This is a genomic window from Aliiroseovarius sediminilitoris (genome assembly GCF_900109955.1).
Classification (GTDB): Bacteria; Pseudomonadota; Alphaproteobacteria; order Rhodobacterales; family Rhodobacteraceae; genus Aliiroseovarius; species Aliiroseovarius sediminilitoris.
On the sequence record NZ_FOJB01000001.1, the window covers coordinates 1,645,448 to 1,758,086 of the forward strand.

Here is a 112,639-nt window from a genome sequence, read left to right on the forward strand (position 1 = left end):
CAAGGCGCGCGCGACTTGCATTCGGGGCGCAGTCAAGTGGATTTTGAACTGCTGGCCGAATGGCTGGACGACAACAATGTAAAAGACATGAATACTGCTTTGGAAGCATATGAAAAACATGGAAAAAAATTGGCTAAGATAATCGTTGAAAAAGCCCGGATAGAGGCCGCGATGATGCTGCGGGGTGCCGACGTGACCCTTGATGTCGTGATGATTGACCGACAAGGCGCAGTGATCGGACGGGCGTCGTGAAGACGCTGTTGATGGCCGGCACGCGGGAGGCGCGTGCAATCGCAGACCAGTTGGCCGCCGACGGGATTGACGCCGTGGCATCACTGGCTGGTGTCACGGACGAGCCGGGATTGTATCCGATCCAGACCCGTAGGGGGGGATTTGGCGGTGAAGAAGCGCAAGAACGCTTTGTGAAAATGGGCAAATTTGAAGCCGTGATTGATGCAACCCATCCGTTTGCAACGCAGATCTCCAGTCGGACACTGACCATCGCGCGTCGGCTTGGGCTGCGGCATCTTCGTGTGTTGCGTCCCGCGTGGCAGGCCCAGGACGGCGATCGGTGGCACAACGTTACGACGCAAGACGATGTTGACAAGCTGGTCCCCAAAGGGGCGCGCGTTTTTCTGGCAACGGGCGCACAATCCATCGACGAATGGTCCAAATTTGCCGAAGGCAGAACGCTGTTTTGCAGGCGTGTGGATCGAACCAATGATCCGTTTCCTTATGACGGCAGTTGGATCATCGGCCAGCCGCCCTTCGTGTTCGCATATGAGATGAGGTTGCTGAAAACCTATGCTGTTGATTGGGTTGTGGCGCGAAATTCAGGTGGCCCGACCCGCGCAAAACTTGATGCAGCCCGCGCTTTGGGGCGTCCCGTTGCCTTGCTGGAACGGCCTGCCATGCTGGAGTGCGACCACGTGCAGTCTGCGCAGGAGGCGCTGGCGTGGCTGACCAAGCAGAACGCCTGATCCATGGGTCAGACTGCCTGCGCGAAGGGGCAGACTGGCTATGTGTGGTAGAGCCAGCCTTCCAACATGTGCGAGATCAAATCGACGAGATCCCTTTGCGCCTGCGCGACGACGGGTTCGGGGCGTTAATGTTTGCCATTGTGGGCCAGCAGGTTTCAACCGCATCCGCCGCTGCAATCTGGGCGCGGGTCGAGGCGGCTGGGATGGTGCTGCCCAAAAAGGTCGCCGCCGCAAGTCACGAGGAACTGGCCGCTCTGGGCCTGTCGCGACCCAAGATCCGCTATGCCCAGGCGCTGGCCGGGGCAGGGATCGACTATCCAGGTTTGCGCGCCATGCCGTCGGATCAGGTGATCGCCACGCTGACCGCCGTGCCGGGCATCGGGCTGTGGACCGCCGAGATTTACGCCCTGTTTTCCTTGGCGCGCGCAGATGTCTTTCCGGCAGGCGATCTGGCCCTGCAAGAAGCAACAAAGCTGCTCTTTGACCTGCCCGCGCGCCCGAAGGAAAAAGGGATGCGATCGCTTGCGCTGTCGTGGTCTCCGTGGAGAGGCGTTGCGGCGCGGCTGCTCTGGGCCTATTACCGTGTGCAAAAGCAACGCGAAGGGATCCGCTGATGAACCGAATACTGGATGTGAAACGCCGCGCAGCGACTTCGGGCAAGACCAAATCGGTTGTCGTGTTTCTGCACGGTTACGGGGCGGATGGGGCGGACCTGCTGGGTCTGGCTGACCCGTTGTCGGAGCACCTGCCCGACACCACATTCATCGCCCCGGACGCGCCGGAAAAATGCGCGGGCAACCCGTTTGGCTTCCAGTGGTTTCCCATTCCATGGCTGGACGGATCCTCGGAAGAGGACAGCATGAATGGTGCCAATCAGGCCGCGCAGGATATCGACGCGTTTCTGGATCAGGTGCTAGAGGATGAGGGAATACGTCCCGAACAACTTATCGTTTTCGGGTTTTCGCAAGGCACGATGATGGCGCTGCGCGTGCTGCCCCGCCGCGACGACCCCATCGCCGGGATCGTCGCGTTTTCGGGCCGAATGTTGGAACCCGACCAGTTCGCGGATCACATCAGGTCGAAACCGCCGGTGCTGTTGGTGCATGGTGATCAGGACGACATGGTGCCGCCGGGCCATTTCTCGGAAAGTGGTGAAATCCTTCAGGCGAACGGGTTTGAAACCTATGGCTTCATCATGAAAGGCACCGGGCATGGCATTGCTATGGACGGGTTATCGGTGGCGCTGAGCTTCATTCAGGACAAGCTGGGGATCACACCTACGGCACAGAAATAGACAATCCTGTCATAAGCCTGACACAGACGACCCTCATACCTGCGTTACCCCAACATCATGGGGCTTGTCAGGTTGATCTGCCTATATATAGTCAACCTATGAGCATGGGGCGGGCGTCCCCGCCCCGATGGCCCGAACAAGGGCGTATACGGTCGAGGTTTGACGCGTGATGGATGGCAATTTCAGGACAGAGTTTGTGCGCGAAGGCGGCGGGGTCAAGACCCATGCCGCGCTTGTGCTCAATGCAGATTATCGGCCTTTGTCATATTACCCCCTTTCCCTGTGGCCATGGCAGGAGGCGGTGAAAGCTGCCGTGCTGGATCGGGTCAACATACTCGCCGAGTATGATGAGGTGGTCCGAAGCCCTTCGCTTGAGATACGGATCCCCTCGGTCGTTGTCCTGAAAGATTATGTGAAACCTCAAAAGCGCGTGGCCTTCACGCGCTTTAATCTTTTCTTAAGGGACGAGTTCTGTTGCCAGTATTGCGGGGCCAAGGGCGATTTGACCTTTGATCACGTGGTGCCGCGTGCCGCAGGCGGCGTGACCAGCTGGGAAAATGTCGTTGCGGCGTGTCAGCGGTGCAATCTGCGCAAAGGGTCCAAACCCTTGCGGTATTCGGGGCTGAACCTGCGCAAACCGCCGCGCCAACCCGCTGCGGAAGAGTTGCGAAATGTTGGGCGAAAGTTCCCTCCGGGCCACCTGCATGAAAGCTGGGTGGACTTTCTGTATTGGGATGCAGAACTGGACGCGTGACGGACACCGCGCAAGGCGATAGCCTGCCCCAACAAAAAGGAAGCTTCGCCATGTCTGATCCGTTCTTCACCCCCATTTCCGGTTTCGACCTGCCGCGCTTTGCGGGGGTTCCGACCTTCATGCGCCTTCCTCATGTGGAATTCGATCACCCCCGATTTTCCGATGTCCAGATCGGCTTGATCGGCGCACCGTGGGACGGGGGCACCACGAACCGTCCGGGGCCACGCCATGGCCCGCGCCAGGTGCGCGACATGTCCACCATGATCCGCGCGCAGAACGGCGCGACCGGTGTGCGGCCGTTCGAGGCCGCGAACTGCGCCGATCTTGGCGATGTGGCCCCGAACCCAGCCGACCTGATGGACAGTTTGCAGCGGATGGAGCGATTCTATGCGCGGGTGAAGGCGGCAGGTATCAGGCCGCTGACCGCAGGTGGCGATCATCTGTGCACCTTGCCGATTTTGCGGGCGCTGGCCAAGGATGCTGCCTTGGGTATGGTTCATTTCGACAGCCATACGGATCTTTATCACTCCTATTTCGGCGGCACGATGTATACCCACGGCACCCCTTTCCGCCGCGCGGTAGAGGAGGGGCTGTTGGACCCCTTGCGCGTGGTGATGATCGGCATTCGCGGCACCGCCTATGACAACGAAGACCGGGATTTTGCCGAAAGCGTCGGGATCCGCGTCATACCGATCGAGGATTTCCATCAGCGCGGTGTGGCCGACGTGATGGCCGAGGCACGCGAAATTACAGGATCAGGCGACACCTATGTCAGCTATGACATCGACTTTGTTGACCCGGCCTTTGCGCCTGGCACCGGCACCCCAGAAATTGGCGGTCCGAACTCGTTTCAGGCGATCGACGTGGTGCGCCACCTGAAAGGCGTGAATATTGTCGGCGCGGATCTGGTCGAAGTATCGCCACCATTTGATGCCTCGGGCGCGACGGCCTATCTGGGGGCGTCGATCATGTTCGAGCTTCTGTGCATGATGACCGCCTAATTCCGCATTGGCCCCACTTTAGCTTGAGATAGGGATGATGAATGCTAGACTTTGCATCGCGGGACAGGTAGAAGCCATGTCAAAACCCGTTAGCGCTAACAGAATTTGGAGTAGCCCATGGTCTCGCGCGTCATTCCCGTCGATCCGTTCGATCTTGTGATTTTTGGGGGCACCGGCGACCTTGCCCGCCGGAAGATTTTGCCCGGCTTGTATCGGCGCCATCTGGACGGCCAGATGCCCGACGATGCGCGGATTATTGGGGCTGCGCGTGGAGATATGGATACGGATGGTTATCGCACTTTCGTCGAATCCGCTGTGCGCGAGTTTGTGTCAAAAAAGAAATGCAATCCGAAAGTCCTGAAGAGCTTTCTTGAGCGTCTGAGGTTCGTTCAACTGGATGCGACAGGAAAGCAGGGGTGGACGGATCTGAAAGACGTGGTGCGGCAGGATATTGTTCAAGCCTTTTATTTCTCGGTCGGGCCAAGCCTGTTTGGACCCATTGCCGAACGGTTGCACACGCATGGGATCGCTGGTCCAACTGCGCGCATCGTGGTCGAAAAGCCGTTCGGACATGACGAAGCGAGTGCGCGGGCGCTGAACGCCTCGCTGGCCAAGCATTTCGATGAGTATCAGATTTACCGGATCGACCACTATCTGGGTAAAGAGACGGTGCAAAATCTGATGGCGCTGCGGTTTGGTAATATGCTGTTCGAACCATTGTGGAACGCGCAATACGTGGATCACATCCAGATCACCGTCGCGGAAACTGTTGGCGTCGAAGGGCGGGGCAGCTATTACGACAAATCCGGCGCGATGCGGGATATGGTGCAGAACCACCTGATGCAGCTTTTGTGTCTGACCGCGATGGAGCCACCCTCGAAATTCGAACCCAACGCGGTGCGCGATGAAAAGCTCAAGATCATCCGCGCGCTTGATCCGGTGGCCACCGACGACATCGTGCGCGGTCAGTATCGTGGCAATGATGATGTGGCGTCCTATCTTGAGGATGCGGAAACCGGTGCCAGCACCACCGAAAGCTTTGTGGCAATGAAGCTGCAAATTTCGAACTGGCGCTGGAATGGCACGCCGTTCTATCTGCGCACCGGCAAGCGGATGCGTGGACGGATGTCCGAGATTGTGGTGCGTTTCAAGGAGCCGCCTCACTCCATTTTTGACGAGGATACCGGCCAATCCGCCAACGAATTGTCCATCCGTCTGCAACCGAATGAAGGCATGGATCTGAAGGTCACGATCAAGGAACCGGGTCTGGGTGGGATGCGCCTGATCGACGTGCCGCTGGACATGACCTTTGCCGACGCCTTGGGGGAAGAAGCGGCCGACGCCCCCGATGCCTATGAACGGCTGATCATGGACGTGATCCGGGGCAACCAAACCCTGTTCATGCGCGGCGACGAGGTCGAAGCGGCCTGGGCCTGGACCGATCCGATTATTGCCGGGTGGCAGGATCGTGGCGACAAGCCCAAACTTTACGACCCGTTCTCGACTGGGCCGGAAGAGGCGCTTATGCTCTTGCACAAAGACGGTCGCCGATGGAGGGAGATCCGCGAATGAAACTGGTCGAATATGCCGATCGCGACATGATGATGCTGGACTTGGCCGACAAGATCGCGTCAGAACTGGCGATGGCACTGGATCGCGAAGACCGTGCCGCGCTGGCGGTGCCCGGTGGCACAACGCCAGGCCCGGTCTTTGACGCTTTGTCCGCTGTCGATCTGGACTGGGCGCGGGTGGACGTGATGCTGACCGACGAACGTTGGGTGCCCGAAGACAACCCGCGTTCGAACACCGCATTGTTGAAGAAAAGACTGTTGACTGACAAAGCCGCCGCCGCCCGTCTGATCCCGCTTTATGGCGGAACATCGGCGCCCGAGGATTGTCTGGACACATTGTCTGAAGGCATTCGGGGCGCGCTGCCGCTCTCGGTGGTGTTGCTGGGCATGGGCGAGGATATGCACACGGCCAGCCTGTTTCCGGGGGCGGACCGCTTGTCGGATGGGCTGTCCCCGAAGGCCCCGGCTCTGCTGCCGATGCGTGCGCCGGGGGCGGATGAACCGCGTGTTACGTTGACCGCGCCGGTTTTGAATGGCGCCATGTCGAAACATCTGCTGATAATGGGGGAAGGTAAACGCGCCGCACTTGCATCCGCAATTGATGCCGCTGACGCGTTCGACGCTCCGGTCAAGGCGGTTTTGACGGATATGACAGTTCATTGGGCCGCGTGACGCAGGCCGGAGATATTTGAGGAAGATCATGAGTTTCAGCGAGTTGAAAGCCTATTGCGCGGCAAATGATGCAAGCCGAATATCAGACCTGTTTGCCGACGACACCCGCGCCGGTTCGTTCTCGACACAGGCGTTGGGGCTGGTGTTTGACTGGTCCAAAGTCGCCCTTGATGACGACGGTGTCGACCTTCTGCTCGCGCTGGCGGACGACGCGCAGGTGGCCGCACGCCGCGCGGATATGTTCGCGGGCAAGAAGATCAACCTGACCGAGGATCGCGCGGTGCTGCACGTGGCCCTGCGCGCCGGTGGCGACACGCGGATCGAGGTGGACGGCACTGACGTCATCCCCCAGGTGCATGAAACATTGGCCCGAATGCGCGACTTTGCCTCGCGACTGCGGTCAGGCCAGATCCGTGCACCGGGCGGTGGGCGGTTCCGTGATGTAGTGAACATAGGGATCGGCGGGTCTGACCTTGGCCCCGCGATGGCGACGCTTGCCCTGTCTCCGTATCATGATGGACCGCGCGTGCATTTCGTCTCGAACGTCGATGGGGCACAGATTGCGGACGTGCTGGCGGGACTGAATCCGGCGGAAACACTGGTGATCGTGGCGTCCAAGACCTTCACCACCATTGAAACCATGACCAACGCCGCCACGGCCCGCGATTGGCTGGCGCGCGAAGTGGGGCTGGGGTCTGTGGGGCTTCATTTCGCGGCCCTGTCATCAAATCTGAAAAAAACGGCCGAATGGGGCATCGCGGATGAACGCGTCTTCGGGTTCGAGGACTGGGTTGGTGGGCGCTATTCGATGTGGGGTCCGATTGGCCTGTCCCTGATGATCGCCATCGGCCCGGATCGGTTTGACCAGATGCTTGAAGGCGCCCGGTCGATGGACGAACATTTCTGTCATGCCCAAGGTCGGGACAACATGCCCCTGATGTTGGCGCTTGTGGGGATCTGGCACCGCCAGATCTGTGGCTATCCGACCCGCGCGGTCTTGCCCTATGAGCAGCGTTTGGCCCGCCTTCCGGCCTATCTTCAGCAGTTGGAGATGGAGAGCAACGGCAAGCGCGTCGCCTTGGATGGCAGCCTGTTGGACGAGGTGTCCGGCCCGGTGGTCTGGGGCGAACCCGGCACCAATGGGCAGCACGCGTTTTATCAGTTGATCCATCAGGGAACAGATATCATTCCGTGTGAATTCATGGTCGGCGCGTCGGGGCACGAACCAGAACTTGACCATCAGCACAGATTGTTGATGGCCAATTGTCTGGCGCAATCACAAGCCTTGATGCAGGGCCGGTCGCTCGAGGTGGCGCGCCAGATGATGCAGGCACAGGATTTCGAAGGCGAAGAACTTGAACGCCAGGCCGCGCACCGCGTGTTTCCGGGCAATCGTCCGTCGACCACCTTGCTCTATCCCAAACTGACACCCGAAGTGCTGGGCCAGATCATCGCGCTTTATGAGCACCGCGTGTTTGTGGAAGGCGTGATCCTTGGCATCAACTCGTTTGACCAATGGGGTGTCGAGCTTGGCAAGGAACTGGCCGTGGCGTTGGAACCGGTGGTATCTGGTGCTGCGGATGGGGCCGGGCTTGACGGATCAACCCGCGCTTTGGTGGCGCATCTGCAAGCGATGAAGAAGAGCCGAACTGTAACTTAGCTCGACTGATCGCCAACAGATTGGCGTCGGGGTCAGGCGGCCGATGTGGTCTTGCGCCCTTGGGCCAGGTCTTCGATCGAGGTGTAAACCCGACTGCGCACTTCTGGCGCTTCCATAATCACTTCGTGCTGAAACCCTTGCAGGATTTCAAGCCGCCCGTTCGGCCAGCGGGCCATCAGCGCGTGGATGGGCGCGGGTTCGACGATGCGCTCATTCGTGCCCAACCATGTCACGGCGGGCACATTTGGGGCTGCCATGCTGGCAAGCTCTCTCATCTCGGTCAGCGCGGCAAAAAGCCAGCCCGCCGTCGGGCCGCCAAGCGTCAATTCAGGGTGGGCTTTCGCCTGATCGCGCATCATGTCCCACATCTGGGCATTTGTCGTCAGCATGTTGTCATCAAACGGTTCCGCCAGCACATAGGTCTGGCGCGCGGTTCCGGGTGATAAGGCCAGCTTCCATGGCGACCGGTGCAAAGCCCAGGAAAAGCCCCAGGCCAGTGGGCGGACGGGTTTGGACAAGATGATGCCCCACATTGGTGCGCTGAAACACGCTCCGGCAACCTCCAGCCCGTTGTGCAGCGCACGCAATCCGATACAGCCTCCCATTGAATGGGCGAGCATTGTAAAGGGGCGGGGCAGATCAAGCTCGGTTGCCAAGGCCATCATCTGGGCCAGATCGAGCTGGTATTCGTCGAAATGGTCGACATGACCCAGCGCACGTTCGTTGTCCGGCCGGTCGGCCAGACCTTGTCCGCGCCAGTCGATGGTCAGCGTGTCAAATCCACGCTCGGCCAGTTCGGCGGCGATCAGCCCGTATTTCTCGATATACTCCGTGCGGCCGGGAAACAACAAAACGGTGCCGCGCCTGGGCGATCCGTCCGGCCGCGGCCAATGGGCCAGGCGCACCCGCACACCGTCCGACGCCATGCGCCAAAAGGCGCGCCCACCGGGCGGACCTTTCGCGATGTCGTCGAACAGGGGTGCGTCTGACATGCCGTGTCCTTCGTATGGCCTTAGCCCAGAGCAGCGCCAAGCTGCATTGCCAACCCCATGTCACCATCCACCGACAGCTTGCCGCTCATGAAGGCCGTGGTTGGGTTCATCTCGCCTGACAGCATGTCCTGAAACACATCGGAATCGGCGGTCAGAGTGACGTCAGCCTCTTCGTCGCCCACCCGTGCGCCATTGCCATCGACCATGATGGACCCGGCTCCGTTCAGCACAAATTTCGCCGTGCCGCCGTCAAAGCCGCCTTCCATTTTTTCATTCAGGGCGGCCACTGCCGCATTGATCACGTCACTCACGTGCTATCCTCCGTTTTCTGCCCATCCAGGCGTCAATATCGCAGGAATGCTAACGCAGTGCTGACGCAGGCGTAAATCGCTTTTCGCGGAAGTGACGCGCGGGAAGGTCGCATTGCTGCGATAATCCGCCGGTTGCACGGGAATGTGTCTGTTGTGACGCCTCGCTTCTGATAAAGTTTCGACATGGTTCGCACAAGTATCTTTGCCGCGTCGATTCTTGCGCTGATGACTGGTCTGCCCATCTCCGGCGCAGCCCAGACCTCCGAGCCGTCATCAAGCGCGCCCGCAACCACCACCGCCCCCGTGCCCATGACGGACAAGCTTGACCAGCTTTTCGTCCAATTGGCCCAGGCTGATGACAGCAATTGGAAAGCGCTTGAGGATGAGATCTGGGAGCTTTGGTCGCGGTCCGGGTCAGACGCGTTCGACCTGCTTCTGGACCGGGGTCGCAAGGCGATGGATGCAGGCGATTTCGAAGTCGCGATCGAGCATCTGACCGCGCTGACCGACCATGCCCCTGATTTTGCCGAAGGCTGGAACGCACGCGCCACGGCCTTTTATCTGTCCGGGCGGCTGGGTTTGTCGCTGGATGACATCGCGCGAGTCCTGACGTTGGAGCCGCGCCATTTCGCTGCCTTGTCCGGGCTGGGGATTATTCTCGAGGAGTTGGGCGACAATCGCGGCGCGCTTGAGGCCTATCGCCTGTCGCTTGCTATACATCCCCGAAATCCACGCGTAAAAGAGGCCGTCCAACGGCTTGAATCTGCCGAAGGGCGGGATATCTGAACGGAACGGGCGCGGGCAATTGCGCCCACCGACACGGACGGAAGGGCAGAACATGGTCTCGGACAGCGCGCGGGGTGGCCCGCGGATCACCGCCGTGCTGGGTCCGACCAACACAGGCAAAACCCATTATGCTCTGGACCGGATGCTGGGCTATCGCAGCGGTGTCATCGGTCTGCCGCTGCGCCTTTTGGCGCGCGAGGTCTATGACAAGCTGGTCGGTTTGCGTGGCCCCAATGCGGTCGCGCTGGTCACGGGCGAAGAGCGGATCGTGCCCGAACGCGCGCAATATTGGGTTGCGACGGTCGAGGCGATGCCACTGGGTCTGGGCGCCGATTTTGTCGCCATTGACGAAATCCAGCTTTGCGCCGACCCCGAGCGCGGCCATGTGTTCACCGACCGTCTGCTGCATATGCGCGGCACTCAGGAAACGCTGTTCCTGGGGTCCGACACCATGCGCAGCGCGATTGCGGGATTGGTGCCCGAGGTGCAGTTTCTTTATCGCGAACGATTTTCCGAGCTTGTCCATGCTGGATCCAAGAAACTCAGCCGGATGCCGGGGCGATCTGCGATTGTCGGATTTTCCGTTGATAACCTCTATGCAATCGCCGAACTGATGCGGCGCCAGAAAGGGGGTGCGGCGGTGGTGATGGGCGCGCTGTCCCCGCGCACCCGCAACGCTCAGGTCGAGATGTACCAGAATGGCGAGGTCGAGTATCTGATCGCCACGGATGCCATCGGCATGGGGCTGAACCTTGATATCGACCATGTCGCCTTCTCGGCCCTGTCTAAGTTTGACGGGAACCGGATGCGACAGCTTGCGCCCAATGAACTGGCACAGATCGCTGGCCGGGCCGGGCGGTATATGAAACATGGCTCGTTCGGTGTGACGGGTGAGGCCGCACCGTTGTCGGACGAGGTGGCCGAGGCGATCACCTCGCATTCCTTCACACCGATCCGAAAATTGTGTTGGCGGAATGCCGACTTGACGTTTGGCAATCTGCAGGCGCTTATCCGCTCACTCGAACTGCCCACCACCAACAACTGGCTGACACGCGCGCGCGATGCCGATGACGTGGTGGCCCTGAAGATGCTGTCCGAGGACGCCGAGGTCGTCGCCCGCGCCACCGACGGGCGCTCTGTCGGGCTTCTGTGGGACATATGCCGTTTGCCTGATTTTCGTGGTATCAGTCATGCAGAGCATGCCAGCCTGATCACCAGCCTGTTCAGTGACATTCACGAGCATGGGCGCGTGCGCGAAGACTGGTTTGCCCGGCAAGTGAAGCGGATCGACCGGGCCGAGGGCGATATAGATACCCTTTCCAAGCGGTTGGCGTATATTCGCACATGGACATATGTGGCACAGCGCCGCGACTGGCTGGACGATGTTGCCCATTGGCGCGGAGAGACTCGTGCTGTAGAAGATCGCCTGTCGGATGCGTTACACAGCGCCCTGACCAAAAGATTTGTAGATCGCCGCACATCGGTATTGCTGCGGCGGTTGAAACAGAAGGAGAGCCTCGTGGCTGACGTGAATGACAAAGGTGAAGTGACGGTCGAGGGACAATTCGTTGGCCGGTTGGACGGGTTTCAGTTCAGCCAGGACTCGTCCCAGAGCCCGGAAGAGGCAAAAACCCTGCGGGCGGCGAGCCTGAAGGCGCTTGCGCCAGAATTTCACCTGCGCGCGGACCGGTTCTATAACGCGCCGGATACCGAGCTGGATTTCACCGAGCAAGGTGGGCTGATGTGGGGCGAGCTGGCCGTTGGCAAGCTGGTCAAGGGTGATGAACTTCTGAAACCGCGTGTGCAGGCATTCGTCGATGAAGAGGCCGGCAGTGATGTGGCCGAAAAGGTCGCGCGTCGGTTGCAGCATTTCATCGATCGCAAGGTGCAGGCGCTGTTCGAGCCGCTGACCACCATCGAGAAGGACGAGACGCTGACCGGCCTGGCGCGTGGCTTCGGCTTCCGCATGATCGAGGCGCTGGGGATTATCCCGCGCGATCAGGTGGCACAGGAAGTGAAGGATCTGGATCAGGATGCCCGGTCTGCCTTGCGCAAACACGGTGTGCGCTTCGGTCAGTTCACCATCTTCATGCCGCTGCTTCTGAAGCCTGCGCCGACCCGGTTGCGTCTGGTTTTGGACAGCCTGTTCAAAGACTTGTCAGAGTTTCCTGAATCGCCGCCGCCCGGCCTTGTCACGATCCCGGTGGTCGAGGGAGTGGATCAATCCGCCTATATGCTGGCAGGTTATCGCCCCGCCGGAGCGCGCGCGATCCGCATCGACATGCTGGAACGTCTGGCCGATCAGCTGCGTGCCGAAGACAGCCGCGGCGGGTTCGAAGCCAAGGCCGACATGCTGTCGATCACCGGCATGACGCTGGAGCAGTTCGCGGATTTGATGCAGGGGCTTGGTTATAAGGCCGCGAAGGCCGAGCGTGTGAAGGTCAAAGCGCCCGCAGCAGACGCCGAAAATAAATCCGCCGATGGCGACCCGACCGAGACGCCCACGGAAGCACCAACCGAGACACCGACCGAAGTGCCTGCTCAGACGCCGGATGAGACCCCGTCAGAGGCACCGGCTGAACTGCCTGTCGAGATGCCAAGCGAAACGCCGGGCGAGGTGCCCGCCGAAGTGCCGACCGAAACCTCTGCCGAAAGTGCAGAAGCCCCAGAAGCCCCAGAGGCATCCGAAGCCCCCGAAGCCCCCGAAACCGAAGTGTTCTATACCTTCACATGGGGCGGCTTTGGTCGCGCCCGTGGTGGGAAACCGCGCGGGGACCGTGCGCAAGGTGATCGACCGCGTGGCAAACAAGGTGGCAAGCCCGGTGGTAAAACCGGCGGCAAGCCGGGCCGGGGCGGTCCACGCAAAGGTCCACGCGACACCAAGCCGAAAAGCTATCAGTCCGGGCCACGAAAAGAAAAAGCCATCGACCCGGACAATCCCTTCGCCGCCTTGCTGGCGCTGAAGGAAAAGAACTGATTGACGGGAAGCGACGACATCACCGCATCCGGGGGCAGGGGAACCACCCCGCCCCCCGGTGCACATGGTTCAAAGATGCGTGCCGATAAATGGCTGTGGCACGCCCGGTTCTTCAAAACGCGCAGTCTGGCCACCAAGGTGATTTCTGCGGGGCATTTACGCGTCAACAGCGACAAGATTTCGAAGCCGTCATTCAACGTTGGGGCCGGTGATGTGCTGACCTTTCCGCAAGGTCGACAGGTTCGGGTGATCCGAATCCTTGCCCTGTCAACGCGGCGTGGCCCGGCAGCCGAGGCGCAAACGCTCTATGTTGACCTCGATCCGCCAGACATGGGCAAGAACACTGTCCCTGATCCGTCCAAGCCCATACTCCAGTCTGACCGCAAAGGGCGTCCGACCAAGAAAGATCGTCGCAGCTTGGATCTTTCGCGCAAGCGATACCTTGAATGATCGCGTCGCCTGCCATATTGGGTGCTGTATGCCAAAGTGAGGTGTCATCATGACCTATGTCGTCTTAGACAATTGTATCGCCTGCAAATATACGGATTGTGTGGAAGTCTGCCCTGTAGATTGTTTCTATGAAGGCGAGAATATGCTGGTGATCCACCCAGATGAATGCATCGACTGTGGCGTGTGTGAACCGGAATGCCCCGCCGACGCCATCCGCGCCGATACCGAACCAGGCACAGAAAGCTGGGTCGAGTTCAACCGCAAATATTCCGAACTATGGCCCGTGATTATCGAGCGCAAGGAGCCTCTGCCCAACGCGGAAGAGCGGGACGGAGAAGAAGGCAAGCTGCAAAAATACTTCTCGGAAGCCCCGGCGGAACAGTGATTCGAAATCTGCGCAAAACAACGCCGATTTTGACCGTATTTGACCGTCGGTCAGTAAGGTAACATGCTGAGATAGAAGTGAAAATATCGCCTGCCGCACCGCGGCGCTTTCGCGGTGCCGTTTTTTGTGGTATGATGACCGTGAATTTGTTGGGGCAAGCAACGCCGGATGACGGTGAAACGTACCGAAAAATGAAAGCCAACCGACGGGTATTCAGATGCCCTGCGGTTTTTTGTCGACCGGTCAAGAATATGCCCACCCAGCAGAAAACACAACAATTGCGCGAAGGATGCGTCGTATGAGCAAGAAAAAGCTGGATTTCCGCCCGAACGAATATGTCGTCTATCCGGCCCATGGGGTTGGTCAGATCGTCTCGATTGAAGAGCAGGAAGTCGCTGGGATCTCACTGGAACTTTTCGTCATCTCGTTCGAAAAGGACAAGATGACCTTGCGGGTTCCGACCCATAAGGCCACCGAAGTCGGGATGCGTAATCTTGCCAGCCCGGACGAAGTGTCGGATGCCATGAAAACCCTGAAAGGCAAGGCCCGCGTCAAACGTGCGATGTGGTCGCGCCGTGCCCAGGAATATGAGCAAAAGATTAACTCGGGCGACCTGCTTGCAATTGCCGAGGTCGTGCGCGACCTGCACCGCACCGATGATCAGCGCGAACAAAGTTATTCCGAGCGCCAGCTTTACGAGGCTGCACTTGAACGCCTGACTCGCGAAGTTTCAGCGGTTGGCGGTGGCGATGAATTGGCCGCGCAGAAGAAGATCGGTGACGTGCTGCAATCGCGCGCTGCGGCTGCGTGATTTCACTTCTTGAAAATGAACCGCCGTCTGCATGTGTCAGGCGGCGGTTTTCGTTTGCGATCAGCTCAACAGCGCTGCGAACACCGCCAGCGCCGAGATTTCAGCAACCTGTTGGCTGGCCCCCAGAATGTCTCCGGTCTGGCCGCCGATCTTCTGCCGGGCAATGATGGCAAGGATTACTATGCCCAGCCCGACCCAGAAGAACAGGGCGATCAGGGCGTAAGGGGTAAAGACCAAAGCAGCCAGAAGGGCACATCCAGCACCAAGCAGCAAGGTGTTCTGTGGCACCCGCCCCACGGATTGTGACAGGCCGGAATCGCGGGCATTTGGCAGGGTAAACATCAGTGCCACCATGGGTGCGCGGCTTACCACTCCAACCACCAGCAGCGCCCAGAATGCGCCATCAGTGGGCAGGATCACCGCCAATGACGCGGCGCGCAGTCCGAGCGACAGCACCAAAGCGATCACGCCAAAGGCGCCGATGCGGCTGTCTTTCATGATCTCCAACCGCCGCGCCTGGGTTACGCCACCCCACAGCCCATCGGCAGTATCGGCCAGCCCATCTTCGTGCATCGCGCCGGTGATCATCACCTGGGTCACAAGCGCGGCCAAGGCTGCCCAAAGGGCTGGCAGGTCAAACCCAAGGGCGGCAAACCCGACCAGCGCGCCCAGCCCCGCGGGGATCATCCCGACAAGGGGCCATGCCCAGGCCGACCGCGCGCCGCGTTTGACAGCCGCATCAGTGTCCAACCGGATCGGCAAACGCGTCAGAAGTCCGACCGCCGCAGGGATGTCCGCCAGCGTTGCCAGTGCATCGTCGTCAGTGGGGCGGGTGTCGTCTTTGGTCATAATTGGTCTTTTGCGGTCTGGTTGCGGTCCACGGCCATGGGTAAAGAGAGAGGCATCGGGAATCAATCGGGAACCACGCCATGACCATCACGCCCTTCGCCACCCTTGCCGCGTTCAAAACCCTGCTTGCTGGGGCGTGTGGTCCCGACACGGCGGCCCGCGCGGCGGCAGAGGAGCGCAACGGTCAGCTGACCAAACCCCCCGGTGCGCTGGGGCGGCTGGAAGACCTGGCGATCTGGTATGGCAGCTGGCGCGGCACCGGGCGGCCTGCGATCAAAGCGCCTCAGGTTATTGTTTTTGCAGGTAATCACGGCGTGACCGCACAAGGCGTCTCGGCTTTTCCTGCGGAAGTGACCGAACAGATGGTTCTGAACTTCCAGCATGGCGGCGCTGCGATTAATCAATTGTCCAAGACATTTGGGGCCAAGATGGATGTGTATGCGTTGTCGCTGGATCGGCCCACGGCAGATTTCACCCAAGGCCCGGCGATGAGCGAGGAGGAATTGGTCGAGGCTTTGCTGACGGGCTGGAACGCGGTCGATGCGAGTACCGACTTGCTGGTCACAGGCGAGATGGGGATCGGCAACACAACCTCTGCCGCCGCGATCGCCCACGCATTGTTTGGCGGTGAGCCGGGTGATTGGGTCGGGCGCGGCACCGGGGTGGATGACGCGGGTGTGGCGTTGAAGACGCGGGTGGTGGCTGACGGTTTGGCGCAGAACCCCAAAGCCAGGGGCAACGGGGCCGAAGCGCTGCGTTGTCTTGGCGGGCGCGAGTTGGCAGCCATGGCCGGTGCCATCGCGCGCGCGCGTGTTGACCGCATCCCGGTGATCATCGATGGCTTCATCTGTTCGGCGGCTGCGGCCTGTTTGCACCAGATGTCGGACACCGCTCTCGATCATGCCGTGGCGGGTCACAACTCTGCCGAAGCGGCACATGGGCGCGTTCTGTCCGCACTGGGGAAAGAGCCGCTTCTGTCGCTGGGCATGCGTCTGGGCGAGGGGTCGGGAGCGGCCCTGGCCATCGGCATCCTGCAAGGGGCCGTGGCGTGCCATTCCGGAATGGCAACCTTTGCCGAGGCGGGCGTGGCAAACGGATAACGCGATCAGTTTCGCCGCATGAACAAATAACCCGATTGGCGGACCTCCACCGCCCAAGCGGTATCGTGTGCGTCTATTGTGCGTTCAAAACCCGTGATGTTCGACGGCTCATCAGCGATCAGCAGCCATCCTTGATCCGCCACGTGATCCAGCAGCCGGGCAAGGACGTCGTGTCGAGCGGATCGCGTCAGCATATGAAGTGTCCGGTCGATCAGGATTACGTCAAAGACCCCGTCTGGCTGGTAGGACGTGATGTCAGCAACCACGCCTTCGACGGGTAGATCTTCCCGCTGCGCCGCCGCTTCAAGATCGCGGATACCATGGGGCGAGAGATCAACACCAACGACGACATGCCCTTGTCGCGCGATGAACAGCGCATCGCGACCCTGTCCGCAACCAACGTCCAGAACGCGAATGGGGCGACCGTCAAGCCGGTCAAAGAATCGGGTGAAGGTCTCGGTGGGTCGGCCAAGCGCGTCAGGCGTCTTGCTGTAGAGTTTGTCGTAATCATAAGCCATGGACCCAGCGATAACGGATGCGGATCAGAATGGCTAAGTGAAATATTTCGTGATCGGCCCGGTCCGGGTCTACCCATGATCGGTGGGCAGTGGTGCGTCCTGCTTGACGTGATCCAACACGATCTGGCTTTGCACCCGCGCGACCGAGGGATGCGGCAACAGCACCTCGTGGATCAGCACGTTCAGCGCCGAAAGGTCGCTGCAATAGACCCGCATCAGGTAATCGGAATTGCCGGTCAGGGTCCAAACCGATGTGACCTCGCTGCGAAAGTTAACCAGTCGCAGAAAGGCGCGTGCTGACTCGGGCGACTGGCTTTCCATCTGCACTTGCACAAAAGCCTGCACCTGCAAACCAAGGCGCGTCGGATCAAGCCGGGCGGCATAGGCGCGGATATAGCCCTGTTCCTCAAGCCGCGCGCGTCTGCGCCCGGCCTGACTGGGTGACAGGTTCAGATAGTCACCCAAATCCTGCGCCGTCATCTGGGCGTCTTGCTGCAATGCTTTCAGCAGTTTTCGATCCGTCTCATCCATATGCGTAAAACTCGCGTATATCGCGTTAACGTGCACGTTGTGCGCAAATTTAGCGGTTAATAATGCAAACAATGCGCGGAAATATCAAGCTGAATGCAGGATACTCGTTAGGTAACGTGTTAACGAACAGGAGTGAGCCAATGGGTCCGTTTCCACATGATGCCCCGCGCGCAGAAATCAGTGACAAGAACCCCGCAGGAACCGACGGGTTTGAATTTGTCGAATTTGCCCATCCCGATCCGCAGGAACTGCGCGATCTGTTCACCAAGATGGGGTTTGAGCAGACCGCCAACCACAAGACCCGCAAGATCGAGCTGTGGCAGCAAGGTGATGTCAGCTATCTGATCAACATGGAGCCGGGCAGCCACGCCGCGAAGTTCATCGCGGAACATGGCCCCTGCGCGCCCTCGATGGGCTGGCGCGTCGTCAATGCCCAGCACGCGTTTGACCATGCAGTGAAGATGGGCGCAAAACCCTATGATGGTGACGGCAAGGCGATGGATGTGCCTGCGATCTATGGCATCGGCGAGTCGCTGATCTATTTCATCGACCAGTATTTTGACACCAGCGCTTACAATGAAGAGTTTGACTGGATGTCGAATGCCCATCCGAAAGGCGTCGGCTTTTATTACCTCGATCACCTGACGCACAACGTGTTCAAGGGGAACATGGACGTATGGTTCCGGTTCTATGGTGATCTGTTCAATTTCGAAGAAATCCGGTTCTTCGACATTCAAGGCAAGCACAGCGGGCTGTTCAGCCGCGCGCTGACCTCGCCCTGCGGAAAAATCCGTATCCCGATCAACGAAGACCGCGGCGAGAAAGGGCAGATCGTCGCCTATCTTGAGAAATACAAAGGCGAGGGCATTCAGCATATCGCTGTCGGCACCGAAGATATCTATGCCTCGGTAGACGAGATTGCGGGGCGTGGCCTGAAATTCATGCCCGGCCCGAACGAGGCCTATTACGACATGTCTTATGATCGTGTGAAAGGTCACGAAGAGCCAAAGAACAAGATGATGAAGCACGGTATCCTGATCGACGGCGAAGGAGTCGTTGGCGGGGGCGAGACGCGCATCCTGTTGCAAATCTTCTCGAAAACCGTGATCGGCCCGATCTTCTTCGAATTCATTCAGCGCAAGGGCGACGATGGGTTCGGCGAAGGGAACTTCAAAGCCCTGTTTGAATCGATCGAACGCGAGCAGATCGAAAAAGGCGAGCTGGGCGACGTGGCCTGATACACGAAAGTCCGGGCGCAATGCCTGAGACGAGCGCATGAAACGCCCGGTGGTCCGACCATCGGGCGTTTTGTATAGGTTAGCTGAACGGCAGGATTTCCAACTTGACCGAGCGTGATCCCTTTTTATAGACCAGCTCCGTCGCCGAGATGGACAGAACCTTGCCGCCATCCAGACGGCTGCCGACGCCGACCTTCTGATACCGGCCCGACGGCAGGCGCACCAAGGCCCTGCGCGACGACGCCGATCCATAAATCCCGATCAGGCTGATCTTACGCAGGTTTATGGCGTTTTTGATCGTGGCTTGTTTGGCGACCGAGGCGCGTGTCGGGATGCTGGGGGTCACGCTTTGTTTCGGCGATGCCGCAGCCACCGCGACCGAGCCATCGGATGCGTCAGCACGGGCCGCATTGCTGCGCGCGACGATCTTGTTGAACCCCGATGGCCGCTGGCGAGGCTCAAGCGATGTCGCAATGGCCTGTTTGGTCGGTGATACGATCCCGGCGGTCGACGGGTTTCCGGCCTCGTCATTGGCCGAGGGATCGTCAGCGGCCTGCAACGCGGCGGTGATCGCGGCCGCCTGTGCGGCGGCGCGAGGTGTGGTTGGGCGGACGCGTGGGCGCAGCACGGCCAGTTCGGTCCGCGTCCGACCACCCAATTGCAGACGCTCATTGCCCTCGATCAACCCTTCTGGGCGCGCGCGCGGACGGATGCGCGGCAAGGTTGGCGTGGCATCGACTGTCTCTTCAACGGTCGGCACAACCGCTTCACTGCCGGGGCGCGGGGCGGGAACAAGGGCGGGCTTTCCGGCAAAGACCATGACACCGTCTGGCGAAAGCGCGCCTTCGGGCGTGGCGATGACCAGGCCATTGCTGTCCAGCGCGAAGGTGGTGCCAAGCGGCGGCGGCGGGGCGGTGTTGACCGGGGCGGCGGATCCGCTCAGCAGGCCGGTCGCGGGCAGGGCGACCGCATCCTGCACAGCCGTCTCAGGGTCAATTGATGCGACATAGAGGTCATCCAGATCGGTGGTTTCCGGGCTTCTCATCGGTTCCGGTGCCCGTTGCCAGATACCGGTGGCGGCATAGCGGGCTTGCGCCGCTTCGGGTGTTAGCGGGTCGCGCCCGCCCGTCGCGGCCCGTGCCTGATCCACTTCATTTTCCAGGGCGGCGTTGATGTTGTCCTCTTCGGCTTCTTGCGTGATGGCGTCCGGGTCTGTCGAAATCGCGGCTTCAAACGGGTCCTCGCGTTCGGGAAACAGCCATGCCGTGCTGTCATTCAGGAAGAACATCGACCATAGGGCCACAACCGCCATCAGCAGAAGCAGGCCCAACACCAAGAACAGGCCCAGATATCTCGGTTTCCCACCGACGTCCTGGATTTGACGCGCGCCAAACACCGTCATCGTTTCCGCCTCACGGGCGCGCGGCGACGGTGTTCTGGTTGATTTCGTTGGCCGCGCCGCGTGTCCCGTGCCGCCAAGCTGCGACGGGGGTGGAGCTATTGCAGTGTCGGCCGGATCTGCACTGGTATCCGCCCGACGGTTGCGGAGTTTCGGAAGCGCTACCTTTGGCCGGGTGGCTTTTTGCTGGTCGGATTTTTCGCGGCGCCGGTCTTCGATCTTTTGGGCGGCCTTGCGTCCAAGTTGGCCCGCGGCGTCTGCTGCACTTGCCAAACCAGCCGCGCTTTTGCGCGCGGCGGCAGTCAGTTTTTCGGCGCTTTTCCCATCTCCCTGCGCAGCATGTTTTTTAGGTTCTGCCCGAGGTGCTGCAAAGGCGGGGTCATCGCCGAAGGCGATCGGCGCGGTCACTGGCACATGGACAGGTTTCTGTGCAGGTGGCTCTTGCAGCTCGGATGGTTTCGGCGCAGAGGGCGCTTTGCCGTCCGGGGCGTCACGATCAACGCCGAAGGACAGACGCGGCTTGATCTCGATCTCGACCGGGTCTGTTTTTGGTTCGCTGGGTGCCGAATCTTCGACGCGGCGGGAGGAAAAGGTCGGTGCGCCCGATGCCGTGCGGGACGCTGGCACAGCAGCCTCGGGACCATTGAGCGGTGGAGGTGGTGGCACGATGCCTGACACTTTTGTGCCGCGCGCGGTCGGGTCATCCTTGCCCGATTTGTCAGTTTCGGGCGCCGGAGCAGGTGATTGACCGGCCGGAGGCGGTATATCTTCTGGCGCTGCGCTGTCTTCCGGCTCTTTGACATCTTGCGGCTTGGGAGCTTTGGCGATCCCTGTATCTGGAACGGCATCGGGTGCTGGTTCTGCCGATGTGCTGGCAGTGGCATCGTCGGGTTTGGCAGGTTGTGATCCGACGGGTGCAGGTTCATCCGGCGTTGGCGGGAAGGGGGCAAGTTCGGGCAGGGGTGCAGCACCGGTCTGATCCTTATCCGCCCCGTATGTTGCCGACTTCGCCGCTGCCTTTTCAGAGGCTTGTGCCTCCTCGCTCAAAACGGCCTGTGCCCGCTTGTTGTCGGAGATGGTTCCGAGCACTTCAGGCACGGGCGCGCGGTCGGGTTCGACCGACGCACCGGCTGTGACGGCATTGCTTTTCACCGGTCCAAAGAATGCCTCGCCCGAAAAACTGCCGGACGGGCGGGCGACGAAGCAAAGTGGGTTCAGGTTATGTTCGTTGGCAAAGGCTTCGGCTTCATCCAGTGTTTCACGCGCCACGACGGCCACATGGACCATCCCGTCTTCATCGGGGTCTGCGCGCCAATCGAACACCAGATCATCAACGTGATACGGGGTCAGCCCCTCCAGCCCTTCGCGTATCCGGGCATCGCGCGTGACGTTATCGGGGCCGGGGGCCGTCAGGGTGGTGAACAGCAATTGCGACGCAGGAATGATCAACTTGCAGGAAAACCCGCCGCTTTCCAGATCAGCGGCCTTGCGGCGCAACAAATCCAGCCCGCTTGTCAGATCCGGATGGTCCAGCGAAACTTCACCCACCAGCACCCAGCCACCCTTGCCGCGATGAACAAGGCCGATACCGTCATGATTGAGATCAAGCGCAAAATTGGGCTTCATACTGTCTGTCGTCCTGCTCTGACCCTTCCCGGAGAAATTCCGGAACCCCGAACGTGCGAAAAAAGCCCACTGGCTGGGCGCACCCTTTGGAAACTATAGCAGGTTTTCGCTTATGGAAAGAGCAGGTGGTGTTCCCGCCTTGCACCCGGCAAATATCGGCGCAGAGTGGCGCAAAACAGGAGAGCAAGATGCGGAAAACGATTGCGATTTTTGGGTTGATGATGGCCGTGGCATCACCCGTCTGGGCGGACAGCAACGACGCGCGGCTGACCGTCACCGGGCAGGGCATCGCCGACGTGGAACCTGACATGGCCCGGATCAGCCTTGGTGTGACGAAAGAGGCGCCCGAGGCCGGCGCCGCGCTGGATCAGGTGGCCGGGGTTGCACAGGACATTTTTGACCGTCTGGCCCAACAGGGGATCGAGCCGCGCGACATGCAAAGCTCGCAAGTCAACCTGTCGCCAAAATATGACTACAACCGCAACCCGGACGGGCCGCCGAAACTGGTCGGGTTCACTGCCAATACGATGGTGTCAGTGCGCGTGCGCGACCTGACCAAGCTGGGGCAGATCATGTCGGCTGTGACCGCGGATGGGGCCAACCAACTCAGCGGGTTGCAGTTCGATCTGCAGGATCGCGGCCCGGCCGAGGATGCGGCGCGTGCAAGTGCTGTGAAAGACGCGATGGCGCGGGCCAAGGTGCTGGCGGATGCGGCTGGTGTGAAGTTGGGGTCTGTCGTTTCGATTCACGAGGGTGGCGGATATGCCCCTGCGCCGGTCTATGGCCGCATGGCGATGGAGGCTGCACAATCTGATATGCCGATTGCAGTGGGCGAGGTTGAGATTGAGGCCAGCGTGACCATGGTGTTCGAACTGGGTGAGGAATAACGCCGAAGCATCAGTATATAAATGAAAAAGCCGCCAGAAGGCGGCCTTTTCTGTCGCTGGATTGACCTAGGCCGTGGCCTTCGCCAGAGCCTGATCCAGATCGGCGATGATGTCGTCCGGGTCTTCGATGCCGATGGAAATCCGCACCACGTTCGGCGCAGCCCCTGCGGCTTCCTGTTGTTCGGGTGACAACTGTCGGTGCGTGGTTGATGCCGAGTGGATAACCAACGACCGTGTATCGCCAAGGTTCGCCACGTGGCTGAAAAGCTCCAGACTGTCCACCAGCTTCACACAGGCGTCATAGCCGCCCTTGATCGCGACGGTGAACAAAGCGCCGGCGCCTTTGGGGCAGACGGTGGCAACGCGGTGCTTATAGGGCGAACTGTCCAGCCCGGCATATGTGACGGCGTCGACGCGCGGGTCGGCTTCCAGCCAATTGGCGACCTTTTCGGCGTTGGCGACGTGTTTTTCCATCCGCAGCGACAGGGTCTCGATCCCCATCAAGGTATAATGCGCCGCTTGCGGGTTCATGGTCATGCCCAGATCGCGCAGGCCAATGGCGATGGAGTGGAAGGTGAAAGCCATCGGGCCAAGGGCTTCGGCAAAGACCAGACCGTGATAGGCAGGCTCTGGCTGGCTCAGTGACGGGAACTTGTCGGACGCCATCCAGTCGAACTTGCCCGAATCCACCACGCAGCCGCCCATCACCGTGCCGTTGCCGGTCAGGTATTTGGTGGTCGAATGCACGACCAGCGTCGCGCCCAGCGAGATTGGGTTGCACAGGTAAGGCGTGGCCGATGTGTTGTCGACGATCAGCGGCACGCCCGCCTTGTCGGCAATCGCGGCAATTGCCGGAATATCGGTGATATAGCCGCCGGGGTTGGCGATGGATTCGCAGAACACCGCACGGGTGTTGTCGTCGATGGCGGCGGCCACGGCGGCCTCGTCATCGAAATCGACGAACTTGGTTTCCCAACCGAAGCGCCTGATGGTCTGGCTTAGCTGCGTGACCGATCCGCCGTAAAGACGGGTCGAGGCAACGACATTCTTGCCCGGACCCATCAACGGGAACAGGGCCATGATCTGGGCTGCGTGACCGGATGAACAGCAAACAGCACCTGCGCCGCCTTCAAGCGCTGCGATGCGGTTTTGCAATGCGGCGACCGTCGGGTTGGTCAGGCGCGAATAGATATAGCCCACTTCTTCCAGGTTGAAGAGTCGCGCGGCGTGCTCGGCATCTTTGAAAACATAGGCGGTGGTCTGGTAGATTGGCACCTGACGGGCACCGGTGGCGGGGTCAGGCTCGGTCCCTGCATGGATTTGCAGCGTGTCAAAGCCCAGTTGGCGGTCGTCGGACATGGAATACTCCCTTGTTTGGTTGCGCGCAGGCTAGGCGAAAGGGGCCGGGGCTTCAACGGGTGTTGCATCGGGCACGCGATGGGGATGTGGAGTTTGGAACCACATTCAACCGAATGCTTCGGTCTGGTCCTTTTTCCGCCCTATGATATGGTTTTGAGAACCTTGTTCCGGAGCGCATAATGCCGACGCCATTTCACCTTGCGATAAACGTCACCGACCTGAACGCCGCGCGCGCCTTTTATGGCGATCTTCTGGGCTGTGACGAGGGGCGATCGACTGACACATGGGTCGATTATGACTTCTTTGGCCATCAGCTTAGCCTGCATCTGGGACAGCCGTTCGACACCAGAAACAGCGGCAAGGTCGGTGCCCACATGGTCGCGATGCCGCATTTCGGCGTGGTGCTGGCCTATGACGACTGGCGCGCGCTGGCGGATCGGTTGGAAGCGCATGGAACTGAATGGGTGATTCCGCCCACAGCGCGCTTTGAAGGACAACCGGGCGAGCAATGGACGATGTTTTTCCAGGATCCGTCCGGCAATCCGATTGAAGTAAAGGGATTTCGGGATTTGTCGCGGGTCTTCAGCGCGTGATGACGGCGCACGCGCACATCGGATGCGCAAAAAAATTCCGATAAATATCCGCTGAAGAAAAACACTTGTATTTCTGATGCAAGAGCCCCATGTAGGGCCTGCGACGTTACCACTATCGACTACACTGCTCCTAAAGGCTCAGTCCCTCGATCTTGTACTGACTTTGCCGACCTGCCGCATGACGTGGGCAGACTAACTAGGAGAAAAACGATGGCTAATGGAACCGTCAAATGGTTTAACTCAACTAAAGGTTTTGGCTTTATTGCACCTGAAAGCGGTGGCAAGGACGTGTTTGTACACATCTCTGCTGTCGAACGTGCAGGCCTGACCGGTCTGGCAGACGACCAGAAAGTGACTTTCGACATCGAGCCCGGTCGTGACGGCCGCGAAAGCGCGACGAATATCGCTCTGGCATAAGGGGTCGGCCTTTCGGGGCCAATCCTTTGCAGACAAAGAAGGCGTATCGGAAACGATGCGCCTTTTTTAACGCGGGTTCGCCGCGTCACCGCATCCAGAACCCTTCGCGTTTGATCTGATTTCGGATTTTCTGTTCGCGACGGGGCAGGGCGTTCCGGTCGAACATGGCGCGCACTTTCTGGCCGCGCCCCTGATAGATCATACGCTTCATCGGATCGTATTCTTTCAGGATCTTCTTGATCTTGTTGGGTGCAGACGCGGTTTCGATCACCTCGATCACCCGGTCGCATTCGCGCGCATAAGCCAGCGGCAGAATGCGCCAGTGGCAGGTGACATCTCCGTCCATCCCGTCAAGCTCCGGCCCCGGACGTCCACCGCGAAAGCTGGGGATCACCAAGGACAAGGCGATCTGATCGAGCCAGGGGAACAACTCCTGACAGACAAGTGCATCGGGCCGGTCGTCCCGAATAGCCAGAGCATAGTCCAGAAACCGTTGTCCGAACGCGCGCGGGCAGGCGCCGAAAAACCATCCCGCGTTAAAGTACATATAGCGCTGCCAGTATTCGTCCGGGTGGCTCAGGTCCAGCGATGCCGCGTAATCAAGGCCGAACTTGTCATAAAGCGATTTCCAGGTCGCGCCATAGCCCGGCCCGTACAGCTCGACCTTGGGCCATGTTCCTTCGCGCTTCATCGAGGCGGCTGGACGGGTGAAGTCAAACGGCACCTCGGACAGCTTTCCGGTGATCACGGTGTCCGTATCAAAAAAAACAAACGCTTCGCCTTCGGGCAGCGCCAGAAGCGCCTCGATCTTGTTGCCATTGGGGTAGCTATGACCGAAATGTCGGTTGTCGAATGGAACGATTTCAGCACCAAGTGCGTCCAGCGCCTCGCGAATATGCGGCTTGATGCGTGGATCGTTCGGCCAGTGGTCCGAAGGCTGTGGTTCGGCGACTAACAGTCTGCCACCGAAATCCGGGTCGGATTGCCGTAAAGAGGCTGCAAACAACACCGCCTCGTACGACAGCCTCCCCGCCTGCGCGACGATCACAATGTTGAAATCAGGGCGTATTTTCGCCGATTTCCGGGGGGCTTTGGTCATCTGTGCTTTGCCTGCGCTTTTTATTTCGGGCAGTATAGTCGGGATGGGGGCGAGTCTGAAAGCACTTCAGGCAGGATGTGGGTTCGGCAATTTGAACAGTCGATCAACCTGTCTGCGCATCATATTGTAAATATTTGTTTATCACGTTGATCTTGAAGGAGTTGAGTATGTTGAGAAGATTGATCGCGACGATCATGCTGGCGGGTTTTGCAGCGCCATCTATGGCGCAGAACTTCACGACAGCGGATGAAGTGCGGCCAATTCTTGACGCCACCAAGGGCAGTTGGGTCGCGGTGCGGGAATACGAGGGTAAAGATCTGCTGTATTTCACGCATCTGTTGGCGTGGCGATGCGGGCTGGAGCAGATTCTTTATTCGCTGAATGGCGACAGCGAGGCGCGGTTTGACGCTGAACCCTGCTATGAAGACGAGCCTCAGCCCAATGCCATCAAGGTTGATGACAAGCTGCCCTATGTGGCGTTTGACCTGAAATCGATTGACGTGGTTTCGGTCCGGCTTGTGTATGACGACGGGACCGAAGCGACGACAAGCTATGAGCGTGCCCAGATCATGACCCAGTGACGCGTCAGAATATCGCTTCAGGTCGTGCTGTCAAACCCCCCGAACCGGCCCGCATGGAAAGTCAGTGGGCGACCTTCATGAGCCGTGACCCGGTGGACCCGTCCCAATACGATCGAATGGTCTCCCGCATCGACAATCTGTTCGGTTGTGCAGTCAAAGCGGGCCAGGCAGGGTTCGATCACCGGCACACCATGAAAATCCTGGCGACATTCTAAATTCGAGAAATCCTCGCCCTGACGCGCAAAACTGCGCGCGATGTCGATCTGGTCATCACAGAGCAGGTGAACCGCGAAATGTTTGGCGGCCACAAAGGCATCATGGCGGGCCGAAATTTTGGCTGGACACCACAGGATCAGCGGGGGGTCAAGCGAAACCGAGGTAAAACTGTTCACCGTCATCGCCAACGGACCCCGCATTGATTTGGCGGTCACGATGGTCACGCCAGTGGTGAACAGGCCAAGGGCTGCGCGAAAGGCGGCAGCGTGATCCGGGCTTGGCGTGAAGTTGGTCATGACCCTGCGGTTCCCTGTCTTCCTTAACGTCCGATTGCGGGCAACCGGGTCTTGTCAGGGGCGGACCCTAACTTGCGGACCGATGCGTGAAAAGAGCGAATGAGGTTCTGCCCGATGCCTCCTGTGCGTTTTTCATCCGTTGCGCGTCACTCGGCGACGGCAAAGCCGGAAATCAGCTGCTTCAAACCCAAGGCTGCCCCGGCCACGATGGCCAGAAAGGTTACGGGCGCACCGTAATACAGGATCGCAAAGGCAGACAGGCCTTGCCCGATGGAACACCCAAAGGCGATGACGGCACCCAGTCCCATGATGGCCGCGCCGCCGATCTGACGTTTCAACTCGCGCGGGTCTTCGCAGGCTTCCCAGCGGAAGTGCCCTTTGAACAGGCAACCAGTAAAAGCGCCTATCAAAACACCCGCAACGCTGCCGACGCCAAAATTCAACGACGAGCCGGACGAGGTCATCAGGTAGATCAGCGTATCTCCCAACGGGGCTGAAAAGGTGTGACTTTCCACCGGGGTAGCCGCAAAGCCGTTGGTGAAGACCCAGGCCGTGCCGCCCCAGCCGATCACCACGGCGAGTCCAGCGACCACGGCCCAGAATACGGTCTGGGGGGCGTGCCGCATCTCTTTGCCGGTGAACATGGCCAGGATCAGGAGCACCCCGGCCACAATGCCGATGGTAGGAGCAGACAGGCCCGAAAGCGCTTCGAGCTTGACCGAGATTGACGGCAGTGCCGCTGGGTCCGCCAGGGTTTCAGGAAAAGCAAGCACGCGCAGATGGGCCAGCGGCCCCGAGATCGCGACATATGCGGACAGTCCCATCACCACGACAATCACAAAGGCCCGCAGATCGCCACCGCCAAGCCGCGCCAACGCGCCGAAACCGCAATTGCCGGACAGCGCCATGCCATACCCAAACAGCAAACCGCCGATGACCGAGGCGAGCGGGTTCCAACCCAGCCGCATATAGATTGCATCTTCCAGCGGAATGACACCCGTAGCGATCAACAGATGGGTGCCAATCATGGCGACCCCGATCGCGATGCCCCACATGCGTATCCGCAGCGACGATCCAGCATATAACGCGTCTTCGATAGCACCAAGGGTGCAGAACCGTCCCAGCCGGGCCGACAGACCCAACATCACGCCGCCGACGAGGCCGATCAATGCGGCAAGATTGGCGTCGCTGATCCAGTCGAACATGGGTGGATGCTCCTGTATCCCGGACCGGGAATTGAACCGCCAGCTTTTCGGTCAGCGGCGAAAACCGTCTGTCTCTTTGCCTGACATCTTTCCCCGCAGGTGGCGGAACAAGACCTTTATTCGGCGGCCTTCTTCACCTGGTCCGCGTCGTCCGTCGAACAAAACAACTCGTAAATCACTTCCAGAATGCGCCGCGGGCGTTCATCGGTCAGCGAATAAAAGATCGTCTTGCCCTCGCGGCGCGGGGTCACAAGCCCTTCAAGACGCAAGCGTGCAAGTTGCTGCGACACGGCTGCTTGGCGCGCATGTAAAAGGTGTTCCAACTCGGTCACGGATTTTTCGCCGGTGACTAGATGGCACAGGATCATAAGCCGCCCTTCGTGGCTGATCGCCTTCAGAAGGGTCGAGGCGTCGCAGGCGCTGGCCATCATCTTGTCCAGCTCGTCGCTCGTCATGTCCTCGCGGATGACAGGCAATGCCATGTGGGTGTCCTCTTCGTTGATACCGCTTTCGCTGTCATATAGACGTATCGCGGTTAATGCAATCTGACTGCATGAACCATGTTTGCATCGTGGTTGCGCGGGAACATCGGGCCATTCCGTTGCCGCTGTCGGATCAGTTGGCGATCGGTGCCGGGGCTGGGTAGGTCGTCTTTTCACTCAACATCCGATCCAGCAACCCCCAGAAAAAATCCTCGCCCGGATAGCCCTGTATTCGCGCAAGTTCCTTCCCGTCTTCGATCAGCAGAAAGGTGGGTGTAAACATGACAGGGCGGTCCAGCACGATGCCCAGACTGGCCGGACCGTCCGTTTTTCGAAGATCATGAAGTTGCACCTTACGCAGCGGTGCGAACTGGCCTTCGGGGGTCTTGGGATAGATTGCCCCAAGCTCACGTTCCCATTTTGCACACCATGGGCAGCCGGGTTCTTCGACCATGACCAGTTCTGCCGCAAGGGCAGGCGGCGCAAAGAAGCCCAGTAACATGGCTGTCAGGACAGCACGAAGACGCGACATGATTTGCCCCTGTGTCGGGAAAAGGTTGACCTTGTTTCAATACAACAACTAATTTGAATATGTCCTGATTTCAAGGAATGGTCATGCTCGACATCTCATTTGCTGGTGCAGCGCTTGCCGGGGTGTTGTCTTTCTTCACGCCGTGCATTCTGCCGATGGTGCCGTTTTACCTAAGTTACATGGCCGGTATCTCGATGAACGAGTTGACGGGCGAGGGCAGGATCAGTCAGGGCGCGCAACGACGGCTTGTTGTGTCCGCGATCGCCTTTGCGTTCGGTGTGACGACGATTTTCATCCTGTTGGGGCTTGGAGCGACGGCGCTGGGGTCGGCATTTGCACGATATAAAGAACCGCTGAGTTATGTCGGGGCGGCGATCCTGTTGGCGTTTGGCCTGCATTTCCTGGGTGTCGTCAAGATCCCGTTTCTGTATCGCGAGGCGCGACTGGAAAGCACCGCTGCCCCCAGCACCCTGATCGGGGCCTATCTGATGGGGCTGGCCTTTGGCTTTGGCTGGACGCCCTGCGTCGGGCCAGCCCTTGCCTCGATCCTGATGATCGCATCGGGGATGGGCGACGTGTGGCGCGGGGCATCGCTGCTGGCGGTTTATGGGCTGGCAATGACCACGCCGTTCGTGATTGCGGCGTTGTTTGCGCGACCGTTTCTGGCGTGGGCCGGACGCAACCGGAAATATCTGCCCTGGGTCGAGCGGGCGATGGGGGGCATGCTTGTGGTATTCGCGATTCTGATCGCGACCAACAGCGTGAATGTCATTGGGCAGCTGATGTTGGAATGGATGCCGTGGTTTGGCAATGTGGGTTAGAATGGTCATTAAAGCGATTGTTTTCTTGGAGGGTTCACACGCAACGACAAGGTGCAGCCTGCAAAAAAAAACACCTGAACTTATGGTAGGATTTATAAGAAATTCAAAAATTAGAATTTGATGTTGCGCAAATTACTTAGCATGTTACCTTAGCACATAGTTGTGCACACAACGGTCATGGGAGGTATCATGAAGCGGACAACGATCACGCTTGTCGCTCTGCTTGCAGGGCTCGGAATGGCAAACGCCGAAACGGTCGCGCCTGCGGATGTCAAGTTTGAAGAAGGGGCGATTGCCCAGTCTTTGACGGGCGTCGCCGGCAATCCGATGGAAGGCGCCAAAGTCGTATCGACAAAATCACTGGGCAACTGTGTTGCCTGCCACGAAATCACTGATCTGGCTGACGTGCCGTTCCATGGTGAGGTTGGTCCGCTGCTTGACGGCGCTGGCGACCGCTGGAGCGAGGCGGAACTGCGCGGCATCGTGGCGAATGCCAAGATGATGTTCGAAGATTCGATGATGCCGTCTTTCTACAAGACAGATGGATTTACACGTCTGGGCAACGCCTATACCGGCAAGGCCCACCAGGGCGAGGTTGAACCGCTGTTGTCAGCGCAGCAGATCGAAGATGTTGTCGCCTATCTGATGACGCTGAAATAAGCGCACAGATCGGCAAACCCTATCTACAGGAGACACAGATGAAATTCACACGACGTGATGCTCTGGTGCTTGGTCTCGGCGCAACCGCCGTCGCCATGTTGCCGATGCGCGCCGCCGCCGCTGCGGAAGACGCGATTGCCGCCTTTACCGGCGGTGCTGAGATGGGCGAGGGTGGTGTCACCCTGACCGCCCCGGAGATCGCCGAGAACGGTAATACTGTACCGGTGTCGGTTGATGCGCCCGGTGCGGAATCCATCATTCTGCTGGCCGCTGGCAATCCGACCCCCAACGTTGCCCAGTTTAACTTCGGCGAAGCGGCTGGCAGTCAGGCGGCTTCGACCCGGATGCGTCTGGCGGGCACGCAGGACGTGATCGCCATCGCCAAAATGCCCGATGGAAGCTTTGTGAAAGCGTCATCGACGGTAAAAGTCACTATCGGCGGCTGCGGCGGCTAATCAGAGGAGCTTGAAGACATGGCAAAAGGTGTAAAACCCCGCGTAAAAGTCCCCAAGTCGGCAAGTGCCGGCGAAGTGGTGACATTGAAGACCCTGATCAGCCACAAGATGGAATCGGGTCAGCGCAAAGATGGCGACGGCAATTTGATCCCGCGGTCGATTATCAATCGCTTCACGTGCGAGTTGAACGGCAAGATGGTTATTGACGTGAAGCTTGAACCTGCGATCTCGACCAACCCGTATTTTGAATTCGATGCCAAGGTCGATGAGGCCGGCGAGTTCAAGTTTACTTGGTATGACGATGATGGCTCTGTCTATGAAGAAACAAAGCCAATCGCGGTCGGCTGAGCACGGCGCAAGGGAGGAGTAACAATAATGAAAAAACTTCACGGCATTGCAGCATTGATCGCTGCCGCGTTCACCGGGGCGACGATCGCCACAGCGGATGAAAACGCTGAACTGATCATCAATGGCGATATCGAGATCGTCACCAAAACCACGGCGCCCGCGCATCTGTCGGATGCGCTGGACGAAGTGATGTCTGGTTGGCGGTTCCGGTCAGATCAGACACAAACCATGCAAATGGATGATTTCGACAACCCCGGCATGTTGGGCGTCGAAAACGGGGCCGAGATATGGGCCACCGCAGACGGATCGGAAGGCAAGTCCTGTGCCGATTGTCATGGCGCACCCGAGGAGATGGCGGGCGTAAAGGCCGTGTATCCCAAGTGGAACGAAGAGGCCGGTGAAGTGCGTACACTTCAGATGCAGGTCAATGATTGTCGCGAAAACCGTATGGGGGCTGAGCCTTGGGGCTATGACAACAGCGCTGCCATCGACGTCGAGGCGCTTCTGGCGTCCGTCTCGCGCGGGATGCCTGTCAATGTCGCCATTGATGGCCCAGCGCAGGCCACGTGGGAAAAAGGCAAGGAAATCTATTACACACGCTATGGCCAGTTGGAACTGAGCTGCGCGAACTGCCATGAAAACAACTATGGCAACATGATCCGCGCTGACCACCTGAGCCAAGGCCAGATCAACGGGTTTCCGACCTATCGCTTGAAAAACACCAAGCTGAACGGGTCGCATTCGCGCTTCAAGGGCTGCATTCGTGACACCCGCGCCGAAACGTTCAGCACAGGATCGCCCGAGTTCGTGGCGCTTGAGCTTTATGTCGCTTCGCGTGGCAATGGCCTGTCGGTCGAAGGGCCGTCAGTCCGCAACTAAGTCTTTCGCCCCGTCCGGGTTCATCCGGGCGGGGTTTCTTTATGTCAATATATTCAAAGCACTGCATGGATCGCGCGTGTTCAGGTGCTGACGAACAAAGGGAAACCGCTCATGATCTCTCGCCGCGACTTTCTTCAGGTCTCGATGGCTGCCTCGGCGCTTTATGGCACGTCGGGTTTTGGTAACTGGGCGCGACTGGCTGCGCAGCAGGCGCTGACACAGGATGATCTTCTGAAGTTCGACACGTTTGGCAATGTCAGCCTAATCCATATCACCGACATTCATGCGCAACTGAAACCGATCTATTTCCGCGAGCCCGAGATCAATATTGGCGTAGGTGCTGCCAAAGGGCAGATGCCGCATGTGACCGGCGCGGCGTTCCGTCGCGCTTACGGTATCGAAGATGGATCACCGTCTGCTTACGCCCTGACCTATAACGACTTTGCCGCGTTGGCACAGACTTATGGGCGTGTCGGCGGGATGGATCGTGTGGCCACGGTGGTCAACGCCATTCGCGCCGAACGTCCCGACGCGTTGCTGCTGGATGGGGGCGACACCTGGCACGGGTCTTACACCTGCTATCACACCGAAGGGCAGGACGTGGTCAACGTAATGAACGCGCTGAAACCCGATGCGATGACGTTCCATTGGGAATTCACGCTGGGATCGGACCGCGTGAACGAGATTGTCGACGGGCTGCCCTTTGCTGCCCTCGGCCAGAACATTTTCGATGCTGAGTGGGACGAACCCGCCGAACTGTTCAAACCCTACAAGTTCTTTGAACGTGGCGGGGTCAAAGTTGCCGTGATCGGTCAGGCCTTCCCTTATATGCCCATCGCCAATCCCGGCTGGATGTTCCCCGAATACTCGTTCGGTATTCGCGACGAGAACATGCAGGCGATGGTGGACGAGGTGCGCGCGGCAGGGGCCGAACTGGTTGTGGTGCTCAGCCATAACGGCTTTGACGTGGACAAGAAAATGGCCAGCAAAGTCAAAGGGATCGACGTGATCCTGTCGGGCCACACCCATGACGCGCTACCCGAACCGGTGCAGGTGGAACAAACCTTCATCATCGCGTCAGGGTCGAACTCGAAATTCGTCAGCCGCGTCGATCTGGATGTGCGGGATGGCAAGATGATGGGGATCCGTCACAAGCTGATCCCGATCTTCGCCGACGTGATCACACCGGATGCTACTATCACCCAACTGATTGACGAACAGCGCGCGCCCTTCAAGACCGAGTTGGAAGAGGTGATTGGGACCACCGACACGCTTTTGTATCGTCGCGGCAATTTCAACGGATCGTGGGATGACCTGATCTGCGATGCGCTGATCAACGAACGCGAAGCCGACATCGCCATGTCGCCCGGCGTGCGTTGGGGGCCGTCGATCCTGCCGGGGCAGGAGATCACGCGCGAGGATATCTGGAACGTCACCTCGATGACTTACGGCAAAGCATACCGCACTGAAATGACGGGCGAGTTCATTCACACGATCCTTGAGGATGTTGCCGACAATCTGTTCAACCCCGATCCCTACTACCAGCAGGGCGGTGACATGGTGCGGATCGGTGGCATGGGCTACCGCATCGATATCACCAAGCCACAGGGTGACCGGATCACCGAAATGACGCTGTTGAAAACCGGCGAGACGATTGATCCGGCCAAAACCTATGTGGTCGCTGGCTGGGCATCGGTGAACGAAGGCACCGAAGGCCCGCAGATATGGGACGTGGTCGAAAGCCACATCAAGAAGCAAGGCACCATCAGGCTGGACCCGAACAATTCAGTTGCAGTGGTCGGCGCCTGATCCATCACGGCTTGGGGCTACACGGTTCCGAGCCATTTTTCTGGCCTATTCATGTGCATAGGCGAATGTCGAGATGTTAGAGGAGAGATGCCAAATGAGTGACAGCTCTACGAAATCGGGCACATCCCGTCGCGCGTTCCTGAAAGGGGCTGCCGCAACCGGGGCGGCGATTGGGGCCGCGGGGACTGCACGCGCCGAGGGTGATCCGCTGATCACCGAAGTGCAGGACTGGGCCACCGGTCTGGGCGACGGAGTGGATGCGACGCCCTATGGTCTGCCGATTGAATTCGAAAACGATGTGATCCGCCGCAATGTAGAGTGGCTGACGGCAGACACGATCTCGTCGATCAACTTCACGCCTATTCACGCGCTGGATGGGACGATCACCCCGCAGGGCTGTGCATTCGAACGTCACCACTCGGGCGCGATCAGCCTTCGCAAAGAAGATTATCGCCTGATGATCAACGGGATGGTCGATACGCCGCTGGTCTTCACCTATGCCGATCTTGAGCGTTTCCCCCGCGTTGCGCGCACCTTCTTTCTGGAATGCGCGGCCAACACCGGCATGGAGTGGGCAGGCGCGCAATTGAACGGGGCGCAATACACTCATGGCATGATCCACAACATGGAATATACCGGCGTGACCCTGCGCACCCTGTTGGAAGAAGCCGGGCTGGGTGCGGCTGGCGATCTGGCGGGTAAATGGATCTATGTGGAAGGCGCGGATGCTTCGTCCAACGGTCGCTCGATCCCGATTGAGAAAGCGCTGGACGACTGCATGATTGCTTTCAAAGCCAACGGCGAAGCACTGCGGATGGAGCATGGCTATCCCGTGCGGCTTGTCGTGCCCGGTTGGGAAGGCAACATGTGGGTCAAATGGTTGCGCCGGATCGAGGTGTTGGACAAACCGGTGGAAAGCCGGGAAGAAACCTCAAAATACACTGACACACTGGCTGACGGCACCTCGCGCAAGTGGACCTGGGCAATGGACGCCAAGTCGATCATCACCAGCCCCAGCCCGCAAAAGCCGATCACGCACGGCAAGGGGCCGCTGGTCATCACCGGGCTTGCGTGGTCGGGCAACGGCGCGATCACGGCGGTCGATGTGTCGCTGGATGGCGGCCTCACGTGGCAAGAGGCTCGGTTGGCCGAACCCGGCAAGCCCATGGCACTGAGCCGCTTCTATCTGGAGATCGACTGGGACGGGTCCGAGATGTTCCTGCAATCGAGGGCGATGGACGATACCGGATATGTCCAGCCAACCAAAACGCAACTGCGCGAGGTGCGTGGGTTGAACTCGATCTATCACAACAATGGTATCCAGACCTGGCATGTCAATGCGAACGGGGAGGCGAACAATGTCGAAGTTTCCTGAATTCTTAATGGCGACCGCCATTGTCGCCCTGACCGCCGCGCCCGCGATGGCGGAAAAGCTGGGCTTGGGACGCGCGGCAACCGCCGATGAAGTGGCAGCGTGGGATCTGGATGTGTTCCCGGATGGGTCAAACCTGCCGGAAGGCTCGGGCGACGTCTTGACCGGAGAGACCTTGTTTTCAGAAAACTGCGCGTCTTGCCATGGTGAATTCGCCGAAGGTGTGGGCAACTGGCCGAAATTGGCAGGCGGCGAAGATACCCTGGCGGATGAAGACCCGTTGAAGACGGTGGGGTCTTACTGGCCTTACCTGTCGACCACATTTGATTATGTGCGCCGCTCCATGCCGTTCGGTTCCGCGCAAACGCTGTCGGATGACGATGTCTATGCGATTGTCGCGTATATTCTTTATTCGAACTACCTGGTGGAAGACGATTTCACCTTGTCGAAAGAAACGTTTACAGACGTGACAATGCCCAATGCGGACGGGTTCATTGTCGATGACCGGCCCGAGACCGAGTATGGCAAATTTACCGAACGCTGCATGAGCGATTGCAAATCCGGCCCGGTTGAGATCACGCGCAACGTGGTCTTCAAGGGCGATCCGAATGCGGGTGCTGACGGCGGCGAGGTGGAAACCACAGCCCCCGCCGCAACGGACGAGGCCCAAGCCCCTGCTGCCGAAGAGGCAGCGCCCATGGCTGTCGCCTTTGATGCCGATCTTGCCGCCGATGGCGAGAAGGTCTTCAAAAAATGCAAGGCCTGCCACAAGGTGGGCGAGGGCGCGAAAAACGGCGTTGGACCTGTTCTGAACGGAGTCTGGGGTCGGACCGCCGGAACCGTCGAAGGGTTTAAGTACTCCAAACCGATGATGGCAGCCGGCGAAAGCGGGTTGGTCTGGGACACAGAGACGCTTTCGGGCTATCTGGCCAACCCGCGCAATTATCTGAAGGGCAACAAGATGACATTTGCGGGCTTGAAAAAGGACGCGGATATCGAGGCAATCCTCGAATTTTTGAAGTCAAACAGTCAATAGGATGCCCATCCCCAACCTGGGCACCGTCGGAATGCGGCGGTGCCCTTTTTTGGGTGAATGTTGGTAGGGTCAGAGAGCTGTGCTAGGCTGAGCATAGGGCCGTCGGCCTTGTCACGCAGGCGTTTGGCGGCATGAAAGGTGCATGAACCATCAGGAGGGTCCGATGCGCATACGATCAATTTTCCTTGGTGTTGTGAGCCTGTTTTGGGCGACATATGTGACGGCTGCCGAGTTGGGCGATGATGGATTGCACAAACAGCCCTGGTTCACCGACAGCTTCCTTGAAATGGCCGATGATCTGGCCGAAGCCGGTGCGGATGGCAAAGACCTTCTGATCCTGATCGAACAACAGGGTTGTCCCTATTGTCGTGAGCTGCACGAGGTCAATTTTACCCGCCAGCAAATCGTGGACCACCTGAAGGAATACTACATGGTGGTGCAGTTGAATCTGTTCGGGGCGCGTGAAGTTGTCGATTTCGATGGTGAGGCATTGGAGGAACGCGCTCTTGCGGTCAAATGGGGTGTCAATTTCACACCGACCGTTGTGATTTTCCCCTCGGATGCGTCTGACACGAGCACTGCCCGCGCCGCCGAAGCCTTTCGGATGCCCGGCTATTTCAAGCCGTTCCACTTTCTGAAATCGTTGGAGTTTGTGACGACCGATGCCTATCAGGACCAAGTGTTCCAACGCTATCTTCAGGACATTTTTCAACGAATGGAAGAAAAGGGCGAAACGCCTGACGTGTGGTGATCGGCACGCGCGGCCATTGCACGCAAAATGGTATGAAGAAGAATATTCAGAGGGTTGTTCCAGCGCGTTACAGATTTTGCACGCTTTGGAAACGGCGCGTCACGCTCGGCCTTGCCGCCATGATTTTCGCGGCGACCTCTGCTTTTTCAAACGAGATCGGAGACGCCGAAAAAGGCGAGGCGGTGTTCCGCGAATGCTCAGAATGCCATTCGGTCGGACAAGGCGCGAAAAACCGGGTTGGTCCACACTTGAACGGCATTTTCGGGCGACGAGCGGCGGGGGTTGACGGGTTTGACTATTCCAACGGTCTGACCCGCATGGGCAAAGATGGGTTGGTCTGGAACTTTGATCTGCTGGATCGTTATGTTCAAAACCCCAAGGCGTTCGCGTCCGACACGCGCATGGCGTACAAGGGGTTGAAGGACGCCGGTCAACGGTCTGATTTGCTGTCGTTTTTGCGAAGATACTCGGATGATCCCAGCAACATTCCGGAAGCTGCACCCACCGCTGCGGGCACGGATCACTCGGTCGATGCGGCCATCCTCGCCATTCAGGGCGACCCGGATTATGGCGCATACCTGTCGTCGGAATGCACATCTTGCCACCAGCTCAGCGGTAACAACGACGGCATTCCGGGCATCATTGGCTGGCCTGCCGAAGATTTCGTGGTTGCGATGCACGCGTATAAGGACAAGTTTCGCCCTCATCCCGTGATGCAGATGATGGCCGGTCGCCTGTCCAATGAAGAGATCGCCGCCCTGGCTGCCTATTTCGAAGCTGCCCGGCCATGAGCGGGCAGGCCGGAACTGGTCAGCCCAATGCAAACGGTGCGCGCGGACTTCGCACCAAACCCGGAGGAATTCCTATGCAACTGAACAGACGTCTTTTCATGGGCGGCGCGGCGGCGGGGGCTGCTGCGGCCAGCTTGGCGGCTCCGATGGCACATGCCTCGAACCACGGTAAGCCCAAGGTCGTGGTGATCGGTGGCGGCGCTGGCGGTGCGACCGCGGCGCGTTACATCGCCAAGGACAGCAAGGGCGAGATCGATGTGACGCTGGTCGAGCCCACGCGCAGTTATTACACCTGCTTCTTCTCGAACCTGTATCTGGCGGGGTTTCGAAAGCTGAGTTCGATCGCGCACAGCTATGGCAAATTGGCGTCCGATTTCGGGGTCAACGTGGTTCATGACTGGGCGGTCGGGATCGACCGCGCGGCACGCACCGTCACGCTGGCAGGTGGGGCGACGCTGCCTTATGACCGCCTGATCCTGTCGCCCGGCATTGATTTTGTCGATGGCACGGTCGAGGGCTGGGATGTCACCCAGCAAAACAAGATGCCCCATGCCTACAAGGCCGGGTCGCAATCCGAACTTTTGAAAGCGCAGATCGAGGCGATGCCCGAAGGCGGCACCTTCGCCATGGTGGCGCCACCCAACCCGTTCCGCTGCCCTCCGGGGCCGTATGAGCGGATCTCGATGGTGGCGCATATTCTGAAGGCGAAGAACCCGACCGCCAAGATCATCATCGCCGACCCGAAAGACAAATTCTCTAAAATGGCGCTGTTTCAGGAAGGTTGGGGGGATCTTTACAGCGGAATGATCGACTGGATCGGATCGGATTTCGGAGGCGGAAACGTGTCGGTCAATCCCGATGAAATGGCGCTGACCATAGACGGCGAAAAAACCAAGGTCGATGTGTGCAACGTGATCCCCGCCATGAAGGCCGGGCGCATTTGCGAGATTGCAGGTATCACCGATGGCAATTGGGCGCCAGTGAACCCGCACACAATGCAAAGCCGTGTGGATGAAAACATCCATGTGCTGGGGGATGCCAGCCAGCAGGGCGACATGCCCAAGTCCGGCTTCGCTGCCAACAGTCAGGCGAAAGTGGCCGCGATGGCGGTGCGTGCTGCGCTGACCGGGTCCAAGCTGTTCCCGGCCAAGTTCACCAACACTTGCTGGTCGTTGATCGACACAGACAACGGCGTGAAGGTTGGCGCGAGCTACGAGGCGACGGATGAAAAGATCGCCAAGGTGGACGGGTTTATCAGCCAGACCGGCGAGGATTCCGAACTGCGCAAAGCAACCTATGAGGAAAGCATCGGCTGGTATGCCGGGATCACCGCGGACATGTTCGGATGACCTGTTGATAATATTCGCTTGATAGAATATGTTTCAGTCAATGACCGGGGCAGTTGTTTTGCCCCGGCGCAATCTGCGGACGGGGCAGGGACCTTGCCCGCTGATCGTCAAGGAGTGCCTCTTATGAAAAAGCTACTGACTCTTATTCTGTGTGCCGGCCTTTTCGCCGCGCCGGTCATGGCCGACAACCATGCCATGCAGGAAACCGATCATGCGATCACCTATGCGTTCGAAGGCGAGTTCGATGACGCAACGTTCGCAGTGGAAACGGCCATTGTGGGAAAGGGGCTGGTAATCGACTATGTCAGCCGCACAGGCGCGATGCTTGAACGCACGAAGGGCGATGTCGGGTCTGACGTCAAAATCTATGACGCGGCTGACATCTTTTTGTTCTGCTCGGCTCAGATCAGCCGCGAGGTGATGGAACCTGACCCGATGAACATCGCCTTTTGCCCCTATGGCATCTTCGTCACCGATACGGATGGCGAAGTGCGTGTGGGCTATCGCAAGTATCCAGACGGTGACATGCAAAAGGTTCAGGCGCTTCTGGACGAAATCGTGCAAGACGCGGTTTCCGACTGAGCCGTCGCAATTCCCTTGAAAAATCAAGCCCCGCGTGCCCGAATGGCAGGCGGGGTTTTTGTTGACGTGGCGGAAGTCAGAAAAACATTCAAAAAAACGAATGTAACTCTTGTTCCAGTCACGGACTGAGCTTAACTTAACATGCGAACAGGACAGCTGTGAGGCGAATATGATCGAAACCGAATTTACACCCTGGGCCTCCGCGATCGGTGGGGCGCTGATTGGACTTGCATCCGTATTTCTGATGTGGGTGCGCGGGAACGTTTTTGGCGCGACCGGAATCCTGGCGGGGTTTCTGCAACCCAGCAGTTCGACCGACTGGTCGTGGCGCGCGGTCATCCTTGCGGGGATGCTGACCGGTCCTCTGGTCTTTCTGGCCGCAACGGGCGGCTTTCCGACGATCGAGGTGCCGGTTTCCACCCTGTCGATGATCATCGGCGGGTTGATCGTTGGCGTCGGGGTCACTTATGGCTCGGGTTGCACATCGGGGCACGGAGTCTGCGGCATGGCGCGGTTTTCGACGCGGTCCATCGTCGCCACGCTGACTTTCATGGCAGGCACGGCGGTGATGGTGTTTCTGACCCGTCACGTCGTTGGTCTGTAGCAGGAGCGCAGGATGAAACTTTTACTGACATATCTGGCAGGCGTCGTCTTTGGGCTGGGGATTGCGATCTCGGGCATGGCGAACCCGGCCAAGGTTCTGAACTTCTTTGATGTCTTTGGAACCTGGGATCCAAGCCTTGCCTTTGTGATGGGGGCCGCACTCCTGGTGACGGCACCTGGCTACATGCTCGTCTTCAAACGCCCCAAGCCCGCCTTTGCCGAAGGCTTCAAGCTGCCCGGCACAAAGTTGGTTGACCGAAAACTGGTGCTGGGGTCGTTCACCTTTGGTCTTGGGTGGGGGCTGTCTGGCTTTTGTCCCGGTGCGGCACTGCCCGTGATCTCGACCGGCAACCCTGCGGTTCTGATATTCACCGCCTCCCTGATTGCGGGCATGCTTTTGGCCCGCTGGATGATTGCAAACTCAGCCCGGCGGCAGGACGCCGCGCAGGCCAACTGACAATTGGGTGCCAATCGCACCTGCACAGACAGGAAAGGACATGTCATGAGCGACTATCCCGTCAACACGTCCCTCAAACCCGAGGTGAAAGCCTTTTTCGAGGAGGAGTCGAACACGATCTCCTATGTGGTCAAAGACCCGGCGTCAAAAGCCTGTGCGGTGATCGACAGTGTCATGGACATTGACTATGCCGCCGGTCGGATCACCCATGACCATGCGGACCAGATCATTGCCTTTATCAAAGCCGAAGGGCTAACGCTTGAGTGGCTGATCGAAACCCATGTCCATGCCGATCACTTGTCCGCCGCGCCCTATATTCAGGGCAAGTTGGGCGGCAAGATCGGCATCGGATCCAAGATCACCGTGGTGCAAGAAGTGTTCGGCAAAGTCTTCAACGAGGGCACCGAGTTCCAGCGTGACGGCAGCCAGTTTGACCGGCTGTTCGAGGAAGGCGATACCTACAAGATCGGCACGATGGATGCGTTCGTCATGCACACGCCCGGCCATACACCGGCCTGCATGGTGCATGTGATCGGTGATGCGGCCTTTGTGGGCGACACACTTTTCATGCCCGACGGGGGTTCAGCACGCGCCGACTTCCCGGGCGGCGACGCGGGCGAACTTTACGATTCCATTCAGAAGGTTCTGGCCCTCCCCGATGAAACCCGGCTATTCATGTGCCACGATTACGGGCCGAACGGGCGCGATATTCAGTGGGAAACCAGTGTGGCGGATGAGAAAGCGCACAACATCCATGTGGGTGGCGGCAAAACCAAAGAGGAATTCGTGAAATTCCGCACCGAGCGTGATGCGCAACTTGCCATGCCGCGGCTGATCATCCCGTCGCTTCAGGTCAATATGCGGGCAGGTGACATGCCGCCCGCAGATGAAGATGGGAAGACCTTCCTGAAAGTGCCCGTGAACACGCTTTGAGATGACGCTTGGAAAGGCAGTGACATGCAGATGAAGAAACTCGACGATAAGGTGACGGTCGCGCCGCAGATCACCGCAAATGACATTCCCGCCATCAAGGCTGCCGGATTCACCGTGGTGATATGCAACCGCCCCGATGGGGAAGAACCGGGTCAGCCCGCTTGGGCCGAGATCAGTGCTGCTGCCGAAGCCGCAGGGCTGGCCACGTCTTTCCTGCCCATGTCGAACCGTGAAGACGCCTTTGCCGTCATGGCCGAGTTTCAACGCGTGGTGGACGAGGCGCCGGGCCCGGTCTTCGCCTATTGCCGCACCGGCACACGCAGCGAGATTTTGTGGATGACCGCGCAAGCCAACGCTTGACCCTTGCAGGGGTAAGTCTCTCGAATACTTAGGAAAAAGCTCATGGATAAAGAGCAAAAAATGGTGGCGCGCGGCGCTGCCCTCAGACGCTATGTGCCCATTCTGGACTGGGGTGCCCGCTATGACAATACGGCGCTGACCTCGGATCTGGTGGCGGCGGTGATTGTCACGATCATGCTGATCCCGCAATCACTGGCCTATGCGCTGTTGGCAGGTTTGCCGGCCGAGATGGGGCTTTACGCCTCGATCCTGCCACTGCTGGCCTATGCGATCTTCGGCACATCGCGCGCCTTGGCGGTGGGTCCGGTGGCAGTGATCAGCCTGATGACCGCAGCGGCCGTGGGCAATCTTGGCTTGGACAACCCGGCGGATTATGCCGCCGCCGCGATCACGCTGGCGTTTTTGTCGGGGCTAATCCTTATGATCATGGGCGTGTTCCGGCTGGGCTTTCTGGCGAATTTTCTAAGCCACCCGGTGATCGCGGGGTTCATCACGGCCTCGGGCCTGTTGATTGCCACCAGCCAGTTGAAACATATTCTTGGGATTGACGCGTATGGTCATTCGCTCTTTGACCTGATCGGCTCGCTTTTCGCCCATATCACGCAGACCAACCTGTTTACATTCGTGATTGGGACCGCCTCGGTTGCCTTTCTGTTTTGGGTGCGCAAGGGATTGAAACCTTTGCTTCTTTTGCTTGGACTTGGCCCGCGAATGGCCGACATACTGGCAAAAGCCGGACCTGTTGGCGCGGTGGCGGTGACGACCCTGATCAGTTGGGGGTTCGATCTGCAATCAAAGGGTGTCGCCATCGTGGGCGACGTGCCGCAGGGTCTGCCGCCATTGACGTTTCCCCGTTTCGATGCCGACCTTTGGACCAGTCTGCTTGGCTCGGCTCTGCTGATCTCGATCATTGGATTTGTGGAAAGCATCTCGGTCGCGCAAACGTTGGCCACCAAGAAGCGCCAGCGCATCGTGCCGGATCAGGAACTTGTCGGATTGGGCGCGTCCAACATTGCGGCGGCCATGTCGGGCGGCTATCCGGTCACGGGTGGGTTTGCGCGGTCGGTGGTGAATTTCGACGCTGGTGCGGAAACCCCCGCAGCAGGTGCGTTCACCGCGGTCGGCATCGCGGGGGCCGCGCTGTTCCTGACGCCGCTTCTGTTCTTCCTTCCCAAGGCCACGTTGGCCGCCACGATCATTGTCGCGGTCCTGAGCCTTGTTGATTTCCACATCCTCAAGGCCACTTGGGATTACCATCGCGCCGATTTTACGGCGGTTCTGGCAACCATCCTGCTGACCCTTGGATTCGGTGTGGAAATCGGTGTGTCGGCCGGGGTGATCCTGTCGATTGTGCTTTACCTCTACAAAACTTCGCGTCCCCATATCGCCGAGGTCGGACTGGTTCCCGGCACGCAGCATTTTCGCAACATCAACCGCCACAAGGTGCTGACCCACCCGGAACTGGTGACGCTTCGACTGGATGAAAACCTCTATTTCGCCAACGCGCGGTATATCGAAGACTACCTGCTGGCCCGTGTCGCGAAAGGCGGCATCAAGCATGTGGTGCTGATGTGTTCGGCGGTGAACGAGATTGACCTGTCCGCGTTGGAGACACTGGAAGACCTGAACCGGCAACTGGGCGACGCTGGCATCACGCTCAGCTTGTCCGAAGTCAAAGGCCCGGTCATGGACCGTCTGATGCGGACCCGTTTTGTTGAGAACCTGACCGGCTGTGTTTATCTGACCCAGTTCGCGGCTATGCAGGCGCTGGGACCGGTCGATGGGGCAGTTCCGATCTGTGCAGGGCCGGGCGACGCTGCGTAACGTTGATCGCCTGTCGGGATTTATTGAACGATTGTGCAATTCTTGCTATGCCGCCTCATGCCATGAGCGGAGGACTTGCCATGCAGATCACTGAAAACACTGTTGCCATCGTCACGGGGGGGGCGTCCGGGTTGGGCGGCGCGGTCGCTGAGGCCTTGTCGAACGCAGGTGCAAATGTTGGTATCTTCGACCTGAACGAAGAGGCCGGACAAAGGAAGGCCAAGGACATCGGCGGTGCTTTTGCAAAAGTGGACGTGTCTGATGCGGCATCGGTTGCTGAGGGGTTCAAGACGCTGCGTGCAGCGCTTGGGCAGGAACGAATAATGGTGAATTGCGCCGGCATCGCGCCTGCTTCGAAAACCCAGTCCAAAGGCGAACCCCATGATCCCGGCCTTTTTGCGAAAACCATCGGCGTGAACCTGATCGGCACCTTCAACTGCGCGAGCCAATCGGCGGCAGGCATGGCACTGGCCGACCCCGTCACGGACGATGGTGAACGCGGCGTGATCGTCAACACGGCGTCCATCGCCGCATTTGACGGGCAGATTGGACAACTGGCCTATGCTGCGTCGAAAGGCGGCGTTGTGGGCATGACCCTGCCCATGGCACGCGATCTGATGCGCGATGGCATCCGCGTGATGACCATCGCACCGGGCATCTTCAAGACCCCCATGGTCGCCGGTCTGCCACAAGAGGTGCAGGACAGCCTCGGCGCGCAAGTTCCGTTCCCTTCGCGCCTTGGCGACCCGGCTGAATACGCCGCCATGGTGCGACACATCGTTGAAAACGGCATGTTGAACGGCGAGGTGATCCGGCTGGATGGTGCGATCCGCATGGCGCCGCGGTAGGTCACATGAGGTTCGAAGCTCGCATTTGACCGTCTCGCCGATGCCGCAGGCCGCACCACCAGCGCATGTGATTGCACCAAAGGCGACACCCGATACAGGATTTGCGGTTGAGCGAACACCAGCGGGATGGATTCTTAACACCGATTTTTCAGGCAAAGCGTGATTTGCCCATCATTTGTCCGCGTTTTCATGGGGCGGTTTTGTGCTGAAATGTGCGATCGTCGGTCTGATGCCGCTCGCACAAAGCATGAATTCAACTGAAAACGCACTTCGCACGACAAGCATTTGCCTGGGCCCACCACTCGACCGGACCCTAAATCTGCCTTCTGTCAGGGAAGCAGAATACCCGCCAGCACGCCAAGGCCCAGTGTCGCCGCTGCCGTGGCCGCAAGTACCATCGCAAGCAGGGGCATGATCGGCCCCGCCACGGCGTCATCGGAAGCGCGATACAAGGGCACCACCATGCGCAGGTAAACCCCGAGCGCGAGGACGGAGTTCAGGATCCCGACGATGGCGAGCCACAGGTAGCCTGCCTCGACCGCCGCCATGAACAGATAGACCTTGCCGACAAAGCCGAAAAGCGGCGGAATCCCGGTGAGCGACAACAGAAACACGACCATCGCCACCCCGAGCCAGGGGCGGGATCGCCCGACGCCTCGCAGATCGTCAAGCGTCCGCCCTGTCGCCATCACGACGGCGAATGCGCCGAGGTTCATCGCCACATAGGCCGCCGCGAATACCAGGATGGCGGGAACCGCGATGGGGCTGACGCCGAGCGCCACGACGCCCATCAGGATGTATCCCGACTGCGCCACAGAGGAATAGGCGATCAGCCGCACCAGGTTGGTCTGCACCAATGCCGCAAGATAGCCGTAGGTCATCGTCGCCGCCGAGATCAGCGCCAGCGCGAACGGCCAGACGGACTCGCGCGGGAGGTCGCGCAGCACCTGGGCGAAGGCGAAGAAGGCCGCCATTTTGGTGACGACCGACAGATAGGCCGCGACCGAGACCGGCGCGCCGTCATAGGCGTCCGGCGCCCAGAAATGGAACGGCACCAGCGATGCCTTGTAGCCAAGGCCCACGATCACCGCGATCAGTCCCGCAATGGTCACGAGTGTCTGGCCGCGCAACTGGTCGAGTTCGGAGAACAGCGTCGATCCGGCACCGCCAAACCAGAAGGTCAGCCCGTAGATCATTACCGATCCGGTGACTGCGCCAAAGACGAGGTATTTCATCCCCGCCTCGGTGGCCGCGTCGTCGCGCGGATAGCTCACCAGAGCGAAAGACCCCAGCCCGGTCAGCACCACGCCGATGACGACCACCATCATGTCGCCCGCCCCCGACAGCATCAGCGCGCCCAGCGTGACCAGCACGATAAGGGAATAGACGCTGCCCTCGCGGTCGCGCCCGGCGATCTCGGACCGTGCCATCAGCAGCGCCAGCGCCGTGCCGGGAAGCAGGATCAACTTGGCCCATCCGGCGATTGTGTCGATCCGGTATGTGCCGCCGAACACGGTGGTGTCGGCATCGAGCACCGCAAATGTCAGCGTCGTGGACGCGGCCAGCGCCAGAAGCCCGATCGCCAGCACCAACCGCGCCGCCCGGGCCATTTCGGCCACGATCATCAGCATGGCGGCACCGGCCAGCAGCAGCTCGGGGGCGAGAAAGGACAGGTCGCGCAGCATCAGTTGGCCAAGCTCGTCATGGTGGTGTGGATGATGTCAATCAGCCAGCCGGGTGCCACGCCAACCAGAATCGTCAGGATCAGAAGCGGCACCACAACCAGTTTCTCGCGCCGGTCCAGATCGGGCATGTCGGCCCACTTGTCGTTGGCCTCTCCCAGAAACACCGCCGCGATGGCGCGCAGATAAAGCGCCGCCGTCACCACGATGGCCAGAACCGCGACAATGGCCCAGGGTGCTGCGTTGAGCGTGGCCAGGAAGACCTGGAACTCGGCCGGGAAATGCGCCAGACCCGGCAGGCCAAGCGAGGCGAAGGCCGACAGGATGAACGCCCAGCCCAACCATGGCACGCGGCCCAGAAGCCCACCGAAATCGGTCATCTCGCGGCTATGCGCCCGGTCCTGCAACATGCCGACCAGAAAGAACAGCGCGCCTGTCACCAGCCCGTGACTGACCATCTGCAAAGTCGCGCCGTCGAGCCCGATGGTTCGGATGCGCGGATCGCTTGCCAGTGCCGCCACCGCGACGCCGATCACGACGTAACCCATGTGGTTGACCGAGGTGTAGGCGATCATCTTTTTCAGGTCCGTCTGCGCCAGCGCCGCGAAGGCGCCGTAAAGCGCGCTGACCACCCCGAAAACCAGGATCACCTGACCGGCCAGCACAAAAGCCTCGGGCGTCATCTGCCATGCAAAGCGCACCAGCCCGTAGGTGCCGAATTTCAGCATCACGCCCGCCAGGATCACACTGCCCGCTGTGGGGGCCTGAACATGTGCCGCCGGTAGCCATGTGTGCACCGGAAAGGCCGGAATTTTGACTGCGAAGGTAAACAACATCGCAATAAGGGCCAGCATCGCCGCCAGCCCGGTCAGCGGCGGTGCGTCGATCCAGACCCGCATGTCAAACGAGCCACTGCCCAGATACAGCCCGATGATCGCCAGCAGCAACGGCAGAGACCCCAGCAGCGTATAGAGGAAGAACATCAGCGCGGCGCGCTGGCGGTCCTCATAGCCCCAGCCGGCGATCATGAAATACATGCCGACCAGTGAAACCTCGAAGAAGACGTAGAACAACAGCCCGTCCAGCGCCATGAAAGTGCCGAGCGCGGCGGTCTCCAGCATCAGCATCAGCACGACATAGCTGGCCGCACGTTGGCCGATCCGCGCCGAATAGATCGCCGACAGCAGGAACAGCAGCGAAGTGAGCAGCACAAGCGGCAGGCTCAGCCCATCCAACCCAAGCCGATAGGCTGCGCCGATGGCGGGGATCCAGGCGATTTCCTCGATTTGCGCGAATCCGCTGGGGACAATACCGCGCGACCAGATCGCCAGCGTGATCAGAAAAACGGTCCCGGTTGCCGCGATGGACACCCCATGCGCGGTTCTTGCGGACCGGTCTGGCAGGGCCATAAGGACAAGACCCGACAGGATCGGCAAGAAGGTGGCGATGGTCAGAAGCGGCATAAATTCGATCCTTAGAGAAAGAGCGGAGCGGCGAGAAGAACGCCAACGACAACGGCAATACCGGCGAAGGTCAACGCCATTTCGCGGTGGATGAAGCCGCTTTGCAGGCGGCGCGCGCGGGCAGCCAGCGCGATCGTGCGGTCCACAAAACCGAAAATTGTACCGTTGATAATGTCGTGGTCGGTGCGAAGGGCATTGCGACCGACAGACAGACTGTACCGGCCTATCGCGAGAACGCCAGCAAAGAGCCACCGCTCCAAACGTTCGCATGCGGCGGCCAGCGCCAGTGCGGGGCGGGCCACCAGCGCGTCCATGCCGCCCCCGACCGCAAAGCCGTTTTGCGCCGGGGCCAGCAGTGGGCCGAGCAGTCGGGCGGGAGGCAGCGCCCAGCCAAGCGCCAGCCCGCCAAGGCCCACGGCCAATCCCATCGCCGGGATGATCCATGAGGGCTCGGGCAGTTCCGCGCCCAACATCGTCTCAAGCGGTTTGAACCCGAAGCCGAGCGTCACGGCGAGCGTGACCAGAACCCCCATGCCGACTGCCATGTAAGGCACCGCGTCTTGGGCCTTGCCGGCCGCGCCGGACCACAGCACACGCAGCGCCCGGGCCATGTAGGCCCCGGTCAGCACCGACCCGGCCAGCGCCAGCGGCAGCAGCCAGACCGCAGACGGGCTGTCGAGCGCGGCAGCGAGGATAGCATCCTTCGAGACATAAGCGGCCATCGGCGGCAGCCCTGCCAGCGCCAGTGCCGCCAGCGCGAAGCCCGCGAAGATACCGGGGCGGGCGCGTCCGGCACCGGCCAGCGCGTCTAGATCGGTGCGCTCGCGGTCATGCTGGAACACGCCCGCGCCAAGAAACAGCGAGGATTTGATCGCGGCATGGGCGATCAGGTGCAAAAGGGCTGCCACCGGTGCACCGGCGCCGAGCGCCACGAGCATCAGCCCGTACTGGCTGGCGGTGGAGGCCGCGAGCAGGCGCTTGAGGTCACGCGCGGCCAGCGCCATCAGCCCAGCCACGAGGGCGGTGATCCCGCCGACGACACCCACAGCCAGCAACGCGCCACCCGGCAGCATCGGTGCCGCGCGGATCAGAAGGATCGCACCTGCCGCCACCAGCGTCGCCGAATGCAAGAGCGCTGAGACCGGCGTCGGCCCGGCCATGGCCCGCATCAGCCAGTCCTGCATCGGCACCTGCGCCGATTTCCCCATCGCGGCGAACAGCAGCAGAAGTCCGGCGATCAGCGCCGGTGTGCCGGTGGTGGCAAGGGTGGCGGAAATCTCGGAGGTTCCGGCCACGCCGATCAGCAGGAAGGCGGCGAGATACAGCCCCAGATCGGCGGTGCGGGTGTATAGAAACGCCCGCATGGCCGCAGCCGGAACGCCCGCGCGACCATACCAGAAGCCGATCAGCAGGTAGGAGGAAAAGCCGATCATCTCCCACGCCGCCAGAAGCGTGATCCAGTCGCCCGACAGCACCAGAAGCTGCATCGCGGCGACGAACATCAGCATGGTACCGAAAAAGCGGATCTTTTCGGGATCGCGGGCCATGTAGCCAGCGGCATAGGTCAGCACCATCGCGGCGACCGTGGCCACAACCAGCGACAGCGTTGCCGTCAACGGGCTGGCCAACAGCCGGATCGGAAGGTCTGGCAGGAAGGGCAGCGAGGCCATGACGTCTGTGCCATCCATGGCTCCGGCGAACAGCCCGAGCGCCCCGGCAAGCCCCAACCCTGCGCCCGCCAGCGCGATTGCGGCTGGCAGCCGCCGGAGCACGAAGACCGCAAGCCCGGCACCCAGCGGGGCCAGAAGCGTGAGCGCCAGCCAGTTCATCCCTTGAGCTCCCGCGCTTCTTCCATCTCGACCGATCCGCGCGACCGGAACCGGGCGATGGCGATGCCAAAGCCCACCGCCATTTCGACGGCCATCACCGCCATGACGATCAGCACGAACATCTTGGCCGCCGTCACATCGGGGTGCAGATAGCGCCAGAAGGCGACCATGTTCACCAAGGCGGCGGCAAGCACCAGTTCGACCCCCATTATGATCATCACCAGATTGGTCTGGCTCAGTGCGCCATAAAGGCCGACGCCAAACAGCGCCGCACCGACGCTGAGTGCAATCATGAGTTCGGGGATCATCTCTTATCCTCTTGTCGCGGGGCGATGGCCACCATTGTCGCGGCGATCATCGCCGTCAGGATCATCAGCGCTGCGCTTTCGAAGACGAACATCGAGCGGCCCAGGATCTCGCGACCCAGCATCCGCGCCTGTTCGTCTGCACCCGGCACATCGGGCACCGGCCCCTGCCATCCAGCGGTCCAGATCACCGCCAGCGCCGCCCCCAGCCCGATGCCTCCGGCCCAGAGCGACAGGCGTTTCTGGTGGGACATGTCCATCTTTCCCATGCCGCCGGGATCCATCATGAACATGACCATGAAGATCGCCATGACGCTCATCTCGGTGGCCATCATCATGATCTGGAGAACGCCCAGAAATTCAGCTTGCATGACCAGGAACATCGCTCCGATGGCGGTCTGGCTGAACAGCAACGCAATGGCTGAACGCACCATGGAATGTGTGCGGAATACGACGACGCCGAACCAGATCGCGGCAATACCGAAGAAGGCGAGGAAAAAGGCGGCGGCAAGGCTCATATCGGCACCACCAGGGCGATGACGCCAACCAGGAAGATATTGGCCAGCGCCAGCGAAATGCCGAGTTTCCAACTGACGGCCAGATACCGTGCCTCGCGCAGGCGCGGCAGGTGGCGGCCTCCCAGCAGCATCGCCGCAATCACCACCAGCGTCTTGAGCGCCGTCCAGGCCCAGCCCGGCAGCCACGGACCAAGCCAGCCGCCGAGATAAAAGGTGACGGTGGCGCTGGCAAGCGCCACGACGATCACCAGCCGCGCCAGCCTGAAAATCGCCAGCCGCGCGCCGGTGTATTCGGCCTCGACCCCGCTGGCCAGATCGCCGCCGCCCGTGGGCAGGTCGATCGGTGGCAGCCACGCCACGCCCATTGCCGCGATCACGAACAGGACGAAGCCAATGGGCTGATAGGCGACGTTCCACAACGCCGCCTGCGACAACACGATCTGGGTGGTGGACAGCGACTCGGCGCGCATCGCGACCGCCGTGATCGGCATCACGATCAGCATCGCATAGGCAACGAACTGACCCAGGAACCGCCAGCCCGCGATCATGCCATAGGCCCCGTTCGGCCCCCAGCCGGCCATGATCAGTGCCACCAGCACATAGGCCAACGCGGCGTTGAGGAACAGCGCGCCGATGGCCAGATCGGTGATGATCAGTTCTGGTGCCATCGGGATCACCGCCACCGACAAAAGTCCCGCAATCAGCAGCAGCACCGGCCCGGCCTCGTAAAACAGCCGGTCGGGCGTGCGCGGCAGGATCTGTTCGCGGCCAAGCAGCGCCAGCGCCGAGATGGCAGGGCGCGTCAGACTGAACCGCCCGTGGACCGCCCAGCCCTCAAGCACCGCTACCGCGTAACAACCGATGGCAAGCGCCAGAAGGATGGCGGCGATGGTCATGCGCCGGTCCCCCAGGGATCGAGGTCGAGAGAACCGACAGCGGTCAGTGCCTCGGCCAATTCCATCTGGTCCGTCATCGCCCCGACAAGCCCGGCAAGCGCCGCGAAAGGCGTCGTCAGATACAGCGTTTCGACCGCACCGCCCTTCAGCTTCAGATGCAGCGTGGCGGGGCCGCGCGGGGTTTCGACCGTTGCCATGCCGTGCCCGTCCGGCATCAGTGGCGTGGGTGGGACGGGCAGGGCGATGGCCCCGATGCGCGCAATCAAATCGAGGCTTTGCCCGATTTCGTCCCCGCGCTGCGACAGCCGCGCCCAGGCGTCGCCCTCGGATTGGGTTATCGGCTGAAAGCCGAGCGCGGCATAGGCCTCGTCCTTTTCCCGTGCATCCGTGACGATACCCGAGGCGCGCGCGACGGGACCGCCGATGCCCTCGGCTCCGGATCGACTGATCCGTCCGATATTGGCCAGCCTCTCGCGGAGGAGCGGCGTGCGGCGCAGCCGGTCTGCAAACGCGCGGATCGCCGGGGCACGGCGTGCGACTTCGCCCGGATCGGCCATGCGCAACCCTTGATGAAGAGCGCCAGCACGGCGTTCCAGCCACACGAGCCCGGTCTGTCGGGCAAGCCCGGCGAGCCAGCACAAATGGCTGGCGACACGTTCGCGTTCAACAGCGGCGACGCGGGCTGCGGTATCGCTTGGCGAGGGCGTGCGCCCCCCAGCGGTTTCAAGCGCCCGACAGGCAAGTTCGCGCAAGACCACAGGAGAGAGCGGTGAAAGTGCGGCGAGCCGGTCGGGCAACTCTGCCGCCAAAAAGCCCGGTGCGAGTGCGACCGCGCCGAGGCTTGCCGCCTCGGCTCGCGCCACACTGTCGCCGTCAAGCGTGAGCATCAGCCCAAGACCACTCGGAAGTCCCGGAAAGAACGGGCCGTATGGCGCGTCGATCCATTCCATGACCAATCCGTCCGGGCTGACGGGCTTGCCTTCGGTCAGAGCGGCCATGGACATGAAATGCGGCTCGATCCCGGGAATGTCGGGTGCGGGCCCGTGACCGCCGTGACCGCCGTGACCGCCGTGACCCTGCTCTCCACCCTGTTCGTCGGCACCGGTATGTCCCGTGTGATCCCCGGTGTCGGCCTGCGGCACCAGGTTCATACCGCATTTCGGGCAGGAACCGGGGGTGTCCGAGATCACTTCGGGGTGCATCGGGCAGGTGTAGGTTTCGGTCGCCGCCTGCGACTTGGGCTTGTGGTGGCCGTGGTCATCTTGACCGCGATGTTGGTGATGACGGTGATCCCCGGTGTCGGCCTGCGGCACCAGGTTCATGCCGCATTTCGGGCAGGAACCGGGGGTGTCCGAGATCACTTCGGGATGCATCGGGCAGGTGTAGGTCGCAAGACCTGCGGAGGTATGGGTGGCGTGTGTGGAATGGTTGGATTTTTCGGCTTGCGCTGGATGCTCAGGCGATTTTTCATGGCCTTCATGGCCTTCATGGCCTTCATGGCCTTCATGGCCTTCATGGCCTTCATGGCCTTCATGGCCTTCATGGCCTTCATGGCCTTCATGGCCTTCATGGCCTTCATGGCCTTCATGGCCTTCATGGCCCGTCTTGTTCGATCCCGACACTGCACGCTCGACCAGGAACATCCCGCATTTGGGGCATTTTCCGGGCTCGTCCGACACCACTTCGGGGTGCATCGGGCAGGTATATTCGATCCGTGTCGTCAGTGCAGGAGCGGTGAAATCCGTGACCTTCTGCGCAAAGGCGCCGGAGACGAAGGCGTGGCGGAGATCGGCAAGACCGGCGGCCAATCCGTCCTGCGACAACGCGCCGATCGCGTCCGGTTCGGGCAGGGCGGGGATCTCACCGGCACCCAACGCGAGGATCGCGCGGGGCCGGGGCATCTGCGCCCAGACAACGCAGGCGGCGTCGCGCAGCGCGGGCGGCAGCGGCCCGGCAATCAGCAACACATTCGCGTGGCGCGGGGTATCGGCGCGGTGAAGTCCGGCAGCGGCAAGATCCAGCCCAAGCGCCTGCGCGACATCGGGGCCCGGCACCACAAAGGCGCACAGATCCCGCGCCATCGCCTGCGCGATCAGTCCACGAAAACCCGTCATCCTGCCTTCGCGTGCTCCGGACAAAATCTTCATTGCCGCCTCAACGCGCCCTGGGACCAGCCATAGAGCAGCCCAAGGAACAAAACCGCCAGGAAAACGCCCATGTCGAGAAGGGCGACCAACCCTTCTTCGCGGTAGACCACCGCCCATGGATACATGAATGCCATCTCCATGTCGAAGGCGAGAAACAATAATGCATAGCCGTAATATTTCGCGTGATAGCGCACCCAAACCGGATCACGCGACAATGTGCCGGCAGTGGCGGGCACGTCCTTGGCTGGTTCGGCTCGACTTGGGCCAATGACACGGGCCAGCGCATAGAGGCTCAGGACCAAGCCGACCGTGCCGACCGTCAGGCCGAAAAGAATAGCGTATTGGGCAAGCTCACTCATTTGTTTTTCGTAGCTCCTGCCGTGACTCGCTGAATGTACCGAAACATAGTCACGGCGACTTGGCATGACAACTGCACAACTGCGGTTTTGCACCGGAACCATGTCGGGCCGGACCGATCGCCTGCCGGGCATCGTGTCACAGGCCGTTGCCCCTGCGCGGCACACCGGCGTGGACATGCCGTTCGCATGGTCCGGGTAAGAACAAGTGCGCTGGCAGCAGGGCAGGAAAGCGGTTCCCATACCCCGGACCACGTTACGGTCGGAGCGGCCTGTATCCTGAGGGGGATGAGCACGCCGCTCGCCTCGATCTTCGGAAGCGCGTTTCATGTTGTCGTCCCGCTGTTGGCCGGCCGCCCCGGTTGTGCCGGTGGCAAAGCAACGGTAGGGGGCAAGGTGAGCAGACAGCACGTGACAGTGTTCCGCCGGGCGGATAGAACGAAAGAAGTTCGTCTTTTCAATTCCGACTGGAACCTCTCGCATGTGCCTTTCCCAGACTGTCAGCTTCACCGCCAGCGCCTTCCTTGTCACCGGTGGCACTTACGCAGTAGCGCGGGCCTGGGCGATCAACAAACGCTACCTTCCGGTGGCCCTGATGCCGGTCTTCGCCGGTCTCCAGCAGTTCATGGAAGGAAATGTCTGGTGGGGGGTGAACACCGGTGATCCGGGCACGACCCTGCTGGGCGCGCTTGGCTTCATCTTCTTCACTTGGTTCATGTGGCCGTTCTGGATACCGCTGGCCAGTTGGGTGCTGGAACCGCCCGAAAGTCGTCGACGACCTTGGATGGCGGCGATGTCGGTCGCCGGGTTGGCGTTCGGCCTGGCACTCTACCTGCCGCATCTGGTGCGGCCCGACTGGGTTGAGGTAACGGTCAATCAGGATTCATTGGCCTATGAGGGCACGATGATCCTCGACTACCTGATGCCACGCTGGATGACCTATGTGGTTTACCTGTTCCTGATCATCGCACCGCCTGCGATCTCGACCTATTACCACATGCGCTGGTTCGCGCTGACCATCGTCGCGGTGGTGGTCGTTGACATCCTGTTCCTGCGCTATGCCTATATTTCCTTCTTCTGCCTTCTTGCAGGGCTGGGGACGCTGCATTTGATATACATCATCGTGCGGAACAAATGCGCGCGTGAATGCCCGGTGCTGTTCGCCTGAAAACGGTCAAGGGCGCACGGGCGGTCGCGACCAGGGGATGCCGCGCTGCGGCTTGTTGCGACTCGGGGGAGGGCGTAGGCTTGGCATGTGCGATGGGTTGGTGGGTGGCACTGCCCACCATAAATGGGGGATTTGCGTCATGAGATATGGAGCGATTATTTGTGCGGCAGGGGTGTTTGCCGCTTCCGGTGCGCTGGCCGATACGGACTGGATGGGCACCATTCTGGCGGCAACAGAGAAGTATGCGGATGTCAACGTGGCTTTGGCCGAGGGCTTCTTTCCGGCGCCGCCGGGCGATTGCACGTCGGCCGCCGCCGAAGGTCTGCCGCCCGAAATGGGGAGCATGGGCATTCACTATATCCATCCCGGTTTGCTTGGTCTTGCGCCGCCGGGCGACGGTCGGGTGAACGGCTCAGGGATGAACACCGATTTTGCCAAACCGTCAATCCTGCTCTACGAGCCGCAGACGGACGGGTCGCTTGTTCTGGTCGGGGTCGAGAACCTCATCTTCCAGGCGGCCTGGGCCGAAGCGGGCAACGAGAGCCCGCCGATGTTCCGCGATCAGCCTTGGGATACGATGGCGGACATGGGCGATACCGATGGCGATGAAGCCCATGGGTTCGAACCGCATTACGATCTGCATATCTGGACCCAGCGCGAGAACCCCCAAGGGATATACGCGCCGTTCAATCCAAACGTATCCTGCGGCTGAGATCCGGTCCCGCTGGCCGGGTGCGCGGGGCTTGTCTGGTCCCGCGTCCCGGAGGTCGTCGTTGAGATCCTGTTCCAGCGTCATGCCTATATTTCCTTCTTCTGCCTTCTTGCAGGGCGGGGAACGCTGCATTTGATATACATCATCGTGCGGAACAAATGCGCGCGCGATTTCCCGGTGCTGTTTGCCTGACGGAAGGCGCTTTGACCGCCGGTTGACCGTCGGGCGTTCGGCATTCCTGGGCTTTCTGGCCAAGCGTCTGGGCAACCGCGCCGATGCAAAGATGTGCTTCAGGAATCCCAAGTCTGCGTCCGGGCGTGAAAGAACCAACTGCACGTGGCAGAGCGCATGGATGCCTGGCTCTACGGGGTGCTGCGCTCGGCGCGCAACGACCATTGTCGTAAGGATGACCGCGCTTCGGTCGCGGCCGAACTCGACCTCAGGCCCGGCACCCTCAATGTCAGACTGCTTGGCTTTGCCGACTGTTCCTGCCCACCGGTTAGCCTCGTGCGCCCGGTCGACGGGACGGATTGCGGGGGCCGCAGCCACGCCGACTGATCTGCCGTTTGCGTAATGATGTCCTGAAAACCGCGTCTACCAGATGAAGGGCTTTCATGCCCGGCAACTCAGGGAGGAGTGCCCATGATGACGTCACGATCCTCATGTTCCGGCCTCGACGCGATCGGGCCGGAATTTGACGAGGAATTCCGGAACATCCTTGATGCGCTGTTCTGTGCCTGCAATTCGGGATTGCAGGACACTGACACAAGTCTGCGTCGCGAATTGTTCCGGATGACAGAATTGGACGGACAGACCACCGCCCGGGCTGCGCGCGCGCTGGGTATCGGGATTTCGCAAGCGGAAGAGATGCTGGCTGCGACCCGGCGCGATATCACTGTGCTGATGGCTCTCGGGCTTTGCAAGCCGGTGTTTCCCGGGCCCGCAGATTCGCGCCACTCTCACGGCTGCCGGTGTGGAAATTCCACGATGGCGCGAGGGCACAAACCGCCGATGGCACCCTGACCGGTCGCCCGCCGGGCGAAATCCGGGCACTGGGCCCTTCGGCTGTTGCCGGGCGGCGTGGTGAACCGGCGACCGCCTGCCACCCACGGCAACAAAATCGGTAATGGTCCGCGCGACCGGACGTCCTTGTTGAGAGACAGGGCAGCTTGAGACCCGAGGCAGTGGCCCGCAAGTCAAAGAAAGACCAGAGATGATCACCCTAAGAGATCGTTCGGTCGCGCCAATGCGCCGCGTCCAGCGCGCAGGCGATACCGCGCAGCTGATGCCCCATTCCCGGCGCGCTTCTCACCGATGCGAAGAGCGTCGCGGCGGTGGCCGGTGCCGGACCGACCGTTGACCACGGGCACAAGACAAACAACGGCGGCGCGCAAGCCCGCCCACGGAAAAGGATAATGGAATGACGCGTCAAACAACATATCTGGCCGCTTCGGCGGCGATCTTTTCCGGGCTTCTGGTGGCGGCCTGGGTTACACATGGGACCGGTATCGTAAGGGATGATCCCGAGCGCAACATCGTGATCCCCGGCGAGTTGGACAGCACCTTGCAGGTCAAGGTCGCCTATGACGGCGAGACGATCTGGTTCCGTTACCGCTGGCCGGTCGAACGGCCTGCGATCTTCAATGACGTTCTGGTCTATCAGGATGGCAAGTGGGAAGCCCGCGGCGGCGAGTCGCTGGGCCCCAACCCCCAGTTCCTGACCGAGGACCGGGTGGCGATGATGATCGACGACGGCTCTGTGCCGCTGTTTTCGCGCTACGGTGGCTACATCACGATCGGCGACGGGCTGACCACCTTCACCGGCACGCCCGAGACCGACGAGGAGCGGACGAAATATCTGCCCTCGACGCGGACCGATCCAAACGATTTCGACACCGTCAGGCCCGAGAGCGATCTGGAAAAGCTGCGCGCGGCGGGTCAGTTCATCGACCTCTGGCAATGGCGATCAAGCCGGTCAAACCCGATCGGGTTGGGTGATGACGGGCTGATTGCCGAGGCCCGCGAGGGCGACACCGGCACCGGCCCCTATTCAACCAATTTCGACAAGGCCACCGGCCAGCCGAAGTATATGTTCGCCCCCGATGTCGCGGGCTATCGCGCACTGGCTTTCGACGATGTCGTTTCCGGAGAGGTAGGTTTCAACGACACCTACTATCTCACTGCGCAGACCGCCGTGCCGTTCGACCCTGATTTTGCATGGAAGAACGGCGACACGATACCGCGTCGTTTCCTTCAACCGGAATCGGGTTCGCGTGGGGACGTCGTGCAACCGGCGGTGGCACGCTGGCGCAACGGGTTTTGGGATGTGACGTTGCAGCGCAAGATGGACACGGGCAACCCGCTCGACGACAAGATATTCCGCGACGGTGGCAGCTATGACGTGGCGTTCGCGGTATTCCGCAACGCCTCGACCATGCGCTGGCACTATATCTCTCTGCCGGTGTCGCTGGGACTGGGCGAACCCGCGCAAATTCAGGCCAAACGCTCTGAACCAGGCCAGCCGGACTGGACCGGCCCCTGGACCGAGGTCGAGGTCTACTATCCCGGCCAAGTCACCTGGGGACGGTTGACTGACCCGCGCCAGCACCCCGGTGCAGACCGGGTCGCGGCACGCGTTCCTGCGGCCTACCAGCACAGCGAACGCCAGCTCGCGCTCTACGGGGTTGAAATGGAATTTGCCGATGAGATCCGCCGCCAATGGCTCTGGACCCTCGCAATGAGCCTGTCGCTGATCGTGGCCTTCGGCGTCGGCATGGTGCTGCTGTTCCGCCGTCCGGAGGACAGGGCATGAGCACATATTCCAAAACACGTCACAGCACACGCGAACACGGGGAACCGAACATGAAACATGCAATTCAATATCGACCGGCCATCCAGATCGGTCTTGTCGCATCTGCGCTGCTGGCCCTCGGTGCTGGCGCAGCATTCGCCCATGGCGGTGGCGGCGGCGTCGAAATGGAGCTTGAAGGCGCGCCATCCTTCTCGATCCCTCCGGTCTACCACATTCTGGTGGTGCACTTCCCGATCGCGCTCTGGCTGACGGCGGCGCTGTTCATTTTCTTCCGTGTATTCTCGGATTCCCAGCTTGCGGTCCGGCTGCAAAAGTCGGTCTGGCCGCTGATCCTGCTGGGTTCGTTTGCCGGATTGGTGGCCTATGGGCTGGGGCTGTCGATCTACCCTTGGTCGGCAATTACCCAGTCGCCGCTGGGTCGCAACCACATTATGCTGGCGACCTGGACACTCAGCTACTGGACCGTGTTGGGCGTGCTTGGTTACCGCTATCGGCGCCACCTGTTCGAGGGCGCGCAGCGCTGGGTGACATTCGTGCTGACGCTGATTGGCGCGACGGTCGTGACCATTACCGGCACGCTGGGCGGATCGCTCAACGGTACGCCGTCGCTTGTGACCAAGACCCTCGGCAAAGTGGGCTGGGAGGTTTACATGACCTTTTACCTGCCGACCTGGATGCTCTGGGCCTTTGGTCTGGGGGCGGTGGCGATTGTCACGCTCGGGGTCCTGGGACGGCGCTCGCGTGCCTGACGGCTGCGCTGACCGCCGGTGCGTCCGCCGCCCCGGCGAACCCAGACGACTTGGAACTCTATGACTGGTGGGTCTATCTCAGGCCCGCCAGCTTGCGCGTGTTAGATCATCCCTCCGCGGTCACGGCGCACCTCTGGGGCCAGTCCCGCTGCCTGTCGGATGCCGCAGCACCGGGGTGCAGGCCGGAGCGGTCGCTTGTGTCCGCGCCCAACCGGACCAGGTGGCACGAGCGGCGCGTCTTTGGCGGACCCTATCAGCTGGTTGTGGCCGAACGCCCGATCTGATGCCGGAATGGCAGAATACTGGTCATGCAGCCTGTAATGGAATGCGTCCGGCAACGTCTTCTATTTGAGCGCCACAGAGAAACTCTCGGGCGTGAAACTGGAAGGAGGCACTGGAAATGACCCTGATCCTTATCGCCCTGGCCCTTGCGACTCCCGCCCTTTGGGCTGTTGTCCAGGCGCAATCCCGGGCCGTTCCGGCCCCACTGCCGATACGATCCGTTCCGGACCGCCAGAAGCCCATGAATTTGGCTTTCTGAACCCGGATCACTCACACAAACACAGAACAGGAGAACCATCACAATGAAAACGACACGCATCATCTCACTCGCAGCTGCCGGATTCTTGGCCGTGACCGGTGCGGCCCTAGCTCACGAGATGGATACCGATCAGGACGGGCTCTACACGCTGACCGAAATGCAAACCGAGTATGCCGAACTGACACAGAGCGACTACGACGCGCTTGACACCAACGCCGATGGCGCGATCGATGCCGACGAACTGGAAGCGGCAATCGCAAGTGGTGCATTGCCCGCGATGGAATAACGTCTGAACCACGGCGGGTCCGAGGGCGCGCCGTGGTTCGACACGCCCAAAAACCCAGGCAGAAGAATCTGGCCTATGAGGCAGATGTCGATGCAAGACCATCCCAAACGGCCATTGTGCCTGACCGGTCGCGCCTGAGCAGATCACGCGGGAAAGTTATAGATGAACACCAAAATGGCTTTCACGATCGTCGGGGCAGGGCCTGCGGGCCTTGCTTGCGCGATCGTGCTCGCGCGTGGCGGTGCCAAGGTCGTGGTGCGTGAATGGAAGGACCGCGTCGGCCACCGCTTTCACGACGATTTTCAGGGCCTGGAAAACTGGTCCCGCGAGTCGGATGCGCTGGAGGACCTGGTGGCGGCCGGTATCGCCGCCGATTTCGAGCACCATCCCTTTGATCGGGGTATCGTCTTCGACCCCGCAGGGCGACAACACCGGGTGCGGGGGCGGCGAGCGCTGTTCTATCTTGTCCGCCGTGGCCCAGGCGAGGGAACGCTCGACAGCGCGCTTCTGGCCCAGGCCCGCGCCGCCGGAGTCGAGCTGCGTTTCGGCGATCGGGTCCACGATTTCAACGGTGCCGGAGTTCTTGCCGCGGGGCCGCGCGAGGCCGGGGTGATCGCAGCGGGTCATGTCTTCGAGACGGGTATGGCTGATGGTGCCTGGCTGGCGCTCGGACATGCCGTCGCACCAGCCGGTTACGCCTATCTGCTGGTGAAAAACGGGCGCGGCACTGTGGCGAGCTGCATGTTCACGCGCTTCCGCGATCAGGCCAGACATGTCAGGGCGGCCGAGGAATTCTTCCGAGTCCATGTCGGCCTTGAGATGCGCAATCCGCGCGCCTTCGGCGGCTACGGCAACATGCGCCTGCCACGGACGGCTAAACAGGGCGGTCATCCTGTGATTGGCGAGCACGCCGGGTTCCAGGACGCGCTTGCCGGGTTCGGGATGCGCTACGCCATCCACTCGGGCGTGCTGGCCGCACAAAGCCTGCTTTCAGGAGACGACTACACCGCCGTCTGGCAAGCGGAACTGGGGCCGGGGCTGAAGGCCGGGATCGCCAACCGCTGGATCTTCAACCTGGCGGGCGAGACGGGGATGCGGTTTGCCATTGGAAGTCTTGCAAATCGTGATGCAGGTGACCTGTTGCGCCGCGCCTACGACCTGACGCCGCTGAAGCGGCTGGCGCTGCCGATCGCGCGGCGGAGCTACAGCGCACCGCTTGCAGATCCAAGCTGTAGCCACGAGGATTGCGATTGTGTTTGGTGCCGGCACGGCGACCACGGCGCCGCAGGTGAGGTCCAGACCTGAAGTTTCCGCGACACGGCCAGAGCATCAGGAGGACCCGCCGTGAAACACGAACCGACCATCGCGACGGTCCTCGCCTGCACCCAGCCGCAAATGGGGGCGATCCCTGCCGACATGCTCTTGAACGAACGGCTGGGCGGTGCCGCCTGCTCAAGCATTGTTTTGGGCCGCGGTGGGATCGTCCTGATCGCACTGCCGCAGACGTTCATGGCTTCAACCGGGGCCGCTCTCTTGACCGCCAACACCGTCATGAAAAGGTGGCACGCCTCTCACGCTCGGATCCCTCCGCCGCGAGATTGTCGGACGGGGATGGCCAGCGCGCGTCGTGAACGCGGTGAGGCGTTTCAGGCCGGAATAGGGTATGACAGCGCAACATTTTCCAATCCTTATGGTCGGTTACGAGAAAAACCTGTTTAACGGTGAATACCGAGGAAACGCATGTCCTCACCGCGACCTCTGGCAAGCACGACGGAATGAGGTGGCAACAGATCGAGAGTCAAAAGGGAAAATCGTTCTCTTATGCTTCCCCAGATGCGTTGCCTGCGCCATGACGATGACCCAAGCGCAAGCGTCGAAATCCATCTGCGTCTGCCGATGAGGAACACCGATCCGTTCCTTCTCCAGGTCGCGTCTAAGAGTGGTAAGCGTGGCAGCCTTGTTGCGACGGGATGGTTTCCCATTCTCGCACCTGTCGTCTATTTGCAGGTCAACGAGATCGCGAAAGTTTGCCAGACGGACGGCATGTTCGGCCAGCCCATGACCCGACCGGGGTCCCGCTTGGTCAGCCCAGCATTGGGCATCGTTACGATCCTTTCGTCTGATCTGGACCCGTTTGGCACCGAAAGGAAGTTTGGTGGTGGAGGCCATTTTCGTCTATTCTGTGCGCGCAATATGTCGTCGCAAAGGGGCAAATTCGGGAATGCTGGGGCGTGTTTCAGCATGGAAATATCTGACGCCTACAGTTGGTAGGCGCGCAAAGTAACCTGATAAAACAATGTTCTATCTCGTTCACGACCCTCAATGCTGGGTCGGGTGTGTTCATAATTTGAACCAATATGGTGATCGGAACCGGCTGCATCATCGGCGCAAATGGAACTGACATTATGACAAGCCCTGGCGAGTGTTCGAGGGAACACGTGATTGGGTTCATCAACGCGCATCGGGACCAGAAGGACTTTTGGCCTTTCCGACGCCTTCAGCAGGTCATGGCCATTCGTCCTGCGGGGCAGCGATCAGAGCTTTATGAGTTGGCGGTCGAACTTGGATAGCAGGTGCCAGTGTTTACGGACCGATCGCTATAATCGTTCCGGGGTGACGAATTTTTTTGCGATGCGCCGGATGCGCCGGATGCACCGGACGCGCCAAAGGTGCGCCGCACTGTCTTAATTTTACGCCGACGCGGTCGCTTGGTCCTCTGGGCTGAGATCGAGCAGTGCCGCGATCTCAGTATATGCGCTGCGGATGGCTACGGTTCCCGCTGCGATGCAATGGCGCTTGAACTTGAACTCCAGCGTTCCGATCGTTTGGGAAAATTCGGGGCGGATCACCAGATCTGCCTGGGCGAAGCGCAACCGCGCATGTTGGTTCTGGCACACTTCGACAGACCGCAACATCGCCTGCACACCGTTTTGCGGACCGGTCGTGGTTTCACGTTGGCTGGGATCCACGGCAATCACAACCTCCGCACCGCTGGCACGCGCGATGTCAATAGGTGCGATGTCGGCGTAAGCCCCATCCATCAGCACATGCGGATCATCGGTCAGGGGTGGCAATATCCCAGCAAGTGCCGCGCTTGCGTATACGTAATCCGCTGCGCGACCCTTGCCGTATACGACGCGTTCACCGGACAACATGTCGGTTGCACAGACGAAAACCGGCACGCGACCATCTTCCAGGTTCTTGCCTTGGGTCAGGTCGGACAGGACATTGCGGCCCCATGTCTCGGTGCGCGCACCGGCCCCCCAACCGAAATACATGTCCCGTGCGGCAAGCAAAGCGGTCCGAAGCCCCCTCATCCTTGCGACCAGGCCCGGCAGGCGAAAGTCGGGCGTTGCCGGAAACCCGCTGGTATCCATACCAACCAGTTCGTCGTACCAATCATCATTCAGCGCATATGTGGCGCCGACGACCGCGCCCATCGATACGCCCACGATGGCGCTGGGGACGTAGCCTCTGGCGACCAGCGCCTTGAGCACACCGGCATGCGACAAACCCCTTGCCCCGCCGCCGCTGAACACAAGGGCGAAGGATTTATGGGCTCCGTCATTCGGTCTCATCCGGCCTGTCAACATCGAGCCTCCGCTTTCAGGATCTTTTCCAGGTGCCTTGGGAATAGGCTTGATCTGTCCTGACCTGATCCAACCTCCTCGATGCCGAGACGCGACATCGGCAGAGTTGATATATAATCTGCGCCAAACGCGCTGCCACTCGTGAAGCCTGTTCTTGATCGATGTGTCATCGGTCGGTTTCCTTTGGTTTATCCCGCAAGGCTCAAATCGAACTGCGCTCGTTCACAAGACTACAGCCGATCTTTTCCAGCGATGGAAGTAACTCTTCAAGACTAACAATGTCGGATATTCCGACATGGCCGGTTCTTTGGGCGGCCTCGGCGGTCAGCAGTTTTTCTGCCACTTTTGCGGCCACCATGCCCGTTACCCGCGATTGGTTCTGACCGGCTAATTGTATCGTTCCGCTAGCGTGATCGGACCGTGCGCGTACGAACAGTCCCAAGGTGTCGTCGGACAGGCGCAATGCCTGAAGAATTGCTCTGAGGAAAGGTTGCGATACGCTCAGGATACCTGGGTATCTGACCAGCAAAGGTGCGATCGCAGGCAGCATTCGCGTTGACCATTTCGGGACCAGTGCAAGGGCTGATGTTACAGTCTCCACCTGCAATTTCTGTTTCACTTTGTCCCGATCGACAAAATCGACCGGGATGACGTAGCGACCGACGGCTGGCAATGGGGGAACGATGCTTTCGGCCCTGCTTGCCTCGACGCAACGTGCCAGTGTCCAGTCCATTGCTTCCACGCCGTGTGTTCCGACCAAGCCAAGCTGCAAGATCAGTTCCGCGACCTCCGTTTGGGGTACGTCATCTACGATGTGTTGCAACATGAGATTGCTCAGGCCCGGCGCAAGACCGACCTCGGTGACAAGCGCGACATGCGCGGCTTGGGCATCAGCCGATATACTGCCAATAGTCCGCATGACCGATACGCTGGCTGCAACCGAAATCATGGATATTCTGTGATCAATGCAGGCGCGTGCGGCCGTTTCGGCACCAGCTTCGGTATTCAGAACAACAAGCGACGCCATCGGAAATACGGCATTGATGGAAGCGCGCGAGGTCAGGTCAATGTGCTGGGCGGTGACTCCCGATGCGAATGTGTCGGCAAGTGCTTTCGCTTTTTTCAGGGACCGGCCAGCCACGATGATCTGTGCTTCGGGCAGGTTCCTGTGCAGTTCGGTAACGATATGCGTTCCTACGGCACCGTAGCCGCCGACGATCAGGATTGTTTTTTCTTCCGGCAAATCTCAGCATCCTTTCCGGGGGGGATGGCCTGCTTAGGCACTTCTCTGGCCGCTTTTACGCGACGTTGGATACACCTGCTCATCATACCCCGACACATGAACTCAGACGCAGCACGGTGCAAAACCTTACGGTGAAAGATGTTCCGGCACCCAAGATATACGTCGGGAAGGTTCGATCCGGCGACCATCCAAGCCGCATATTGGATTGCCGGATGACCGTTTCCCACAAAATCTGTTGGTTGACGCTGTAACCTTTGGCGACAGGCAACGTCTATCACTCAAACGGTCGTTCCCGATCGCATGGATGATTAGACAGGAGCCAAACTTGAAAACACTGACCCTTGAGGTCCGCGGGCTGTTCGAGAAACTCGATCATCTCGCGGTCGAACGCCATTTGTCAGCCCTCGACGGGGTGCAACGCGCCGAGGCAAACCCTGCGTCGGCAAGCGTGACCGTGCACTACGATGAGACGGCGGTAGATGATGAGGCACTGCGCAGGACGATTGACGCCTGCGGCTTCCATTGTGTCGGAGAACAGGTTCCAAACCATGTCGGTCAGCGGAACCAGATGGACCATGAAGGCCATGCAGCACAGGGCGGAAAAGCCCCTGCCGCCAAAGATGCGATGGCGCATGAGATGGGCCATGGTGGCGGCATGGAGATGGCCGACATGGTCCGCGACATGCGCAACCGTTTCTGGGTGGCGCTGCTTTTTACCATCCCGATCTTCATCTACTCGCCAATGGGCGGCATGTTCACGCCCCCGGCGCCGCCTTTCGGTCTCAGGCTGGACCTGTGGCTGTTCTTCCTCGGTAGTGCGGCGGTGCTCTGGCCAAGCTGGCCGTTTTTCGTGGCGGCGTGGCGGGCCTTGAAAAACGGCATCCTCAACATGGCGGTGCTGGTCGTGCTGTCGGTCGGCACCGGCTATGTGTTCAGCGTCGGCTCGACCTTCTTCTTTCCAGGTGTGCAATTCTACGAGGCGGTCGCGGTGCTGTTGGTCTTTATCCTGCTGGGCCACTGGTTGGAAATGCGGGCGCGGGCAGGGGCGTCTGCGGCAATCCGGGCACTGCTCGACCTTGCGCCGCCGAAGGCCATTGTGATCCGCGACGGGCAAGAGGTCGAGGTGCCGACCTCCGAAGTGCTGGAAGGCGAAACGGTGGTGATCCGTCCCGGCAACAAGATCCCGGTGGATGGTGAGGTTTTGGAAGGATCGTCGCTGGTGGACGAGTCGATGCTGACGGGCGAGTCGATGCCGGTGAACAAGGCCGTGGGCGATACCGTTATCGGGGCCACGATCAACAAGAGCGGCACGTTCCGCTACCGCGCCACCAAGGTCGGTGCCGATACCGCTCTGGCGCAGATCGTCAAGCTGGTCCAAGAGGCGCAGAATTCCAAGGCACCGGCACAGCTTCTGGCGGACCGTGCCTCGCAATGGCTGGTCCTCATCGCTATCGTGATCGGGCTGGCCACCTTCGCGGTCTGGTTCTGGTGGATCGGTTCGCCGCTGTTGTTCGCGCTGACGCTGACGATCACCGTTTTCGTCATCGCCTGCCCGGATGCGTTGGGTCTGGCCACCCCGATGGCGGTGATGGTCGGCACCGGGCTGGGGGCGCAGCACGGCATCCTGTTCAAGAATGCCGGGGCGCTTGAGGACGCGACGAAGCTTGACGTGATCGTCTTCGACAAGACCGGCACGCTGACGATGGGCGAACCGCGCGTTGTCGAACTCGTCGCGGCCGAGGGTCGCTCCGAGGACGACGCCCTGCGCGCAGCGGCTGCCGTTGATCGCGGCTCGGACCATCCTCTGGCGCTGGCGATCGTCAAACGTGCCGAGGGTCTCGATGTGCCGCAGATGACCGGGTTCGAGAACCTTGAAGGCCGCGGCGCGCGTGCCGAGATCGCGGGCGAGCCCGTGCTGGTTGGCAACCGACGGCTGATGGACGAGGAACGTATTGACCTTGGGGCCCTGACAGCAAAGGCCGAGCGTCTGAAGGGTGAAGGCCGCACCGTGGTGCATGTGGCTCAGGCCGGGCGTGTGCTGGGCCTGATCGCCATTGCCGACGCGCCGCGCCCCAGCGCCAAGGCCGCCGTGGCCAAGCTGCGCGAACGCGGGGTCGAGGTCGCGATGCTGACCGGCGACAACGAGGGCACCGCGCGGCGCATCGCGGGCGAGCTTGGCATCGACATGGTGCTGGCCGACGTGCTGCCGGGTCAGAAGGCCGACAAGGTCAAGGAACTTCAGGCCCAAGGCAAAAAGGTCGGAATGGTCGGTGACGGCGTCAACGACGCGCCCGCGCTGACCCAGGCCGATGTCGGCTTTGCCATCGGAGCGGGCACCGATGTGGCGATGGAAAGCGCCGATGTCGTGCTGATGAAAAGCGATCCCTACGATGTCGTGGGGGCGATCGAATTGTCGCGCGCCACCCTGCGCAAGATGCACCAGAACCTGTTCTGGGCGGTGGCGTATAACGTTGTCGCGTTTCCGATGGCCGCGGGCGTGTTCTATCCGCTGATCATCAGCCCCGCCGTGGCGGCGATTGCCATGTCGGGCAGCTCGGCGTTGGTCGCCGTCAATGCGCTTCTGCTCAAGCGGACGCGGCTGGAAGGGATCGGCGGCGGCCAAGGCAGCGCGGGTGGTCGGCGCGATCCGGTGGAACCTGAATCCATCCAGGCGTTGGGTTCCACAAGTCAAGCGCACCAAACACATTGAATGAAGGGGAGGCCACTATGACCGATACATCAATAGACAAAAAACCCGACGGAGATGGGCTGGCGGCACGATTTCCCACCGCCTATTCGATCCTTTTCTTGCTGATCATTGTTGTTGCCGCTCTTACGTGGATCATTCCCGCAGGGCAGTACGACCGTGCGATGAATGACGAGGTCGGACGCGAGATTGCAGTGCCCGGCACCTATCAGACGGTCGAGGCAAATCCGCAGGGTTTCGTGGATGTCATGCTGGCACCCGTCGCGGGGTTCTACGACCCTGACAGCTATGCCGCCAATGCCATCGACGTGGCGCTGTTCGTGCTGCTGCTGGGCGGTTTTCTGGGTGTGGTGAATGCAACCAAAGCAATCGATACGGGGATTCAGACGGCGATGGTGCGGCTGAAGGGTCGCGAGATATGGATGATCCCGATCCTCATGTCGCTTTTCGCCTTGGGCGGCACCACCTATGGGATGGCCGAGGAAACGCTTGCCTTCTATGCCCTGCTGATCCCGGTCGTCATTGCCGCCGGTTACGATTCCGTGACCGGCGTGGCAATTATCCTGATCGGCGCGGGCATCGGCACGCTGGGATCGACCATCAACCCCTTCGCCACCGTGATCGCCTCGAACGCGGCGGGTATTCCATTCACCCAAGGCATGGCCTTGCGGCTGGTCATCCTGTTGGGTGGCCTCGTGATCTGTATCGCCTACGTCATGCGCTACGCTTCAAGGGTCAAGGCGGATCCGGTCCGGTCCGTCGTGGCCGGTCAACGCGACAGCGATCGCCAGTTTTTCCTGAACGACGCAGATGTGGACGTGATCGAACCGCAGCTGAGCGGCATCCAGAAACTGGTGCTTGTCCTGTTTTTCGCCACCTTTGCCGTAATGATCTGGGGTGTGTCGAGCCAGGGCTGGTGGATGGCCCGGATGGGCGCATTGTTCTTCGGTATGGCGATTGTCGTCGGGTTGGTCGCGCGGATGGGTGAAAAGAAGCTGACCACGGCCTTTGTCGACGGCGCGAAGGATCTGCTGGGGGTCGCCCTTGTGATCGGACTGGCGCGTGGCATCGTGGTCATCATGGAGCAGGGTCTGATCGCCGACACCATCCTGAACAGCGCGGCCGACTCCCTGGGTGGCCTGCCGGAGATCGCGTTCATCAACCTGATGCTCTGGATCGAAATCGGTATGAGCTTTCTTGTGCCGTCCTCGTCGGGCCTGGCGGTTCTGTCGATGCCGATCCTTGCGCCTTTGGGCGACTTTGCAGGCGTTGGCCGCGACCTTGTGGTGACTGCCTATCAATCCGCAAGTGGTCTGGTGAACCTGATTACGCCCACATCCGCTGTGGTGATCGGCGGTCTGGCCATCGGACGCGTGTCGTTCGACCGATGGGTCGTCTTCGTCTGGCCATTGCTGCTGATCCTTGTCGTCTTCATCTCGGCGGGCATCAGTCTGGCCGCCATTCTCTGATTGAAAAAAGGAGCTATCTCAGATGTCTGAGCTGAAATTGGGTGTCCATTCGGAAACCGGGCAGTTGCGTCAGGTGATCGTATCGCCACCGGGTCTTGCCCACCGTCGCCTGACCCCAGACAATTGTGCGGATCTGCTGTTTGACGATGTGTTCTGGGTCAAGCAGGCGATTAAGGACCATGCCGTCTTTGCCGACATTATGCGTGGCGAGGGGATCGAAGTGCTGGACGCCATGGCGCTGCTTGCCCAGACGCTGGACATACCGCAAGGGCGCGCCTGGGTGCTCGATCATCGGATCACCCGCAACGATGTGGGCGTGGGGATGCGGGACGATCTGCGCGCCTGGATGGAGGAGTTGCCGGGCGAAAATCTGGCCCGCTTCCTGGTCGGCGGGATCACTGTGAATGATCTGCCCTTCACCCCGTCCGGCATGTTCGGCAGCTACCTTGGTCAGCACGGCTTCATCCTGCCGCCCTTGCCCAATTTCATTTTCACCCGCGACAACTCCGCCTGGGTCTATGGCGGGGTCACACTGAACCCGATGTACTGGCAGGCGCGGCGGCCTGAAACGCTGCTCATGGCCGCCGTTTATCGGTTTCACCCCAAGTTTACGGGTGCGCGTGTCTGGTTCGGCGATCCGACGCGTGAATTCGGAGCCGCGACGCTGGAAGGTGGCGACATCATGCCCATCGGCCATGGGGTCGTGATGGTCGGCATGGGCGAACGCTCGTCCCCGCAGGCGGTGGGCCAGTTGGCCGAAGCCCTGTTCATGGGGGGCGATGTGACGCGCGTCATCGCCTGCCAGATGCCCCGGTCGCGCGCGGCGATGCATCTGGACACGGTCTTCACTCATTGCGGCAATGATGTCGTGACCACGTTCAAGGAGGTGGCCGACGCCATCACCTGCTACGACCTGCGCCCCGGACCGGGAAACGCCCCTCTCGATATTCGCCGTGACGCCCGCCACCTGTTCGAGATCACCGCCGAGATACTGGGGGTCAAGAAACTGCATCTTGTCCCGACGGGGGGCAGCGATCTGGCCGAGCAATCGCGCGAGCAGTGGAACGACGGCAACAACGTGCTGGCGCTGCGCCCCGGCGTGGTGGTCGGCTATGACCGCAACGATGACACCAACGCCGCGCTGAAAGACGCCGGGATCGAAGTGCTGGCCATTCCCGGTGCCGAGCTTGGCCGGGGCAGGGGCGGCAGTCATTGCATGAGCTGCCCGACCATCCGCGACGCAATCTGACAAAAGGAAAACCCATGTCATATAATCTGCGAAACCGCCACTTCCTGACGTTGCGGGACTTCAGCCCGCAGGAAATCGGCTTCTTGCTGAAACTGTCTGCCGATCTCAAGGCGGCCAAATATGGCGGCTATGAGGTGCCGCGCCTGACCGGAAAGGAAATCGCGCTGATCTTTGAAAAGGACAGCACCCGAACCCGCGTCGGGTTCGAGGTGGCGGCCCATGATCAGGGCGCGCATGTCACCTATCTGGGGCCGTCGGGATCGCATCTGGGCAAGAAGGAAACCGTAAAGGACACCGCCCGCGTGCTGGGCCGGGTCTATGATGCCATCGAATATCGCGGGTTTGGTCATCCGATCGTCGAGACGCTGGCCCAGTATGCAGGCGTGCCGGTCTATAATGGCCTCACGGACGAATTTCACCCGACCCAGATCCTAGCTGATTTTCTGACCATGTCCGAGCATTCGGACAAACCGCTGGGTCAGGTCGCCTATGCGTTTCTGGGCGATGCGGGCAACAACATGGGCGACAGCCTGTTGATCGGCGGGGCCAAGATGGGCATGGATGTGCGTCTGTGTGCACCAAAATCGCTCTGGCCCGAACAGGCCATTCGGGACGAGGCGCAAGAGATCGCCAGAAAGACCGGTGCGCGCATCACCATCACAGAGGATGTGTCCAAGGCCGTGAAAGACGCCGATTTTATCTACACCGATGTCTGGCTGTCGATGGGCGAATCCAAGGATAAATGGGAGGAGCGTATCCGCCAACTCCTGCCCTATCAGGTCAATGCCGACGTGATGGCGCAAACCGGCAATCCACAGACCAAATTCATGCATTGCCTGCCTGCCTTCCACAATGCCGACACCGAGGTTGGTGCCGAGATCGCCGAACATTTCGACATTACCGCGATGGAAGTGACCGAAGAGGTGTTCGAAAGTCCCGCCTCCATCGTGTTCGATCAGGCGGAAAACAGGTTGCACACGATCAAGGCGGTGCTTGTCGCCACGTTGGGGAACTAGACGTGCTGGTGGTCGCAGCATTGGGGGGCAATGCCCTGTTGCAGCGGGGCGAACCCCTGACGGCAGACAATCAGCGCGCCAACGTCCGCGCGGCCTCTGCGGCGCTCGCGGATGTGGTGCGCGCCGGACACCGGCTGGTGGTGACACACGGCAACGGACCACAGGTCGGGCTTCTGGCGCTTCAGGGCGCGGCCTACAAGCCTGATGAGGCATTCCCGCTTGACGTGCTGGGGGCCGAAACCGGTGGGATGATCGGCTATATGATCGAACAGGAGCTTGAGAATGCGCTGGACCATGCGCACCCGGTGGCCACGCTGCTGACGCAGGTGGTTGTCGATGCCGACGATCCGGCGTTTCAGGCGCCCACCAAGTTCATCGGCCCGGTCTATGCGCGCGACGAGGCCGAAACACGCGCCGCCGCCGCCGGTTGGACCATCGCGCAGGACGGGGACAAATGGCGGCGCGTGGTCCCCTCGCCAAAGCCGCAGGATATCCCAGACTTGCGCGTGCTGCGCCTGCTGCTGGATCAGGGTGTGATCGTGATCTGCACCGGCGGTGGCGGTATTCCGGTGTTGCGTTTGCCTGACGGCAGTATGACCGGGATCGAGGCGGTGATCGACAAGGATGCCGCCAGTGCGCTGCTGGCGCGGCGGCTGGGGGCTGATGCGCTGCTTCTGCTGACCGACGTGGACGCGGCATACCGCGACTTCGGCACCGATCACGCAGCCCCGATCCGTCGGCTGACGCCAGAGGCAGCGCGTGCGCTGGACTTGCCTGAGGGGTCGATGGGTCCCAAGATGGCGGCGGCGGCCGATTTCGCCGACGGGGGCGGCCTTGCCGGGATCGGCCGCCTCAAGGATGCGCTGGCGTTGCTGGATGGAGCCGCCGGGACGCAGGTTCGTGTGTCACCATCAACACCAGAAAAAGGAGATTCTCAATGAAACGTCTTGCAGACAAAGTCGCCCTGATTACCGGGGGTGCAGCGGGTATCGGTCTGGAAACCGCGCGGCTCTTTCTCAGCCAAGGTGCCAAGGTGGCGGTCGTGGATCTCAAGGAGAGTGATCTGTCGGATGCCGCAAAGGATCTTGGCGAATCCGGCGATGTGCTGACAATCGCGGCGGATGTTTCCCTGGTCGAGGATTGCAAACGATACGTTGCGCAGACGATCGAGGAATTCGGGCGCATTGACGTGTTCTTCAACAACGCCGGGATCGAAGGCAAGGTCGCGCCGCTTGTCGATCAGAAGATCGAGGATTTCGACCGCGTGATGGCGGTCAACGTGCGCGGTCCTTTTCTTGGGTTGCAACATGTCCTGCCTGTGATGATCGGGCAGAACGCGGGCAGCGTCATCAACATGTCGTCGATTGCCGGCCTGAAGGGCAGCCCGAACGTCGCGCCTTATATCACGTCGAAACATGCCGTCGTCGGTTTGACGCGCGCCGCTGCGATTGAGGTCGCGGGCTACAATGTGCGCGTCAACTCCGTGCATCCGTCGCCGGTCAATACCCGGATGATGCGGTCGTTGGAGGACGGCTTCAATCCGGGCCATGGCGATGAAGTGAAGCAACAGCTTTCGGATACGATCCCGCTGGGGCGATATGGCGAAAGCCTCGATATTGCCAACCTGGTCTTGTTCCTTGCCTCTGACGAATCCGCCTTCATCACAGGCGCGCAATATCCCGTCGATGGCGGCATGGCTGCGGGTTGATTCAACGGGCAGGGGGTGCAACCCCTTCGCCCAAAGCGTTCGACCTGATCCCTGTGACCGGGATCAGGTCGAACGCCACGCGACATTTGTATCTTTTGGGTGACGCGCCAAAAAACAGTGCGTCAGGTTCTTAGCGGGTCAGCGTTTCGGCTGTGAATGCACCGACCCCAAGTGCTGTGTTCGTGCGCGCAATCGATGCGGATCCGTCTGACTCGGCTTCGGTCAAGGCGCGGATCGCGTCGATGGTCTCGGGGATCACAATCGCCTGGTTGTCGACCATGTAGGCATAGAACAGCTCGTCACCCTCGACCTTGAGCATGTCTTCCCACAAAGCCACTTCGTAAAGGCTGTCGTTCGGGCGACCAAGATCCGCCATCATTTCCTTGACCGTGTTGATCGCACTCAGCCCGTCGGCCATTCGGATCAGCGCGATGCGGGATGACGCACGGAACGCCGCCAGAACTTCGTCCTTCGAGGCCTTTCGCGGCATGCGAACCGACCAGTAATGCAGATGCGCAAGGGTCTGGGGCACTTTGACCGCCATCGTGATCACGTCAAGATCAGGATCGACGCTTTGTGCATCCGGGCCTTGATGGCTGGGAATTTCAGGCTCGGGAACGAGGGTGTTCATGATACCCCCCAAATGACTTTCCCAGGGGTCGGTGGCACGTCTGAGCAGCGTCCCGCGCGCGGAGACAAGAAGCCCGGCCTGCTTCAGCGCGGAAAGTGTGCGAACGATCGAGGTCGTGTTGCAGGATACGACCCGGGTGCTGTCGCGCCCGACTGCGCTGGTATAATTTGCTTCCGCGACGAAGGAATGGCCGGTCACGGCGTGTTTTTCCCCTCCATGAACGATGAAGCGGATACCCTTTTTACGATAGGTATCGACATTGCGTGCGGCAATCTTTTTCGGTGTGCAATCAATCACGATGTCGGCTGCGGCAAGCATGTCGTCCAGTCCGCCAGCCAGTTCCAGCCCTGCGTCTTGCATTGCGGGCGCTCGTTCCGGGTCGGCGGCGTAGAGGGCAAAACCCTTGGTGGCAGGCATCCGTGCGCGCCAGTCGGCGACCACATCTGCCACGCCGATCAGGTCCATGTCTGTCTGCACGGCCACCGCGTCTGCGACACGTTTGCCGATCACGCCGTATCCGTTCACGGCCACCTTGATATGTCTCATGCCAGTCATCTCGTTCTCCCAGTTTGGTTGCCAGTCGACTTGACGTTCAAACGCCGATGTGACCTGGCTTCGGCAATGTAGGCTCGCGTCAGCGGAACGGTGTCGCGGCGTTTGGCAAGCTGGATCTGGAACACCATCAACCGACCATTCCGGAACGCCGTTTCGCAGGCGGCCAGATAGAACTCCCACATGCGGCAGAACCGTTCGTCATAGAGCCTGCGCGCGCTCTCACGTTCGGCAGCGAAGCGTTCGGACCAGTGTCGCAGGGTCTGTGCATAATGCAAGCGCAGGATCTCGACATCTGTGACCCACAGCCCGGACCGTTCCGCCGCAGCAATGGTTGCGGACAGTGGCGCAAGATAGCCACCGGGGAAGATGTATTTACGGATCCACGGGTCGCTGCCACCAGCGGGCGCCATCGTGCCGATCGCATGCACAAGAGCTACGCCATCGGGCTTCAGAACCCTTTGGAGCGTGTTGAAATAATCATCGAAGCCGCTGTGCCCGACATGCTCCAACATGCCAACTGACACGACCCGGTCATATCGGCCCCGTTCTTCGCGATAGTCGCGCTGTTCGAAGGCGACCCGGTCGGACAGACCGGATTGCGTTGCGCGGGCGCGCGCGGCGGCAATCTGTTCCGCCGACAGGCTCAGGCCGGTTACGTGGGCTTGATGTTGTTGAGCAAGGTCCAGTGCCAGACCGCCCCAGCCCGACCCGATGTCAAGAACGTCGAGGCCGGGCCGCAACAGCAGTTTTGCCGCGATGTGCCGTTTTTTGAGGTCTTGCGCTTCGTCCAGAGTTTCGTTTCCCGTTGCGAAATAGGCGCAGGAATATTGTCGGTCTGCGTCAAGAAACAGATCATAGAGCTTGGTCGAGAGGTCATAGTGATGCGCCACGTTCGAACGGGCGCGGTTGATCGGATTGTGGTGCAGTCTGCGACTCAGCAACCTGTCCAGCCACCGCCGGAGCCTTTTCCCGGGCATCAGGTCAAGGGTATCAATGTCGGTTGTACAGATCATGAGAAGGTCGCGCAGGCTGCCCGTCTCAATGCGGAGCGTTCCGTCCATATATGCCTCGCCAAGCGCAAGGCTCGGGTTTGCCAGCAATCGCGCCGGCAATCCGACATCATCCAAACGGACCGAAACGGTCGGGCCGCCACCGGGGCCAAAGCACCATTTCTCGCCATTGGGATCGAACACGGTCAGACGACCGTTTTGAATGAGGCGGTGAAGCGATTTGGCGAGCAACCACATGGTTGCACGCCTTGGCGCAAAACTCTGGTGCCGCATTTGGCCGTCGTGCAGGTCAAGGCTTTCATCTGTGGAGGATTCACTATCGGACATGTGCTGACTCCGGGCTTGTGTTGATCAGGAAAGCGCATCAGGCGCCCCCGCTCACTTGAAACAGACGACAGATGCCGAGGTTCATTACAGGGCCGTGTTGTGGTGGGTGGCATCTGAAGCCAGATGAACTGCGTTCAGATGCACTTCGTCCGAAATGGGTGGCGCTCCTGAATTTTGCAGTCATTGTCGTCCGTGGGCGGTGACTGCGAACGCGACGGCAGTCAAAATGTGGGCGATCGTTCGTTGTTCTGTTTGTCCTTCAAACTTCGGTGGCGTCCGCCGGGGATTCTCGCCGCGCACGGGCTTTTTCGGCGGCGTCGCAGTGGCAGTCAAGAAAGCCATGGACCGGGCAGGTCAGGCACATTTGCTGCAACCGTGTTTTCAACGCCTGCCGACCCCGGTGAAGGCGAACGGTGATATTGTTCAACGTGATCCCGAGGTCTTCGGCAACCGCGGCGCGCGGTTGTTCCAGAAGATCCACGCGCCAGATCACTTCGGCATATTCCGGTCTGAGTGTTGGCAACAGTTTGTAGAGGCAATTGCATATTGCCTCATCGAGTTCTTCGTCAAAACCGATGTGTACGGCGTCAAGGTCGTTCGGAGCCATGACCACCTCGCTTCGACGCTGCCGCGATAACCCGCGACCATAGTCTGCAATCGAAGACGCAAGTACTTGGCTGAGCCATCCGCGAACGGCACGCAAATCACGAATTTGCACGGAGCGGTCGATGGCCCGCAACATGAACGATTGCAGTACATCTTCGGCGGCCTGCGGGTCGCCCAGTCTCCGACGCAGGAAATTCAGGATCTGCTGGCGGCCTTCCACCAACGCGCAACGGACGGCGGCGTCCGCAGCCTTGGCAGCAACGTCAGGCCGCTCTGCTGTAGACAATCTGTCTTTCTTTTCATATCGCATCAGACACCTCTGTAGGATAAGACGTCGAATGCTTGGGAATGTTACATCGTCGGGGTGAAATGCCAACCGGGGCGGTCTGCTGGTCTCGTGGTATATCTGCGCACCCTCGACCTCTGGGCGCGTCGGCAATCAGTCGTCTGTCTTGAGATATGTAAGATTTCGGCTGACGCAACGTCCTGTTACTTCGCCCATCCGAGCCCATCGGATCGTCGCAAAGGCTCCGTTGCGCGTTACGCATGGTGTTGGCAATGTGTTGGCAATCGCTGTTTGGAATTGGCCAGCGATCATCAAATACGAGATAAAGCAGTCATTCGTCGCTGAGTTGGCAAGCCGGAAGATTTCCGCGGTTCGTGCCGGTTCCGACCTGAATAAGGAAATCCCGATGTCGCCGACAACAATAACAAAGATCGTTCTGGCCATGTTCCTGTGGGCGGTTTGCTTTCCGCTGATCACGGCAGGGCTGCAATATTCGCCACATTTGACCTTTGCGACAATGCGGGCGGTTCTGGCCGGAGCCGCCTTGGTGCTTGTTGCAGTCTTGCTGGGCCGCCCGTTTCCGCGTGGTTGGCGCATATGGGCAACGCTGGGTGTCGTTGGCCTTGGCGCGACAAGTCTGGGTTTCCTGGGCATGTTTCATGCGGCAGAATTTGTATCTCCCGGTCTTGCCACAGTCATCGCCAACGCTCAGCCGCTGCTTGCGTCAATGCTGGGCGTTGCGTGGCTTGGCGAGCGATTGCCGAAAATTGGTTGGGCAGGGCTTTTGATCGGGTTCGCGGGAATACTTGTGATTGCCTTGCCGCAACTGGCCGACGGAGGGCGAGACGGGTCAGCGATCGGCTTTGCCTATATCGTTTTGGCAGCGGTGGGAGTGACGGTCAGCAACGTGGCGATCAAATCCATCGCTGGCGAAGTTGACGGACTGTTCGCGATGGGCTTTCAGTTGCTGATCGGCAGCCTGCCTCTCGCGGTTGCGTCCTTCGTTCTTGAAGACCAGACTGCCATCCAATGGACGCCGGTTTTTGTAATGTCTCTGCTGGGTCTCGCCTTGTTTGGCTCTGCGTTGGTTTACTGGCTGTGGTTCTCGGTATTGGAAGAAGTCGAACTGAACCGGGCGATCGTGTTCAGCTTTCTTGTTCCGATCTTCGGTCTCACGATCGGGGCGCTGTTCTTTAACGAGCGCCTTACTGTGATGCAGCTTTCCGGAATATCATTGGTCATTCTGGGCATTGTGTTCGTCAACCTCAGAGGCAGATTGCAAAGCCAACACAGCTAGATCGGCAAAAGCTGTGCGATAGATCAATTGGTTGAGCGAACAGGCCATCGTTTGTGTCGTCGGAATCATCTCTCTGCCAAACGGACGAGTGCCGATTGATTTGCTGTTCAGAAGGACGAGCGTTGAGGCAAGTTATTTCACATAAATAATGCGTGCACATTGAACATACAGGAGATAATCACCAGTCTAATTGTGCTGCAAATCGAGACTATGGAAAGGCTGGCAAGTCATGGTTCCGCAAGATACCGGCAATCCGGAAAATCCCGACGGCTCGCCGGAACGTGCATTGTTGGACGGGCGCGGTGCGTTTCTGGGGTTTCTGATCAAACGACTTGGCAATCGGGCAGATGCAGAGGATGTCCTGCAAGATTTCTGCATCCGCGTGCTGAACCGCAAGGATCAACTCCGCGACGTTGAACGAATGGATGCTTGGCTCTATGCGATTCTGCGGTCCACGTTGAACGACCATTACCGCAAGGGCACACGGCGCGGACGACTGGCGGCCGCGGTGGCTCGCGAACCGGAAGAATGGATAGCCGATGCGCCGACGCAGATGGCGCGGCTTTGCACCTGCCACGGTGGACTGATTTCCGAATTGCGCCCGGCGGATTCGGAATTGATCCGGCGCATTGACTTCGGCGAAGAGGATCGCGAAAGCGTGGCGAACGACCTTGGGTTGACCCGCAACGCTCTTGGCGTTCGATTGCACCGCGCGCGCACGGCTCTGCGCGAGGCGCTGACAAACCATTGCGGTGCATGCTGCCAGAATGACCGCGACGATTGTTTCTGTCCGCCTCAAGGTTGCGAGAATGAAGAGCACGAGACTGATTGCGAGGCGGAGCCGCCGCAGTCCTGATCGTCATGCGGTCGGTCTTGTAATGTTTTGCCCCAACCGCCGTCTTCTTCTGTGACTGCCCCAAGGGGCATTGCAGCGGGAGTGTTCGGCACATGCCAAAGATCACAACAAATGATAATGCGAGAGCAACGGAACGACCGTCGCGCGATATCGGCGTTCCAGCGTTCATGTCGCGGATGACCTGCGCATGTGCAGAGACTCTGACGCGCGCAAACGCCCCGCTGGCACAGGCGGTGTTCCATCATGTGGAAGTGTTGAAGCAACCCCCAACGGATGCTGCGCGCGCACTGGGCATCGAGCCTGGCGATGCGGCCTATCTTCTGACCGGTTTACGCGAGGATGTCGCAAAGGACCTCGTGCTATTGTTGGATGCGAAGCGCCAGTCCGAAGAAACCTCTGGAAAGAAGGAAATCAGCGATGAATAAGCGCCTGCGTCTTACGACAGTCAAACCCGATCATCCCGCTGCACCCGTCGCTGTCATTGCAAAGACGGGCGCAAACACACCCTATTCCCAAGACGCGTTTGAGCGCTGGGTGCTGTTCCTCGATACGCTGCGCGAGCGCGCGGACAACATGATCGCGCATGAACGGCAGGGCATGCCGCCGCTTCTGGATTTCGACTACGAGCTGCTTCTTGATGCGCGCACCTTTGACCGGCCAGCCAATTATGCCCTGCTCAGGATCACGCGGGCGGGCGACGATTGTTGGGAAGATTGTGTGGACGAGGCAAAGGCGCCGGTGATCGTCATCGACCCGCGCGCCGGCCATGGCCCCGGCATTGGCGGCTTCAAGCACGACAGCGAGGTTGGCATGGCGATGCATGAGGGCCATCCTGTCTATTTCGTGATCTTTTTCCCTGAGCCCGTGCCCGGCCAGACCCTGGCCGATGTGCACCATGCCCTGCGCGACTTCGTGTCCGAGGTCGTCCGACGTCACCCGAAGACGCCGCCCGTGCTCTATGGCAATTGCCAGGCCGGCTGGGCGGCCACACTTCTGGCCGCGGATTGCGACGGGCTGACCGGACCGGTTGTGCTGAACGGCTCGCCGCTCAGCTACTGGTCGGGCGAGGCGGAATCCAGCCCGATGCGGATGCTTGGTGCGCTGACTGGCGGGTCGTGGGCTGCACACATGGTCGCCGATCTGGGGGACGGGCGGTTCGACGGCGCGTGGCTGGCGCAGAATTTCGAGACCCTGCAACCCGAAAAAGCGATCTGGGAGAAATACGCGAACCTCTTTGTCCATGCCGATACCGAGCGCGAGCGGTTCCTTGACTTCGAACGCTGGTGGAATGGCTACTATACGCTCAGCCGCGAAGAAATTCTGGGCATCACGCAAAACCTCTTCATCGGCAACCGGCTGGAACAGGGCGAGATGGAGTTGGACGCGCATTGCACCATCGACCTGAGGCGGATCAGCAATCCAATCATCGTCTTCGCCTCGGAAGGCGACAACATCACGCCGCCACAGCAGGCATTGGGGTGGATCGCGCGGCTCTATCCCGACACCGATGCGCTCAAGGCCGCCGGGCAGCGCATCGTCTACATGACACATGAACATGTCGGGCACCTGGGCATCTTCGTGTCGGGGTCCGTCGCGCGACTTCAACATCGGGCGATCCTGGAAAGCCTGGACGCGGTCGAGGCGCTCGCACCCGGCCTTTATGAGATGGTGATCGACAAATCTTCCGATGGTCCGACGCGCAAGACCGACGATTTCAAGCTGCGCTTCGAGCCGCGCGAAGTCCATGATCTTGGCATTGTCTCAGACGATGCGGCGCTGGCGCAGGTGGCCCAGATGTCGCGGATCAATGAAGCCGTCTATTCGACTTTTGTCAGCCCATGGCTCAGAGCTGCAACATCCCCGGCCAGCGCCGACACGCTGCGTGCCCTGCATCCCATGCGATGGACCAGAACGATGTTTTCCGAACGGGTGAACCCATGGATGGCCCTGATTAAATCCGCAGCCGATACGGTGCGCGAAAATCGGGAGCCTTTGCCGGACGACGAACCCGCAATCCTTGCGGAACGCGTGCTGTTGGCGCAGACGGGCGCGGTTCTGGGCGCCTGGCGCAAAGGGCGCGATGCGTGGGTCACACAGGTCTTTGGTGCGATGTACGGCAATTTCCCTTTCGCCACCTCCACCACACAGGCGGGCCAACCGACCGCCACATCAAAAAAGGAATGACGACTATGAATTGGCTTATTGAAAACTGGGTCATCGTCCTCTTGTTGGGCGGAATGGCAGCGATGCACCTTTTCGGGCACGGTCACGGCGGCCATAAGCATGGCGGCAAGTCGAACAAGCAAAAAAGTGCGCGCGACGAGAAACCGGACGCCGACACCAGCGCGCCATCGGAAGATGCCTGACTTTCCCGAATGCTGCGATCCGGCGGAACTGCTGGATCTGTCCGGTCGGAAGGGCTTGGTCATCGGCATCGCGAATGATCGCAGCCTGGCATGGCCTGCCGCGATGCATTTCCGACAGGCCGGAGCCGAACTTGCCATAACTTACGTCGATGAACGGACAAGACCTTACGTGGCACCCTTGGCGTCGCGGCTTGACGCGCCGATCGTCTTGCCCTGTGACGTCAATGTTCCACGCGAACTCGATGCCGTTTTCGATACGATTGCCAGACGTTGGGGGCGGTTGGATTTCATTCTTCATGCAGTGGGCAGTGTTCCACCCGCCGACCTTCACGGTCGCCTGACCGATTGCTCGGCCGAGGGGTTTTCAAAAGCAATGGCCGTTTCGGTTCATTCGCTGATCCGCATGGCGCATCTTGCTGAACCCCTGATGACCGACGGCGGCAGCCTGATCACCCTTAGCTATCTGGGTGGTGAGCGTGTGGTTGAGAATTACAATGTGATGGGACCGGTGAAGGCAGCACTTGAAGCTACCGTTCGCTATCTCGCGCATGAACTCGGCCCGGCGAACATCCGCGTCAATGCCATTTCGGCGGGACCGGTCCAGACCCGGGCGGCGTCGGGATTGACCGGCTTTGCGAGTCTTCTGGACGCGACCGCACGCGCCGCCCCCTTGCGCCGCAATATCGAAGCCGACGAGGTCGGTCGTGCGGCATTGCTCTTTGCCAGCGACTATACCAGCGGCATCACGGGCGAGGTGCTGCATGTCGATGCGGGTGTCCATGTCGAAAGCCCCGTTCGTGCGGCAGGAAAAAACACCAAGTCGGAGGATGCGCGATGACCGTTACCAAAGATGACCATGATCCGTTGCCCGCGTCGGAGCGGCGCGATTTCCTGTATTACGCAACCGCGTCCACAGGCGCGGTTGCTGTCGGCGCCGCAGTCTGGCCGTTGATCAATTCGATGAACCCTTCAGCCGACGTAACCGCTGCCGGAACCGTCCGGGTTGACCTGTCCGGCGTCGAACCCGGACAGCGGATTACCGTCAAGTGGCAGGGGCGCCCGGTCTTTGTCTGGCGCAGGACCCCGGCGGCGATCACGGCCGCGCGCGCGGTTGATCTTGTCGATCTTGTCGACCCCATAGACAGTGCGCGTGAAAACCCGAACCAGGCAGGCGACACCCCCGCGCGGGACGAAAACCGCACGGCGGATGCGGCTGGCGAATGGTTGATCGTGATCGGTGTCTGCACCCATCTCGGCTGCATCCCACTGGGTCAGGATGGGTCGGCGGTTGGCGAATTTGGTGGTTGGTACTGCCCGTGCCATGGATCGCACTACGATATGTCTGGCCGTATCCGAAAGGGACCTGCGCCACGCAACCTCGATATTCCGCCTTATGATCTGGGTGAGGATCTGCAACTCGTGATCGGCACCTGATTGATGGATCGGTTCATAAACCCATTACTCGCGAAGGAAACCATGACATGCAAGCCAAGGATATCATGACAACATCCGTGATCTCTGCCCAGCAGGACGGAAAGGTCGAGGACGCGGTTCGATTGATGCTGGATCATCACGTCAGCGCCCTGCCAGTTCTTGACGCCGAAGGCGATCTGAAGGGGCTTATCAGCGAAGGCGACCTGATGCGACGTGTGCGCAGGCTTGACGGTCCACGCCGATCCTGGTGGCTCGAAGTGCTGGGCGGTTGGGGTGACTCCGCCCAGGATTTCGTCAAGCTGAGAAGTCACCGTATCGAAGATGTGATGACCCGCGATGTCGTATCAGTCGGGGAATCCACTCCGGTTGCCGAGATTGCGCGTCTTCTGGAAAAGCACCGGATCAAACGGGTTCCCGTGCTGCATGACGGGCGCGTGGTGGGGATTGTCAGCCGCGCCAACCTGCTCCATGCCCTGTCGACCATTTCGGAAGGGACACTGCGCAAGCCGACCGAGGACGATCGCGTGTTGCGCACGAAAATAGATGTGTCCCTGAAGGAGGTGCCCGGTGCGGCGGTCAACCTGATCAACTACACCGTCGACAAGGGCCATGTCGCCGTCTGGGGCGTCGCAGATAGCGATTTCGAAGAGAACGCAATTCGCGTCGCGGTCGAGAACGTGCCAGGTGTGCGCAGTGTCGAGATCAAGATGGGCCGACTGCCGGCATGGTCCTATGGTATATAAGGGGCGCTGACTGACGCCTCCCCGAATGAGGACGGGCGTTGAAGTTACCACGCAACCACTTACCAGCGTCAGACCGATCAGTCGATCCGGGTGTGGGTTCCGACCTGCTCCAAAGACTGACCGGTGCGGCATGAGGGACGCATAGGTCCAGCGGTTCGGGATGACCGTGTTCAAGGACTCGCCCCCGGCCTCCGTCAGCAGCCCGTTTGCCGTCCTGGCAGGCGATATCAGTCCTTCGGAACTTTTATCCCAACGGTTTCTGGCCGAGCACATGGTGAGCCGCATTCGAAATTTCATGTTGGGTATCCTGGTCCTGTAAGGCTTTCAGACGACTGACGTCTACAGGATGAACGCAAACAAAAGGAGGTCCAGATGGACAACCGTTCCAACTCCCAGACTCAAGACAAATCCGCCGAGAATTCGACGGGATGTTGCGGTGGCAAGTCCGAAGCGCAGCCGCAAACCAAGGCCGAGCCGCGCGTCACGGAAGCCGCCAGCGACAAACCGGCCAAGTCCGGCTGCTGTTGCGGCCAGAACTGAAGCCAGCCCGCGCAGGGCAAACGCCTTGCGCGGATGCGCGCCCATCCTGAACCGATATCCGCTGGCCGAGGTGTCGGCGCGACGCATCGAAAATCGAGATGAAAGGAACAAGCCATGATGCCACTCATCTATTTCACTGCAATCGCAGCGATCCTTTTTCTGGCCCTGCGCATGACGTGCGGGGCCTGTGTCATGGGCGCGGAGACCGGGACAGGGCGTGCGCGTCTGCCGATCATGCCGCTGGGATGGGCGCTGAGCCTGTTTCTGGTGCTGACATATCTGGTTTGCGTCATATTCGACCTGATCTTCCCCGGTTATGCGATGTACCAGACTTGGGCGGGCCTGCTGCCCGGTTTCGTGTGGCTGACCCCAACCGGCTTTCTTATCGGCCTGGCTGAGAGCTTTCTGTATGGCTGGTACGCCGCGCTGATCTTCGGCGGGCTCTTCAACGCCATCGCGAGCAACGGAGTTAAGGCATGACACTGATCGCACGTCCGAAACTGCGCTTTCTCGGTGCTGCCGGAACCGTGACGGGATCGCGCTACCTGATCGAGGCCATGGGACAGCGCATTCTGGTCGATTGCGGCCTGTTCCAGGGTTTCAAGCAATTGCGCGCACGCAATCGAAAGCCGTTTCCGGTGCGTCCCGATACCATCGACACGGTGCTGTTGACGCATGCACATCTGGACCATTCGGGGTATCTGCCTGCGCTGATCCGGGCGGGGTTTCGTGGACGGGTTCATTGCACCGAGGCAACCGCCGAATTGTGCGGCCTTATCCTGCCCGACAGCGGACATATTCAGGAAGAAGAGGCGCGTTTTGCCGCTCGCAAGGGGTTCTCGAAACATAAGAACCCGAAACCGCTCTATACGCTCAAGGACGCACAGACGGCGTTGGAACGCCTTCAGACGCACGGCTTCGATCACAGGATCAACCTTGGCGATGGGATTGCGGCGCGGTTCATTCCGGCTGGACATCTTCTGGGCGCCGCCCAGATCCGACTTGAGATCGGCGACAGGGTTGTTCACTTCAGCGGCGATCTGGGGCATGATCCGGATCCGCTGATGCGACCGCCGACACCTTTTGGCGGGGCCGATGTGCTGGTCTGCGAATCCACATATGGCAATCGTTTACACCCCGACACCGACCCCGAGGCCGAACTGGCTCCGATCCTGAAACGCACATTCTCGCGCGGTGGCACGGTGCTGATCCCGTCTTTCGCGGTCGGGCGGGCGCAGGGGCTGATGCTGCATATCTCGCGGCTGATGCGGCGCGGTGACATCCCCTATGTTCCAGTGTATCTCAACAGTCCGATGGCGGTGGATGCGACCGAAATCTATCACCGCCACCACACCGAGCATCACGTCAGCCGCGAAGACTGCAACGCGATGTTCGAGATTGCCAAGCGGGTGAACACGGTCGAGCAGTCGAAGGAACTGAACACGCGTCATGGCCCGATGATCATCGTGTCGGCCAGCGGGATGCTGACAGGCGGGCGTATCCTGCACCATCTGGCCAGCTTTGGAGGGGACCCGCGCAACACCATCCTGCTGTCCGGCTTTCAGGCTGGCGGAACGCGCGGCGCTGCACTGGCCGGGGGTGCGCAAAGTCTGCGCATGTTTGGTCGGGACTTCCCGATCAACGCCGAAGTGGTTCAGCTTCAGTCCTTTTCCGGGCATGCCGATGCCGATGAGATCCTGCATTGGATGTCTGCGGGTCCAGCCCCGGACATGACATATCTGACCCATGGGGAACCCACGGCGGCGGACACTCTGAGATTTCGTGTCGAACATGAGATTGGCCGCCCCGTGCGCGTGCCGGAGCACCTTGAATCTGTCTTTCTGGACCGCCCGCGATGACTGATACGCTTGCTCTTATCCCCGCCGGTATCGACACTTACAGTCAACCGATCGTTTATATGAATGAAGACTGCCATATTTGTCGCTCGGAAGGATTCGCCGCTCAGGCCCGCGTTCGGATCGATCTGGAGGGCCGCTGGATTATCGCGACCCTGAACGTCGTCGGTCGCGGGTCATGGCTTGGCGTAGACCAGGCGGCGCTATCCGCTTCCGCCTGGCAGGCGCTTGGCGCAAGGGAAGGGGACAAGGCCATGTTCTCGCACCCCGAACCGGCTGCTTCCGCGTCCGTGATCCGGGCGAAAGCCTATGGCGGCAGGTTGGATCAGGCGGGGTTTGCGGCAGTCGTCAGGGACACGCTCGACAATCGGTTGTCTGATCTTGACCTTGCAGCCTTCATCACCGCCTGCGCAGGCGATCGGCTGGACGAGGCCGAGACCGTGGCGCTGACGCGTGCCATGAAAGATGCGGGGCAGACGCTCGACTGGGGTGAACGCACCGTTCTCGACAAGCACTGCGTCGGTGGTTTGCCGGGCAACCGGACGACCCCGATTGTCGTGGCTATCGTTGCGGCGGCGGGGCACCTGATCCCCAAGACGTCCAGCAGGGCGATCACGTCGCCGGCGGGCACGGCCGACACGATGGAGGTCATGGCCCCGGTTGCGCTCGATGCCACCGCTTTGCGCCGGGTGGTCGAAGCCGAGGGCGGGTGCATCGTCTGGGGGGGCGGGCTTGCCCTCAGCCCCGCTGACGATCATTTCATCCGTGTTGAACGCCCGCTGGATTTCGACTCGACCGGTCAACTGGTGGCAAGCGTGCTGTCCAAAAAGGCCGCAGCAGGTGCCACGCATGTCCTGATCGACATGCCGGTTGGACCCACCGCCAAGGTGCGATCCATGGCGGCTGCGGAAGCCCTCGGTGCCCGGCTGTCGTCAGTGGGCAAGGCGATGGGTCTGAACCTGGCGCTGCATGTCAGCGACGGTGTGGCCCCCGTCGGGCGCGGCATCGGTCCGGCGCTGGAAGCCTTGGATGTGCTCGCGGTTCTGCGACGGGCGCCAGGCGCACCTGTGGATCTGCGCGAACGGGCGCTGGATCTGGCCGGGCATCTTCTGGACCTCGCACCGGGCACCGTGGCGGGGCAGGGACGGGGCCGGGCGCAGGCGGTGCTGGACAGTGGTGCCGCTGAAGCCAAATTCCTGGCCATCTGCGCAGCGCAGGGTGGCTTCCGGGAACCGGGAACGGCGGCGCAACGGATCGAGATTGACGCCCCGCACGCGGGCGTATTGATGGCCGTAGACAACCGCCGCATCGCCCGCATCGCCAAGTTGGCTGGCGCACCGCGCCAAAAAAGCGCAGGCATTCGATTGCTGACGCAGATCGGCGACCGGGTGGAGAAAGGTCAGCCGCTCTATGAGCTTCATGCCGAAACACCCGGCGAACTGGCATATGCCCTGTCCTATGCCGAATCCCAGACCGATGTAATCACGCTGTCCGAGAGTGTGCCATGATCCTTGTTCCGTTTCCCGAGATGAAGCCGCTGGCCGAAACTCTGGCCCCCGCGATGGGGGTCGATTTGCGACCGCTCGATTGGCACCATTTCCCCGATGGCGAGAGCCTGATGACCCTGCCAGCCGATCTGGACGGGGCTGATGTGGCGCTGTTGGCAACCTTGCGCGATCCAGACCGTCTTGCCTTGCCCTTGCGCTTTGCCGCGGCGACCGCCCGCGAGATGGGCGCGCGCCGGGTCGGATTGATTGCACCCTATCTCGGCTACATGCGGCAGGATCGTCGTTTCAAGGTCGGGCAGGCGGTCAGCGCGCCGATCTTCGCGCAATTCCTGGGCGAAAGTTTCGACTGGCTGGTGAGCATTGATCCCCATCTGCACCGCATCGCGCAACTGGACGATGTCTTCCCGATACCTGCAATCCGGGCAGTGTCCGCCCCGCTGCTTGCAGCATGGATCGTGGAAAATATTCCTGACGCCGTTCTGCTCGGCCCAGACAGCGAAAGCCAGCAATGGGTGGCCGAGGTCGCGGACCTGGCCGGACGGCCTTATGAAGTGCTGCGCAAGATCCGAACCGGCGACCGTCAGGTCGAGGTCAGCGTGCCGGACAATGCCTTGTTGCGGGCAGGTACGCCTGTGATACTGGATGATATCGCTTCGTCTGGGCGGACACTGGTGCGCACCATCGAACGGTTGGTCTCGGCAGGCACCCGCGCGCCGGTGTGCCTGGTCATCCATGCGGTTTTTGCAGGATCGGCCCACGACGATATTCTGGCGGCCGGTGCCGCACGGATTGTCACAACCGATACGATTCCGCATCGGTCGAATTTCATCGGCGTGTCATCGCTTCTTGCCGAAACTATCCTGAAGATCACCAAGGGGGTTGACCTTCCGGCCACTGGAAGGAGCACGTTGAGCACCAGGGATTCGACAGGACGTAACGGATGAACGCGAATATGAAAGCCAGCAGTCACGCGCCGCATGGTGTAAGCCCCTTCTTCATGGGGGGCGGACTTTTTCTTGTCTCGGCGCCAGTTCACCTAAGTGTCGAGCAAGATGTGTCCATCCTGATTTCGGCGCTGACCCTGGCTTTGATCGGCGGTGCCTACATTGGTTTTGCGGCACAACACATTTCACAGAAAGTCTTCTGGGGTGAACTTGCAGTGGCAATCGGGTTTGCGCTGGCAGCGCTTGCGGGTGTGATGTGGTGGCCGGCGATGATTGGGCTGGGCTTGATCGCTCATGCTGTTTGGGACATCCTGCATCATAATCGCAAATTCGGGGCAGATGTTCCAAGCTGGTACATATCGTTGTGCGCCGTGTTCGACGTCGCTGCCGGGCTATTCCTGCTTCTTCTATACGGGCTTTGACGCGTCTGGACGCGGCAACAGAAACTTCCGACTGAAATAAATAACATGTTCGAGGCAAACATATGAAACAGAAACTTCACTCTGCCGTTTCCGAAGACGGCATCATCTATACCTGTCCGATGCATCCCGAGGTGCGCGATACCAAACCCGGCGATTGCCCGAAATGCGGTATGCACCTGGTGCCCGAGACCGAGGTCGCGGAGTCAAAGCATTCTCACGGCGGACACGATGCCTGCCATGGTCATGATCATGGCGCCCATGCACATGGCGCCCATGCACATGGCGCCGCCGCGAATGGCGAAAAGGGTGGGCGCTACGACACCGTCCCCGCTGGCCACTTGGGTGCGATCTATACCTGCCCGATGCACCCCGAGGTCCGCCAGCCGGAACCAGGTTCCTGTCCAATTTGCGGCATGGGGCTGGAACTGGAAAGTGCAACCATGATCGAAGAGGGACCGAACCCCGAACTGGTGGATTTCACCCGCCGGTTCTGGGTCGGCACCGTGCTGACCATCCCGCTGCTTGTCCTGACGATGGCACCTTATGTGGGGTTCCCCGGCGTGCGCGAGATTTTTGGCGAACGCACGACGCTGTGGATCGAACTTGTGCTGGGCACGCCCGTTGTCCTTTGGAGCGGTTGGCCATTCATGGTGCGTGGCTGGAATTCTTTCCGGACGTTGAACCTCAACATGTTCTCGCTCATCAGCATGGGTGTGATGGCGGCGTGGCTCTTCAGTATCGTCGCCGTTCTGGCTCCTGATATCTTCCCCGATGGCTTTCGCGATCCCGAAGGTAATGTCGGTGTCTATTTTGAGGCTGCGGCCGTGATCGTCACCCTTGTCCTGCTGGGGCAGGTGATGGAATTGCGTGCCCGCGAAGGCACCGGCAAGGCGATCCGTGCGCTGCTGGACATGGCGGCAAAAACAGCGCGTGTGATCCGCGATGACGGGACCGAAGAAGAAATCCCTCTGGAGGAGGTGCAAGTCGGCGATCGTCTGCGCGTGCGCCCAGGTGACAAGGTGCCGGTTGATGGCACCGTTGTGGATGGGCGCTCTTCGGTGGATGAAAGCATGATTTCGGGCGAGCCGGTTCCGGTCGAGAAGACCGAGGGCGACGCGCTCACGGGGGCGACGATCAACGGAACCGGCAGCCTGGTGATGGAGGCGACGCGGGTCGGGGCCGACACGATGCTGTCTCAGATTGTCGAGATGGTGGCGAACGCACAACGCTCGCGCGCGCCGATCCAGAAATATGCCGATAAGGTCGCGGGTTTCTTCGTGCCTGTGGTGATCGTGATCGCGATCCTGTCTTTCATCGCCTGGGCGAGTTGGGGGCCGGCACCTGCGCTGAGCTATGCCCTGATTTCAGCGGTGGCGGTGCTGATCATTGCCTGTCCGTGTGCGCTGGGTCTGGCCACGCCGATGTCGATCATGACGGCCACCGGCCGCGGTGCGCAGGCAGGCGTTCTGATCAAGAATGCCGAGGCGCTGGAGCGGTTCGAGAAGGTCGATACCCTGATCGTGGACAAGACCGGCACCCTGACCGAAGGCAAGCCCCGACTTGTCGCGGTCTTGCCGGAACCGGGGCATGACGAGGCCGAGGTGCTGAGGCTGGCCGCTTCGCTTGAGCGTGGCTCGGAACACCCGCTGGCTGAAGCCATCGTGCGTGGCGCCGAAGATCGAAACGTGGACATGGCAAATGCCAGCGATTTCGAAGCGGTGACCGGCAAGGGCGTCAAAGGCGTGGTCGACGGACAAGCGGTGGCGCTGGGAAACCTCGCTTTGATCACCGACATGGGGCTTGAGGGTGGCGCGCTGACCGAAAAGGCCAACGCACGGCGCGACGAGGGCGAAACCGTGATGTTTGTCGTGCTGGAAGGCAAGATTGCCGGTTTGGTCAGCGTGGCCGACCCGGTCAAGGAAACGACGCCTGCCGCGCTGAAAGCGCTGCATGATCTGGGCTTTCGGATCATCATGGCCACCGGTGACAACGAACGCACGGCCAAGGCCATTGGCGCGCGGCTGGGGATCGACGAGATCCGCGCCGATGTGTTGCCCGAGGACAAGGCGCGGATCATTCGCGATTTGCAGGATAAAGGCCGCAAGGTCGCCATGGCCGGTGATGGCGTCAACGACGCGCCCGCTCTGGCGCAGGCAGATGTTGGCATCGCGATGGGCACTGGCGCGGATGTGGCCATTGAAAGCGCGGGTTTCACGCTGATCAAAGGCAACCTTGACGGGATCGTGCGCGCGCGGCGCCTGTCGCGCGCCACCATGCGCAACATCCGTCAGAACCTGTTCTTTGCGCTGATTTACAACGCTTCAGGCGTGCCAGTGGCTGCGGGTGTGTTGTTTCCATTCTTCGGCATTCTGATCAGCCCGATGTTTGCTGCTTTCGCGATGAGCGCCTCGTCCATCTCGGTGGTGCTGAACGCGCTGCGACTGCGAGGTGCAAAAATATGAGATTGAATGTCTTTCGGGCAGCGCTCTTTGCCTTTGGCCTTACCGTCACCGGAACAGCGGCAATCGCACACGAGTTCACCGCCGCGATTTTCGTGACCGGCGACAACCGCGAGTCGCGTCTCGCCGAGGCGGTCAACGGGTTTCTGCTCGCGGCAGACGAGCGCGACGGGCATCCAGCCGAAACATCCGATGGCCATCTTGGCGGGGTGGACGTGCAGGTTCTGCCACTGCCTGCCGAAGCCGCTGGTCGGGTCGTCGGATTGACCGGGTCACCGCAGTCGTCGCCTGATGTCCTGGTGGTGATGGGGTCAGAGACGCTGACCTCCGCGACGCTTTCGGAGTTCGGATTCGACGGGGTTTTGATACATACAGGCGCGCTTCCCGACAATTGGGCAACTGAAGACGCCCCGGGCAGCTTTGCCGCGCGCTATCGCAGCGCATATGGCACCGCACCGACCGAGGCGGCGGCACAGGGATATAACGCTGCACGACGTTTGGATGCTGCGATCCGTCCGCTTGACGGGATTTCTCCGCGCAGGGCATTGGAAACCTCGCTTGCTGATACGGTGGACGGCATCAATTGGATGGAGGATACCCGATAACGGAAAACCGGTGTCAGTTTCCGATCTGGCGCCCAAAATTCTCAGCACAACCAGCTGGGTCGAAACCGGATGTCAAGCAGACCGCCCCCCTTCGTCAGATTGTCACGTGCTGCGCTGACACTTGCCTGAACGATGTCTTGGCCTGAACGCTCGTCTTCCTCTGTGACGGTCCCCAGTGCGTGATGAAACGCAGTAGCATCATGCAAGGGCCGACCATTCAGGCACTGGCGTTCCTTCCGGTTCTGGTGTGGTCACTTGTGCGATCGGTTCGCAGCAGGCAGGGTAAAAAGGGCACCTGCCAAACATCAACGAAACCTGTAACGGAGGTTTTATTGACTACGCCAGTTCTTATATTCGCCACCGCTGCTACATTTCTGGGCAGTGTGCCGGCGCGGGCAGAAAGCCATCGACAAGATATGCCGGTCACGGTGTCAAACAGCCCTATGACGGGCAGATCGGACGCCGCCAAAGGACGGATGCTTTTTGCGTCGAAGGGCTGCGTTGTCTGCCATTCGGTCAATGGTGTCGGCGGCGAAGACGCGCCGCCGCTGGACGCCGAATTCATGGACTTGCCCATGAACGCCGTCGAATTCGCCGCCCGGATGTGGGCTGGTGCGGAGGCAATGGTCGAATTGCAACGTGACGAATTTGGCGATGTCGTCAATCTGAACGGTGCCGAACTGGCCGCCATAATCGCGTTTGCCCATGACGCCGATGAACAGGCGAAATTCTCGACGGCAGATATTCCGGACAAGGTCGGAAAAATGATGGACCACATGGAGCAGGAAGGCGCGCATGATGACATGCAAGACGATCATGACTAGGGCGTTTCGCCGGTAGGTTACATAGGTGCCGCTGACGGGTGCCATCACTCAATCATTCTGAAACAGGCAGGGCAGATCAATATGGCGCAAGACCAGATGTGCAGGGATCGAAGTATAGGTTTGATCCGTCTGGGTGGTGCCATCGAATTTGGCACGAGTGTGCCGATTTCGGACGCAGATGACCACCTGACCCTGTCCGGGGCGCTCGACGCCTTGCCGCGATTACGACCGGTCTTGCCGGTTGAGACGTGGATCTACGGCACCAATGGAGACAGCGCATGAAACAGCTTCGGAGCCTCATGCGGTTGATCCGGATCTTCGCCAGCCTTTCTGCGGACATCCGGGCGCTTCGCCGGTACGTTCCAACCGGTGATGACACGCGCGCAGCGGATCGGTTTGCCGAGAACCTTACGGCGCTCGGCCCCGTGTTCGTGAAGCTCGGACAAATTCTCAGCACCCGCCCGGACATCCTGCCGGAAGCCTATGTCGCACGGCTGACCGCTTTGCAGGAACATGCACCGGAAATCGCGTTCGAGACGGTTCGCCAGGTTGTCGAGGAAGAGCTTGCGACGTCTCTTGAAACGGCATTTGCCAGCTTTGAACCCACGCCCGTCGCCGCCGCGTCGCTTGCCCAGGTGCACAAGGCAAGGTTGCTGGATGGCAGGACCGTTGCCGTCAAGGTGCAGCGGCCCGGGCTGGAGCCGCTGTTCCATCGCGATCTTGACGCTCTGGAACTTGGACTGCGAGTCGTCCGCCTTCTGGCACCGCGACGGCTTCGTCGCACAAACTTGGCTGCATTCCTGGCAGAGTTCCGGCGCTATTCGTTGGGCGAACTGGATTTCCGGGCCGAAGCCAGTGTGATGGAACGGTTTCGTGTAAATCTTGCCGAACAAGATGGCGTGCATATTCCATTGACCTTCGCGGACCTCTCGACGGCCAGGATGCTGACAATGGATTGGGTCGACGGCATGCGGCTGTCCGAGGCGGCGACCACTCTTTCTGCACAGACGCGCTCCGCGCTGGTCGACAGGCTGGTGTCGGTGCTGCTCAAGATGTTCATCTCGGATGGCTTGTTTCACGCCGATCTTCATCCGGGCAACATCGTTTTTCACGCCGATGGCACGTTCACCCTGCTGGATTTCGGTATGTTTGGCGCGTTGAATACGGAAGAACGCGACCGGTTCGTGCTTTACTGGATTGCCGTCGCACAGCGACAGACCCGGCGTGCCTATTACCATTTCAGCAAGCAGACCAAGCCGCTGCCTGACGCAGATCACGTGTTGTTCCAGCAAAGTTTTGAGAGTCTCGCTACCCGGTTCTACGCGGTGCCCTCGCGCGAGGCCAGCCTTGCGCGAACATACCTTGCAATGATGCGTGCAGGATACCGGGCGGGCTTCGTATTTCCCGCGTCTCTCATGCTGCACGCCAAGGCACTCACCACCGCCGAGGCGCTGCTGTTCAAACTGGCGCCGGATATGCGCTTCGACGAAATCTCGCGGCCGTTCATAGCGCGGGAACTGACCGCGAGGCTTGCACAATCCGATCCGTTGGGCAAAATCTCGCAAATCCTTCCCGAACTCTTGCTGACAGGCGCCATGCCACCCGCCGAAGCGATTGATGACACCTGGGACAGATCTGCGACCCAGGGCATGTGGGAAAGCGTGCTGGGCGCGCGCGGGTCGTCGGATGGAGGCATCGGACGTGCCGGGCTTGCGACCCTATTTCACAGATTTGCGCGACGCCACCTGGGGCAGGAGACAGAGCAACTACTTTCGGAAACCTGGGCGACCTACGATACTCTCGAGACCGAGATTCCGCTTCAGCCGAACATTGGCGCGATGCTGACCACACATCTCGCCGCGCTGACACTTGCGTTGCACCGGACGCTTGTCTCGCACGCGCGGTCGCCCGAGCAGAGCCACGCGCTGATCCATGCGATAGGCTGGGATATCTATCGCCGTATGGCCGATCCCCCCCTGGAACTGGCCCGTGCCATCACTGCTGACCCGGCAAAACGTCTGCGTATTGCGACCGACCTGTTCCGCCGCTTCCCGTTTGGGCCGCCGGGATACGGCTGGCGCGATGTCGACGCGGGCAAAGATGTTGTCGCCTTCGACTGCACGAAATGCCCCGTCGCAGACTTCTTTGCCCAAAACGGCAATGCGGAGCTTTGCACCGCGACATGGTGCGCGCTCGACTTTCCATTGGCCGAAAAATGGGGCGGGCGGCTAGTTCGGCCCAAGACCATTGCCAGCGGCCATGATCATTGTAACTTCCGTTGGCATACCGGACCGGTTCCGATTGATGCGGAAACAAACAAGGCAGGACAGAATGCAGAACCACGATAAAGATAACGACAGGCACGGCAGTTACCGTGAAGGCTCGATCAGCCTGGGTGGTGCCGTCGCCATGGGCACGGGGGTGATGATCGGCGCGGGTATCTTTGCGCTGACCGGACAGATCGCGCAACTTGCCGGTCCGCTTTTCCCGTTGGCCTTCATCGTCGGCGCCATCGTGACAGGCTTCAGTGCTTACAGCTATATCAAGATGTCGAACGCGTGGCCGTCGGCGGGTGGCATCGCGATGATCCTTCAGAAATGCTATGGTTCAGGCGCGATCGCGGCGGGGGCGGCGCTGCTCATGGCGCTCAGCATGGTGATCGCCCAAAGCCTCGTGGCGCGCACATTCGCGACCTATGTCCTGCGCCCCTTTGACATCACCGGCGGGCCGCTGGTCCCCATTCTGGCGGTGGCGGTGATTGTCTTTGCGTTTCTCGTCAACATCGCCGGGAACCGCTCTGTCGGGCTGCTGTCGCTGATCATGGCTGCGATCAAGATCGGCGGTATCGCGCTTTTTGGCATTGCCGCGCTCTGGTCGAGCGGGTTTCAGTTCGCTGCCGCATCGCAGACGGCCGAATCTTTCGGACTTGTCGGGTTCACTGCGTCGGTTGCGCTGGCGATCCTTGCCTTCAAGGGGTTTACGACGATCACCAACAGCGGCGGCGAAATCACCGACCCGCATCGCAATGTGGGTCGCACAATCATGATCTCCATTGCGATCTGCGTGGTTGTCTACCTGCTTGTAGCTTTCGGTGTCGGCGCGAGCCTGTCCATCGACGAGATCATCGCTGCGCGCGATTACTCACTGGCTCAAGCGGCCGAACCCGCGCTGGGACAGGTGGGGTTCTACCTGACGGTCTTGCTCGCCGCCGTGGCCACCGCGTCGGGCGTTCTGGCCAGCGTGTTCGCCGTGTCACGAATGCTGGCGATGTTGACCGACATGAAGATGATCCCGCACAGCCATTTCGGCATGTCGGGCAAGATCCAGCGCCACATGCTGCTCTATACGGTCGTGATCGCCTCGACGCTGGCGGTGTTCTTCGATCTGGGCAGGATCGCCTCGCTGGGTGCGTTTTTCTATCTCATCATGGATATGGTCGTGCATTGGGGCGTCTTCCGGTTCAGACGGAAAGAGATCGGGGCGGCGGCACCGGTATTGTTGATGGCGCTCACCTTTGATGCGGTGGTGTTGGCGGCCTTTACCTCGATGAAACTGCAAAGTGATCCCGCAATTGTTATCTATGCACTGCTTGCCATTCTCGCGGTTTTTGGCTTTGAAAGACTGTATCTCAAGGCTTGGACCAACCAGGCAGCGTAGTTATGCACGCATCAATCAATAAAAGCAGGAGCACGCGTCTTGAAATTGACAGTAGATCAAAGACCTTGGTGGCAACGACACTTGGTCGTTATCGTTTTGTCCGTGCTTGGCACCGGGCTTCTGTTGTATAGCCGTGCCGAATGGTCCGCCATGCACCGTTGGAACCGGGCCGTTGGCGATATGTCGATTGTTCTGGTCGCACTGGCAATGGCGATAGGGCCGGTATCGCGGCTTTGGCGTGGTTCTGTGCGATTTCTGCCTTATCGGCGAGAGTTGGGCATATACGCTATCCTGCTGGCCCTCGCTCATGCCGCCATTATCCTGTTCGGATGGGTCACGCTTGATCTGATGCGCCTGTTCGGGTTCGAATTCCACCCGGGACTACAACGATACGTCATGGTCAACCACGGGTTCGCACTGGCCAATCTGATCGGTTTGCTGGCGCTTCTTTATGGCATCATCCTGGCGGTTACGTCGAACGATTACAGCCAGCGGCGGTTGGGCAACAACGTATGGAAATTCATCCAGCAGGGCACGTATATACTCTGGTGGCTGACAGTGCTGCATACGGCCTATTTCCTGTTCCTGCATTTCCTGGATTACCACCGCCAGACGCCGGACCCGAACTGGGCGCAATGGCCGTTCGTGGCGCTTGTGGCGAGTGTCGTTGCCTTGCAATTCGCGGCGTCAACGGCGACATGGCGCAAATCTCGCCTAAAAAGGACCGGCATGGCCAAGGCTGAGTAGCGCGCGATTGTCGCGCGCGGATATTGCCCACATGGCGGTGATCTTCGGCTCAGACCTTGCCGTCATCCTCGTCGATGATGTCCTTCGGACCTTGCGCCGCAGGCGGTTGTCCTGACATATCTTGCGGCGGTCCATCCGGCCTGGCACAAGGCTGCCAAACCCACAGACGGTTCATCATTGCATAGAGAAATGTTGCGGACCAGGCGATCAGCAGAAGACCTATGAGCGCTTCAACGCCGGTTAGAAAACGCAAATGCTCGGTGGGGAATATGTCGCCTATTCCGAGGGAAGTATAGGTTATCGCCGAAAAATAGTAGTAATCGAGCAGTGTCACGATGGGTTCACCCGCAAACGCACCCAGGTTCAACCACCGTTCGGCCAAAGCATAAGCGACTGCGAAGATTCCGATTTCCAGCATGTGTATGGAAAACAGCAGGATCAATACCGCAAGAACGCGGGTCGAGGAGTGCAACGGTATCTTGGCCATCCCGCCACTACACCACCTCAGAGCGATGAGATGCATCACGGCCGTCAAAAGAAATGCCGATACGGAAAGAGCAATAGACAGAAGCAATGTTGCCTTCCTTTCGTTTCATTCGTGGCCACTATAAACGCCATGCGCGGCCCATACATCCCTGTCGCTGTCTGTGTTCGAACTCTGATATCTGGCAAACACCATAGGGCCGAATGGTTGACGGATTTCGGTTCTACGCATTTTGTGCGTCCTGTTCTCTTCAGAAATCGTAGCACTTTTGGCGAGCATTCGAAGGCCGGAGTGATGGCATGGAAATGGATATTGGATCGGCGCAAAGCACAACAGCTGTTGCGCCGATCTGGATCTGGTATCCAGCGAAGGCGACCTCGCTTATAGTGGCCGTGTCGTGTGCGCCGCGTGTGCCATGAGTCGTCTAAAATGGAAAAATCTGGCGATGTTGGAGCGTATTCCTGCGCATAAACTTTGCCCTGCAACAGTTTGAAGATACAAGAGTAATGCTGCCAAGAAAACACGCCAGACTTTCTATTGCTCCGATGATGGATTGGTCCGACCGCCATTGCCGCTATTTCCATCGGCTGATGACCCGTCAAGCGCTGCTTTATACCGAAATGGTGACTGCGCCCGCGCTGGTGCGTGGGGGGGCGGTGCATTTGCTTGATTTCAATCCCGAAGAACACCCGGTGGCGGTGCAGCTTGGCGGCTCTGACCCGCAGGAACTGGCCCAGGCCACGAAGCTGTGCGTTGCGCGCGGGTATGACGAAGTGAACCTGAATGTCGGCTGCCCGTCGGATCGCGTTCAGTCAGGGACGTTCGGTGCGGTGCTCATGCGCGATGCACCGTTGGTGGCAGAATGCATGAGGTCGATGAAAGACGTCGCGCAAGATACGGAAGTTACAGTAAAATGTCGGATAGGGGTGGATGATCAAAGTGCCGATGAGGTCCTGCCTGCGTTCATCGAAACCGTCGCCGCAGCCGGTGTAACCCGGTTTACCATCCATGCGCGAAAGGCGTGGCTGCAAGGGTTAAGCCCGAAGGAAAACCGGGACATTCCGCCGCTGGATTATCCCTTGGTGCACCGGATGAAGGCGGCGTTTCCCGCGCTGCACCTGTCGATCAATGGTGGCATCACCACGTTGGAGGACGCCCGCGCGCATCTTGACGTTATGGACGGGGTGATGATCGGGCGCGCGGCCTATCATGATCCAGCGGGTGTGCTGTTGGGCGCGGATCAGGCGATTTTCGGCGCGACCGACCCTTCGCGCACCGCCCATGAGGTGGTCGAGGCGATGTATCCTTACATTGAGGCGCAACTGACCAAGGGCGTGCGCCTGCATTCGATCACGCGTCACATGCTGGGAACCTTCACAGGCCGTCCGGGCGCGCGCAAGTGGCGTCGTATCCTTTCCGAAGGCGCGTCAAAGGACGGCGCAGGGGTTGCCTTGGTGGCCGAGGCTCTGTCACATGTGCCCGATCACGTCCCCGTAAGCTGAGGCCATTCATGCCAGACCTTTCAATTCTTCTGCCGATGGCCGGGCTTTTGCTGGTGATCGGCGCTTTCGCTGGCGTTCTGGCGGGCCTTCTTGGCGTTGGTGGTGGCATCGTGCTGGTGCCCGCGTTTTTCTATGCGTTCACCGCCTTGGGTTATGCGTCTGACCAGTTGATGCAAATCTGTCTGGCCACGTCGCTCGCAACGATCATCGTCACATCACTCCGGTCGGTTCATTCGCATAACCGCAAGGGCGCGGTGGAATGGGACATCCTGAAAACATGGGCGCCGGGCATAGCGGTGGGGGCCTTGATCGGAGTGCTGGTCGCCTCGGGTTTGCGCTCGACGGTGTTGCAGGCGATCTTTGGCGGGCTGGGGCTGGTGATCGGGGCCTATCTGGGGCTGGGGCGTGCCAACTGGCGATTGGCCGAAGCGATGCCGACCGGTCTGCGCCGCGCGCTGTTGTCACCTGCGCTTGGGTTTTTGTCGGTGCTGATGGGGATCGGCGGTGGTAGTTTCGGTGTGCCATTGATGACGCTGCACGGCCGCCCGATTCATAATGCGGTGGCGACAGCCGCGGGTTTTGGCGTATTGATCGCTGTGCCGTCGGTTCTGGGGTTCCTGTTGGTGTCGATTGCGCCCGACGCCCGCCCGCCCTTTACGATCGGTGCGGTCAACCTGCCAGCCTTCGGACTGGTGGTGGCGATGACGATGATCACCACACCCTACGGCGTGAAAATCGCCCATGCGATGGACCCGAAACCGCTGAAACGTATCTTTGCGGTGTTCCTGACGCTGGTGGCGTTGAACATGCTGCGCAAGGCTTTGCTGGGGTAAGAGTTACGCCGGGCCTTCGGCACCTTCGGCCCGGAAAGCTGCGATGGTGTCAGCGCGCAGGGCGCGCTTGGTCACACCGTCCTGTTCCAGGGTCACGATCACACTTTCGGACCCGCACATCAGCTCGCCATCCACGTAGGTGCCGTATTCCATGACGAACGAACTGTTGCGGTAACTCTTGGTGCGCGCGGTGATCACATAGTTGTCGCCCAGATGCAGCGGTTTGAAATAACGTGCATAATTGGTTGCCAGAACCACTTGCGGGTCGCCGTCGCCGTAACTTGTGACATGGACGTGAGCGAAATAGGGGATGCGGATTGATTCAAACCACCGGAAATAGGCGACATTGTTGACGTGGTTCAAGGCGTCCAACTCGTGAAACCGAACGCGGTCCGCCAGCCCATAGTTCCAGCCCTCGGGCACGCCGACGCTGTGTAATTGGGTAGCATTCAGTGGCGTGACCAGCGGGATATGGGCAAATGGATCGGACATCGGGCACCTTGGCGTTTAGCCAGCTGCGCTGGTGTCGGCATCCGGCAAGCATTGGAAGACTGGAGCGGGTGAAGGGAATCGAACCCTCGTCGTCAGCTTGGGAAGCTGCTGCTCTACCATTGAGCTACACCCGCGTGCCACTTTGGTTATGTCACCCGTGAAGGGGCGTCAAGTGGCTGACATATGCCAGCGCCGCGTTTCAGCCGCGCCGCCGTCTGCGCCGCCGTCCACCGTCCTCTCCATCGCCGCCACCCGAGTTAAAGCTGGGATCTGGCAATGTCACAATGCTGCGCAGGATCGGGAACGGCTCGACCGCGTTGGGCATGGCCGAAGCGTTGACGAAATGCTCCTGAAAGCGCGGCTCAACGGCGGTTTCGATCTTCTGGATCTTGCGCACGGTCTCTTCGATTTCGGCCCGTGCGGCACGGTTCAGAAGCGCGATACGCGCGCCGGTGCCCGCCGCGTTGCCTGCTGACGTCACCTTGTCCAGCGGGCAGTCCGGGATCATGCCCAGCACCATGGCGTGTTTGGCCGAGATATGCGCGCCAAAAGCACCGGCCAACACCACACGGTCCACCGCATCGACGCCGCGCTTGTCCATCAACAGACGCGCGCCGGAATAGAGCGCCGCTTTGGCCATCTGGATGGCGCGTATATCGGCGTTGGTGACGGCAATCGGGCCGTTATCACTGTCGCCATCCCACAGGCGATAGGAATAGGTGCGCCCGTCAGCAAAGCAACGGTCGGTGCCGGTTTGCTCGGGCGATCCGATCAACCCGCCCGCATCTACAAGCCCGGCCATGCGCATTTCTGCAATCACCTCGATGATGCCGGAGCCACAGATGCCGGTGACGCCCGTGGTCGCAATCGCCACGTCAAAACCCGGCTCGGTGGACCACAGGTCCGACCCGATCACCTTGAAGCGCGGCTCTTTGGTGGCGGGGTCGATCTCGACCCGTTCGATGGCGCCGGGGGCGGCGCGCTGGCCTGCGCTGATCTGCGCGCCCTCGAAGGCCGGGCCGGTGGGCGACGAACACGCCATTACACCGGTCTTGTCACCCAACAGAATCTCGGCATTGGTGCCGACATCAACGACCAGCACAAGGTCGTCGGATTTGTCAGGCGCTTCCGACAGCGCCACGGCAGCCGCATCCGCGCCCACATGGCCCGCGATGCAGGGCAGCAGGTAGACGCGCGCCGAGTGGTGGACCGACAGGTTCAGGTCATCCGCCCGCAGACGAAGCGCATTCGAGGTCGCAAGCGCGAACGGGGCCTGGCCCAGTTCAAACGGGTCAATCCCCAGCAGCAGGTGGTGCATGACCGGGTTGCAGACCACGACCACGTCCATAATCAGGCCCTTGTCGATCTCGGCGTCCGAGGCGATCTGCGTGAACAGTGCATTCAGCCCTTCGCGCACCGCGTCGGTCATTTCCTGCGCGCCCGAGGGGTTCATCATTGAATAGCTGACCCGGCTCATCAGATCTTCGCCAAACCTGATCTGCGGGTTCATCAGGCCGGAGGAGGCGACGACCTCGCCCGTTGCCAGATCGCACAGATGCGCGGCGATGGTTGTCGACCCAAGGTCGATGGCCACGCCATAAACCGCCCCGTCATAGTAGCCAGGCCACAAATGCATTATGCGCGGTGGGTTTTCATCGTCGCCCAGATGGACAGCCACCGTGACCTTCCATTCACCCTTGCGCAAAACCGGTTGCAAGCCTTGCAGGATGTGCAGATCAGCCTTCACATCCTCCAGGTCCCACTGCTCTTTCAGAGCCAGCACCAGACGTTCCAGATCGCCTGACGGTTCGTGCATGTCGGGTTCTTCAACCGCGACATAGAACAGCTTCACCAATGGGTCGAGTGTGATGTCCCGCGCCTCTGCCCGTTTGCGCACGACCTGTTTGTGCACCTGACTTTCAGGCGGCACGTCGATGACCACGTCGCCCTGGACCGTGGCCTGACAGCCCAGACGACGCCCCTTTGGCAGGCCGCGAATGTCGTCATAGCGTTGCTCGACCTTGTTCCATTCGGACAAGGCATCCTCGGCCACGGTCACGCCATGTTTGGAAAACTCGCCATAGCTGGGTGTGACCTGGCATTTCGAACAAATACCACGACCGCCACAGACACTGTCCAGATCGACGCCAAGTTTGCGGGCGGCGGTCAGAATCGGAGTGCCGACAGCAAAGCGGCCCCGTTTGCCAGAAGGGGTGAAAACGACCAAAGGATCCTGTGACATGCGCGCGTCTTCCTTGATGAGTTTCGCTTAATCTAGGGAAGGGGCCAGCAGGTGCAATGCCTGCCTGCGGCATCTTGGGTCTGGAAACGTCTTTTTTGGCAGATTGAGGGGAAATCAGATGCTTATCAGGCCAGTTGGGTCAGTCAGCCGGGGCCTTGCAGGTTTCCTTCTGATCAAGCCATTCCAGAATTTCTGCCCGGTTCCCGTCCAGCAACGGCGCAGGCCCCGCCGAGGTCAAGTCTGCCAGGCCGGACATTTTGATCGGATTGCCTGCCGCCTTGAAGGGCTGTTGCCCCGCCGGCGCGGGCATGCCTATGACCATGTTGCGGGCAACGATCTGCGGGTCCTGCATGGCTTCGGCCACGGTCTGAATGGGGGCGCAGGGAATGCCCGATGCTGTGAACAGCTCGATCCAGTAAGCGCGTGGATGGGCAAGGGTGACGGTCTCGATCTTGCGTCTGAGCAGCATGACGTTTTCGCACCGCGCCAGATTGGTCGCGAACGCGGCGCGTTTGGCCCATTTTGGCTTGCCGATCACGCCGCAGAACTTCTTGAACATGGCGTCGTTGCCACAGGCGATGACCATCAATCCGTCTTGCGTATGATAAGTTTCGAACGGCGCGATCGAGGGATGGCGCGCACCGGACGGGCCGGGTGATACACCGGTTTCGCTGGTGATTGCGATGGCGTGTTCCAGAATGGCCAGCTGGCTGTCCAGCATCGCCACGTCGATCTTCTGCCCCTTGCCGGTTTTTTGCCGCTGATAGAGCGCTGCCAACAACCCGTGCCCCAGAAACATGCCCGCCACAATGTCACCGACCGAAGCACCCACTCGCACCGGCTCGCGGTTCTTTTCACCGGTGATCGACATCACTCCACCGCGCGCCTGAACAACCATATCATAAGCAGGACGCTGTGCGTCCGGCCCGGTATGCCCAAATCCCGACACGGCACCATAAATCAGTTGGGGATGCTTGGCAGACAGGCTGTCCCAACCATAGCCCAGCCGTTCCATTACGCCGGGCCTGTAATTCTCCATCACCACGTCAACCTGCCCCAACAGCCGATCAAGCACCGCCCGGTCGGCTTCGTCTTTCAGGTCGAGGGCAATGGATTGCTTGTTGCGGTTGATGGTGGCGAAATAGGCGCTGTAGTTATCGCGAAACGGGGGAAAATGCCGTGTGTCATCGCCCGTGCCCGGTTTCTCGACCTTGATCACCTTTGCTCCCAGATCCGACAGGATCATCGAGCAATATGGCCCGGCCAGAACATGGGTCAGATCAAGGATGGTGATATCTTCAAGCGGCGCGCTCATCGGCCTGTCCTTTCCTGTTTACGCAACCTCTGGGTAGAGGGCGCGCATCCCGATGACTTTGAGATGAGTCAATTGCAACGGTTAACTACAGGGAAAGAGGAAGGATTCTCCACTTCCTTTGTCGAACCCCGCGCAGCATTGTTTCGGTCGTTGCAAGAGCAGAACATCAATTCACGCAGGTAAGCGACAGAAACAAATGCTATAAAAGAATTTCGGATTCAACAAAATGATAGTGTTTGATGGACCGCGATTCAACGAGCTCGGCCTCCATCGGGTCGATATGCGGGCTGGAAATATCGTCCCCGACAAAGGCTTTTAACGCGTCGATGTCTTCCCATACCATGACGAAACAGAATTCTCGGGGAGTGTCGGCAAGCGGCGCACCTGGGATCACGTGGACAAGCCCCTTTGTCCTTTTCATCAACGGAATTGCAGTGTCGTGGAAGAACCTGCCGAACGCGTCTTCTTTGCCAGGTCGTGTAACAACTTGAAATATCCTCACAATCATGGGTTCACCCTCCTTTGGTGCGGTGCCTGAATGCAAGACCTTCTCAATCCTGACAACATAGCAGAAAACACCGACCGCGTCATCGGTGGGGAACGCCATCGCGGGACAAAAAAAGGCCCGCGCTTGGCGAGCCTTGATTTATTTCGACTTGGGGCGAAGATCGGCCCCGGCGACGACGACCGCCGCGCCTGCTACTGCGAATGCGACCCCCAGGCACAGCGATCAAACTCCGCATATTTGATCAGGCTGTCGCTTTGGTTTTCCGCAACAAGGCGCGAACAGCCCTCGATCGCGGTTGCGCTTTCATAGACGCTTACGATTGCGCCGCTTTTGGTGGCTGCACACAGACCTTCACCGGGATCCAACTGGGCGGTTACGCGCGCTCCGGTCGGCGGAGTAACAGCAAAGAAATATGTTTGATCCGAGGAGTTCGTGACACAGCTTTCCGCCAGACCGCTTTCGGTCGTCAGCAGGATCGTACATATTGCAAGGGCGGTTTGATACATGGGGTTAAAGTGACCCAGGACGCATGAGGCGTCCAATCACGGCTGGTCACTCTGTATCCCGCGACGGTGATCAAAGTTGTGCCTGTGTGATGTCTCGTTCGGATACCTTATTTCCAAAGGCAATGTGGAGGATGGAATGATGAATATCAAGATTTTGATGGCTGCGATTGCTTCACTTGGGATGGCAGCAGGCGCGCAGGCCCAGGACAGCCCTTTCGGCACCGATGAGGATGCAGCCTATGCGCAGGCGGTTTGGGAAGTGATGAAAACCCAAAAACTTGCCGGAGAGGGTATGATCCGCAGCTTCCCGTATGACGGTGTTGAACCGCACGGGATGATGCTTGAGACGTTTTATTCCAGTGCCGAAGTGAATGGCCATACGGGCACCTTGATTGTGAAGCGTAACTTTGGACCGGAAGGGGTTGAGGTGGATCAGGTTCTGGCCGATCCGGACAAGCATCTTGGTGCTTACACGGTGATGTTTCAACGCGAAGAGGGATATGACGCCGACAACCAGAATTGGTTTTGGGCGAAGTATCTGCCAGATGGGTCGCTTGACATGAATGCAGGCGGCATGCGTTTGGCCGGACGGGTTGCCAAGGGCGCGGATGCCGGCTGTATCGCCTGTCACTCTGGGGCAGAAGACTATATTTTCACAACCGACGCGCCGATCGCGATGATGAAATAGTCAACGCGTATGCGTCTCGTTAAAAAATGCCCCCGGACTTTCCAGGGGCATTTTTCGTTGGAAACAGGGCGTATCAGCCCCTGCGGCGACGACCGCCGCGACGGCCACCCGCGGCACCCGCAGCACCAGCATTGACCGAGTTGAATTTGATCCATTCGGCCCCGCCATCATCGTTGTTGGTCAGGAAGTTGGCAGCGCGGATGGCCTCCATTTCCTTACCGGCTTTGGGCAAGGTCGATCCAAGGCCAAACAACTGGCAGAAGGTTTCATCGTCCATGTCTGCCGGGATCACGATGCCGCGGGCTTCCACTTCAGCCTTCTTTTCAGCCAGTTTGGTGGGGCCAACGGGCAGGGCGACCGGGTTCATGATCGCAGATGTCATGCCCGCGCCCATCGCCATTGGCAAAAACGCGTTGTTGATGCCGTGCCGGTTGGGCAGGCCGAACGAGATGTTCGACGCGCCGCAGGTCGTGTTCACGCCCAGTTCCTCGCGCAGGCGGCGCACAAGGGTAAAGACCTGAAGGCCCGCGGTGCCCATTGCACCGACCGGCATGACCAACGGGTCCACCACGATGTCATGCGCCGGAATGCCGAAATCGGCGGCACGTTCGACGATCTTCTTGGCCACCGCAAAGCGCACGTCCGGGTCTTCCGAAATACCCGTGTCATCGTTCGAGATCGCAACAACCGGCACGTTGTATTTTTTGACCAGCGGCAGAACAAGTTCCAGCCGCTCTTCTTCGCCCGTGACCGAGTTCAGAAGGGGGCGGCCATGCGCGGCTTTCAACCCAGCCTCCAGCGCGCCGGGAACGGAGCTGTCGATGCAGAGCGGACAATCGGTGACGGCCTGAACGGTCTCGACCAGTTGACGCATCAGGTCCGGTTCAACGAAGTTGTTATCCGCATAGCGCGGGTCTTCGGCCATCTTGTTGGAAAACACCGCGCCCGAGTTGATGTCCAGCACCGTTGCACCCGCCGCGACCTGCGCCACCGCATCGCTTTGAACGCGGCTGAAATCGCCTGCTTCCAGTTCCGCGTTCAGAACCTTGCGCCCGGTCGGATTGATGCGTTCGCCGATGACACAGAACGGCTGGTCAAAGCCGATAATGGCGGTTTTCGTTTGCGATTCAACGATGGTACGGGTCATTCTTTATCCTTTGGTCACGTTGACTGGAGCGGTGTTTTCGCCGCCATTTTCGATGGCCCAGTTGGCATTGGTCTTGATCCCGCCCAGCGGGAAGAAATGCACCTGAGTGATGTTGAAGTCGGGATTGGCCGCCTTGTGGTTGGCCAGTTCGTTCAGAACCTCTGTCGGCTCATAGGGCAAAAGCAGCTTGGTCACATCCATCGCGCGCTTTTGCAGCACTTTCAGCGACGGGCCGACACCGCAGGCGATGGCGAATTTGATCAGCGTTTGCAGCTTCGCGGGGCCTGCGATGCCGATATGGATCGGCAGATCCACGCCCGCTTCTTTCAGCCCGTCCGCCCATTTGATGATCGGACCGGCTTCGAAGGCGAATTGCGTGGCAATCGCCATTTTCGCGTCTGTGCGTTCCGAGAATTTCTGTTTCCACAGAAGGGCTTCCATGACGTTCTTGCGTGAACCGTCCGGGTCGATGTCCCGGTTGCCTTCCGGGTGGCCTGCAACGTTCAACTGTGTGAATCCGGCCTTGTCGAACAGTCCGGTTTCCAACAGCTGCATCGAGCAGTCGAAATCGCCATGTGGCTTTTCCACGCCACCGGCCAAGAGAAGCGCTTGCTTCACATTCGCCTCACCTTGATAGCGTGCGATCCAGTCGGCCAGCGTCGCTTCGTCCTTGATGATGCGCGCAGGAAAATGCGGCATCACCTCGAACCCTTCGGCGTTGATGCGTTTGGCGGTTGCGACCATATCCTCGATCGGGGTGCCGTCGATATGGGCGATATAGACGCGGGTGCCGTCGGGCAGCAGGTCGCGGAAATCCTCGACCTTCTCGGCGGTGCGCGGCATCACCTCGATCGAATAGCCTTTCAGGAAGTCCTGAAGGGCGGGGGACGCGGGCGTGGCCTGACCTTCGGTCGGCTTTTTGCGGAAGTTCAACAGCGCCATGGCTGCCTCCTTTATGCGGGACAGGCTTACGCCCATCCGTCGTTGCCAATCAGAGCGATCAGCCGCTCTTTGTCATAATCCGCGTCGATCTTGGCAGCTTCTGCCGCTGCGACCTCATGTGGATCTCCGTCCACGGAATAGGGGGCAGCCTTGCGCCATTCCGCCAGATAGGCGTCGCTGTCCTCAGCGCCGATCTTCATGGCGGCCCGGTCAATGGCCTGTTCGAACCGCTCGGGCAGCGGGGCTTTTGCCCCACGGCGCCCTTTGCCGACGATCACCTGGGCGGGAATGTCCCTCCAATACACAATGGTTACGTCTGGCATGCGAATCTTCCTCCTCCGCTTTCCTTTACCTACGCGTGGGCAGGGCGGTTCCCGCGTCGTTTTTCGACACCACGCAGACCACAAGCGACCTGCACGGCACGGATTGACAAATGTGGGATACGTCAGATGGGCAGGCGCGGCCATGGGGGCGGGCCTGAAAACTTCTCAAGATGATTATGTGTGTTGACGAATTTATGCGTCCGACATGCAGGGAAGGGATTGTCAGACCCCCGGCGCGGCCCTATCTTGACGGTAACTTGATATGGAGGGCGTGAGCTATGGCGCCCAAGCGTCCCGAAGGTGCGGGCGCGTTCCCGAAAGCGGTCGATACCCCCGCGCCGTCACCCGTGGATCCGGCAAGCCTTTATGCGGCTCTGGACCTTGGAACAAACAGTTGTCGAATGCTGGTTGCCCAACCGAAGGGAAGCCAGTTTCATGTTGTGGACAGCTTTTCCAAATCTGTGCAGTTGGGCAATGGGCTGGAAGCCTCGGGTCGGCTCAGCCGGTCATCTATGTCGCGCACGATTCAGGCTTTGCGGATCTGCCGCAAGAAGCTGATCAAACACGATGTGAAACGCATGCGACTTGTCGCGACCGAGGCGTGCCGCCGCGCGTCAAACGGCCGAAGTTTCATGAATTACATCCGGCGCGAAACCGGATTGGAGCTTGAGATCATCAAGCCCGAGGAAGAAGCGCGCCTTGCGGTGGTGTCCTGCGCGCCTCTGGTGTCCACCAAGACCGAACAGTTGCTGGTCGTTGATATCGGCGGCGGCTCGACCGAGTTGGTCTGGATCGACCTGTCGAAAGTCCCGCCGCTGGAACGTCCGCGCTCCATCATGCGCATGGGGCGTGGCTTTGTCGGTGGCGTGAGCGACTTTCCAGCCGCCAGCGTGGTGGACTGGATTTCCGTGCCTTTGGGCGTCGCCACCTTGCGCGAGATGTTTGACGACGTGGATGACGATGCGGGGCGCTATGCGCTGATGTCGGTGCATTTCGAGGAACAACTGGCTGGCTTCAGCCCGTTCCACCACGAACCGCCCCGTGCAGGGTTCCAGATCATTGGCACATCCGGCACGGTAACGACCGTGGCGGCGACCCATCTGGGTCTGCGCCGCTATGACCGGACCAAGGTGGACGGGTTGCGCATGACCTCGGACCAGATCGAACGGGTGATCCAGGGCTATCTGGCGTTGGGGCCGCAAGGGCGGCGGATGAATTCGCATATCGGGCGGGACCGGCAATCTCTGATCATGTCTGGCGCTGCGATCTTACAAGCGTTATTGCGCGTCTGGCCCACAGATCGGTTAAGTGTCGCAGACCGTGGCCTGCGCGAGGGCATCTTGTATTCGCAGATGTCTGCGGACGGCGTTTTGGAAGGCGGACCATTCTGATGACGGACACAGGCGGCAAGAAGGGCGGGCGAGTGCGCAAAAGCTCGGGCCGGGGGCAACGGGATTTGACCGTGAAGGTAAAAACCGCCCGCGGGCGGCGCAACAGCTCGACCCGATGGTTGCAGCGGCAGTTGAACGATCCTTACGTCGCGCGTGCCAAGGCCGAAGGCTATCGCGGGCGCGCGGCCTACAAGATCATGGAATTGGACGACAAGTTCCGGTTTCTGGTGAATGGGGCGCGGGTGGTCGATCTGGGCTGTGCGCCGGGAGGTTGGGCACAGGTCGCCGTGCCGCGCATAAATGCGCTTGGCGAAAAAAGCGGCAAAAAGGTCGGCACCTTCCTGGGCATCGACCTGCAAGAGGTTGAACCGCTGGCCGGGGCCACATTCCACCAGCTTGACTTCATGGAAGACGATGCGGATTTGGTGGTGAAAGAGCTTCTGGGCGGCAAGGCGGATGTGGTCATGTCCGACATGGCGGCCTCCAGTTCGGGCCACAAACAGACCGACCATTTGCGGATCATCGCTTTATGCGAAGCTGCGGCCTATTTTGCCTTCGACGTGCTGGACGAGGGCGGCACTTTTCTTGCCAAGGTGCTTGCGGGCGGCGCCGAAGGAGAGTTGCAGAAGCTGCTCAAGCTGAAATTCGAGAAGGTGGTGAATGTGAAGCCGCCGTCCAGCCGGTCGGACAGTTCCGAAAAATTCGTGGTCGCGATGGGCTTCAAGGGCTGATTGACCGCCGCGGTGGGTGGGGCAGGGCGTCGAATGCGTGCCTTGGCCCGTCGCCTTTTGGATGGTTCTTCGTGATCTGTCCTGCAAACTTAGACAATACCACAGACACGCGCGAATCCCGTGATTCATCCACCGGTCATCGCGCATCGCAGAGAGGCAACCAAATGAGAGCGCAACCCAAAGCAAGCCATTTCATCGGCGGCGTGTATGTCGAAGACAAGGACGGCGCTCCGATTGACGTGATCTTTTCGGCAACCGGCGAGGTGATCGCCCAGCTTCATGCCGCGACCCCTGCAATTATCGACAAGGCTTTGGACGCTGCGAAAGCGGCGCAAATGGAATGGGCAGCGATGACCGGAACCGAACGGGGCCGGATCCTGCGTCGCGCCGCCGACATCATGCGCGACCGCAACCATGACCTGTCGGTTCTGGAAACGCTGGACACCGGCAAACCCTATCAGGAAACCAGCGTGGCGGACGCGACCTCCGGCGCTGATGCGTTGGAGTATTTCGGCGGGCTGGCGGGTAGTTTGACTGGCGAACATATCCCGCTTGCCAATGGAGATTTCGTCTATACCCGCCGCGAAGCTTTGGGTGTTTGCGTCGGGATCGGTGCATGGAACTATCCCACCCAGATTGCCTGTTGGAAAGCCGCACCTGCGCTGGCCTGCGGCAACACTTCGGTGTTCAAACCGTCCGAGATGACGCCACTTTCGGCGCTGAAAGTGGCGGAAATCCTGATAGAGGCCGGTGCGCCCGCCGGTGTGTTCAATGTCGTGCAAGGCTATGGCGAGGTTGGTGCCGCCCTCGTGACTGATCCGCGCGTGGCCAAGGTGTCGCTGACAGGGTCCGTGCCGACGGGCAAGAAGGTCTATGCCGCCGCTGCTGCCGAAATGAAGCATGTCACCATGGAATTGGGCGGTAAATCCCCGATGATCGTCTTTGACGATGCCAATGTGGAAAACGCTGTATCGGGCGCAATTCTGGGCAATTTCTATTCGTCCGGGCAGGTCTGTTCGAACGGCACGCGTGTTTTTGTGCAGAAAGGCATCAAAGAGGCATTTCTGACCCGTTTGACCGAACGACTGGAGGGCGCCGTCATTGGCGACCCGCTGGACCCGACCACCAGCTTCGGTCCGATGATCAGCGAAGGGCAGTTGAACATCGTCATGAACTATATCGAGAAGGGCAAGGAAGAAGGTGCGCGGCTGGTCCATGGCGGCGAGCGGATCAAGGGCGATGGCTTTTTCCTGAAACCCACCGTCTTCGCCGATGTGACCGACGATATGACCATCGCACGCGAAGAGATTTTCGGTCCGGTCATGTCGGTGCTCGATTTCGACACCGAAGAAGAGGTTATGGCCCGTGCCAATGATACCGAATTTGGCTTGGCCGCCGGGGTCTTTACCAATGACCTGACTCGCGCGCACCGCGTCGTGGCCGGGTTCGAGGCCGGCACGTGCTATATCAACACGTATAACGACGCGCCGGTGGAAGCGCCGTTTGGCGGCACCAAAGCCTCGGGTGTGGGGCGTGAAAACTCGAAAGCGGCGATCGAGCATTACTCCGAGCTGAAAACCGTCTATGTGCGATTGAGCGAACTGGAAGCGCCGTTCTGATCGGGTGATCCCGTCACCGGCGGCTGGCAAACAGCGATGGGTCGGACAGTGGAAGATAATAACCGGTGGCCGAGATGAACACGGTCTTCCCGTCCCACGCACCATCGGGCAGGTCAAACTGAACCTCGGCGCGTTCGCCATAGCCAAGGATCAGGTTTTCCCCATCCTGAGCGGACAATTCTGTTGGCCATACGGCAGGGTAGGTTTCTTCGACGCCCTCATCATCTTGCAGGATCAGGGTGATCTGGTCGATATGGGCAAGTTCATGTTCTTTCTCGCGAATTTCCAGACGCCCGTCGAATTGGCCAAGCTTCAACCGGTCGGTGCGTTTCTTGTTGGGAGATGTC

At 60.1% G+C, this 112,639-nt stretch carries 116 protein-coding genes and 1 tRNA gene (2 of these 117 cut by a window edge); 80 read left to right on the forward strand and 37 right to left on the reverse strand.

The annotated features are described in order from the left end of the window. From BMY55_RS08110 to pgi, 9 genes are all read left to right on the forward strand, one after another. Positions 1-252, forward strand: partial view of a cobalt-precorrin-5B (C(1))-methyltransferase gene (locus tag BMY55_RS08110; RefSeq protein WP_091429786.1) — the 3' end only. Its footprint begins 801 nt before the window's first position; only the last 252 of its 1,053 coding nucleotides appear in the window; its start codon lies beyond the left edge, outside the window; its stop codon occupies positions 250-252. Next, positions 249-980 (forward strand): precorrin-6A/cobalt-precorrin-6A reductase, encoded by a 732-nt coding sequence (locus tag BMY55_RS08115; RefSeq protein ID WP_091429788.1) that lies wholly within the window; start codon positions 249-251, stop codon positions 978-980. The genes BMY55_RS08110 and BMY55_RS08115 overlap by 4 nt, the downstream gene beginning before the upstream one ends. Next, entirely contained in the window at positions 956-1,594 is a 639-nt protein-coding gene (locus tag BMY55_RS08120) for a DNA-3-methyladenine glycosylase family protein (protein WP_091432193.1), read from the forward strand. The genes BMY55_RS08115 and BMY55_RS08120 overlap by 25 nt, the downstream gene beginning before the upstream one ends. Beyond that, positions 1,594-2,274, forward strand: coding sequence for an alpha/beta hydrolase (locus BMY55_RS08125; protein ID WP_091429790.1), 681 nt, complete (start codon positions 1,594-1,596; stop codon positions 2,272-2,274). The genes BMY55_RS08120 and BMY55_RS08125 overlap by 1 nt, the downstream gene beginning before the upstream one ends. Before the next feature lie 169 nt (positions 2,275-2,443). Beyond that, on the forward strand, positions 2,444-3,028 hold the full coding sequence (locus BMY55_RS08130; RefSeq protein ID WP_091429792.1) for an HNH endonuclease: 585 nt from the start codon (positions 2,444-2,446) through the stop codon (positions 3,026-3,028). A gap of 50 nt (positions 3,029-3,078) precedes the next feature. Beyond that, positions 3,079-4,029, forward strand: a complete 951-nt coding sequence (speB, locus tag BMY55_RS08135; RefSeq protein ID WP_091432195.1) for an agmatinase — start codon at positions 3,079-3,081, stop codon at positions 4,027-4,029. Positions 4,030-4,146: 117 nt separating this feature from the next. Next, positions 4,147-5,601, forward strand: coding sequence for a glucose-6-phosphate dehydrogenase (gene zwf, locus BMY55_RS08140; RefSeq protein WP_091429793.1), 1,455 nt, complete (start codon positions 4,147-4,149; stop codon positions 5,599-5,601). Next, entirely contained in the window at positions 5,598-6,272 is a 675-nt protein-coding gene (pgl, locus tag BMY55_RS08145) for a 6-phosphogluconolactonase (RefSeq protein ID WP_091429795.1), read from the forward strand. Before zwf ends, pgl begins: the two co-directional genes overlap by 4 nt. A gap of 28 nt (positions 6,273-6,300) precedes the next feature. Then, positions 6,301-7,932, forward strand: coding sequence for a glucose-6-phosphate isomerase (gene pgi / locus BMY55_RS08150; RefSeq protein WP_091429797.1), 1,632 nt, complete (start codon positions 6,301-6,303; stop codon positions 7,930-7,932). Between the two features lie 32 nt (positions 7,933-7,964). On the opposite strand, the gene BMY55_RS08155 is transcribed toward pgi, so the two are convergent. Together BMY55_RS08155 and BMY55_RS08160 are read right to left on the reverse strand one after the other, a co-directional pair. Continuing rightward, on the reverse strand, positions 7,965-8,924 hold the full coding sequence (locus tag BMY55_RS08155) for an alpha/beta fold hydrolase (RefSeq protein WP_091429799.1): 960 nt from the start codon (positions 8,922-8,924) through the stop codon (positions 7,965-7,967). A 20-nt stretch (positions 8,925-8,944) separates the two neighbouring features. After that, positions 8,945-9,235, reverse strand: coding sequence for an SCP2 sterol-binding domain-containing protein (locus tag BMY55_RS08160; protein ID WP_091429801.1), 291 nt, complete (start codon positions 9,233-9,235; stop codon positions 8,945-8,947). Between the two features lie 183 nt (positions 9,236-9,418). On the opposite strand from BMY55_RS08160, the gene BMY55_RS08165 reads away from it, so the two are divergent. The 5 genes from BMY55_RS08165 (at position 9,419) to BMY55_RS08185 (ending at position 14,644) form a co-directional block, all read left to right on the forward strand. After that, complete coding sequence (locus BMY55_RS08165; protein WP_091429802.1) at positions 9,419-10,021, forward strand: tetratricopeptide repeat protein; 603 nt, start codon at positions 9,419-9,421, stop codon at positions 10,019-10,021. A 52-nt stretch (positions 10,022-10,073) separates the two neighbouring features. After that, complete coding sequence (locus BMY55_RS08170; protein ID WP_091429803.1) at positions 10,074-12,998, forward strand: helicase-related protein; 2,925 nt, start codon at positions 10,074-10,076, stop codon at positions 12,996-12,998. Positions 12,999-13,073: 75 nt separating this feature from the next. Beyond that, positions 13,074-13,448 carry an RNA-binding S4 domain-containing protein gene (locus tag BMY55_RS08175; RefSeq protein ID WP_091432197.1) on the forward strand — a complete coding sequence of 125 codons (375 nt, stop codon included), beginning with the start codon at positions 13,074-13,076 and terminating at the stop codon, positions 13,446-13,448. 49 nt (positions 13,449-13,497) lie between these two features. Further along, entirely contained in the window at positions 13,498-13,833 is a 336-nt protein-coding gene (gene fdxA, locus BMY55_RS08180) for a ferredoxin FdxA (RefSeq protein ID WP_091429805.1), read from the forward strand. A gap of 298 nt (positions 13,834-14,131) precedes the next feature. After that, positions 14,132-14,644 (forward strand): CarD family transcriptional regulator, encoded by a 513-nt coding sequence (locus BMY55_RS08185; protein WP_091429809.1) that lies wholly within the window; start codon positions 14,132-14,134, stop codon positions 14,642-14,644. A 60-nt stretch (positions 14,645-14,704) separates the two neighbouring features. Here the strand turns inward: BMY55_RS08185 and cobS are convergent, their stop codons facing one another. Then, positions 14,705-15,493, reverse strand: coding sequence for an adenosylcobinamide-GDP ribazoletransferase (gene cobS, locus BMY55_RS08190; protein WP_091429811.1), 789 nt, complete (start codon positions 15,491-15,493; stop codon positions 14,705-14,707). 80 nt (positions 15,494-15,573) lie between these two features. On the opposite strand from cobS, the gene cobT reads away from it, so the two are divergent. Then, complete coding sequence (gene cobT, locus BMY55_RS08195; RefSeq protein ID WP_091429812.1) at positions 15,574-16,593, forward strand: nicotinate-nucleotide--dimethylbenzimidazole phosphoribosyltransferase; 1,020 nt, start codon at positions 15,574-15,576, stop codon at positions 16,591-16,593. Between the two features lie 5 nt (positions 16,594-16,598). Here the strand turns inward: cobT and BMY55_RS08200 are convergent, their stop codons facing one another. Together BMY55_RS08200 and BMY55_RS08205 are read right to left on the reverse strand one after the other, a co-directional pair. Beyond that, positions 16,599-17,111 (reverse strand): class I SAM-dependent methyltransferase, encoded by a 513-nt coding sequence (locus tag BMY55_RS08200; protein WP_091429814.1) that lies wholly within the window; start codon positions 17,109-17,111, stop codon positions 16,599-16,601. A gap of 69 nt (positions 17,112-17,180) precedes the next feature. After that, positions 17,181-17,642 carry an Lrp/AsnC family transcriptional regulator gene (locus BMY55_RS08205; protein ID WP_091429815.1) on the reverse strand — a complete coding sequence of 154 codons (462 nt, stop codon included), beginning with the start codon at positions 17,640-17,642 and terminating at the stop codon, positions 17,181-17,183. A 140-nt stretch (positions 17,643-17,782) separates the two neighbouring features. Here BMY55_RS08205 and hppD point away from each other — a divergent pair, with 140 nt between their 5' ends. Continuing rightward, entirely contained in the window at positions 17,783-18,880 is a 1,098-nt protein-coding gene (hppD, locus tag BMY55_RS08210) for a 4-hydroxyphenylpyruvate dioxygenase (RefSeq protein WP_091429816.1), read from the forward strand. A gap of 79 nt (positions 18,881-18,959) precedes the next feature. Here the strand turns inward: hppD and BMY55_RS08215 are convergent, their stop codons facing one another. Then, positions 18,960-21,905, reverse strand: coding sequence for a hypothetical protein (locus tag BMY55_RS08215; RefSeq protein WP_091429818.1), 2,946 nt, complete (start codon positions 21,903-21,905; stop codon positions 18,960-18,962). A 188-nt stretch (positions 21,906-22,093) separates the two neighbouring features. Here BMY55_RS08215 and BMY55_RS08220 point away from each other — a divergent pair, with 188 nt between their 5' ends. After that, positions 22,094-22,792 carry an SIMPL domain-containing protein gene (locus BMY55_RS08220; protein ID WP_091429819.1) on the forward strand — a complete coding sequence of 233 codons (699 nt, stop codon included), beginning with the start codon at positions 22,094-22,096 and terminating at the stop codon, positions 22,790-22,792. Positions 22,793-22,858: 66 nt separating this feature from the next. Here BMY55_RS08220 and BMY55_RS08225 read toward each other — a convergent pair whose 3' ends face one another. After that, positions 22,859-24,151, reverse strand: coding sequence for an O-acetylhomoserine aminocarboxypropyltransferase/cysteine synthase family protein (locus tag BMY55_RS08225; protein WP_091429820.1), 1,293 nt, complete (start codon positions 24,149-24,151; stop codon positions 22,859-22,861). A 179-nt stretch (positions 24,152-24,330) separates the two neighbouring features. Here BMY55_RS08225 and BMY55_RS08230 point away from each other — a divergent pair, with 179 nt between their 5' ends. Beyond that, entirely contained in the window at positions 24,331-24,744 is a 414-nt protein-coding gene (locus BMY55_RS08230; RefSeq protein ID WP_091429822.1) for a VOC family protein, read from the forward strand. A gap of 210 nt (positions 24,745-24,954) precedes the next feature. Next, positions 24,955-25,161, forward strand: coding sequence for a cold-shock protein (locus BMY55_RS08235; protein ID WP_091429823.1), 207 nt, complete (start codon positions 24,955-24,957; stop codon positions 25,159-25,161). Positions 25,162-25,246: 85 nt separating this feature from the next. On the opposite strand, the gene BMY55_RS08240 is transcribed toward BMY55_RS08235, so the two are convergent. Further along, on the reverse strand, positions 25,247-26,260 hold the full coding sequence (locus BMY55_RS08240) for a hypothetical protein (protein WP_091429825.1): 1,014 nt from the start codon (positions 26,258-26,260) through the stop codon (positions 25,247-25,249). Between the two features lie 167 nt (positions 26,261-26,427). Here BMY55_RS08240 and BMY55_RS08245 point away from each other — a divergent pair, with 167 nt between their 5' ends. After that, positions 26,428-26,841, forward strand: coding sequence for a hypothetical protein (locus tag BMY55_RS08245; protein ID WP_091429827.1), 414 nt, complete (start codon positions 26,428-26,430; stop codon positions 26,839-26,841). A 17-nt stretch (positions 26,842-26,858) separates the two neighbouring features. Here the strand turns inward: BMY55_RS08245 and BMY55_RS08250 are convergent, their stop codons facing one another. From BMY55_RS08250 to BMY55_RS08265, 4 genes are all read right to left on the reverse strand, one after another. Next, positions 26,859-27,353, reverse strand: coding sequence for a flavin reductase family protein (locus BMY55_RS08250; RefSeq protein ID WP_091429828.1), 495 nt, complete (start codon positions 27,351-27,353; stop codon positions 26,859-26,861). Positions 27,354-27,499: 146 nt separating this feature from the next. After that, complete coding sequence (locus BMY55_RS08255) at positions 27,500-28,558, reverse strand: YeeE/YedE family protein (protein WP_091429829.1); 1,059 nt, start codon at positions 28,556-28,558, stop codon at positions 27,500-27,502. Positions 28,559-28,674: 116 nt separating this feature from the next. Further along, positions 28,675-29,040, reverse strand: a complete 366-nt coding sequence (locus BMY55_RS08260; RefSeq protein ID WP_091429831.1) for an ArsR/SmtB family transcription factor — start codon at positions 29,038-29,040, stop codon at positions 28,675-28,677. Between the two features lie 133 nt (positions 29,041-29,173). Further along, the gene (locus tag BMY55_RS08265; protein ID WP_091429833.1) at positions 29,174-29,572 is read right to left on the reverse strand and encodes a thioredoxin domain-containing protein; all 399 of its coding nucleotides are present in this window, start codon (positions 29,570-29,572) and stop codon (positions 29,174-29,176) included. 83 nt (positions 29,573-29,655) lie between these two features. On the opposite strand from BMY55_RS08265, the gene BMY55_RS08270 reads away from it, so the two are divergent. The 18 genes from BMY55_RS08270 to BMY55_RS08355 all read left to right on the forward strand — a co-directional run bounded on the left by BMY55_RS08270 (position 29,656) and on the right by BMY55_RS08355 (position 45,450). Continuing rightward, positions 29,656-30,393: a cytochrome c biogenesis CcdA family protein gene (locus BMY55_RS08270; protein WP_091432199.1), complete on the forward strand. Its 738-nt coding sequence runs from the start codon at positions 29,656-29,658 to the stop codon at positions 30,391-30,393. A gap of 189 nt (positions 30,394-30,582) precedes the next feature. Beyond that, positions 30,583-31,053 carry a sulfur oxidation c-type cytochrome SoxX gene (gene soxX / locus BMY55_RS08275; protein ID WP_091432201.1) on the forward strand — a complete coding sequence of 157 codons (471 nt, stop codon included), beginning with the start codon at positions 30,583-30,585 and terminating at the stop codon, positions 31,051-31,053. Positions 31,054-31,091: 38 nt separating this feature from the next. Continuing rightward, positions 31,092-31,508 carry a thiosulfate oxidation carrier protein SoxY gene (soxY, locus tag BMY55_RS08280; protein ID WP_091429835.1) on the forward strand — a complete coding sequence of 139 codons (417 nt, stop codon included), beginning with the start codon at positions 31,092-31,094 and terminating at the stop codon, positions 31,506-31,508. Positions 31,509-31,526: 18 nt separating this feature from the next. After that, complete coding sequence (soxZ, locus tag BMY55_RS08285) at positions 31,527-31,856, forward strand: thiosulfate oxidation carrier complex protein SoxZ (protein WP_091429837.1); 330 nt, start codon at positions 31,527-31,529, stop codon at positions 31,854-31,856. A gap of 27 nt (positions 31,857-31,883) precedes the next feature. Further along, the gene (gene soxA, locus BMY55_RS08290) at positions 31,884-32,735 is read left to right on the forward strand and encodes a sulfur oxidation c-type cytochrome SoxA (protein ID WP_091429839.1); all 852 of its coding nucleotides are present in this window, start codon (positions 31,884-31,886) and stop codon (positions 32,733-32,735) included. Positions 32,736-32,846: 111 nt separating this feature from the next. Continuing rightward, positions 32,847-34,544: a thiosulfohydrolase SoxB gene (gene soxB / locus BMY55_RS08295; protein ID WP_091432203.1), complete on the forward strand. Its 1,698-nt coding sequence runs from the start codon at positions 32,847-32,849 to the stop codon at positions 34,542-34,544. A 94-nt stretch (positions 34,545-34,638) separates the two neighbouring features. Further along, positions 34,639-35,919 carry a sulfite dehydrogenase gene (gene soxC, locus BMY55_RS08300; RefSeq protein ID WP_091429840.1) on the forward strand — a complete coding sequence of 427 codons (1,281 nt, stop codon included), beginning with the start codon at positions 34,639-34,641 and terminating at the stop codon, positions 35,917-35,919. Beyond that, on the forward strand, positions 35,903-36,952 hold the full coding sequence (locus BMY55_RS08305) for a c-type cytochrome (protein WP_091429842.1): 1,050 nt from the start codon (positions 35,903-35,905) through the stop codon (positions 36,950-36,952). Before soxC ends, BMY55_RS08305 begins: the two co-directional genes overlap by 17 nt. A 163-nt stretch (positions 36,953-37,115) precedes the next feature. Next, a complete protein-coding gene (locus BMY55_RS08310; protein ID WP_177179310.1) occupies positions 37,116-37,703 on the forward strand; it encodes a thioredoxin family protein in 588 nt (195 codons plus the stop codon). A 119-nt stretch (positions 37,704-37,822) separates the two neighbouring features. Next, positions 37,823-38,494 (forward strand): c-type cytochrome, encoded by a 672-nt coding sequence (locus BMY55_RS08315; protein ID WP_091432204.1) that lies wholly within the window; start codon positions 37,823-37,825, stop codon positions 38,492-38,494. A 74-nt stretch (positions 38,495-38,568) separates the two neighbouring features. Beyond that, complete coding sequence (locus BMY55_RS08320) at positions 38,569-39,843, forward strand: NAD(P)/FAD-dependent oxidoreductase (RefSeq protein ID WP_091432206.1); 1,275 nt, start codon at positions 38,569-38,571, stop codon at positions 39,841-39,843. A gap of 195 nt (positions 39,844-40,038) precedes the next feature. After that, on the forward strand, positions 40,039-40,425 hold the full coding sequence (locus tag BMY55_RS08325; RefSeq protein WP_407639076.1) for a DUF302 domain-containing protein: 387 nt from the start codon (positions 40,039-40,041) through the stop codon (positions 40,423-40,425). A gap of 169 nt (positions 40,426-40,594) precedes the next feature. Next, positions 40,595-41,029, forward strand: coding sequence for a YeeE/YedE family protein (locus BMY55_RS08330; RefSeq protein WP_091429845.1), 435 nt, complete (start codon positions 40,595-40,597; stop codon positions 41,027-41,029). A gap of 12 nt (positions 41,030-41,041) precedes the next feature. Beyond that, positions 41,042-41,485 (forward strand): DUF6691 family protein, encoded by a 444-nt coding sequence (locus tag BMY55_RS08335; RefSeq protein WP_091429846.1) that lies wholly within the window; start codon positions 41,042-41,044, stop codon positions 41,483-41,485. A 45-nt stretch (positions 41,486-41,530) separates the two neighbouring features. After that, positions 41,531-42,418: an MBL fold metallo-hydrolase gene (locus tag BMY55_RS08340; protein ID WP_091429848.1), complete on the forward strand. Its 888-nt coding sequence runs from the start codon at positions 41,531-41,533 to the stop codon at positions 42,416-42,418. Positions 42,419-42,448: 30 nt separating this feature from the next. Continuing rightward, positions 42,449-42,778 (forward strand): TIGR01244 family sulfur transferase, encoded by a 330-nt coding sequence (locus tag BMY55_RS08345; RefSeq protein ID WP_218142233.1) that lies wholly within the window; start codon positions 42,449-42,451, stop codon positions 42,776-42,778. A 42-nt stretch (positions 42,779-42,820) separates the two neighbouring features. Beyond that, entirely contained in the window at positions 42,821-44,602 is a 1,782-nt protein-coding gene (locus BMY55_RS08350) for a SulP family inorganic anion transporter (RefSeq protein WP_245744687.1), read from the forward strand. An 80-nt stretch (positions 44,603-44,682) separates the two neighbouring features. After that, a complete protein-coding gene (locus tag BMY55_RS08355; protein WP_091429851.1) occupies positions 44,683-45,450 on the forward strand; it encodes an SDR family NAD(P)-dependent oxidoreductase in 768 nt (255 codons plus the stop codon). Between the two features lie 329 nt (positions 45,451-45,779). Here the strand turns inward: BMY55_RS08355 and BMY55_RS08360 are convergent, their stop codons facing one another. The 8 genes from BMY55_RS08360 to BMY55_RS08400 all read right to left on the reverse strand — a co-directional run bounded on the left by BMY55_RS08360 (position 45,780) and on the right by BMY55_RS08400 (position 54,649). Next, positions 45,780-47,135 (reverse strand): NADH-quinone oxidoreductase subunit N, encoded by a 1,356-nt coding sequence (locus BMY55_RS08360; RefSeq protein ID WP_091429852.1) that lies wholly within the window; start codon positions 47,133-47,135, stop codon positions 45,780-45,782. Continuing rightward, on the reverse strand, positions 47,135-48,595 hold the full coding sequence (locus BMY55_RS08365; RefSeq protein WP_091429853.1) for a complex I subunit 4 family protein: 1,461 nt from the start codon (positions 48,593-48,595) through the stop codon (positions 47,135-47,137). The genes BMY55_RS08360 and BMY55_RS08365 overlap by 1 nt, the downstream gene beginning before the upstream one ends. A gap of 11 nt (positions 48,596-48,606) precedes the next feature. Beyond that, complete coding sequence (locus BMY55_RS08370; protein WP_245744688.1) at positions 48,607-50,283, reverse strand: NADH-quinone oxidoreductase subunit 5 family protein; 1,677 nt, start codon at positions 50,281-50,283, stop codon at positions 48,607-48,609. Between the two features lie 137 nt (positions 50,284-50,420). Beyond that, a complete protein-coding gene (gene nuoK, locus BMY55_RS08375; RefSeq protein ID WP_091429856.1) occupies positions 50,421-50,732 on the reverse strand; it encodes an NADH-quinone oxidoreductase subunit NuoK in 312 nt (103 codons plus the stop codon). Then, on the reverse strand, positions 50,729-51,247 hold the full coding sequence (locus BMY55_RS08380; RefSeq protein ID WP_091429858.1) for an NADH-quinone oxidoreductase subunit J family protein: 519 nt from the start codon (positions 51,245-51,247) through the stop codon (positions 50,729-50,731). Before BMY55_RS08380 ends, nuoK begins: the two co-directional genes overlap by 4 nt. Beyond that, a complete protein-coding gene (locus BMY55_RS08385) occupies positions 51,244-52,143 on the reverse strand; it encodes a complex I subunit 1/NuoH family protein (RefSeq protein WP_091429860.1) in 900 nt (299 codons plus the stop codon). Before BMY55_RS08385 ends, BMY55_RS08380 begins: the two co-directional genes overlap by 4 nt. Continuing rightward, the gene (locus BMY55_RS17140) at positions 52,140-54,257 is read right to left on the reverse strand and encodes a heavy metal-binding domain-containing protein (protein ID WP_177179311.1); all 2,118 of its coding nucleotides are present in this window, start codon (positions 54,255-54,257) and stop codon (positions 52,140-52,142) included. The genes BMY55_RS08385 and BMY55_RS17140 overlap by 4 nt, the downstream gene beginning before the upstream one ends. A 29-nt stretch (positions 54,258-54,286) precedes the next feature. Continuing rightward, positions 54,287-54,649 (reverse strand): NADH-quinone oxidoreductase subunit A, encoded by a 363-nt coding sequence (locus BMY55_RS08400; protein ID WP_091429863.1) that lies wholly within the window; start codon positions 54,647-54,649, stop codon positions 54,287-54,289. 64 nt (positions 54,650-54,713) lie between these two features. Between BMY55_RS08400 and BMY55_RS17145 the strand changes: the two genes are divergently transcribed. The 10 genes from BMY55_RS17145 (at position 54,714) to BMY55_RS08440 (ending at position 62,633) form a co-directional block, all read left to right on the forward strand. Further along, the gene (locus BMY55_RS17145; protein WP_281242439.1) at positions 54,714-54,848 is read left to right on the forward strand and encodes a hypothetical protein; all 135 of its coding nucleotides are present in this window, start codon (positions 54,714-54,716) and stop codon (positions 54,846-54,848) included. Positions 54,849-55,127: 279 nt separating this feature from the next. Next, positions 55,128-55,814, forward strand: coding sequence for a DUF6629 family protein (locus BMY55_RS08405; protein ID WP_091429865.1), 687 nt, complete (start codon positions 55,128-55,130; stop codon positions 55,812-55,814). Positions 55,815-55,953: 139 nt separating this feature from the next. Beyond that, positions 55,954-56,526, forward strand: coding sequence for a hypothetical protein (locus BMY55_RS08410; RefSeq protein ID WP_245744689.1), 573 nt, complete (start codon positions 55,954-55,956; stop codon positions 56,524-56,526). A gap of 348 nt (positions 56,527-56,874) precedes the next feature. After that, the gene (locus BMY55_RS16760) at positions 56,875-57,084 is read left to right on the forward strand and encodes a hypothetical protein (RefSeq protein ID WP_143064310.1); all 210 of its coding nucleotides are present in this window, start codon (positions 56,875-56,877) and stop codon (positions 57,082-57,084) included. Between the two features lie 87 nt (positions 57,085-57,171). Continuing rightward, positions 57,172-57,549: a hypothetical protein gene (locus BMY55_RS08415; protein ID WP_218142234.1), complete on the forward strand. Its 378-nt coding sequence runs from the start codon at positions 57,172-57,174 to the stop codon at positions 57,547-57,549. 397 nt (positions 57,550-57,946) lie between these two features. Then, positions 57,947-59,338, forward strand: a complete 1,392-nt coding sequence (locus BMY55_RS08420) for an ethylbenzene dehydrogenase-related protein (RefSeq protein WP_091429867.1) — start codon at positions 57,947-57,949, stop codon at positions 59,336-59,338. A gap of 50 nt (positions 59,339-59,388) precedes the next feature. Beyond that, positions 59,389-60,087: a DUF2231 domain-containing protein gene (locus tag BMY55_RS08425; RefSeq protein ID WP_143064311.1), complete on the forward strand. Its 699-nt coding sequence runs from the start codon at positions 59,389-59,391 to the stop codon at positions 60,085-60,087. 584 nt (positions 60,088-60,671) lie between these two features. Then, on the forward strand, positions 60,672-60,914 hold the full coding sequence (locus BMY55_RS08430; protein WP_091429870.1) for an EF-hand domain-containing protein: 243 nt from the start codon (positions 60,672-60,674) through the stop codon (positions 60,912-60,914). Positions 60,915-61,076: 162 nt separating this feature from the next. Then, positions 61,077-62,219: an NAD(P)/FAD-dependent oxidoreductase gene (locus tag BMY55_RS08435; protein WP_091429871.1), complete on the forward strand. Its 1,143-nt coding sequence runs from the start codon at positions 61,077-61,079 to the stop codon at positions 62,217-62,219. Positions 62,220-62,258: 39 nt separating this feature from the next. Next, complete coding sequence (locus BMY55_RS08440; RefSeq protein WP_091429873.1) at positions 62,259-62,633, forward strand: hypothetical protein; 375 nt, start codon at positions 62,259-62,261, stop codon at positions 62,631-62,633. Between the two features lie 971 nt (positions 62,634-63,604). Here BMY55_RS08440 and BMY55_RS08455 read toward each other — a convergent pair. Together BMY55_RS08455 and BMY55_RS08460 are read right to left on the reverse strand one after the other, a co-directional pair. Continuing rightward, positions 63,605-64,492: a patatin-like phospholipase family protein gene (locus tag BMY55_RS08455; RefSeq protein WP_177179312.1), complete on the reverse strand. Its 888-nt coding sequence runs from the start codon at positions 64,490-64,492 to the stop codon at positions 63,605-63,607. 214 nt (positions 64,493-64,706) lie between these two features. After that, complete coding sequence (locus BMY55_RS08460) at positions 64,707-65,747, reverse strand: saccharopine dehydrogenase NADP-binding domain-containing protein (protein WP_091429880.1); 1,041 nt, start codon at positions 65,745-65,747, stop codon at positions 64,707-64,709. 325 nt (positions 65,748-66,072) lie between these two features. On the opposite strand from BMY55_RS08460, the gene BMY55_RS08465 reads away from it, so the two are divergent. From BMY55_RS08465 to BMY55_RS08490, 6 genes are read left to right on the forward strand one after another with little or no spacing between them, the layout of a single operon-like run. Then, positions 66,073-68,457, forward strand: a complete 2,385-nt coding sequence (locus tag BMY55_RS08465; RefSeq protein WP_245744690.1) for a heavy metal translocating P-type ATPase — start codon at positions 66,073-66,075, stop codon at positions 68,455-68,457. A gap of 17 nt (positions 68,458-68,474) precedes the next feature. Continuing rightward, positions 68,475-69,923, forward strand: a complete 1,449-nt coding sequence (locus BMY55_RS08470) for a YfcC family protein (RefSeq protein WP_091429882.1) — start codon at positions 68,475-68,477, stop codon at positions 69,921-69,923. Between the two features lie 22 nt (positions 69,924-69,945). Next, entirely contained in the window at positions 69,946-71,172 is a 1,227-nt protein-coding gene (locus tag BMY55_RS08475; protein WP_091429883.1) for an arginine deiminase, read from the forward strand. Positions 71,173-71,186: 14 nt separating this feature from the next. Beyond that, a complete protein-coding gene (gene argF / locus BMY55_RS08480; RefSeq protein ID WP_091432216.1) occupies positions 71,187-72,188 on the forward strand; it encodes an ornithine carbamoyltransferase in 1,002 nt (333 codons plus the stop codon). A 2-nt stretch (positions 72,189-72,190) separates the two neighbouring features. Next, a complete protein-coding gene (arcC, locus tag BMY55_RS08485) occupies positions 72,191-73,129 on the forward strand; it encodes a carbamate kinase (protein ID WP_091429889.1) in 939 nt (312 codons plus the stop codon). Beyond that, positions 73,126-73,896: an SDR family NAD(P)-dependent oxidoreductase gene (locus BMY55_RS08490; RefSeq protein WP_091429892.1), complete on the forward strand. Its 771-nt coding sequence runs from the start codon at positions 73,126-73,128 to the stop codon at positions 73,894-73,896. The genes arcC and BMY55_RS08490 overlap by 4 nt, the downstream gene beginning before the upstream one ends. 130 nt (positions 73,897-74,026) lie before the next feature. Here the strand turns inward: BMY55_RS08490 and BMY55_RS08495 are convergent, their stop codons facing one another. The 3 genes from BMY55_RS08495 to BMY55_RS08505 all read right to left on the reverse strand — a co-directional run bounded on the left by BMY55_RS08495 (position 74,027) and on the right by BMY55_RS08505 (position 77,311). Next, positions 74,027-75,073 carry a type II glyceraldehyde-3-phosphate dehydrogenase gene (locus BMY55_RS08495; RefSeq protein WP_218142235.1) on the reverse strand — a complete coding sequence of 349 codons (1,047 nt, stop codon included), beginning with the start codon at positions 75,071-75,073 and terminating at the stop codon, positions 74,027-74,029. Between the two features lie 5 nt (positions 75,074-75,078). Continuing rightward, positions 75,079-76,419: an SAM-dependent methyltransferase gene (locus BMY55_RS08500; protein WP_245744691.1), complete on the reverse strand. Its 1,341-nt coding sequence runs from the start codon at positions 76,417-76,419 to the stop codon at positions 75,079-75,081. Positions 76,420-76,678: 259 nt separating this feature from the next. Further along, positions 76,679-77,311 (reverse strand): RNA polymerase sigma factor, encoded by a 633-nt coding sequence (locus BMY55_RS08505; protein ID WP_245744692.1) that lies wholly within the window; start codon positions 77,309-77,311, stop codon positions 76,679-76,681. Positions 77,312-77,717: 406 nt separating this feature from the next. On the opposite strand from BMY55_RS08505, the gene BMY55_RS08510 reads away from it, so the two are divergent. From BMY55_RS08510 to BMY55_RS08540, 8 genes are all read left to right on the forward strand, one after another. Continuing rightward, positions 77,718-78,608: a DMT family transporter gene (locus BMY55_RS08510; RefSeq protein ID WP_091432217.1), complete on the forward strand. Its 891-nt coding sequence runs from the start codon at positions 77,718-77,720 to the stop codon at positions 78,606-78,608. Positions 78,609-78,837: 229 nt separating this feature from the next. Further along, entirely contained in the window at positions 78,838-79,464 is a 627-nt protein-coding gene (locus tag BMY55_RS08515) for an RNA polymerase sigma factor (RefSeq protein WP_091429899.1), read from the forward strand. Positions 79,465-79,556: 92 nt separating this feature from the next. Then, the gene (locus BMY55_RS08520) at positions 79,557-79,889 is read left to right on the forward strand and encodes a hypothetical protein (RefSeq protein WP_245744693.1); all 333 of its coding nucleotides are present in this window, start codon (positions 79,557-79,559) and stop codon (positions 79,887-79,889) included. After that, positions 79,882-81,648 carry a DUF3141 domain-containing protein gene (locus BMY55_RS08525; protein ID WP_091429900.1) on the forward strand — a complete coding sequence of 589 codons (1,767 nt, stop codon included), beginning with the start codon at positions 79,882-79,884 and terminating at the stop codon, positions 81,646-81,648. The genes BMY55_RS08520 and BMY55_RS08525 overlap by 8 nt, the downstream gene beginning before the upstream one ends. A gap of 5 nt (positions 81,649-81,653) precedes the next feature. After that, positions 81,654-81,830 carry a hypothetical protein gene (locus tag BMY55_RS16920; protein ID WP_177179313.1) on the forward strand — a complete coding sequence of 59 codons (177 nt, stop codon included), beginning with the start codon at positions 81,654-81,656 and terminating at the stop codon, positions 81,828-81,830. Further along, positions 81,823-82,668 (forward strand): enoyl-ACP reductase FabI, encoded by an 846-nt coding sequence (gene fabI / locus BMY55_RS08530; RefSeq protein ID WP_091429902.1) that lies wholly within the window; start codon positions 81,823-81,825, stop codon positions 82,666-82,668. The genes BMY55_RS16920 and fabI overlap by 8 nt, the downstream gene beginning before the upstream one ends. Continuing rightward, positions 82,665-83,264, forward strand: a complete 600-nt coding sequence (gene petA / locus BMY55_RS08535) for a ubiquinol-cytochrome c reductase iron-sulfur subunit (RefSeq protein ID WP_091429903.1) — start codon at positions 82,665-82,667, stop codon at positions 83,262-83,264. The genes fabI and petA overlap by 4 nt, the downstream gene beginning before the upstream one ends. 47 nt (positions 83,265-83,311) lie before the next feature. After that, positions 83,312-84,007, forward strand: a complete 696-nt coding sequence (locus BMY55_RS08540) for a CBS domain-containing protein (RefSeq protein ID WP_091429905.1) — start codon at positions 83,312-83,314, stop codon at positions 84,005-84,007. Positions 84,008-84,346: 339 nt separating this feature from the next. Here the strand turns inward: BMY55_RS08540 and BMY55_RS08545 are convergent, their stop codons facing one another. Continuing rightward, positions 84,347-84,634 (reverse strand): hypothetical protein, encoded by a 288-nt coding sequence (locus BMY55_RS08545; RefSeq protein ID WP_091429906.1) that lies wholly within the window; start codon positions 84,632-84,634, stop codon positions 84,347-84,349. A 27-nt stretch (positions 84,635-84,661) separates the two neighbouring features. Between BMY55_RS08545 and BMY55_RS08550 the strand changes: the two genes are divergently transcribed. The 12 genes from BMY55_RS08550 to BMY55_RS08600 all read left to right on the forward strand — a co-directional run bounded on the left by BMY55_RS08550 (position 84,662) and on the right by BMY55_RS08600 (position 97,569). Beyond that, positions 84,662-85,027, forward strand: coding sequence for a DUF5676 family membrane protein (locus BMY55_RS08550; RefSeq protein WP_091429908.1), 366 nt, complete (start codon positions 84,662-84,664; stop codon positions 85,025-85,027). Further along, positions 85,024-86,406: an MBL fold metallo-hydrolase gene (locus BMY55_RS08555; RefSeq protein ID WP_091429909.1), complete on the forward strand. Its 1,383-nt coding sequence runs from the start codon at positions 85,024-85,026 to the stop codon at positions 86,404-86,406. The genes BMY55_RS08550 and BMY55_RS08555 overlap by 4 nt, the downstream gene beginning before the upstream one ends. Continuing rightward, the gene (locus BMY55_RS08560) at positions 86,403-87,911 is read left to right on the forward strand and encodes a thymidine phosphorylase family protein (protein WP_091429911.1); all 1,509 of its coding nucleotides are present in this window, start codon (positions 86,403-86,405) and stop codon (positions 87,909-87,911) included. Before BMY55_RS08555 ends, BMY55_RS08560 begins: the two co-directional genes overlap by 4 nt. Further along, positions 87,908-88,855: a ribose-phosphate diphosphokinase gene (locus tag BMY55_RS08565; protein ID WP_091429913.1), complete on the forward strand. Its 948-nt coding sequence runs from the start codon at positions 87,908-87,910 to the stop codon at positions 88,853-88,855. Before BMY55_RS08560 ends, BMY55_RS08565 begins: the two co-directional genes overlap by 4 nt. Then, positions 88,852-89,277 (forward strand): DUF6010 family protein, encoded by a 426-nt coding sequence (locus BMY55_RS08570; RefSeq protein WP_091429915.1) that lies wholly within the window; start codon positions 88,852-88,854, stop codon positions 89,275-89,277. The genes BMY55_RS08565 and BMY55_RS08570 overlap by 4 nt, the downstream gene beginning before the upstream one ends. A 119-nt stretch (positions 89,278-89,396) precedes the next feature. After that, positions 89,397-91,739 (forward strand): copper-transporting P-type ATPase, encoded by a 2,343-nt coding sequence (locus tag BMY55_RS08575; RefSeq protein ID WP_407639077.1) that lies wholly within the window; start codon positions 89,397-89,399, stop codon positions 91,737-91,739. After that, positions 91,736-92,341 carry a hypothetical protein gene (locus tag BMY55_RS08580; protein WP_143064312.1) on the forward strand — a complete coding sequence of 202 codons (606 nt, stop codon included), beginning with the start codon at positions 91,736-91,738 and terminating at the stop codon, positions 92,339-92,341. The genes BMY55_RS08575 and BMY55_RS08580 overlap by 4 nt, the downstream gene beginning before the upstream one ends. 443 nt (positions 92,342-92,784) lie before the next feature. Then, a complete protein-coding gene (locus tag BMY55_RS16765; protein WP_245744694.1) occupies positions 92,785-93,165 on the forward strand; it encodes a c-type cytochrome in 381 nt (126 codons plus the stop codon). Positions 93,166-93,246: 81 nt separating this feature from the next. Further along, the gene (locus tag BMY55_RS16770) at positions 93,247-93,447 is read left to right on the forward strand and encodes a hypothetical protein (protein ID WP_143064313.1); all 201 of its coding nucleotides are present in this window, start codon (positions 93,247-93,249) and stop codon (positions 93,445-93,447) included. Further along, on the forward strand, positions 93,444-95,513 hold the full coding sequence (locus BMY55_RS08590) for an AarF/UbiB family protein (RefSeq protein ID WP_091429920.1): 2,070 nt from the start codon (positions 93,444-93,446) through the stop codon (positions 95,511-95,513). The genes BMY55_RS16770 and BMY55_RS08590 overlap by 4 nt, the downstream gene beginning before the upstream one ends. Further along, positions 95,497-96,822 (forward strand): APC family permease, encoded by a 1,326-nt coding sequence (locus BMY55_RS08595; RefSeq protein ID WP_091429921.1) that lies wholly within the window; start codon positions 95,497-95,499, stop codon positions 96,820-96,822. The genes BMY55_RS08590 and BMY55_RS08595 overlap by 17 nt, the downstream gene beginning before the upstream one ends. Before the next feature lie 81 nt (positions 96,823-96,903). Further along, a complete protein-coding gene (locus BMY55_RS08600) occupies positions 96,904-97,569 on the forward strand; it encodes a ferric reductase-like transmembrane domain-containing protein (protein WP_245744695.1) in 666 nt (221 codons plus the stop codon). Positions 97,570-97,618: 49 nt separating this feature from the next. Here BMY55_RS08600 and BMY55_RS08605 read toward each other — a convergent pair whose 3' ends face one another. Then, positions 97,619-98,011, reverse strand: coding sequence for a potassium channel family protein (locus tag BMY55_RS08605; protein WP_245744696.1), 393 nt, complete (start codon positions 98,009-98,011; stop codon positions 97,619-97,621). Between the two features lie 548 nt (positions 98,012-98,559). On the opposite strand from BMY55_RS08605, the gene dusA reads away from it, so the two are divergent. Beyond that, complete coding sequence (gene dusA, locus BMY55_RS08610) at positions 98,560-99,555, forward strand: tRNA dihydrouridine(20/20a) synthase DusA (RefSeq protein WP_091429924.1); 996 nt, start codon at positions 98,560-98,562, stop codon at positions 99,553-99,555. 8 nt (positions 99,556-99,563) lie between these two features. Continuing rightward, a complete protein-coding gene (locus BMY55_RS08615; RefSeq protein WP_091429926.1) occupies positions 99,564-100,388 on the forward strand; it encodes a sulfite exporter TauE/SafE family protein in 825 nt (274 codons plus the stop codon). Positions 100,389-100,391: 3 nt separating this feature from the next. Here BMY55_RS08615 and BMY55_RS08620 read toward each other — a convergent pair whose 3' ends face one another. The 6 genes from BMY55_RS08620 to BMY55_RS08645 all read right to left on the reverse strand — a co-directional run bounded on the left by BMY55_RS08620 (position 100,392) and on the right by BMY55_RS08645 (position 105,451). Then, a complete protein-coding gene (locus BMY55_RS08620) occupies positions 100,392-100,880 on the reverse strand; it encodes an acyl-CoA thioesterase (protein WP_091429928.1) in 489 nt (162 codons plus the stop codon). 60 nt (positions 100,881-100,940) lie between these two features. Next, a tRNA-Gly gene (locus BMY55_RS08625) sits at positions 100,941-101,014 on the reverse strand. 65 nt (positions 101,015-101,079) lie between these two features. Then, positions 101,080-103,122, reverse strand: a complete 2,043-nt coding sequence (locus tag BMY55_RS08630; protein WP_091429929.1) for an ASKHA domain-containing protein — start codon at positions 103,120-103,122, stop codon at positions 101,080-101,082. A 139-nt stretch (positions 103,123-103,261) separates the two neighbouring features. Then, positions 103,262-104,437 carry a CaiB/BaiF CoA transferase family protein gene (locus BMY55_RS08635; RefSeq protein ID WP_091429931.1) on the reverse strand — a complete coding sequence of 392 codons (1,176 nt, stop codon included), beginning with the start codon at positions 104,435-104,437 and terminating at the stop codon, positions 103,262-103,264. A gap of 199 nt (positions 104,438-104,636) precedes the next feature. Then, the gene (locus BMY55_RS08640; protein ID WP_322787722.1) at positions 104,637-105,044 is read right to left on the reverse strand and encodes a putative quinol monooxygenase; all 408 of its coding nucleotides are present in this window, start codon (positions 105,042-105,044) and stop codon (positions 104,637-104,639) included. A gap of 92 nt (positions 105,045-105,136) precedes the next feature. Further along, positions 105,137-105,451, reverse strand: a complete 315-nt coding sequence (locus BMY55_RS08645) for a hypothetical protein (RefSeq protein WP_091429933.1) — start codon at positions 105,449-105,451, stop codon at positions 105,137-105,139. 139 nt (positions 105,452-105,590) lie between these two features. On the opposite strand from BMY55_RS08645, the gene BMY55_RS08650 reads away from it, so the two are divergent. Next, positions 105,591-106,139 carry a cytochrome P460 family protein gene (locus BMY55_RS08650; RefSeq protein WP_091432226.1) on the forward strand — a complete coding sequence of 183 codons (549 nt, stop codon included), beginning with the start codon at positions 105,591-105,593 and terminating at the stop codon, positions 106,137-106,139. A gap of 73 nt (positions 106,140-106,212) precedes the next feature. On the opposite strand, the gene BMY55_RS08655 is transcribed toward BMY55_RS08650, so the two are convergent. Genes BMY55_RS08655 through BMY55_RS08665 form a run of 3 tightly spaced genes read right to left on the reverse strand, consistent with a single transcriptional unit; the run spans position 106,213 to position 108,551 of the window. Continuing rightward, a complete protein-coding gene (locus BMY55_RS08655) occupies positions 106,213-107,286 on the reverse strand; it encodes a methyltetrahydrofolate cobalamin methyltransferase (RefSeq protein ID WP_091429935.1) in 1,074 nt (357 codons plus the stop codon). Between the two features lie 3 nt (positions 107,287-107,289). Further along, positions 107,290-108,228: a methylenetetrahydrofolate reductase gene (locus BMY55_RS08660; RefSeq protein WP_091432228.1), complete on the reverse strand. Its 939-nt coding sequence runs from the start codon at positions 108,226-108,228 to the stop codon at positions 107,290-107,292. A gap of 26 nt (positions 108,229-108,254) precedes the next feature. Continuing rightward, positions 108,255-108,551, reverse strand: a complete 297-nt coding sequence (locus tag BMY55_RS08665; protein WP_091429937.1) for a virulence factor — start codon at positions 108,549-108,551, stop codon at positions 108,255-108,257. 278 nt (positions 108,552-108,829) lie between these two features. Between BMY55_RS08665 and BMY55_RS08670 the strand changes: the two genes are divergently transcribed. From BMY55_RS08670 to betB, 3 genes are all read left to right on the forward strand, one after another. Continuing rightward, positions 108,830-109,942, forward strand: a complete 1,113-nt coding sequence (locus tag BMY55_RS08670; protein ID WP_091429939.1) for a Ppx/GppA phosphatase family protein — start codon at positions 108,830-108,832, stop codon at positions 109,940-109,942. Then, entirely contained in the window at positions 109,942-110,673 is a 732-nt protein-coding gene (locus tag BMY55_RS08675) for an RlmE family RNA methyltransferase (protein WP_091429940.1), read from the forward strand. The genes BMY55_RS08670 and BMY55_RS08675 overlap by 1 nt, the downstream gene beginning before the upstream one ends. 164 nt (positions 110,674-110,837) lie before the next feature. Next, a complete protein-coding gene (betB, locus tag BMY55_RS08680) occupies positions 110,838-112,292 on the forward strand; it encodes a betaine-aldehyde dehydrogenase (protein WP_091429941.1) in 1,455 nt (484 codons plus the stop codon). Between the two features lie 13 nt (positions 112,293-112,305). Here betB and BMY55_RS08685 read toward each other — a convergent pair whose 3' ends face one another. Next, positions 112,306-112,639, reverse strand: partial view of a hypothetical protein gene (locus tag BMY55_RS08685; RefSeq protein WP_091429942.1) — the 3' portion only. Its footprint extends 1,535 nt past the window's final position; the window shows 334 of its 1,869 coding nt (coding positions 1,536-1,869); its start codon lies beyond the right edge, outside the window — the gene reads right to left on this strand; the stop codon is at positions 112,306-112,308.

Coding starts and splice junctions, on each gene's coding strand:
- BMY55_RS08350 (WP_245744687.1), top strand. CDS start 42,821: ATGGATAAAGAGCAAAAAATGGTGGCGCGCGGCGCTGCCCTCAGACGC.
- BMY55_RS08615 (WP_091429926.1), top strand. CDS start 99,564: ATGCCAGACCTTTCAATTCTTCTGCCGATGGCCGGGCTTTTGCTGGTG.
- BMY55_RS08675 (WP_091429940.1), top strand. CDS start 109,942: ATGACGGACACAGGCGGCAAGAAGGGCGGGCGAGTGCGCAAAAGCTCG.
- BMY55_RS08170 (WP_091429803.1), top strand. CDS start 10,074: ATGGTCTCGGACAGCGCGCGGGGTGGCCCGCGGATCACCGCCGTGCTG.
- BMY55_RS08185 (WP_091429809.1), top strand. CDS start 14,132: ATGAGCAAGAAAAAGCTGGATTTCCGCCCGAACGAATATGTCGTCTAT.
- BMY55_RS08310 (WP_177179310.1), top strand. CDS start 37,116: ATGCGCATACGATCAATTTTCCTTGGTGTTGTGAGCCTGTTTTGGGCG.
- BMY55_RS08365 (WP_091429853.1), bottom strand. CDS start 48,595: ATGCCGCTTCTGACCATCGCCACCTTCTTGCCGATCCTGTCGGGTCTT.
- BMY55_RS08670 (WP_091429939.1), top strand. CDS start 108,830: ATGGCGCCCAAGCGTCCCGAAGGTGCGGGCGCGTTCCCGAAAGCGGTC.
- BMY55_RS08520 (WP_245744693.1), top strand. CDS start 79,557: ATGCCAAAGATCACAACAAATGATAATGCGAGAGCAACGGAACGACCG.
- BMY55_RS08335 (WP_091429846.1), top strand. CDS start 41,042: ATGAAACTTTTACTGACATATCTGGCAGGCGTCGTCTTTGGGCTGGGG.
- BMY55_RS08415 (WP_218142234.1), top strand. CDS start 57,172: ATGACGTCACGATCCTCATGTTCCGGCCTCGACGCGATCGGGCCGGAA.
- BMY55_RS08565 (WP_091429913.1), top strand. CDS start 87,908: ATGATCCTTGTTCCGTTTCCCGAGATGAAGCCGCTGGCCGAAACTCTG.
- BMY55_RS08220 (WP_091429819.1), top strand. CDS start 22,094: ATGCGGAAAACGATTGCGATTTTTGGGTTGATGATGGCCGTGGCATCA.
- soxZ (WP_091429837.1), top strand. CDS start 31,527: ATGGCAAAAGGTGTAAAACCCCGCGTAAAAGTCCCCAAGTCGGCAAGT.
- zwf (WP_091429793.1), top strand. CDS start 4,147: ATGGTCTCGCGCGTCATTCCCGTCGATCCGTTCGATCTTGTGATTTTT.
- nuoK (WP_091429856.1), bottom strand. CDS start 50,732: ATGATCCCCGAACTCATGATTGCACTCAGCGTCGGTGCGGCGCTGTTT.
- BMY55_RS08580 (WP_143064312.1), top strand. CDS start 91,736: ATGAGATTGAATGTCTTTCGGGCAGCGCTCTTTGCCTTTGGCCTTACC.
- BMY55_RS08225 (WP_091429820.1), bottom strand. CDS start 24,151: ATGTCCGACGACCGCCAACTGGGCTTTGACACGCTGCAAATCCATGCA.
- BMY55_RS08255 (WP_091429829.1), bottom strand. CDS start 28,558: ATGTTCGACTGGATCAGCGACGCCAATCTTGCCGCATTGATCGGCCTC.
- BMY55_RS08490 (WP_091429892.1), top strand. CDS start 73,126: ATGAAACGTCTTGCAGACAAAGTCGCCCTGATTACCGGGGGTGCAGCG.
- BMY55_RS08230 (WP_091429822.1), top strand. CDS start 24,331: ATGCCGACGCCATTTCACCTTGCGATAAACGTCACCGACCTGAACGCC.
- BMY55_RS08370 (WP_245744688.1), bottom strand. CDS start 50,283: ATGGATGGCACAGACGTCATGGCCTCGCTGCCCTTCCTGCCAGACCTT.
- hppD (WP_091429816.1), top strand. CDS start 17,783: ATGGGTCCGTTTCCACATGATGCCCCGCGCGCAGAAATCAGTGACAAG.
- BMY55_RS08315 (WP_091432204.1), top strand. CDS start 37,823: ATGATTTTCGCGGCGACCTCTGCTTTTTCAAACGAGATCGGAGACGCC.
- BMY55_RS08235 (WP_091429823.1), top strand. CDS start 24,955: ATGGCTAATGGAACCGTCAAATGGTTTAACTCAACTAAAGGTTTTGGC.
- BMY55_RS08645 (WP_091429933.1), bottom strand. CDS start 105,451: ATGTATCAAACCGCCCTTGCAATATGTACGATCCTGCTGACGACCGAA.
- BMY55_RS08360 (WP_091429852.1), bottom strand. CDS start 47,135: ATGCTGCGCGACCTGTCCTTTCTCGCCCCCGAGCTGCTGCTGGCCGGT.
- BMY55_RS08405 (WP_091429865.1), top strand. CDS start 55,128: ATGTGCCTTTCCCAGACTGTCAGCTTCACCGCCAGCGCCTTCCTTGTC.
- soxY (WP_091429835.1), top strand. CDS start 31,092: ATGAAATTCACACGACGTGATGCTCTGGTGCTTGGTCTCGGCGCAACC.
- soxA (WP_091429839.1), top strand. CDS start 31,884: ATGAAAAAACTTCACGGCATTGCAGCATTGATCGCTGCCGCGTTCACC.
- BMY55_RS08620 (WP_091429928.1), bottom strand. CDS start 100,880: ATGTCCGATCCATTTGCCCATATCCCGCTGGTCACGCCACTGAATGCT.
- BMY55_RS08240 (WP_091429825.1), bottom strand. CDS start 26,260: ATGACCAAAGCCCCCCGGAAATCGGCGAAAATACGCCCTGATTTCAAC.
- BMY55_RS16770 (WP_143064313.1), top strand. CDS start 93,247: ATGGCGCAAGACCAGATGTGCAGGGATCGAAGTATAGGTTTGATCCGT.
- BMY55_RS16765 (WP_245744694.1), top strand. CDS start 92,785: ATGACGGGCAGATCGGACGCCGCCAAAGGACGGATGCTTTTTGCGTCG.
- pgl (WP_091429795.1), top strand. CDS start 5,598: ATGAAACTGGTCGAATATGCCGATCGCGACATGATGATGCTGGACTTG.
- soxX (WP_091432201.1), top strand. CDS start 30,583: ATGAAGCGGACAACGATCACGCTTGTCGCTCTGCTTGCAGGGCTCGGA.
- BMY55_RS16920 (WP_177179313.1), top strand. CDS start 81,654: ATGAATTGGCTTATTGAAAACTGGGTCATCGTCCTCTTGTTGGGCGGA.
- BMY55_RS08250 (WP_091429828.1), bottom strand. CDS start 27,353: ATGACCAACTTCACGCCAAGCCCGGATCACGCTGCCGCCTTTCGCGCA.
- BMY55_RS08495 (WP_218142235.1), bottom strand. CDS start 75,073: ATGAGACATATCAAGGTGGCCGTGAACGGATACGGCGTGATCGGCAAA.
- BMY55_RS08260 (WP_091429831.1), bottom strand. CDS start 29,040: ATGGCATTGCCTGTCATCCGCGAGGACATGACGAGCGACGAGCTGGAC.
- BMY55_RS08130 (WP_091429792.1), top strand. CDS start 2,444: ATGGATGGCAATTTCAGGACAGAGTTTGTGCGCGAAGGCGGCGGGGTC.
- argF (WP_091432216.1), top strand. CDS start 71,187: ATGTCATATAATCTGCGAAACCGCCACTTCCTGACGTTGCGGGACTTC.
- cobS (WP_091429811.1), bottom strand. CDS start 15,493: ATGACCAAAGACGACACCCGCCCCACTGACGACGATGCACTGGCAACG.
- BMY55_RS08430 (WP_091429870.1), top strand. CDS start 60,672: ATGAAAACGACACGCATCATCTCACTCGCAGCTGCCGGATTCTTGGCC.
- BMY55_RS08550 (WP_091429908.1), top strand. CDS start 84,662: ATGATGCCACTCATCTATTTCACTGCAATCGCAGCGATCCTTTTTCTG.
- fabI (WP_091429902.1), top strand. CDS start 81,823: ATGCCTGACTTTCCCGAATGCTGCGATCCGGCGGAACTGCTGGATCTG.
- BMY55_RS08155 (WP_091429799.1), bottom strand. CDS start 8,924: ATGTCAGACGCACCCCTGTTCGACGACATCGCGAAAGGTCCGCCCGGT.
- BMY55_RS08590 (WP_091429920.1), top strand. CDS start 93,444: ATGAAACAGCTTCGGAGCCTCATGCGGTTGATCCGGATCTTCGCCAGC.
- BMY55_RS08410 (WP_245744689.1), top strand. CDS start 55,954: ATGAGATATGGAGCGATTATTTGTGCGGCAGGGGTGTTTGCCGCTTCC.
- BMY55_RS08340 (WP_091429848.1), top strand. CDS start 41,531: ATGAGCGACTATCCCGTCAACACGTCCCTCAAACCCGAGGTGAAAGCC.
- betB (WP_091429941.1), top strand. CDS start 110,838: ATGAGAGCGCAACCCAAAGCAAGCCATTTCATCGGCGGCGTGTATGTC.
- BMY55_RS08420 (WP_091429867.1), top strand. CDS start 57,947: ATGACGCGTCAAACAACATATCTGGCCGCTTCGGCGGCGATCTTTTCC.
- BMY55_RS08325 (WP_407639076.1), top strand. CDS start 40,039: ATGCAGGAAACCGATCATGCGATCACCTATGCGTTCGAAGGCGAGTTC.
- BMY55_RS08655 (WP_091429935.1), bottom strand. CDS start 107,286: ATGACCCGTACCATCGTTGAATCGCAAACGAAAACCGCCATTATCGGC.
- BMY55_RS08330 (WP_091429845.1), top strand. CDS start 40,595: ATGATCGAAACCGAATTTACACCCTGGGCCTCCGCGATCGGTGGGGCG.
- BMY55_RS08570 (WP_091429915.1), top strand. CDS start 88,852: ATGAACGCGAATATGAAAGCCAGCAGTCACGCGCCGCATGGTGTAAGC.
- soxB (WP_091432203.1), top strand. CDS start 32,847: ATGATCTCTCGCCGCGACTTTCTTCAGGTCTCGATGGCTGCCTCGGCG.
- BMY55_RS16760 (WP_143064310.1), top strand. CDS start 56,875: ATGGATGCCTGGCTCTACGGGGTGCTGCGCTCGGCGCGCAACGACCAT.
- BMY55_RS08665 (WP_091429937.1), bottom strand. CDS start 108,551: ATGCCAGACGTAACCATTGTGTATTGGAGGGACATTCCCGCCCAGGTG.
- BMY55_RS08355 (WP_091429851.1), top strand. CDS start 44,683: ATGCAGATCACTGAAAACACTGTTGCCATCGTCACGGGGGGGGCGTCC.
- speB (WP_091432195.1), top strand. CDS start 3,079: ATGTCTGATCCGTTCTTCACCCCCATTTCCGGTTTCGACCTGCCGCGC.
- BMY55_RS08475 (WP_091429883.1), top strand. CDS start 69,946: ATGTCTGAGCTGAAATTGGGTGTCCATTCGGAAACCGGGCAGTTGCGT.
- BMY55_RS08435 (WP_091429871.1), top strand. CDS start 61,077: ATGAACACCAAAATGGCTTTCACGATCGTCGGGGCAGGGCCTGCGGGC.
- BMY55_RS08540 (WP_091429905.1), top strand. CDS start 83,312: ATGCAAGCCAAGGATATCATGACAACATCCGTGATCTCTGCCCAGCAG.
- BMY55_RS08200 (WP_091429814.1), bottom strand. CDS start 17,111: ATGGCTTATGATTACGACAAACTCTACAGCAAGACGCCTGACGCGCTT.
- BMY55_RS08630 (WP_091429929.1), bottom strand. CDS start 103,122: ATGTCACAGGATCCTTTGGTCGTTTTCACCCCTTCTGGCAAACGGGGC.
- BMY55_RS08575 (WP_407639077.1), top strand. CDS start 89,397: ATGCATCCCGAGGTGCGCGATACCAAACCCGGCGATTGCCCGAAATGC.
- BMY55_RS08305 (WP_091429842.1), top strand. CDS start 35,903: ATGTCGAAGTTTCCTGAATTCTTAATGGCGACCGCCATTGTCGCCCTG.
- BMY55_RS08515 (WP_091429899.1), top strand. CDS start 78,838: ATGGTTCCGCAAGATACCGGCAATCCGGAAAATCCCGACGGCTCGCCG.
- pgi (WP_091429797.1), top strand. CDS start 6,301: ATGAGTTTCAGCGAGTTGAAAGCCTATTGCGCGGCAAATGATGCAAGC.
- BMY55_RS08265 (WP_091429833.1), bottom strand. CDS start 29,572: ATGTCGCGTCTTCGTGCTGTCCTGACAGCCATGTTACTGGGCTTCTTT.
- BMY55_RS08510 (WP_091432217.1), top strand. CDS start 77,718: ATGTCGCCGACAACAATAACAAAGATCGTTCTGGCCATGTTCCTGTGG.
- BMY55_RS08320 (WP_091432206.1), top strand. CDS start 38,569: ATGCAACTGAACAGACGTCTTTTCATGGGCGGCGCGGCGGCGGGGGCT.
- BMY55_RS08345 (WP_218142233.1), top strand. CDS start 42,449: ATGAAGAAACTCGACGATAAGGTGACGGTCGCGCCGCAGATCACCGCA.
- BMY55_RS08525 (WP_091429900.1), top strand. CDS start 79,882: ATGAATAAGCGCCTGCGTCTTACGACAGTCAAACCCGATCATCCCGCT.
- BMY55_RS08380 (WP_091429858.1), bottom strand. CDS start 51,247: ATGAGCCTTGCCGCCGCCTTTTTCCTCGCCTTCTTCGGTATTGCCGCG.
- BMY55_RS08245 (WP_091429827.1), top strand. CDS start 26,428: ATGTTGAGAAGATTGATCGCGACGATCATGCTGGCGGGTTTTGCAGCG.
- BMY55_RS08470 (WP_091429882.1), top strand. CDS start 68,475: ATGACCGATACATCAATAGACAAAAAACCCGACGGAGATGGGCTGGCG.
- BMY55_RS08635 (WP_091429931.1), bottom strand. CDS start 104,437: ATGAGCGCGCCGCTTGAAGATATCACCATCCTTGATCTGACCCATGTT.
- BMY55_RS08175 (WP_091432197.1), top strand. CDS start 13,074: ATGCGTGCCGATAAATGGCTGTGGCACGCCCGGTTCTTCAAAACGCGC.
- BMY55_RS08595 (WP_091429921.1), top strand. CDS start 95,497: ATGCAGAACCACGATAAAGATAACGACAGGCACGGCAGTTACCGTGAA.
- BMY55_RS08660 (WP_091432228.1), bottom strand. CDS start 108,228: ATGGCGCTGTTGAACTTCCGCAAAAAGCCGACCGAAGGTCAGGCCACG.
- dusA (WP_091429924.1), top strand. CDS start 98,560: ATGCTGCCAAGAAAACACGCCAGACTTTCTATTGCTCCGATGATGGAT.
- BMY55_RS17140 (WP_177179311.1), bottom strand. CDS start 54,257: ATGACGGGTTTTCGTGGACTGATCGCGCAGGCGATGGCGCGGGATCTG.
- fdxA (WP_091429805.1), top strand. CDS start 13,498: ATGACCTATGTCGTCTTAGACAATTGTATCGCCTGCAAATATACGGAT.
- BMY55_RS08400 (WP_091429863.1), bottom strand. CDS start 54,649: ATGAGTGAGCTTGCCCAATACGCTATTCTTTTCGGCCTGACGGTCGGC.
- BMY55_RS08385 (WP_091429860.1), bottom strand. CDS start 52,143: ATGACCATCGCCGCCATCCTTCTGGCGCTTGCCATCGGTTGTTACGCG.
- BMY55_RS08270 (WP_091432199.1), top strand. CDS start 29,656: ATGCTCGACATCTCATTTGCTGGTGCAGCGCTTGCCGGGGTGTTGTCT.
- BMY55_RS08555 (WP_091429909.1), top strand. CDS start 85,024: ATGACACTGATCGCACGTCCGAAACTGCGCTTTCTCGGTGCTGCCGGA.
- BMY55_RS08455 (WP_177179312.1), bottom strand. CDS start 64,492: ATGAGACCGAATGACGGAGCCCATAAATCCTTCGCCCTTGTGTTCAGC.
- petA (WP_091429903.1), top strand. CDS start 82,665: ATGACCGTTACCAAAGATGACCATGATCCGTTGCCCGCGTCGGAGCGG.
- BMY55_RS08215 (WP_091429818.1), bottom strand. CDS start 21,905: ATGAAGCCCAATTTTGCGCTTGATCTCAATCATGACGGTATCGGCCTT.
- soxC (WP_091429840.1), top strand. CDS start 34,639: ATGAGTGACAGCTCTACGAAATCGGGCACATCCCGTCGCGCGTTCCTG.
- BMY55_RS08545 (WP_091429906.1), bottom strand. CDS start 84,634: ATGCGTCGCGCCGACACCTCGGCCAGCGGATATCGGTTCAGGATGGGC.
- BMY55_RS08425 (WP_143064311.1), top strand. CDS start 59,389: ATGAAACATGCAATTCAATATCGACCGGCCATCCAGATCGGTCTTGTC.
- BMY55_RS08165 (WP_091429802.1), top strand. CDS start 9,419: ATGGTTCGCACAAGTATCTTTGCCGCGTCGATTCTTGCGCTGATGACT.
- BMY55_RS08640 (WP_322787722.1), bottom strand. CDS start 105,044: ATGGCGTTCCCCACCGATGACGCGGTCGGTGTTTTCTGCTATGTTGTC.
- cobT (WP_091429812.1), top strand. CDS start 15,574: ATGACCATCACGCCCTTCGCCACCCTTGCCGCGTTCAAAACCCTGCTT.
- BMY55_RS17145 (WP_281242439.1), top strand. CDS start 54,714: ATGACAACTGCACAACTGCGGTTTTGCACCGGAACCATGTCGGGCCGG.
- BMY55_RS08500 (WP_245744691.1), bottom strand. CDS start 76,419: ATGTCCGATAGTGAATCCTCCACAGATGAAAGCCTTGACCTGCACGAC.
- BMY55_RS08205 (WP_091429815.1), bottom strand. CDS start 17,642: ATGGATGAGACGGATCGAAAACTGCTGAAAGCATTGCAGCAAGACGCC.
- BMY55_RS08650 (WP_091432226.1), top strand. CDS start 105,591: ATGAATATCAAGATTTTGATGGCTGCGATTGCTTCACTTGGGATGGCA.
- BMY55_RS08560 (WP_091429911.1), top strand. CDS start 86,403: ATGACTGATACGCTTGCTCTTATCCCCGCCGGTATCGACACTTACAGT.
- BMY55_RS08125 (WP_091429790.1), top strand. CDS start 1,594: ATGAACCGAATACTGGATGTGAAACGCCGCGCAGCGACTTCGGGCAAG.